At 69.2% G+C, this 95,663-nt stretch carries 89 protein-coding genes and 1 tRNA gene; 38 read left to right on the top strand and 52 right to left on the bottom strand.

Annotated elements, in window-relative coordinates; genetic code table 11:
- Positions 1-483: 483 nt before the first annotated feature.
- Positions 484-795: a helix-turn-helix transcriptional regulator gene (locus DA1_RS22600; RefSeq protein ID WP_080736915.1), complete on the top strand. Its 312-nt coding sequence runs from the start codon at positions 484-486 to the stop codon at positions 793-795.
- Here DA1_RS22600 and DA1_RS22595 read toward each other — a convergent pair.
- Complete coding sequence (locus tag DA1_RS22595) at positions 792-2,075, bottom strand: tyrosine-type recombinase/integrase (RefSeq protein ID WP_034394573.1); 1,284 nt, start codon at positions 2,073-2,075, stop codon at positions 792-794. The genes DA1_RS22600 and DA1_RS22595 overlap by 4 nt on opposite strands.
- Positions 2,076-2,280: 205 nt before the next feature.
- On the opposite strand from DA1_RS22595, the gene DA1_RS22590 reads away from it, so the two are divergent.
- The 7 genes from DA1_RS22590 (at position 2,281) to DA1_RS22560 (ending at position 7,219) form a co-directional block, all read left to right on the top strand.
- Positions 2,281-2,354 (top strand) — tRNA-Gly (locus DA1_RS22590).
- A gap of 209 nt (positions 2,355-2,563) precedes the next feature.
- A complete protein-coding gene (locus tag DA1_RS22585) occupies positions 2,564-2,827 on the top strand; it encodes a hypothetical protein (protein ID WP_013802069.1) in 264 nt (87 codons plus the stop codon).
- Between the two features lie 42 nt (positions 2,828-2,869).
- Positions 2,870-3,478, top strand: a complete 609-nt coding sequence (locus DA1_RS22580) for an RNA polymerase sigma factor (protein ID WP_012206016.1) — start codon at positions 2,870-2,872, stop codon at positions 3,476-3,478.
- On the top strand, positions 3,475-4,002 hold the full coding sequence (locus DA1_RS22575; protein ID WP_034394576.1) for a hypothetical protein: 528 nt from the start codon (positions 3,475-3,477) through the stop codon (positions 4,000-4,002). The genes DA1_RS22580 and DA1_RS22575 overlap by 4 nt, the downstream gene beginning before the upstream one ends.
- Positions 3,999-4,562: a periplasmic heavy metal sensor gene (locus DA1_RS22570; RefSeq protein WP_034394580.1), complete on the top strand. Its 564-nt coding sequence runs from the start codon at positions 3,999-4,001 to the stop codon at positions 4,560-4,562. Before DA1_RS22575 ends, DA1_RS22570 begins: the two co-directional genes overlap by 4 nt.
- Before the next feature lie 57 nt (positions 4,563-4,619).
- Complete coding sequence (locus DA1_RS22565) at positions 4,620-5,990, top strand: DUF1800 domain-containing protein (protein WP_034394582.1); 1,371 nt, start codon at positions 4,620-4,622, stop codon at positions 5,988-5,990.
- A gap of 5 nt (positions 5,991-5,995) precedes the next feature.
- Complete coding sequence (locus DA1_RS22560) at positions 5,996-7,219, top strand: DUF1501 domain-containing protein (protein ID WP_034398678.1); 1,224 nt, start codon at positions 5,996-5,998, stop codon at positions 7,217-7,219.
- Between the two features lie 132 nt (positions 7,220-7,351).
- Here the strand turns inward: DA1_RS22560 and DA1_RS22555 are convergent, their stop codons facing one another.
- The gene (locus DA1_RS22555; RefSeq protein ID WP_034394585.1) at positions 7,352-7,681 is read right to left on the bottom strand and encodes a hypothetical protein; all 330 of its coding nucleotides are present in this window, start codon (positions 7,679-7,681) and stop codon (positions 7,352-7,354) included.
- 181 nt (positions 7,682-7,862) lie between these two features.
- On the opposite strand from DA1_RS22555, the gene DA1_RS22550 reads away from it, so the two are divergent.
- The gene (locus DA1_RS22550; protein ID WP_034394588.1) at positions 7,863-8,357 is read left to right on the top strand and encodes a hypothetical protein; all 495 of its coding nucleotides are present in this window, start codon (positions 7,863-7,865) and stop codon (positions 8,355-8,357) included.
- A 33-nt stretch (positions 8,358-8,390) separates the two neighbouring features.
- Here DA1_RS22550 and DA1_RS22545 read toward each other — a convergent pair whose 3' ends face one another.
- On the bottom strand, positions 8,391-9,356 hold the full coding sequence (locus DA1_RS22545) for a hypothetical protein (RefSeq protein ID WP_034394589.1): 966 nt from the start codon (positions 9,354-9,356) through the stop codon (positions 8,391-8,393).
- 38 nt (positions 9,357-9,394) lie between these two features.
- Positions 9,395-9,721: a 7(1) septoil knot domain-containing protein gene (locus DA1_RS22540; RefSeq protein ID WP_225971107.1), complete on the bottom strand. Its 327-nt coding sequence runs from the start codon at positions 9,719-9,721 to the stop codon at positions 9,395-9,397.
- 100 nt (positions 9,722-9,821) lie between these two features.
- On the opposite strand from DA1_RS22540, the gene DA1_RS22535 reads away from it, so the two are divergent.
- Positions 9,822-10,991 carry an alpha/beta hydrolase family protein gene (locus DA1_RS22535; protein WP_034394593.1) on the top strand — a complete coding sequence of 390 codons (1,170 nt, stop codon included), beginning with the start codon at positions 9,822-9,824 and terminating at the stop codon, positions 10,989-10,991.
- Positions 10,992-11,011: 20 nt separating this feature from the next.
- Positions 11,012-11,839, top strand: coding sequence for an isocitrate lyase/PEP mutase family protein (locus DA1_RS22530; RefSeq protein ID WP_034394596.1), 828 nt, complete (start codon positions 11,012-11,014; stop codon positions 11,837-11,839).
- Here DA1_RS22530 and DA1_RS22525 read toward each other — a convergent pair.
- The 8 genes from DA1_RS22525 to DA1_RS22490 all read right to left on the bottom strand — a co-directional run bounded on the left by DA1_RS22525 (position 11,824) and on the right by DA1_RS22490 (position 27,537).
- Positions 11,824-12,138, bottom strand: a complete 315-nt coding sequence (locus DA1_RS22525) for a hypothetical protein (protein ID WP_034394600.1) — start codon at positions 12,136-12,138, stop codon at positions 11,824-11,826. The two genes, DA1_RS22530 and DA1_RS22525, sit on opposite strands and share 16 nt — an antisense overlap.
- Positions 12,135-13,823, bottom strand: coding sequence for an SWIM zinc finger family protein (locus DA1_RS22520; RefSeq protein WP_034394603.1), 1,689 nt, complete (start codon positions 13,821-13,823; stop codon positions 12,135-12,137). The genes DA1_RS22525 and DA1_RS22520 overlap by 4 nt, the downstream gene beginning before the upstream one ends.
- Positions 13,820-15,013 (bottom strand): VWA domain-containing protein, encoded by a 1,194-nt coding sequence (locus DA1_RS22515; protein WP_034394606.1) that lies wholly within the window; start codon positions 15,011-15,013, stop codon positions 13,820-13,822. Before DA1_RS22515 ends, DA1_RS22520 begins: the two co-directional genes overlap by 4 nt.
- Before the next feature lie 47 nt (positions 15,014-15,060).
- Positions 15,061-17,463 carry a DUF5682 family protein gene (locus tag DA1_RS22510; protein WP_034398681.1) on the bottom strand — a complete coding sequence of 801 codons (2,403 nt, stop codon included), beginning with the start codon at positions 17,461-17,463 and terminating at the stop codon, positions 15,061-15,063.
- Positions 17,453-18,577, bottom strand: a complete 1,125-nt coding sequence (locus tag DA1_RS22505) for an ATP-binding protein (protein ID WP_034394609.1) — start codon at positions 18,575-18,577, stop codon at positions 17,453-17,455. Before DA1_RS22505 ends, DA1_RS22510 begins: the two co-directional genes overlap by 11 nt.
- On the bottom strand, positions 18,577-21,504 hold the full coding sequence (locus DA1_RS22500) for a DUF4132 domain-containing protein (protein WP_034394613.1): 2,928 nt from the start codon (positions 21,502-21,504) through the stop codon (positions 18,577-18,579). The genes DA1_RS22505 and DA1_RS22500 overlap by 1 nt, the downstream gene beginning before the upstream one ends.
- 23 nt (positions 21,505-21,527) lie before the next feature.
- Positions 21,528-24,524: a DUF4132 domain-containing protein gene (locus DA1_RS22495; protein ID WP_034394616.1), complete on the bottom strand. Its 2,997-nt coding sequence runs from the start codon at positions 24,522-24,524 to the stop codon at positions 21,528-21,530.
- Positions 24,525-24,594: 70 nt separating this feature from the next.
- Positions 24,595-27,537, bottom strand: coding sequence for a DUF4132 domain-containing protein (locus DA1_RS22490; RefSeq protein WP_034394620.1), 2,943 nt, complete (start codon positions 27,535-27,537; stop codon positions 24,595-24,597).
- 595 nt (positions 27,538-28,132) lie between these two features.
- On the opposite strand from DA1_RS22490, the gene DA1_RS22485 reads away from it, so the two are divergent.
- Entirely contained in the window at positions 28,133-28,843 is a 711-nt protein-coding gene (locus DA1_RS22485; protein WP_034394623.1) for an alanyl-tRNA editing protein, read from the top strand.
- Positions 28,844-28,886: 43 nt separating this feature from the next.
- On the opposite strand, the gene DA1_RS22480 is transcribed toward DA1_RS22485, so the two are convergent.
- Complete coding sequence (locus tag DA1_RS22480; protein WP_034394627.1) at positions 28,887-29,177, bottom strand: hypothetical protein; 291 nt, start codon at positions 29,175-29,177, stop codon at positions 28,887-28,889.
- A 328-nt stretch (positions 29,178-29,505) separates the two neighbouring features.
- Between DA1_RS22480 and azu the strand changes: the two genes are divergently transcribed.
- Positions 29,506-29,961: an azurin gene (gene azu, locus DA1_RS22475; protein WP_034394630.1), complete on the top strand. Its 456-nt coding sequence runs from the start codon at positions 29,506-29,508 to the stop codon at positions 29,959-29,961.
- A gap of 142 nt (positions 29,962-30,103) precedes the next feature.
- Here azu and DA1_RS22470 read toward each other — a convergent pair whose 3' ends face one another.
- The 3 genes from DA1_RS22470 to DA1_RS22460 all read right to left on the bottom strand — a co-directional run bounded on the left by DA1_RS22470 (position 30,104) and on the right by DA1_RS22460 (position 32,480).
- On the bottom strand, positions 30,104-30,613 hold the full coding sequence (locus DA1_RS22470) for a hypothetical protein (protein WP_034398682.1): 510 nt from the start codon (positions 30,611-30,613) through the stop codon (positions 30,104-30,106).
- Positions 30,600-31,937: a hemolysin family protein gene (locus DA1_RS22465; protein ID WP_034394633.1), complete on the bottom strand. Its 1,338-nt coding sequence runs from the start codon at positions 31,935-31,937 to the stop codon at positions 30,600-30,602. Before DA1_RS22465 ends, DA1_RS22470 begins: the two co-directional genes overlap by 14 nt.
- 180 nt (positions 31,938-32,117) lie before the next feature.
- Positions 32,118-32,480, bottom strand: a complete 363-nt coding sequence (locus tag DA1_RS22460) for a hypothetical protein (protein ID WP_012206032.1) — start codon at positions 32,478-32,480, stop codon at positions 32,118-32,120.
- A 133-nt stretch (positions 32,481-32,613) separates the two neighbouring features.
- Between DA1_RS22460 and DA1_RS22455 the strand changes: the two genes are divergently transcribed.
- From DA1_RS22455 to DA1_RS22445, 3 genes are all read left to right on the top strand, one after another.
- Positions 32,614-33,120: a hypothetical protein gene (locus tag DA1_RS22455; RefSeq protein ID WP_012206033.1), complete on the top strand. Its 507-nt coding sequence runs from the start codon at positions 32,614-32,616 to the stop codon at positions 33,118-33,120.
- Between the two features lie 21 nt (positions 33,121-33,141).
- On the top strand, positions 33,142-33,468 hold the full coding sequence (locus tag DA1_RS22450) for an isochorismatase family protein (RefSeq protein ID WP_501037394.1): 327 nt from the start codon (positions 33,142-33,144) through the stop codon (positions 33,466-33,468).
- Positions 33,469-33,615: 147 nt separating this feature from the next.
- Positions 33,616-34,503, top strand: a complete 888-nt coding sequence (locus DA1_RS22445) for a class I SAM-dependent methyltransferase (protein WP_034394636.1) — start codon at positions 33,616-33,618, stop codon at positions 34,501-34,503.
- A 67-nt stretch (positions 34,504-34,570) separates the two neighbouring features.
- On the opposite strand, the gene DA1_RS22440 is transcribed toward DA1_RS22445, so the two are convergent.
- The 8 genes from DA1_RS22440 to DA1_RS22405 all read right to left on the bottom strand — a co-directional run bounded on the left by DA1_RS22440 (position 34,571) and on the right by DA1_RS22405 (position 41,538).
- Positions 34,571-35,218, bottom strand: coding sequence for a nitroreductase family protein (locus DA1_RS22440; RefSeq protein WP_034394639.1), 648 nt, complete (start codon positions 35,216-35,218; stop codon positions 34,571-34,573).
- Positions 35,215-35,718, bottom strand: a complete 504-nt coding sequence (fur, locus tag DA1_RS22435) for a ferric iron uptake transcriptional regulator (RefSeq protein WP_034394641.1) — start codon at positions 35,716-35,718, stop codon at positions 35,215-35,217. The genes DA1_RS22440 and fur overlap by 4 nt, the downstream gene beginning before the upstream one ends.
- Entirely contained in the window at positions 35,715-36,320 is a 606-nt protein-coding gene (locus DA1_RS22430; protein WP_034398686.1) for a DUF2325 domain-containing protein, read from the bottom strand. Before DA1_RS22430 ends, fur begins: the two co-directional genes overlap by 4 nt.
- A 303-nt stretch (positions 36,321-36,623) precedes the next feature.
- Entirely contained in the window at positions 36,624-37,655 is a 1,032-nt protein-coding gene (locus DA1_RS22425; protein WP_034394643.1) for a c-type cytochrome, read from the bottom strand.
- 17 nt (positions 37,656-37,672) lie between these two features.
- On the bottom strand, positions 37,673-38,422 hold the full coding sequence (locus DA1_RS22420; RefSeq protein WP_034394646.1) for a c-type cytochrome: 750 nt from the start codon (positions 38,420-38,422) through the stop codon (positions 37,673-37,675).
- Between the two features lie 168 nt (positions 38,423-38,590).
- Positions 38,591-40,141, bottom strand: a complete 1,551-nt coding sequence (locus DA1_RS22415; protein WP_034394649.1) for an ATP-binding protein — start codon at positions 40,139-40,141, stop codon at positions 38,591-38,593.
- A complete protein-coding gene (locus DA1_RS22410) occupies positions 40,138-40,800 on the bottom strand; it encodes a response regulator (RefSeq protein ID WP_012206042.1) in 663 nt (220 codons plus the stop codon). The genes DA1_RS22415 and DA1_RS22410 overlap by 4 nt, the downstream gene beginning before the upstream one ends.
- Positions 40,801-40,950: 150 nt before the next feature.
- Positions 40,951-41,538 carry a TetR/AcrR family transcriptional regulator gene (locus tag DA1_RS22405; protein ID WP_013802038.1) on the bottom strand — a complete coding sequence of 196 codons (588 nt, stop codon included), beginning with the start codon at positions 41,536-41,538 and terminating at the stop codon, positions 40,951-40,953.
- Between the two features lie 144 nt (positions 41,539-41,682).
- Here DA1_RS22405 and DA1_RS22400 point away from each other — a divergent pair, with 144 nt between their 5' ends.
- The 4 genes from DA1_RS22400 (at position 41,683) to DA1_RS22385 (ending at position 45,182) form a co-directional block, all read left to right on the top strand.
- A complete protein-coding gene (locus tag DA1_RS22400; protein WP_034394652.1) occupies positions 41,683-42,882 on the top strand; it encodes an MFS transporter in 1,200 nt (399 codons plus the stop codon).
- A gap of 85 nt (positions 42,883-42,967) precedes the next feature.
- Positions 42,968-43,966 carry a TlpA family protein disulfide reductase gene (locus DA1_RS22395; protein ID WP_034394655.1) on the top strand — a complete coding sequence of 333 codons (999 nt, stop codon included), beginning with the start codon at positions 42,968-42,970 and terminating at the stop codon, positions 43,964-43,966.
- Positions 43,963-44,769: a thiol:disulfide interchange protein DsbG gene (gene dsbG / locus DA1_RS22390; protein WP_034398688.1), complete on the top strand. Its 807-nt coding sequence runs from the start codon at positions 43,963-43,965 to the stop codon at positions 44,767-44,769. Before DA1_RS22395 ends, dsbG begins: the two co-directional genes overlap by 4 nt.
- Positions 44,770-44,780: 11 nt before the next feature.
- Positions 44,781-45,182, top strand: a complete 402-nt coding sequence (locus DA1_RS22385) for a DsrE family protein (RefSeq protein WP_034394658.1) — start codon at positions 44,781-44,783, stop codon at positions 45,180-45,182.
- On the opposite strand, the gene DA1_RS22380 is transcribed toward DA1_RS22385, so the two are convergent.
- Positions 45,167-45,631 carry a hypothetical protein gene (locus DA1_RS22380; protein WP_012206046.1) on the bottom strand — a complete coding sequence of 155 codons (465 nt, stop codon included), beginning with the start codon at positions 45,629-45,631 and terminating at the stop codon, positions 45,167-45,169. The genes DA1_RS22385 and DA1_RS22380 overlap by 16 nt on opposite strands.
- Positions 45,632-45,964: 333 nt before the next feature.
- Between DA1_RS22380 and dsrO the strand changes: the two genes are divergently transcribed.
- The 5 genes from dsrO to DA1_RS30620 all read left to right on the top strand — a co-directional run bounded on the left by dsrO (position 45,965) and on the right by DA1_RS30620 (position 52,882).
- Positions 45,965-46,810: a sulfate reduction electron transfer complex DsrMKJOP subunit DsrO gene (gene dsrO / locus DA1_RS22375; RefSeq protein ID WP_034398690.1), complete on the top strand. Its 846-nt coding sequence runs from the start codon at positions 45,965-45,967 to the stop codon at positions 46,808-46,810.
- 16 nt (positions 46,811-46,826) lie between these two features.
- Entirely contained in the window at positions 46,827-47,870 is a 1,044-nt protein-coding gene (gene nrfD / locus DA1_RS22370) for an NrfD/PsrC family molybdoenzyme membrane anchor subunit (protein ID WP_034394661.1), read from the top strand.
- Between the two features lie 78 nt (positions 47,871-47,948).
- Complete coding sequence (locus tag DA1_RS22365) at positions 47,949-51,149, top strand: tetrathionate reductase subunit A (protein WP_034394664.1); 3,201 nt, start codon at positions 47,949-47,951, stop codon at positions 51,147-51,149.
- A 240-nt stretch (positions 51,150-51,389) separates the two neighbouring features.
- The gene (locus DA1_RS22360; RefSeq protein WP_034394667.1) at positions 51,390-52,595 is read left to right on the top strand and encodes a hypothetical protein; all 1,206 of its coding nucleotides are present in this window, start codon (positions 51,390-51,392) and stop codon (positions 52,593-52,595) included.
- The gene (locus DA1_RS30620) at positions 52,592-52,882 is read left to right on the top strand and encodes a hypothetical protein (protein ID WP_155294288.1); all 291 of its coding nucleotides are present in this window, start codon (positions 52,592-52,594) and stop codon (positions 52,880-52,882) included. The genes DA1_RS22360 and DA1_RS30620 overlap by 4 nt, the downstream gene beginning before the upstream one ends.
- A gap of 66 nt (positions 52,883-52,948) precedes the next feature.
- On the opposite strand, the gene DA1_RS22350 is transcribed toward DA1_RS30620, so the two are convergent.
- The 8 genes from DA1_RS22350 to DA1_RS22315 form a co-directional block, all read right to left on the bottom strand.
- Complete coding sequence (locus tag DA1_RS22350) at positions 52,949-54,355, bottom strand: efflux transporter outer membrane subunit (RefSeq protein ID WP_034394673.1); 1,407 nt, start codon at positions 54,353-54,355, stop codon at positions 52,949-52,951.
- Positions 54,352-55,557, bottom strand: coding sequence for an HlyD family secretion protein (locus tag DA1_RS22345; RefSeq protein ID WP_034394677.1), 1,206 nt, complete (start codon positions 55,555-55,557; stop codon positions 54,352-54,354). The genes DA1_RS22350 and DA1_RS22345 overlap by 4 nt, the downstream gene beginning before the upstream one ends.
- A 29-nt stretch (positions 55,558-55,586) precedes the next feature.
- Entirely contained in the window at positions 55,587-57,362 is a 1,776-nt protein-coding gene (locus DA1_RS22340) for an MFS transporter (protein WP_012206052.1), read from the bottom strand.
- A 1-nt stretch (position 57,363) separates the two neighbouring features.
- Positions 57,364-57,912: a TetR/AcrR family transcriptional regulator gene (locus DA1_RS22335; protein ID WP_034394679.1), complete on the bottom strand. Its 549-nt coding sequence runs from the start codon at positions 57,910-57,912 to the stop codon at positions 57,364-57,366.
- Between the two features lie 106 nt (positions 57,913-58,018).
- A complete protein-coding gene (locus DA1_RS22330; protein ID WP_034394681.1) occupies positions 58,019-58,936 on the bottom strand; it encodes a pseudouridine synthase in 918 nt (305 codons plus the stop codon).
- A 12-nt stretch (positions 58,937-58,948) separates the two neighbouring features.
- Entirely contained in the window at positions 58,949-59,365 is a 417-nt protein-coding gene (locus DA1_RS22325; protein WP_034394683.1) for a putative toxin-antitoxin system toxin component, PIN family, read from the bottom strand.
- Complete coding sequence (locus tag DA1_RS22320; protein WP_012206056.1) at positions 59,362-59,589, bottom strand: AbrB/MazE/SpoVT family DNA-binding domain-containing protein; 228 nt, start codon at positions 59,587-59,589, stop codon at positions 59,362-59,364. Before DA1_RS22320 ends, DA1_RS22325 begins: the two co-directional genes overlap by 4 nt.
- Positions 59,590-59,653: 64 nt before the next feature.
- The gene (locus tag DA1_RS22315; RefSeq protein WP_034394686.1) at positions 59,654-60,409 is read right to left on the bottom strand and encodes a GntR family transcriptional regulator; all 756 of its coding nucleotides are present in this window, start codon (positions 60,407-60,409) and stop codon (positions 59,654-59,656) included.
- A 138-nt stretch (positions 60,410-60,547) separates the two neighbouring features.
- On the opposite strand from DA1_RS22315, the gene DA1_RS22310 reads away from it, so the two are divergent.
- The 6 genes from DA1_RS22310 (at position 60,548) to tsaA (ending at position 67,404) form a co-directional block, all read left to right on the top strand.
- Positions 60,548-61,342 carry an SDR family oxidoreductase gene (locus DA1_RS22310; protein ID WP_034394689.1) on the top strand — a complete coding sequence of 265 codons (795 nt, stop codon included), beginning with the start codon at positions 60,548-60,550 and terminating at the stop codon, positions 61,340-61,342.
- 54 nt (positions 61,343-61,396) lie between these two features.
- Complete coding sequence (gene kce / locus DA1_RS22305) at positions 61,397-62,329, top strand: 3,5-dioxohexanoate:acetyl-CoA acetone transferase (protein ID WP_034394692.1); 933 nt, start codon at positions 61,397-61,399, stop codon at positions 62,327-62,329.
- 110 nt (positions 62,330-62,439) lie between these two features.
- Positions 62,440-63,774, top strand: a complete 1,335-nt coding sequence (locus DA1_RS22300) for an MFS transporter (RefSeq protein ID WP_034394695.1) — start codon at positions 62,440-62,442, stop codon at positions 63,772-63,774.
- Positions 63,775-63,921: 147 nt separating this feature from the next.
- A complete protein-coding gene (locus tag DA1_RS22295; RefSeq protein WP_034394699.1) occupies positions 63,922-66,195 on the top strand; it encodes an AsmA family protein in 2,274 nt (757 codons plus the stop codon).
- Positions 66,196-66,547: 352 nt separating this feature from the next.
- The gene (locus DA1_RS22290) at positions 66,548-66,913 is read left to right on the top strand and encodes a winged helix-turn-helix domain-containing protein (RefSeq protein WP_034394701.1); all 366 of its coding nucleotides are present in this window, start codon (positions 66,548-66,550) and stop codon (positions 66,911-66,913) included.
- The gene (gene tsaA, locus DA1_RS22285) at positions 66,910-67,404 is read left to right on the top strand and encodes a tRNA (N6-threonylcarbamoyladenosine(37)-N6)-methyltransferase TrmO (RefSeq protein WP_034394704.1); all 495 of its coding nucleotides are present in this window, start codon (positions 66,910-66,912) and stop codon (positions 67,402-67,404) included. Before DA1_RS22290 ends, tsaA begins: the two co-directional genes overlap by 4 nt.
- 29 nt (positions 67,405-67,433) lie before the next feature.
- Here tsaA and DA1_RS22280 read toward each other — a convergent pair whose 3' ends face one another.
- The 6 genes from DA1_RS22280 to DA1_RS22255 form a co-directional block, all read right to left on the bottom strand.
- Positions 67,434-70,820 (bottom strand): error-prone DNA polymerase, encoded by a 3,387-nt coding sequence (locus tag DA1_RS22280; protein ID WP_034394707.1) that lies wholly within the window; start codon positions 70,818-70,820, stop codon positions 67,434-67,436.
- Entirely contained in the window at positions 70,813-72,321 is a 1,509-nt protein-coding gene (locus DA1_RS22275; RefSeq protein WP_034394710.1) for a Y-family DNA polymerase, read from the bottom strand. Before DA1_RS22275 ends, DA1_RS22280 begins: the two co-directional genes overlap by 8 nt.
- A 6-nt stretch (positions 72,322-72,327) precedes the next feature.
- Positions 72,328-73,200 carry a translesion DNA synthesis-associated protein ImuA gene (gene imuA / locus DA1_RS22270; protein WP_034394712.1) on the bottom strand — a complete coding sequence of 291 codons (873 nt, stop codon included), beginning with the start codon at positions 73,198-73,200 and terminating at the stop codon, positions 72,328-72,330.
- 90 nt (positions 73,201-73,290) lie between these two features.
- Positions 73,291-74,655 carry an HD-GYP domain-containing protein gene (locus tag DA1_RS22265; protein WP_034394715.1) on the bottom strand — a complete coding sequence of 455 codons (1,365 nt, stop codon included), beginning with the start codon at positions 74,653-74,655 and terminating at the stop codon, positions 73,291-73,293.
- Between the two features lie 102 nt (positions 74,656-74,757).
- Positions 74,758-75,396 carry a 3-oxoacid CoA-transferase subunit B gene (locus tag DA1_RS22260; RefSeq protein WP_012206068.1) on the bottom strand — a complete coding sequence of 213 codons (639 nt, stop codon included), beginning with the start codon at positions 75,394-75,396 and terminating at the stop codon, positions 74,758-74,760.
- Between the two features lie 2 nt (positions 75,397-75,398).
- Entirely contained in the window at positions 75,399-76,106 is a 708-nt protein-coding gene (locus DA1_RS22255; protein ID WP_016446257.1) for a CoA transferase subunit A, read from the bottom strand.
- A 73-nt stretch (positions 76,107-76,179) separates the two neighbouring features.
- Here DA1_RS22255 and DA1_RS22250 point away from each other — a divergent pair, with 73 nt between their 5' ends.
- Positions 76,180-76,722, top strand: a complete 543-nt coding sequence (locus tag DA1_RS22250; RefSeq protein WP_012206070.1) for a PAS and helix-turn-helix domain-containing protein — start codon at positions 76,180-76,182, stop codon at positions 76,720-76,722.
- Between the two features lie 264 nt (positions 76,723-76,986).
- The gene (locus DA1_RS22245) at positions 76,987-78,438 is read left to right on the top strand and encodes a catalase (RefSeq protein ID WP_013802010.1); all 1,452 of its coding nucleotides are present in this window, start codon (positions 76,987-76,989) and stop codon (positions 78,436-78,438) included.
- A gap of 66 nt (positions 78,439-78,504) precedes the next feature.
- On the opposite strand, the gene DA1_RS22240 is transcribed toward DA1_RS22245, so the two are convergent.
- Positions 78,505-78,945, bottom strand: a complete 441-nt coding sequence (locus tag DA1_RS22240) for a nuclear transport factor 2 family protein (RefSeq protein WP_034394719.1) — start codon at positions 78,943-78,945, stop codon at positions 78,505-78,507.
- A 47-nt stretch (positions 78,946-78,992) separates the two neighbouring features.
- Complete coding sequence (locus tag DA1_RS22235; protein ID WP_034394722.1) at positions 78,993-81,014, bottom strand: oxidoreductase; 2,022 nt, start codon at positions 81,012-81,014, stop codon at positions 78,993-78,995.
- 158 nt (positions 81,015-81,172) lie between these two features.
- Between DA1_RS22235 and DA1_RS22230 the strand changes: the two genes are divergently transcribed.
- The gene (locus DA1_RS22230; RefSeq protein WP_016446262.1) at positions 81,173-81,712 is read left to right on the top strand and encodes a PadR family transcriptional regulator; all 540 of its coding nucleotides are present in this window, start codon (positions 81,173-81,175) and stop codon (positions 81,710-81,712) included.
- 48 nt (positions 81,713-81,760) lie between these two features.
- Here the strand turns inward: DA1_RS22230 and DA1_RS22225 are convergent, their stop codons facing one another.
- The 9 genes from DA1_RS22225 to DA1_RS22185 form a co-directional block, all read right to left on the bottom strand.
- On the bottom strand, positions 81,761-82,684 hold the full coding sequence (locus tag DA1_RS22225; protein ID WP_034394725.1) for an SMP-30/gluconolactonase/LRE family protein: 924 nt from the start codon (positions 82,682-82,684) through the stop codon (positions 81,761-81,763).
- Positions 82,685-82,706: 22 nt separating this feature from the next.
- The gene (locus tag DA1_RS22220) at positions 82,707-83,615 is read right to left on the bottom strand and encodes an amidohydrolase family protein (protein ID WP_034394727.1); all 909 of its coding nucleotides are present in this window, start codon (positions 83,613-83,615) and stop codon (positions 82,707-82,709) included.
- 4 nt (positions 83,616-83,619) lie between these two features.
- On the bottom strand, positions 83,620-84,576 hold the full coding sequence (locus DA1_RS22215) for a tripartite tricarboxylate transporter substrate binding protein (protein ID WP_034394730.1): 957 nt from the start codon (positions 84,574-84,576) through the stop codon (positions 83,620-83,622).
- A gap of 39 nt (positions 84,577-84,615) precedes the next feature.
- On the bottom strand, positions 84,616-85,620 hold the full coding sequence (locus DA1_RS22210) for a Bug family tripartite tricarboxylate transporter substrate binding protein (protein ID WP_034394732.1): 1,005 nt from the start codon (positions 85,618-85,620) through the stop codon (positions 84,616-84,618).
- 73 nt (positions 85,621-85,693) lie between these two features.
- Positions 85,694-86,626 (bottom strand): NAD(P)-dependent oxidoreductase, encoded by a 933-nt coding sequence (locus DA1_RS22205; protein ID WP_034394733.1) that lies wholly within the window; start codon positions 86,624-86,626, stop codon positions 85,694-85,696.
- Positions 86,623-87,309: an RraA family protein gene (locus DA1_RS22200; RefSeq protein ID WP_034394737.1), complete on the bottom strand. Its 687-nt coding sequence runs from the start codon at positions 87,307-87,309 to the stop codon at positions 86,623-86,625. Before DA1_RS22200 ends, DA1_RS22205 begins: the two co-directional genes overlap by 4 nt.
- Before the next feature lie 48 nt (positions 87,310-87,357).
- Positions 87,358-88,356 carry a Bug family tripartite tricarboxylate transporter substrate binding protein gene (locus DA1_RS22195; RefSeq protein WP_034394740.1) on the bottom strand — a complete coding sequence of 333 codons (999 nt, stop codon included), beginning with the start codon at positions 88,354-88,356 and terminating at the stop codon, positions 87,358-87,360.
- A complete protein-coding gene (locus DA1_RS22190) occupies positions 88,353-89,288 on the bottom strand; it encodes an amidohydrolase family protein (protein ID WP_034394743.1) in 936 nt (311 codons plus the stop codon). Before DA1_RS22190 ends, DA1_RS22195 begins: the two co-directional genes overlap by 4 nt.
- An 84-nt stretch (positions 89,289-89,372) precedes the next feature.
- Positions 89,373-90,374 (bottom strand): Bug family tripartite tricarboxylate transporter substrate binding protein, encoded by a 1,002-nt coding sequence (locus DA1_RS22185; RefSeq protein ID WP_034394746.1) that lies wholly within the window; start codon positions 90,372-90,374, stop codon positions 89,373-89,375.
- A 127-nt stretch (positions 90,375-90,501) separates the two neighbouring features.
- Here DA1_RS22185 and DA1_RS22180 point away from each other — a divergent pair, with 127 nt between their 5' ends.
- Complete coding sequence (locus tag DA1_RS22180; RefSeq protein ID WP_034394749.1) at positions 90,502-91,290, top strand: IclR family transcriptional regulator; 789 nt, start codon at positions 90,502-90,504, stop codon at positions 91,288-91,290.
- Between the two features lie 40 nt (positions 91,291-91,330).
- Here the strand turns inward: DA1_RS22180 and DA1_RS22175 are convergent, their stop codons facing one another.
- Positions 91,331-92,884 carry a YdgA family protein gene (locus tag DA1_RS22175; RefSeq protein WP_034394752.1) on the bottom strand — a complete coding sequence of 518 codons (1,554 nt, stop codon included), beginning with the start codon at positions 92,882-92,884 and terminating at the stop codon, positions 91,331-91,333.
- Positions 92,885-92,899: 15 nt separating this feature from the next.
- Here DA1_RS22175 and DA1_RS31190 point away from each other — a divergent pair, with 15 nt between their 5' ends.
- Positions 92,900-93,271 carry a hypothetical protein gene (locus tag DA1_RS31190; RefSeq protein WP_196248527.1) on the top strand — a complete coding sequence of 124 codons (372 nt, stop codon included), beginning with the start codon at positions 92,900-92,902 and terminating at the stop codon, positions 93,269-93,271.
- Between the two features lie 6 nt (positions 93,272-93,277).
- Here the strand turns inward: DA1_RS31190 and DA1_RS22170 are convergent, their stop codons facing one another.
- On the bottom strand, positions 93,278-94,180 hold the full coding sequence (locus tag DA1_RS22170; protein ID WP_034394755.1) for an alpha/beta fold hydrolase: 903 nt from the start codon (positions 94,178-94,180) through the stop codon (positions 93,278-93,280).
- A 133-nt stretch (positions 94,181-94,313) separates the two neighbouring features.
- Here DA1_RS22170 and DA1_RS22165 point away from each other — a divergent pair, with 133 nt between their 5' ends.
- On the top strand, positions 94,314-95,240 hold the full coding sequence (locus DA1_RS22165; RefSeq protein ID WP_034394758.1) for a LysR family transcriptional regulator: 927 nt from the start codon (positions 94,314-94,316) through the stop codon (positions 95,238-95,240).
- A gap of 120 nt (positions 95,241-95,360) precedes the next feature.
- The coding region (locus DA1_RS22160) for a peroxidase-related enzyme (RefSeq protein ID WP_155737664.1) at positions 95,361-95,663 on the top strand (303 nt) is incomplete at its 3' end.

The raw sequence follows: 95,663 nt of genomic DNA, 5'->3' as shown, positions 1-95,663 counted from the left end.
AAAGGCCACGAACTATCCACACCTCCGAGTCGTTGCCCACAAGTCTGGAGAACAGCGCTGGTGGTGGCGCAGGCATTCGAGTCATAAAAATCCTCGGGACCGTCACCCACTTGCTACCTACAAGAGACCGCGAAAAGCATGCCGAGCATGCGTCTGGGACAAAAACACTATGCAAATGGTGTGCGGCCTGGGCACCTTACTTCGCACCCGAGCGCCCTGTCTGTGCGGAAGGCGACCTAATGAGCAACTCATCGCCAACGAAACGCAGCCCACCTGACACTGTGCGCCTGCTCGAAGTAGCCGAGACGCTTTACGAAGCGGATGCAGGTATCAGGGCCAAGTAGGCATGACCATGGCCAGCAAGAAGCACAAGGAGTGGCGCGACAAGCGCGCGCCACAACCCGACGACGAACCAATCACCTGGCCCGCACCCGCGGGCCTTTTCACGCCTGGCACCAACCGCAGGCACGCGAGGAACACGCCATGACCAAGAAAGAAAAAATCGAAGCTGCCAGCGGTGGCGATGCACTGGCCATCGTGACGATGCGCCCTATTTCGATCAGCCTTCAAGAGGCAGCACGGGCAGTGGATCTGTCCGAGTCGCAGATACAAAAGCTGGTGCAGACCGGCGATTTCCCCAGGCCTCGGCAGCTCAGTGCGCGCCGCGTGGGCTTCATCGTTGCAGAGGTGGAGGCCTGGGTGATGTCGCGGCCACCGTCCGAGTGCCTGCCGGCGCCAGACAGCGGCTACGGCCGCGCAGGGAAACCTGGCAAGTCCGCCTCACCGCCTGGCTAAGCAGGCAGACCCTCAAGCTTGCGCACGGTCTGGTACAGCCTCTTCACCCAGACCTGCTTCTGGGCATCGAAGGTGTGGAGGTTGTAGCTGGCCACCATGACCCCGGGTTTGTGGCCGATGATGGCCTCGCCCACATCCTCCGGGCAATCAATGGCGCTGAGCAGCGTGCGCGCCGTGCGCCGCAGTGCGTGGGGCGACCAATCCACCACAGGGCAGATCAGCCCATCACCGGCACGCCTCTTGGCCTTGGCGGACTCCGGCATCAACGAATAGACGTAGCTGGAGAACGTGTTGCGGTGGTACGGCCGGAACTTCCCACCCCGGCCCGTGAAGAACAGCCATCCGTCCCAGGCTCCGGCCACGCGGCGTTGCACGATCTCAAGCGCCTCACCGAACAGCGGAACACGGTGGTCCACAGTGTCTGCATCCCGTTCCATCTTGAGCAGGTGGGCGGGGAACGTGATCCACCAGCCATCCTCCTCCTGCGACACGTACTCAGTGCGCAATGCAAAAATCTCGACACCCCGCATGCCGGTGTAGAGGTACAGCAGCAGCCCATCCAGCGCGCTCTGCGACATATTGGCCCGGGCCCACGGCAGGAGCTTGCGCAGCTCCGCCTGGGACAGCACCCGGCGCCGAAACCCCACATGCTCCCCACCGACTATTTTTCCCTTTGAACGCAGTTGGCCTTTGAGAAGGCTACGCCACCAGTTCGGCGCCGCGCCATCAATCTTCCCTGCATCGAGCCCCCAGTCCCAAGCCTGCCCCAGCAGTGCCCGTAGCTTCTTGGCTGCCGCAGGAAGGTCTCGCCGCTTGTCGAGCACGTCGTAGGCCTGGGCGCGGGTCACGTCACGCGGCGCCGTCCTCGCAAGCTCCGGCTCCTCATCCAGCATTCGCTCCAGAGCGCTCCACGCCCGGGCCGCGCCCTCGGCTTGACGCAGGCCCGCCAGGTGATCGCGGAAGCCTTCCAGCAGCGCACGCACCGTAGACGACACGGCAGGGCCATGCTTGGCCAGTGCTGCCTTGCGACGGGAAGTGACCGGATCAACTCCTGCGCTACGCCCGTCGCGCTTTTCTCCCCAAGCTGAGACGGCCTCCGCCAGCGACATCTCCGGCCAATGGCCGAGCCTCACCTGCTTCATGAGACCAGCAGAGTCTTTGTACCGATAGGTCCATGTCTTGCGCGATTGGGACGCGACCAATCGCAATCCATCGCATCCCTGCACGAGCAGGTGCGAGCCTGGCTGAAGCTGCTTTGCAGACCGCGAATCGAATAGCACTAGAATCCCCTCAGAGTCATGGCGTAGGTTTGATTGCCAAAGGCGTAGGGAGCAAAACCTACGCCAGAACCTACGCCAAAGTCCTAAGTGTAGATAGATTTCGCTGGGTGCTAAGATGAAGTTCTGCGGCAAGCAGGGCGTGAAATTCTGAATAGCGGCAAGCACTTAGCAAAGAAATTCGTGCTTTGACAATAACTTAGCCAAAGCGGGCGTCGTTCAATGGCAGGACCTGAGCTTCCCAAGCTCATGATGAGGGTTCGATTCCCTTCGCCCGCTCCAGATTTCCTGGAGCAAAGTCCATCAGTCCCGGATACACATCCGCCACTGATATCCCACGGACCGCCTTCCGCGCGGGCCCGATCTCTCCCGCCTCCGACCTCTCCCCCGCTTTTCTCCGCGACATTTTTTCGCTCCCCCGCGACGGATCCGTGCTGCCCGCGCGTTGAACGCAATAAGGCCGCCTGATGTGGCCGATGCAGGAGTCTTTCATGTCCTCATTCCGTTTGACTGTTCGCCGCGCTGTCCGTCCGCTTGCGCTGGCGCTTGCCGCCGGCAGCCTGGCCGCGCTGGCCGGCTGCGTGGTAGCGCCTGTTGCGCCCGTGGCGCCCGGGCCCTATGTGGTGCCGCCGGGCGTCGCCTATGTGGCGCCTGCCTATCCGATGCCCAGCGTCGGCTTCGTGTGGCAATACCACCCGCGCTACGGCTGGGGCTGGCACCATCCGGTCTACGGCTGGCATCGCGGCTGGCGTTGAGCCGCGCGACACTGGCTGACCCCGCCACTACACCGATGCCCTTTGGCTGAAATCGATGACCCGGATGCCGACCTGCTGGCGAGACTGGCCCGCGGTGAGCCGCAGGCCGCCCGCGAACTGGTGGAGCGCAAGCTGCCACGCCTGCTGGGTCTGGCCCAGCGCCTGCTGGGCAACCGGGCAGAGGCTGAAGAGGTGGCGCAGGAAGGCCTGGTGCGCGCCTGGCAGCAGGTGGGCCACTGGCGGCCGGGCCAGGCCCGCTTTGACACCTGGCTGCATGAGGTGGTGCTCAACCTGTGCCGCGACCGGCTCCGCCGGCGCGCGGTGCGGCGCGAAGAAGCGCTGGACGAGCACGCCGAAGCCGCCGCGTTCGCCGACCCCGGCCCCACACCGGAGCAGCAGCTGGACCACGCGCAGCACAGCGCCCGGGTCGCCGCTGCCCTGGATGCACTGCCGCCGCGCCAGCGCGAGGCGCTGGTGCTGCACTACTACCAGGCGCTGCCCCAGGCCGAGGCGGCAGCACTCATGGGCGTCTCCGTGGATGCCCTGGAAAGCCTGCTGGCCCGTGCGCGGCGCAGCTTGCGCGCCCGCCTGCAGGACGCAAGCACGAGCGCAATCGCTGCACCCGCAGACCCTGGAGGATCACCGCCATGACGCCAGAACGCTTTGAACAATTGGCCGACGCCTGGGGCGCCGACCTGCGGCGCTGGCCGGCCCAGGAGCAGGCTGCGGCACACGCGCTGATGGAACAGCCGGCCTTTGCGCCTGCGGCCCGGGCCGTGCTCGCCCGTGCAAATGAACTCGACACGCTGCTGGGCAGCCATGCCGTCGCGCCCCCCAGCGCAGCGCTGGCAAGCGCAGTGCTGGCCGGCTTGCAAGCGCGCCCAGGCATGGCGACTGCGCCAGGCCAACCATCGCCGCATGCATGGCCGCAGCCCCGTGGTACCTCGCCCGCACGGCCGGTGCGTGCCAGCGGCCGCAAGCCCTGGCATGGCTGGTGGTCCGGCGCCAGTATCGCCGGTGCGGGCCTGGCCGGTGTGGCCGCAGGCGCCCTGGCCGTGGCCTTGCTGATAGGCACGGCCTTGCCCACGGCCCGGCCGGCACAGTCCGAAGGCGGCTGGTGGCCGGGCACCGCCTTCGACACGGGCGGCGCCTTGGTGGAAGGAAGCGAGGAATGACGATGAACGAATCCCCCATCGGCGATGCCCCCCGCACGACGCACCTGCGCCGCTGGCTGTGGGCCTCTGCCCTGCTGAATCTGTTTCTGGTGGGCGGCATTGCCGGTGGCACCTGGCGCTGGTGGGCGCACCAGGCCGAGGCCAGGTCGGTAGCCACATCCACGCAGACAGGAACACCCACCGGAGCACCGGCAGGCAGCTCCCCGGCCACTGCGCGCGGACTGCGCTTTGCCGCAGACGGCCTGCCGCCCGAGCGGCGCCAGGCCTTCCGCACAGGACTGCGTGAAGTGCGGCGCGAGGCTGCTGCGCTGACCCAAGGCAGCCGCGAAGGCCGCGCCGAGGTGGTTCGACTGCTGGCTGCGCCGCAGTTCGATCGCGCTGCCGTCGAGGCTGCATTGGCACGCACCCGGGCCGCCGACACGGCGGTGCGCGAGCGCGTGGAGGCGCACGTGGTCGACTTCGCGGCCCAGCTCACGCCGGCCGAGCGACAGACACTGGTGCAGGGGCTGGCAGCGCAGCAAGGCCCCTTCCATGTGCCCGCACCCCCGGCCAGGCGCTGAGGAGCACAGGACACGCCCGCCACGCCCGCCACGCCCGCGATTTTTCGAGGTGAATCCATGAATTCTGCCGCCATCGCCCTGAACCGCTTCGGCCTGGGTGCCCGCCCTGACGACGCACTGCCCGCCGACCCGCAGCGCTGGCTGCTGGACCAGTTCGCGCGCTACCAGCCACAGCCCCCTGCCTGGGCCGGTCACGCGGACACGGACGCGCTGCTGTCCGACTACCAGTCCCGGCAGCGCGAGCTGCGCAGCCTGCCTGAAGACCAGCGCGCCGCCGCCCGCCAGCAGTTGCGCCGTGGCGCACGCAACGGCTACCTGGACGCAGTGAACGCGCGCCTGGCCAGCGCCATCGACACACCCGCGCCGTTTGTGGAACGCCTGGTGCATTTCTGGTCGAACCACTTCGCGGTCTCGGTGGAAAAGCCCGTGGTGCTCGACCTGGCCGGCGCCTACGAGGCCGAGGCCATACGCCCGCACGTGCTGGGCCGATTCGAGGACCTGCTGCTTGCCGCCGTGCGCCACCCGGCCATGCTGGTCTATCTGGACCAGGCCCAGTCGGTGGGACCCGCCAGCCCCGCTGCACAGCGCGCCGCCCGGCGCAACCCGGACAAGACACGCGGCCTGAACGAAAACCTGGCGCGGGAAATCATGGAGCTGCACACCCTGGGCGTGCGCAGCGGCTACACCCAGCAGGACGTGACCGAGTTCGCCCGCGCGCTCACCGGCTGGAGCCTGGGCAATGACGCAGGCAGCCCGGCCGCCAGCGCCGGTTTCCAGTACCGACCTGCATTGCACGAGCCCGGACCGCGCCGCCTGCTGGGCCGCAGCTATGCCGCAGGCGGGCAGGAGCAGGCGCTGGCCATCCTGCGCGACCTGGCGGCCTCCCCCGCTACCGCGCTCCATGTCGCGACCAAGCTGGCACGGCACTTCGTCGCCGACGATCCGCCGCCCGCGCTGGTGCAGCGCCTTGCGGCCGCCTACCAGCGCAGCGGCGGGGACCTGCCAGCCGTCTACCGCACGCTGATCGATTCGCCAGAACCCTGGGCCGCACCAGCCACGAAGTTCAAGACCCCCTGGGAATGGGCCGTCTCCTCAATGCGTGCACTGGGCCGGCGCGAGTTGAAGGGTGCTCAGGCCGCCGGCCTGCTCAACCAGCTCGGCCAGCCGGTGTGGCGCCCCGGCTCGCCGGCCGGCTACGACGACATCGCCGCCAGCTGGGCTGCGCCCGATGCGCTGGTGCGCCGTGTCGAGCTGGCGCAGCGGCTCGCAGCCCAGGCCGGCAACAGCGTCGATGCGCGCGCGCTGGCACCCCGATTGCTGCCCGGCGATGCACTGGGCGCGGGCACGGCCGAGGCCATTGCCCGATCCGAAAGCGGCAGCGGCGCACTCGCGCTGCTGCTGGTCTCGCCCGACTTCCTGCGCAGGTGAACACCATGACCACGATCCATACGACCGCCACGAACATCGCGCCCAGCACGATGGCCAGGCGCAATCGCCGACATTTCCTGGGCCTGCTGGCCGCAGGCACCGGGCTGGCACTGGCCGCGCCCCACCTGGCGCTGGCGCGTGCAGCCACCGAGCGCCGCTTCGTATTCATCATCCAGCGCGGCGCGGCCGACGGGCTGGAGACCCTGATTCCCTATGCCGACCCCGGCTACGCCCGGCTGCGCGGCGCCATCGCCGTGGACACGGCTGCGGCCACGCGGCTGGACGGCATGTTCGCGCTGCATCCCTCATTGGCCGAGACCGGCAGGCTCTACGCCCAGGGCCAGGCGCTGTTCGTGCACGCGGTCGCATCGCCCTACAGTGACCGCTCGCATTTCGACGGCCAGAACGTGCTGGAAACCGGAGGCAGCGCGCCCTACCAGGTCAAGGACGGCTGGCTCAACCGCCTGGTCGCCCAGTTGCCGCACCGGGAAGAGGCCATTGCCTTCGCGCCCACCGTGCCCATGGCGCTGCGCGGGCCGGCGCAAGTGGCCTCCTACGCGCCTTCCTCCCTGCCCCAGGCCAGTGACGACCTGCTGCTGCGCGTGGCCAGGCTCTACGAGGGCGATGCGCAGCTGCATGCTCTCTGGACTTCCGCCATGGACACGCGCGGCGTGGCCATGGACGGTGGCAACAACCGGCCGCGCCTGGATGGCGCCAGCCTGGGCAAGCTGGCAGCCGGCTTTCTTGCCCGCCAGGACGGGCTGCGCATCGCCATGATCGAAACCGGCGGCTGGGACACGCACAGTGCACAAAACAATCGGCTGGCAGCCCAGCTCAAGAACCTCGATGCACTGATTGCGGCGCTGCATGACGGCCTCGGCGATGCCTGGTCGCAGACCGTGGTGCTGGTGGCCACCGAGTTCGGCCGCACGGCTGCGGCCAACGGCACCGGTGGCACCGACCACGGAACAGGCGCCGTCGCCATGCTGATGGGCGGCGCGGTTCAGGGCGGCCGCGTGCTGGCCGACTGGCCTGGCCTGCAGCCCGGCCAGCTATTGGAGAACCGGGACCTGAAACCGACCACCAGCGTCGATGCGCTGATTGCCTCGGCAGCCGGCGAATGCTTCGGCATCGACCCGCAGCGGCTGGCGCGCAACCTGTTCCCCCAAGGCCATGTCCTGCCAGGCGGTGCCCCGGCGCGGTCGCTGCCGCCATTGCTGAGAGCCTGAACGCGGGCCCCACGCCAACATGAAAAAGGGCCGGCGCCTCAAGGCGGCCGGCCCTTGTGTCATGTGCGCAAGATCTGGCGATATCTGACCGGCGGCCGCGCAGTGGCTGCTCAGTGGCCGCTCAGCGCCTGCTCAGTGGCCGATCTCACGGCTGACCTGGTTCTCCTGCTGATTCAGCACATGCTGCTCGCTGCGCGTGATATGACCGCCGTTCTGGCTGGCCATGAGGCGTTCTTCCTGGCGGATCCTGTGGTCCTGCTGGTGCAGCGCAGCCGCCTGGCCATGGCTGATCTCGCCCTTGCGCACTTCGTTGTGGATACGGCGGTCCTGGTTGGCCAGGCGGCCGTTGACCTCGGCACGGCGCGGATGGGCCTGGTCCCAGGTGGCGGCGGATGCGGCGCTGCCGAGGCCGGCCAACGAAGCAGTGGCAATGACGAGCATGAAGGCTTTGCGCAGGGACATGGTGTTTCTTCTTGAAAGGATGTGGACGGACGTTGCTTGCAGAAAGCCGATGCCGGCTTGCCACATCACTTCAACGCACGGCCAAGGCCAATCCGTCGCGGATCAAGCAAGTCCATCGTCCATCCGGGGCCGCGCACGCTACATTGGCAAGCACCGTATCCGTCCCACCTCACCAGACAGCATGCTGCACACCCTCTCTTGCGAGAACACCACCGAAGACATCCAGCTGAGCGCCGTGCGCGTGCGGGGCATGAGCGTCTGCAATTGCATCGCACGGATGCACATGGATCTCGAAGCCAGGGGCTCGCCCGATGCACTGGACGTGATGCACCACTTCTTCAACTACCACTGGCTCAACGACCTGGACCTGCCCTATCTCGCCGCGCTTCTGGATCTGCGCAATCCTCAGGTGCGCGCCGTCAGCCTGCGTGAGGACGGCTGGGCGCAGATGGAGCAGGACCAGCGCCAGGTGCGCATCTGCAGTACCTACGGCGATTCACCCTGTGCGCTGATCGCCTGGGAAGAGTTCAGCGCGGCCATGCAGCTCAAGCACCGCTTTCTTGGCCTGATGCGGCGGTATGAGGGGCACGGCATCCCTCGCTACAGCGTGTCGGAAGGCTTCAGGGTCCGGCTTCACGCGCCCGGACTTGAGGGGGCCAGCGCACAGGGTCGGTGATCGATGCGGGCCATGCTCGCTCGCATTGCTCAGCTACGGCGCCTCATCCTCCGCGCCCTCGGGCCCTACCCACCAGGCCCAGCTTTCTTCCTCGTCGGGCACGGGCAGTTCGCGGGTCTGCACTGCGTCGATACGGCGCCCGGCGCCACCGGCTTGCCATGCGTTGAGCAAGGCATCGACGGCGGCGCGGTCCACTGCGGCGATGCCCAGGTTGCGATCGGTCTGCCAGGACGGTTCACCCTCGGGTGGCGAAGCTGCCTCGGCATGCTGGTGGGGCGTGCCATAGCTGCAGCGCATGCAGTAGTGGCGGATGCTGGCCGTCCAGTCCTCGGCATAGCCGATGCCCGGGGCTTCGGTACCCAGCAATTCCTGCAAGTCCTGCGCATTGGCGCAGGTGATGAAGACCACGAAGGTCTGGAATGCCGAGGGCGCCAGCCGCTGCAGCTCGTTGAAGACCGGCACTTCGCGCTGGCCGTTGAACCGTTGGCCGGTGGAGGCGCCGTCGTGCAGCACGATGTCGCCGAAACGATGGCCGCTTTCGGGCAGCGGCACGTTGAGCAACTGGGCGCGCACGGGGTCGATGCGGCGCATGAACACGGTCTCGCCGCCCTGCCAGGGGTGCAGGCGCACCACGGCCACGCCGTAGTCACCCTCGATGGGGCCCTGCTCGCCAGGCACCTGGATGCCGCAGGCCTTCCACAGCCTGCGCGCCGTGGTCCAGTCGGACAGCGCCGTGGCCGCGATGGCGCCATTCCAGAGGCTGGCTTCGTCGTCTTCGCCCGCCAGTGCAATGGCGCGCAGGTTGTGCTCCAGCGATGGCTGCCAATCGCGCTGGTACTTGCGCGCAAGCCCCAGCATGTAGTGGTAGTGGCGGTTGTCCGGCATGTGGGCTGCCAGCGCCTCGAAGGCCTGGGCGGCCTCGGCCAGCGCGCCGCATCCCATGTCGGCATAGGCCTGGTCGTGCAGGGCTTCGAATTCGTCGGGTGTGGAGGAGGTCACGGTGCTGCGATGGGGCAATGCTGGACAGCGCCAGGCGGCTATCGCACGCCGGGCGACGAGCTGCCCATGTCGACTTTCAGGTCCGGGAAGGAACTGACCATCTGGACCTTGAAGTCGGGGAAGGAGGTGACGATCTTCCACTCTCCGCAACTGTCTGCAAAGGAGTCCACCACCTTGACCTTGAGGTCCGGGAAAGAGCTGGTGGCCTGGACCTTGATGTCGGGAAAGGAGTGCACGATCTGGACCTTGCCGTAGAGGCGGATGCCTTTGTAGGTGCAGTTTTTCTTGTCGAAGTCTGCGGCGTGAACGAAGGCCGGCAGTGCGAGACAGGCAAGGACAAGGCTGAAACGCGGCAGAAGTGGCATATGCGACAAGGGAGTGGGTCTTGAGAAACAAGCCAGGCCATGGCTTGCGGCCGCCCGCATACTAGCAGGCCGACCCACCCCTGCGAATGACGTCCCGCAAATGCCGTCCATCCGTCCTCTGCGCCCCCTGCTTTTGCTGTTTCTGGCGATCTCGGTCGAGGCGCTGGCGCAAGCGACAGCTCCCGAACCTGTCCCCGCGGCTGTGTCCGCCGATGCTTCCGCCGATGCTTCCGTTTGCAGGCACCGGGCCGACACCGCCTGCCTGCAATCCTTCAACCTGCCCGGCAACGCGGGGCGCATGCGCTACTACGCATCGCAGGCGCCGGGCGCCAGCAACGGCGCCATGCCCCGGTCCGCGCTGGTGGTGATGCACGGGCATCCGCGCGATGCCAACCGCAGCTTCGAGGCCGGCCTGCGGGCCGCCGAAGGCGCGCAGCGGCTGCAGGACACCCTGGTCATCGCCCCGCTGTACCAGGTGCCCGAGGACCAGGCTGCGCATTGCCACAGCCGTGGCGTGCCCGCAGCCGGGAACGCAGACGCGGTATGGACCTGCGCGGGCTGGCTGGCCGGCGAGCCCTCGCTGGGGCCGCATCCGATAGGTTCTTTCGCCGCGCTGGATGCGCTGGTGGCCGAGCTCGTGCAGCGCTGGCCCGGCCTGCGCAGCGTGACCCTGGCGGGGTTTTCGGCAGGGGCGCAGATGCTGCAGCACAGCGTGGCCTTTGCTGCCGACGCGCCGGGCACAGTCACCTTGCGCTACGTGATCGCCGACCCGGGTACCTGGCTGTACTTCGATCCCGTGCGGCCACAGCCGCAGATGGCCGGGCAGAGCACCGACTGGGCAGCCTGCGGCACAGGCGCGGCGTTTCCGGGGGCGTGCAGCTATGTCTTCCATGCGCCGCCCGCCGCCAGCGCCTGCCCGGGCCATGACCGCTGGAAGTACGGCCTGCAGGACCTGCCCGGCCACCTGGGGCGCGATGCGGCTGCCGCGCGGGCCCGCTATGCGGCCGCGCAGATCGACTACCTGGAAGGCGCCCTGGACAGCAGCGCGGACAAGGGCGCGTTCTATCCCATCCTCGACAAGTCCTGTGCCGCCATGCTGCAAGGCCCGTTCCGGCTGCAGCGAGGCCACGCCTTCGCGGCCTACGAGCGCGAGCTGCTGGCGCCGCAGCGGCCACGCCGCTTCGTCGTGGTGCCGGACTGCGCCCATGATGTGGCTTGCGTGCTGCCGTCCCTGGCCGCGCGGCCCCTGCTGTTTCCACCAGCGCCCTGACCCCGCAACGGAGTGCCCCCATGACCCCCACCACCGAACAAAAGCGCGCCACCTTCCACGCCCTGCACCGCCAGGGCTGCTTTGTGCTGCCCAATCCCTGGGATGCGGGCAGCGCCCGCATGCTGCAGGGCCTGGGCTTCAAGGCGCTGGCCAGCACCAGCTCAGGCCATGCCTGGTCGCTGGGCCAGCCCGATGGCGCCATCTCCCGCGAGATGACGCTGGAGCATCTGCGCAGCCTGGTCGCGGCCACCGATCTGCCCGTGAATGCGGACTTTGAAAGCGGCTTCGGCCTGGGCCCGCAGGAGGTTGCCGAAAGCGTGCGCATGGCCGTGGACACCGGCGTGGCGGGCCTGTCCATCGAAGACTCGACAGGCGATGCAGCCAACCCCTTGCGCAGCATCGAGGAAGCCGTGGCCCGGCTGCGCGCCGCCCGTGCAGCCATCGACGAGGCCGGTGGCGGCACTTTGTTGGTCGGGCGTGCGGAGAATTTCTTCGTGGGCCGGCCCGATCTGGACGACACCATTGCCCGGCTCAAGGCCTATGCCGAGGCCGGCGCGGACTGCCTGTACGCACCCGGCATCCGCAGCGCCGAGCAGATCCGTGCCGTGGTGGCGGCCGTGGCACCCAAGCCGGTGAATCTGCTGATCGGAGGGGCCAGCGAATGGAGCCTGCAGGATGCCGAGGCCATGGGCGTGCGCCGCATCAGCGTGGGCGGCGCACTGGCGCGCGCAGCCTGGAGCGGGTTTCTGCATGCGGCGCGCTCCATTGCCGAGACGGGGCGCTTCGACGCGTTCGCCCAGGCCACGCCGGGCGCCGAACTCAATGGCTTTTTTCAGGGCAAGGACTGATCCGCACCGGCCTGCAGCCGCTGCGCGGTCATGACCCAGACCGCGATATCGAGCAGGGCGGCCGCGCGCTCCGCCGGCGGCAGCTGCGGGTCCAGCACGCCGTCCATCTGCCTTGCCAGGGCGCCCCAGCCCAGCAGCGCGCCCTCGTCGGCCCAGGCCCGGCCTGCGGCCAGCAGCGGTGCGCCGGCACCCGCCAGGCCTGCGGCCTGCATGTCGGCCAGCCAGGCCTGGCCTTGTGCCAGCCAATGGCGCAGCGGCGCGGTGGTGCTCTCGTTGCTTGCTTTGATTGAACTGCTCATGGAGCCTTCTCCACACCGACTTCGGCAAGCGGCGGCGGCCAGGCCGTGCTGGGATGGTGCCAGTGCGCGCTGTCCCGCCAGCGCACGGAAGCCACGGCAATCTGCAGCTGCCCTGCCACGAATTCCACGCGGCCAAAGACTTCCCGCAGCACGCGGCCGCGCGCCAGTTCCCTGCGCAATGCCTCACCCGCCCTGCCCTGCATGCCGTGCAGATCGCCCACCAGGGACAGGGAAGGCCCGGGCACCGGCGACCGCAATGCAATCGTCCAGCGCTGCAGCAGCTCGTCACGCTGCGCCAGGCCGCTGCCGGCCACCTGCAGCCGTGCCCAAAGAGGCGGCTGCAGGCGCCAGGGGTCGGCATGCAGCTCCTGCAGATGGCGCTGCAGCAGGGCCTGGGGATCGTCGGCCACCGGCAGCGGGCTGGTCACCTGGATCGGCAGCGGGCCGGTCGCCTGGGCCGGTGCCAGCCGCGTGGCGTCGCGCGCCGACAGGCGGCCATCGTCGCTGGCCCAGCCGTCCAGCAGCACATGGGGGCCTTGCAGCAGCTGCCTTGCGGTGAGGCCGCCCAGGGTTTCCGAGTCCAGCGCCCCGGCTGGTTCCCACTCCGGGTCGAAGCCTTCGGCGCGCGATGCGGACCAGGTCAGATACCGACCGCTGGCCGCGTCCTGCAAATGCACGGAAAACCCGCGCTGCCCGCCGCGCGCATGCCATAGCTCGGCTGCCACGGCGTGCAGGCAAAGGCCTTGCACGCGCCGGTAGCTGCGCCTGTGCACGCCCGCCAGTTCGCTCAGGGGCCGTGGCATGGGCTGTTGCGCCAGGCCGCGCAGCAGCATCCACAGCGCGGCCAGCAAGGGCGCCACGCGTTCGGCCGCACCGGCACGCCCTGCGCGCTCGTCACGCAAGGCGCGTACCAGCAGGTTGAGCACGCTGGCGGGGCGCGGCAGGTCGGCCTGGCGCAGTTCGGTGGCCAGTGCCTCGCCCTGGTCGAGGAAGGCCGGGCTCATGCCTGCACGGCCCTGCAGCACCCAGCCGGTCAGCCATTGGCGCGCCTGGGCCAGCCGCTGCAGTGCGCCGGCTTCCAGCGCCTGCGCCGGCAGCTCCGGCATGGGTGCGCCCGCCAGGCGCCGGGCCTGCAATGCCACCAGGGCGCGGTGGGCGCAGGCCGCTGCCTTGCAGCTGCAACTGGCCGCCGCCAGGCCACCGGCGCGCGGCAGGCGCACGGTGACTTCGTCGGGGTTGGACAGTTCGCCGATCAGGGTGGCCGGGGCCTCTTCCAGCACCGCCTCGAAGCCCTGGGCCATCCAGCGCAAGGCCTTGCGCTGGGCGGCCATTCCAAAGGCCTGGGCCACCGCGCCGGCATCGCCGTCGAGCCACGGGGCAGCGGGCGCCTGGGCCATGCCATCGGCCGGGGTCTCGTGGGCCAGCCGCGCCCGCAGGCCCAGCAGCAAGGCGCACAGATGGTGGCAGGGGCCAAAGGCGGGGCAGCTGCATTGCAGCGTGGCAAAGCCCGCGCCGGCCAGGGTCTGGACATGGCCTTCGATGCCGGCGCGGGCCTGGTTGGCCGCCAGCTCCCACTGCCCCGCATCCACCGCCGCCAGGGCCTTGGCCCCGCGCTTGAGCAGGCCCTTGTTGGCCCAGTCGGCAATGGCGTCATCGTCCAGGGTGCGCAGCCATTCCTGCATCATGAAGGCTGCCCTCCCTGCATGGCACGGGCCAGCCAATCCACCAGATGGTCGGGCGTCATGGCGGCAACCTGGGCGCCGCGCGCCACCAGCTGCGCGGCCAGGTCGCGGTCATAGTCGGGGTGGGCGCGGCGGTCCAGCGCAGCCAGCACCAGCACGCGGGCACCACTGGCAACCAGCCGCTCGGTCTCGGCGATGACGCGGGCCTCGTCATGGCCTTCGTACAGGTCGGTGATCAGCACGATCACGCTGCGGCGCGGCGCGGCCAACTGCCCGGCCACATGCGCCAGTGCCGCGCCGATGTTGGTGCCTCCGCCCAGTTGCGCGCCCAGCAGCAGCTCTTCGGGCGCATGCAGCTGGCCGGTGACATCGGCCACGGCATCGGAGAACAGCAGCACATGGGTGCGCAGGGCGCGCACGCGCGCAAAGATGCTGCCCATGACGGCGCTGTGGATGACGGATTCATGCATGGACCCGCTCTGGTCCACCACCAGCCACAGGTCCCAGGTCAGGCGCTGTGCTTCGTTCTCCCTGAAGAACAGGCGCTCCAGCACCAGCACCTGCTCCTCGCTCTGGTAGTGGCGCAGGTTGTGGCGCAGGGTGCGCGGCCAGTCCAGATCGCTCATCTGCCCCTGGCCCCGGCTACTGCGGCGCCTGCGCCGCCGCCCCAGGGCCGAGTGCACGCGCGAGGACAGCCGCGCCTGCAGATCGGCCACCACGCGCGCCACCAACCGGCGGGCCTCGGCCAGCACCTCGGGGGGCAGGCTGGTGCGCACCGCCATCAAGGCGGCCACCAGTTCGATGCTGGGCGCGGCCTCGGCCAGGACCTGGGGATCACTGAGCAGGCCATGGAGCCCATAGCGCGACAGCGCATCGCGCTGCAGCGTTTCCACGGCGCTGCGCGGGAACAGATCGCGCACCTCGCCCAGCCAGTGCACAGCCTGGGGCTCGGGCACGCCGCTGCCGCCCTGGCGCGCGGATAGCCCGCCCGTGCCCTGCCACGCATCGGTGCCCGAGGTGTTCGCCTGCTCGCGCAGGCGGTGCTCGCGCTGGTAGAGATAGTCCAGTGCCGCGTCGCGGCGCGCATCGGCGGCATCGAGCGGCTGCGCGGCAGCCAGGGGCTGGGCGGCCTCGGGCCCGAGGATGAGTCGCCAGCGCCTCAGGGTGGCGGCATCGATTGCCTGTTCCTGCATTGGCGGCTCGTGCATTGGCGGTTCGTGCATTGGCGGATCTTCCCGGCTCATGACAGTCCCCAGGGTTGCAGCAGCCGGCCCACCTGGGCCGCCAAGGCGCGGCCGTGCGCCAGGGCCTCGTCCGATGGCAGGTGCACGGAGGCCAGCGTGGTTGCGCCGGGTGACGTGGCCGCGCCCGACAGACCCGCCAGCCGCCCGGCCAGCTGCCGCAGTTCGGCACGGGTCAGCTGGGCAAAGGCCAGCCGCAAGGCGGGCAGGCCGGCCAGGAAGGCGTCTTCCGGCCAGTGCGCAATGCCGTCACTGAGCAGGCGCAGCAGCGGCGGATGGCTGAGCAGCCAGCCCTTGGCCACGCGCACAAAGCCCTGCAGGTATTCGCCCATGGCGGCAGCATCGACCTGCGCCAGGCCCAGCATGGCGCGCAGGGCGGCATCGGTCTGCGCGATCTGCCAGCGGCCGGCCATGCTCAGGATGCCGGCCGTGGCGCCGCGCACGGGCTCGGGCGTGCTGTCGGCGCCTGCCTCATGCAGGGCGGCACAGGCATCGTGGAACAGGCCGGCGTCGGCCCAGGGCGCGTGGCGGCAGACCATGCCGTGCAGATCGGCCAGGGCATCCAGGGCCTGTGCCTGCTGGGATGCATCGCCCTCGCCCAGCCAGGGCAGGCGCAGGCAGGCCTGCGCAAAGCAGCGCCGCAGCAGCGGGAGCAGGCGCGCCAGGCCCACGCCGCCCAGCGCATGGCGGGCCTCGTAGGCCAGGGCCAGGCAGCCCGTGGCGCGGGCCAGGGCCAGCGCGTCGTGGCTGCGCTCCATCCAGGCCTGCACGGTGTCCAGCACCTGTTGGGCGATGCCGTCCAGCCCCATGACCAGCACCTCCAGCACGCGCTGCGCGGGCTCCGTGTGGGCCGTCTGCGCCAGGCGCTCGCGCACCAGGTGCACCGCGGCTTCCTCCAGGCTGGAGCCGTGACACATGGCCTCGGTCAGGGCCACCGTGGTCTCGACCTGCCAGCCCAGCGTCCAGACCTCGCGCACACGCGCCAGGCCCGTGCCCGCCACGAAGTCCGGCCCGGCCAGGCGCTGCGCATAGGGCACGCCCAGGTAGCACAGGCGGTGCAGCCCCTGCGACAGCCGGCGGTGGCGGGCGCTGCGGTAGATGTCCAGCTCCTTGCGCACGGGGGCGGCGGGCCGCACGGGCAGACGGTGTCGCAGGCAGAAGGCCTGCACATCGACCAGCAGCGGGGCGGCCGGCGCGTTGGGTGGCAGCTGGCCGTAGTCGTCGGCGTCCAGCAGCCATTGAGCAGTCTGCTGCCCGGTCTGCTGCACCATAGGCTGCGGTCGCAGGGCCTGGGCATGCTCCTTGAACACGGCGCTGTCCAGCGCTTCCAGCAGCTCGGCCCGGCCGCCGCGGCAGGCGCGCAAGGCGGCCAGACCATGGGCCAGGCGCACGGCCTCGGCCGCCTCAGGCAGGCTGGCGGGCATGCCCCGGGCGCGCAGGCTGTTCACGGTGCGTGCCGCCATCTCGGGCCAGGCCTGGGCATCGGGTTGCGAAGCGCCCTGTTCCAGCGCCTGCCATACGCCCTGGTAGTAGCCAGGCATGGGCATGCCGGCCGCGTAGCCGCCGGCGCGCTCCAGCCGCTGCAGCGTGTAGGCAATGAGGTGCACGCCTACATCGATGGCGGGCCTGGCGTCCGCAGGCCAGGCGGGGGCCGAGAGGCCGGCAACGATGCCGGGCACATGGAAGCCGCCGCAGACCACCAGGCAGCGCCCGCCTTCGGCCAGGGCCGCGCTGACCTGAGCGGCCATGTGGGCCTCGCGCGCCACGTCCTCGGCATCCATGCCGCTGCCGCCCGCGCCCTGCTCGCGCTCGCGCAGCAGCTGGCTGAAGGCCAGCACGCCGGCAAAGTACGCCTGGGGCGAGGCGTCCTCGTTGCCAGATTCGTAATGCCGGTCCCACCATTCGTCGAAATCGCGGCAGCCGCTGGCCTGGATGAGGCCGGCCAGCACGTCGGGCGCGCGCCGTGCGGGCTCGTCGGCCAGCAGGGGTTCGGGCGCGCAGGCGAAGTAGTCCAGCTGCGCGGCCTGCGCCAGCCTGTCGGCATAGGGCAGGTCGATGAAGCGCACGGCGCTGCGCAGCCGCGCCGCCTCGCGCAGGGCCACCCATTCGGGCGAGAAGGCGGCAAAGGGCACGTAGCAACGGCAGCGCCAGTCTTGCTCGGCCGCGCCGGGCCCGGCCATGGCCGCATGCAGGTAGGCGGCCAGCGGGGGACGCGCCTGGGCGTGCTGCAGCGCGGGCAGCAGGGCATCGAGCTCGCCCGGGCCTTCGATCAGCACGTGGGTGGGCTTGAACTCGCGCATCAGCGCGCGCAGGTGGTGGGCGCAGCGCGGGCTGTGGTGGCGCACGGGCACCAGGCGCAGCTGCGGCAGCGGCGCCAGCCACGCGGCAGCGTCAGTGCTCACGGCCGCCTGCGACAAAGTCCTGCCACTGCGGCTGCCCTGCGCGCTGGCGTGCCACCACGCGCAGGTATTCGGCGAAACGGCGCCGGTCCTCGTCGTCGTCCTTGATCACCGTGCCCAGCAGGTGGCGCGCCAGGTGGGCCGGACCCACCTGCTCCTGCCCGAAGTACCAGCACTGGCAGGCGGCGTTGAAGGCCACGTCGATGGCCTCGGCCGTGGACAGCACGGTGCCCGGCCGCTCCACGGCCGTGCCCTCAACGCTGCCGCTGCGCAGCTCCTGGAAGGCCGTGGCCAGCAGGGCCAGCACATCGGGCGCGACGGTGGTGCCGATGCGCTGCTGCGCCAGTGCGCGGCCCACCTCCTGCCCTATCAATGCGGCCTGCGCGGCCACGCCTTCGAGCGGGCGCATGGTCTCGAAGTTGAAGCGGCGCTTGAGCGCGGCCGACATCTCGTTGACGCCGCGATCGCGCAGGTTGGCCGTGGCAATCACATTGAAGCCCGGCCGTGCCAGCAGCCAGGGCTGCTCGTGCTTGAGTTCGGGAATCTGCAGCAGCCGCTCGGAGAGCACGGGCACCATGCAGTCCTGCACTTCGGTGGAGCAGCGCGTGATTTCCTCGAAACGCAGCAGCCGCCCTTCCCCCATGGCGCGGTGCAGCGGGCCGGGCACCAGGGCTTCGGGGCCAGGGCCGTCACGCAGCAGCAGGGCGTAGTTCCAGCCGTAGCGGATCTGCTCTTCCACCACGCCGGCACCGCCCTGCACGGTGAGCTTGCTGTCGCCGCTGATGGCGGCGGCCAGCAGCTCGGACAACAGGGACTTGGCCGTGCCCGGCTCGCCCACCAGCATCAGGCCGCGCTGGCCGGCCAGGGTGACGATGGCGCGCTCGACCAGGGCATCGTTGCCGTGGATCTTGCGCGCGATGGCAGGCCCGCCGCCGTCAGGCTCCGCACCGCCCAGGATGAAGCGCCGCACGGAGCGCGGGCTCAGGCGCCAGCCGTCGGGGCGCGGGCCCTGGTCGGCGGCCTGCAGGGCCGCGAGTTCCTGGGCGTGGGCCATCTCGGCCGGCAGCCGCTGGGCGGCAGGTTCCGGGGTGGCCGCTGCAATGCGTTTGGTGGCCATCAGTCGCTCTCTTTGGTGCTGGCCGATTTGGCGGCGATGGCCGCGAACTGCGCCATCAGCGTGGCCTGCAGTGCGCGCGGCCACTGCTGCGGCTGCAGCCGGGGCCAGCGGCCATCGTCGCCGCGGTGGCTGCTGTCATAGACCACGGCATGGGTGATGTCCACGCGGTTGTCCAGGTCCATGAACGGCAGGTAGCGCCCGTGGTGGAGTTCGATGTACAGCTGCGGGCCTGCCAGGTCCAGCTTGTGCTCGTAGATGCCGGGGCCGTCCCCCACGGGGCCGGGGCGGTAGTTCCACTTGGCCAGCAGGCCGGACAGCGCGCCCTGGCGTATCTGCAGCGGGCCGGCGGGGTGCAGGGCATGGTTCTTCCACTGCCCGGCTTCGGGCAGTTGTGCGCCTGCGTTCAGCTGGTCGATCAGCGGCTGCAGCTCGTAGTCGGCCAGGCAGGTGCGCCAGGCTTCAACCTCGCCCGCTGCGGCATCGACCGGATGCCAGAGCAGCACCTGTGCGTCGTCGGGCAGCTCCACGGCATCGTCGGTGGCGTCGAGCAGGGAAAAGTCCTCGGCAATGCGAAAGCTGGCGCCCTGCTCCAGCCGCCAAATCAGGCTGCGGCCCACGATGCGCAGCAGGGGATGCAGCAGGAACAATCTGCGCCAGCGCGGGACGGACCAGCGCTGTCCCGTCATGAAGGCGGTACCCAGGCGCGGCACCTGCTGCTTGGCGATGGCCTTGACGCCTGCGGCAACGGTCTTGAATTCGGCCTGGGCCGCATTCCACTGCAGGCGCAGCGATTCGTCCTTGAGCGCAGGCAGGGTCTTGGAGGCCTTGCCCTTGTCGCCGACCACGCGCAGGCTCAGGTCGCCCTGCAGCTGCAGGCGGTAGCGCTGCGGGCCCACCTCCAGCACCAGGCCTTCGCCGCCCAGGCCGAAATCGGGCGTCAGCTCGTCATACAGCTCGATCAGGCTCAGGCCGCGGCGCTGGGCGGCCGCCTTGAGCGCGTCATGCGTGGCTTCAATCACCAGATCCTTGAGCTTGCGCGAGCTGGACAGGGTCTGGACCTGGGACAGCGCGTACAGCGTGTCCAGCGCACCGAGCTGCTCCACGGCGATGATGGCGCGCAGCTTCTTGCTCCAGCCCCAGGCCTTCACGGCGGCCACCAGGGTCTGCACCAGGCGGTCGTCGATATGGCCGGTGGCCAGGCGCAGCGCCCAGCGCGCCTTGGGCTCGCCCTCCAGGGCCACCCAGGCATTGACCAGGTGCAGGGACAGCTGGGCGCGGCTTTCGGCCGGCACATGGGCCAGCAACTGCTCCACCAGCGGCGGCAGTTCTTCCTCGGCCGTGGCCACCAGGTGCAGCACGGTGCGTGCCGCATGCCCGGACAGCGGCGCGAACAGGGCCAGGGTCTCTGGCTGGTCATAGGCCTTGATGCTGCTGGAAAAGCGCTTGAAGCGCGCCACGCGGGCCTCCAGCGCATCGAGCGGGACCCGGCCCCCCTCCCCCTGCGCCACGGTCAGAGCGCCTGGCACTGAGACACCCAGGGCCAGCAGCCGGCCCTCGACCATGCTTTCGGAGCCCAGGTCCAGGCCCGTGCGCAGCAGCGCCTGCAGCAGCGGTGCGACCCCGGGATCGGGGTGGGCCAGCAGGATGTCGCGGCAGGCCAGCTGCATCGCTTTCTCGCGCCGCTGCAGCCAGGCGTTGGACTCGAAGACAGCGCCTACGGCCTGCGCATCCAGCCCTTGCATGAAGCGCGCCACCGCTTCGCGCAGCGCCCGCGAGCTGCTGGCCGCCAGCAGTTCGCCCAGCAGGGGCAGCCGGGCATGCAGCATGGCCGGGTCCAGCTGCGCCAGCAGCGGGGCCAGGCGCACGGTGGGAATCTCGCGCAGATAGTCGGGCTGCTCGGTCAGCATCTGGTTGAGCAGGCCGATGAAGGGCTCAATGCGCGATTTCTGCAATATGCAGCGCAGCAGATGGGGCAAAAGCTCCGGGTAGCGTGCCGTCCAGATCTGCCGGGCGACCACCGCATCGAAGTGGTACTTGGGCTGCCATCCTTCGATCCAGGCGACGAAGGGCGCGGCATCCTCCCGCACCAGGCGGTCGAAAATGGAGATGAAGTAATCAGCCGGCTCGCGGTCCGCCCTGCCCAGCAGCAGGTTGACCAGTTCCAGGCGCCGCTGGGCGTCGGCGCCCAGGTCCCAGCGCAGCGCGATCAGGCCCGGGTCTTCGTTGATGGGCTTGTCGTCGAACCAGTCGGGATGGCGGCGGTAGAAGTCGTACCAGGGCGCGCAGCGCTGCGGGTGCGGAACGTCGCTGTGCCGCGTCATGTAGACATCGCGGATGTCGGCATAGAGCGCGCCGCCGCGCTCGGCCAGCTCCATCAGGTCCTGGTCTTCCAGGCTGCCCAGCAGCAGCTTCCAGTCGGTTCTGTCATACCTGGCGCCGGACTGGACGTTCAGCTCTGCGGCCCAGTCCAGCTGCTGCATCACCCGTTCGCGGCTGATGCCCGGGTACCAGAGCCAGCCGAACATGTCCAGGATGCGGATTTCACGGTAGTCGTTGTCGCCGTCCGGCGCAGGTGGACGGGCCAGGCTGGCGCGCGCCATCTGCTCGAACTCGGCCGCAAGCTCGGGGCTGTGGCGTGGAATGTCGCCGTCCAGGCTGCCGTCGATCCTGCGCCCGAAGGGGATGGTCTGCCGCGCGAAGGCCAGCCACAGGTCATGGTCATGGGTCCAGGGCAGATCGAAGTTGCCCAGGGCGCGGATGGGGTTGGAATAGTCGTCGAAGGCCTTGCGCGTGAAGGCGCCCACTTCGTCATGCCGGCCCGCGCGCATGCGGCTGGCCAGCACCTGGACCAGTTCGGCGGGTGGCAGCGAGGCGCTCAGTTCCTCCAGCGTGGCCTGGTCGGTGTGTTCTAGGGTCGAAGAGGTCATGGATTCAGGGGTTCTGGAGGGAGTCAAACCTGGGCTGCAGCCGCTGCGGCTGCCGCGCCCGCAGCGCGCGAGGCCAGGGCCTGGAGCATGCCGCACAGCGATGCCTGCAGCGGCAGCGGCCATTCGGCCGGGGGCAGCAGGCGGTCGGCGGCCATGTCGCGCAGGGCAAAGCCTTCGATGTCGATTTCATGGCCGGGCTCGTAGTACGGCATGGCCGCGCTGTGCAGCAGTTCCACGCGCCAGCGCTGCACGGCAAAGTCCCGCAGGTGCAGGTAGATGCCGGGGCCATCGCACACAGGGCCGGCATGAAAGCGCCATGGGCCTGCCAGGCCGTCCAGCGCCTGCTGCGTGAGCCGTATCGGTGCCTGGGGCTGCAGCAGCTCATGCTGCCACTGGCTGGCCAGTGGCAGGTCGGCGGGCGCATCGACCTGCTCGATCAGGGCCTTGAGGCCGTAGTCGGCCAGGCATTCGCGCCACTGCGCACGCTCCTGTTCGGTGGCCTGCGCGGGGTGCCACAGGGCGATGCGGCCCTCGCCCGGCAGTTGCACCGCGTCGCTCTCGGCATCGACCAGGGACAAGTCTTCGGCAATGCGCAGGCTGAACGGCTGGCCGGCCGCGGGCTCCACCCGCCAGACCAGGCCCTGTGCCACCACGCGCAGCAGCGGGTGCTCCAGGAAGAGGCGGCGCCAGGTGTCCAGCGGCCAGTGCCGACCCAGCATCAGGCAGGACTGCAGGCGTGGCGCCTGCTGCTGCAGCACGGCCTTGATGCCTTTGGACAGCGTCTTGAGCCGCGCGGCGGCCGCATCCCACTCCGTGCGCAGGCCCTCGTCGGCCAGGGCCGGCAGGCTGCGCACCAGCTTGCCGGCCGGCGTGCGCAGGCGCAGCGACAGGTCACCCTGCAGCAGCACGTCATAGGTCTGCGCGCCCACTTGCAATTGCACGCCCCGGCCCAGGTCGAAGTCCGGGGTCAGCTCATCACTGAGGTCGGCCAGCACCATGCCGCGCCGCGTGGCGGCCTCGGCCAGCACGGCCTGCGCGGCAGCCAGCACGCTGGGCTTGAGCGTCTTGCCGGTGGCCAGGGCCTGCACGCAGGACAGGGCATAGACCGTGTCGAGCCGGCCCAGCTGCTGCAGCGCGACCACGGCGCGCTCCTTGCGCGTCTTGTGCCAAGCCAGGGCGGCCGAGGACAGCACATCGACGATGCGGTCGTCCGCCGCGCCGGGCAGCAGCTTGAGCACCCAGCGCGATTCGGGCGCGCCATCGGCAGCCACCCAGTGCTGGACCAGGGCCTGGGCCAGCCGCGCGCGATTCTCGGCGCTGGCCTGGGCCAGCAGGTGGTGGGCCAGCGCCGGCAGCTCCTGCGGGCTGGTGGCCGCCAGGTGCAGCAGCGCACGCGCGGCCTGGGCCGACAGGGGCGCGAGCAGGTCCAGCAGCGCCGGCTGGTCCAGCGCGGCAATGGCGGGCGACAGGCGCTGCAGGCTGGCGGCCTGGGCTTCAAGATCTGCCAGGGAGCCGGCACCATCGCTGCCTGCCGGAGCGACCTCGCCGGCAGGTGGCCTGGCTGCGTCCGCAACCGGGGCTGCGGCACCCAGATCCTTCAGGCGCGCCTGCACCGGGCCTTGCTCGGCCACCTCCAGCAATCCACCGGACAGCAGTGCCGACAGCAGGCTGCCAGACGCCGGATCAGAATGGGCCACCAGCACATCGCGGTAGGCCAGCACCAGGTTCTTGTTGGGCTTGGCCAGCCAGCCGGCGGCCTGGGGCGCATCCACGGGCAAGGCAGACAGGGCCTGTGCCAGCGCCGCACGCAAGCCCTTGGAGGCACTGCTGGAGGCGGCCTTGCCCAGTTGCGGCAGCAGCCGCTGAAGCGTGTCCACGCGCAGCGCGGGCAGCAGGTGCGTGAGCGGGCCGGCGGCCAGCCGGGCCAGGTCGCCAGGGCGATCGGCCAGCAGGGTCTCGGCCACCGGGGCGTAGCCGGCGCGGTCGGATTCGTGCTTGCAGCCGTCTGCGCAGGCCGGCAATAGCAGCGGCAGCAGGGCCGGCCACCGGGCGTCCCACAGCCGCTGCGCCACGACGGGATTGATCGCCAGGTGGCCCAGTTGCTTGAACCAGGCGACCAGCGGTGCGGCATCGGTCTGCAGCATGCGCTCCACCAGGGCACGGTCATGCGGCCAGTCATCGTCCGAGGCAAAGCACAAGGCCTTGAACAGGTCCTGGGCCAGCAGGTCGCGGCGCGCGGCATCGGCCGCCTCCCAGCGCGATGCAATCAGCACGGGCTCGGGCAGGCGCAGCTGGTCAAGCACGGCGGGGAATTGCGCAAAAAAATCCCGCCACAGCGCCCAGCGCTGCCCTGCAGGCCGCGTGCGCTGCAGCGGCAGCTGGCGTTGGACGATGTCGCGGCTGAGCTGGCCGCCGCCGTCCTCGATGGCCATGGCCAGCAGTTCGGGCTCGGGCAGCTGGTGCAGCAGGTGCTGCCAGTGGCAGTAGTACTGCGCGCCGGGCGCAATGCCGGCCTTTGCGCTCAGTTCCCGCGCCCAGCGCAGCAGGCCGGTGACCTCGGCACTGGACATGCCTTCATGGCCCAGCACGCCAAACACCTGCCTGAGCACGAGGTCGTAGCCATCGCGCAATCTCCAGGGCTGGTGGGTGCGGGTGCCCCAGTCATCCAGCCAGGCGCGGGCCAGTGCCGTCAGCTCCGCGGTCAGCTCGGCACTGCGCCGGGGCACGCCCGAGTTGCCCCCATAGAACTGTCCCAGCGGAAGGCTGATGCGCGCCAGCGCCAGCCACAGCGCGTGGTCGCGCTGCCAGGGCGCATGCTCGCCGGGCAGCTGGTGCAGCCGTTCCTGGCACAGGCTGCTGCTGTCGCGCAGGAAGTCCGCCACCTCGGCATCACGCCCCTGGGCCAGGCGCTTTGCCAGTTCGGCGGCAAAGGCCGGCATGCCCTCGCGCCCGGCCGGAGCGGCCGTGTGCAGTTCGTACAAAGCCTGCAGGGGAAGCGCTGCTGTCTCGTTGTTGCTCATGGTCTGTGGAGTCTTCGGTGATGGGCGGTCGGGCGGCCAACGTTTCAAGGGAGCAAAGGTTCACAAAGGCTCAGGCAGCCGCCTTGGCCGCCAGGGCCAGCCACTGGCCTTGCAGCGTGGCCAGCAGCGGCTTGGGCAGCCGCGCCGGGTCGGCGCTGGCCCCGTATTCCTTGCTCAGGTCGTGCACTCGCAGGCCTTCCACGGCCACGGGCAGGCCCAGGTCCAGGTAGGGCGGGAAATAGCCGTGCGACAACTCCAGGCTCAGCTCCAGCGCGGGCAGGCGCCACACATGCTCATTGATGCTGGGGCCATCGCCCACGGGGCCGGGCCGGTAGCCGAATTTCTTGAGCAGGCCGCCAAGCTGCTCTTGCGCCAGCGTGATCGGCGCGGGCGGCAGCAGCATGCCGTTCTTGAACTGGCCGGGCGCGGGCTGCTCGGCGCAGGCGCCCAGCTGGTCGACCAGGGGCTCCAGCTCATAGTCGGCCATGTAGGCCTGCCAGGCTTCGCGCTCGCCGGGCTGGGCCGTGGCCGGGTGCCAGAGGCTGATGCTGCAGCCAGCGGGCAGGGTCACGGTTTCATCCTCCACATCGACCAGCGAGAAATCCTCGGCCAAGCGGAAGCTGGTGCGCGCCAGGCCCGGCGCATCCTCGGCGCGCCAGATCAGGCTGCGCCCCACGATGCGCAGCAACGGGTGGGCCACGAACAGCCGCTGCCAGCGATCCAGCGGCCAGCGCTTGCCGCTGACCAGGGCCGCCAGCATGCGCGGCGCCTGCTGCTTGACCACGGTCTTGAGGCTGGTGGCCAGGGTCTTGAGCTGCGCGGTGGCCGCCTCCCATTCGGGCTTGAGCGCCTCGTCCTTGACCGCAGGAATGGTCTTGCTGGCCTTGTTTTTGTCGTTGATGACGCGCAGGCTCAGATCGCCCTGCAGCTCCACGCGGTAGCTCTGCGGCCCGACCGTGACCGTCAGGCCCTGGCCCAGGCCGAAGTCCGGCGTCAGCTCGTCGAAGAGTTCGGGCACGCTCATCTTGCGGCGCGCGGCGGCAGCGCGCAGGGCGATGCGCGCCGTGCGCTGCACCTGGTCCTTGAGCGAGCGCGACTCGGAGATCTCCTGCACGCGCAGCAGAGCGTAGAGGCTGTCCACCTCGCCCAGATGCTCCACGGCGGCGGCCGCGCGCTGCAGGCGCGGGCGGTTCCAGGCCTGGACGGCGGACACCAGCGCATCGACCACGCGGTCATCGGCATGGCCGGGCAGCAGCCTGAGCGCCCAGCGCTGCTTGGGCTCGCCCTCGGAAGCAATCCATTGCTGCACCAGGGCCAGCGCCAGGCGGGCACGGTTGTCGGCCGGAATGCGCGCCAGCAGCTCGCCGGCCAGCGGCGGCAGGCCGCCTTCGGCAATGGCAGACACATGCAGCAGCACGCGGGCCGCGTGTTCGGACAGCGGCGCGCACAGCGCCAGCAGCTCGGGCGTATCGAAGGGCTTGATGGCCGCGCTCAGGCGCTTGATGGAGGCGAGCTGGGCTTGCAGATCCACGCCGCCAGCGGCAGACGCTGGCGATGCGGCATCTGCCTGGCTTTCATCCGATGTCGAGGCGCCCTGCCCTGTCAGGCCCAACTGCTGCAGCCGCTGCTGCACGCTGCTGGCCGAGGCCGCATCCAGCTTGCCGCCGGCCAGCAACTGCGCCAGCAAGGGACCGACAGCGGGGTCGGGGTGGGCCAGCAGCACGTCGCGGCAGGTCAGCAGCAGGTTCTTGGGCGGCTTGTTCAGCCAGCCGGCATCCACCAAGCTGGCCAGCGGAATATGGGCGGCCAGACCGGCCATGGCGGCGCGCAGGCCCTTTGCGCTGCTGCCTGCGATGAGCGGGGTCAAGGTGGGCAGCGTGGCCTTCAGGCTGGCGGTGTCGAACGCGGGCAGCACATTGACCAGGTCCTTGACAGGCACCTCGGCCAGATCGGCCGGGCGGCGGGTCACCAGTTCGCGGATCACGCTGCGGTAGCGGCGCAGCTCGTCCTCGCGGTCGCAGCGCTGGGCCATGGCGGGCAGCAGCAGGGGCAGCAAGGCGGCATCGTCCTGCTTCATGACATGCATGGCCAGCGCCAGGCTGATCTGGTAGCGGCCGTTCTCACGCAGCTGCTTGGCAAAGGGCGCGGAATCCTCGGCCACGAGGCGGTCCAGCAATTGCAATGCGCTCGTCCGCTCGGCACGCTGGGAGTAGGTCAATTGGCTGAGCAGCAGCGCGGCCAGTTCCTCTCGCCGGGGCGCGCCGGCACTGGCCCAGCGCTGCCCGATCAGGTCGGGATCATCTATGTAGGATTTGTCGAAGAGCTGGGGATGCTCGGCAAAGAAAGGCAGCCAGTCCTTCCAGCCCTGGCCCTTGGGCTGCCCGGGCTGGCGCTCGTTGCGGTAGTGGTCCAGCACATCGTCGAACAGCTTGCCGCCCACTGCGGCGTAGCGCAGCAGGTCGGCATCGTTCAGCTGGGCGACCAGGGGCTTCCAGGCCGCGTGGTACTCATGGCTGCGGCGGAACCCGGCCTCCTCGCGCAGCGCCAGCGCCCAGTCCAGCGTGGACGTCACCTCGTCATAGGGCATGCCGGGATAGCTGAGCCAGGGCAGCAGGCTGCCGAGCACCAGGCCTATGCCCTTGTACACAGGCAGGTCGGCGCTGCGGGCGTGGGCCAGCCATTGCTCGGCCAGCACGCGCACTTCGGCAGCCACATGGGCATTGGTCAGCTCCTCGCTGCGGCCCGACAGCACATGGCCGCGCGGCACGGTGAGCCGCGCAAAGGCCAGCCAGCGATCGCCGTCACGCGACCAGGGTGCGTCGCTGCCGCTCAGATGCCCCAGGATGTTGAGACAACGCTCCTCGCAGCCGCGCAGGAAGGTGCGGACCTCGTCAGCCCGCCCGTCATGCAGGCGGGCGTCGAGTTCGGCGGCAAAGGCCTCGTCGCTGAGGCTTTCATGCAGCCGGTCATAGAGATCGCTCAGGGAAGCCGCGTGAAGATCGGTAGTGCTCATGGGGATGAGGAGATGAACAATGTGGGCAGCCGCAAACCAGGGCCTGCCGGGATGGAGACGGGGGTGGAGCCTGCACCGGACGGAAGCAAAAGTTCTTGATCCATCCGGACAGTCCCTCGGAAAACTCACAGATTCATGCCCTGCGTATGTCGTCAGCTTTGGAAAAATCTGTAGCGCCATCCGCAACGGCCACGCCATTGTTCCCCGGCACGCACGCGGTGCGGGCGCCGATCTTGTCAGGTCGCGGGCACCGCCACTTGACAGGCTGTCAAGCAGGCGACTGCCACCGCTGCGGGCCATGGACTGTACTGGGGACTTTTCGCCCAGGCGTACTGCCCGGCCCCGCCATGCAGCCGATACCATGGACCGCGACATGACACGCGCCGTGACACGGGAGCCTGACCATCTCATCGCCGCCGCAGCCGGCCTGGACCGCGGCGCCCGGCATGCGCCCGACATGCGGCCGACCTTCGGGGCATTGCACCCCGGGCCGGCGGCTCCCACGCCCCTCAGATCCCCAGATGGAAACCGCCCAGGGTCTGTGCGCCCTGCGCTGAAGCCCCTAACCCAAGAACCAGGACACCGGAGACACCCCATGCCCCAGACGCACAAGTTCTTTGATGACGACGCCTACCTGGACCGCTGCGAAGCCACCGTGACGGCCGTCAGCCCCGAGGGCATCGAGCTGGACGCCACGGTCTGCTATGCCCGCAGCGGCGGCCAGGCCGGCGACACCGGCACGCTGACCCTGGCCGATGGCCGCAGCCTGGCCCTGATCGACACCGTCTATGCCGATGACCGGCAGCGCATCCTGCATGTGCTGCAGACCGATGCCCCGCCTCAGGTGGGTGAACGTGTCCAGGTGGTGATCGACTGGGACAGGCGCCACCGGCTGATGCGCCTGCACACCTGCCTGCACCTGCTGGGCGTGCTGGTGCCTGTGCCCGTGACGGGCTGCAGCATCTCGCCCGACTCGGCGCGCCTGGATTTCGATCTGCCCGAGTCCACGCTGGACAAGACCGATCTGACGGAGCGCCTGAACGCCCTGATCACCGCCAGCCATGCGGTGAACGTGGACCGCATCACGCCCGAGCAGTTGGCCGCCCAGCCCGACCTGGTGCGCACCGCAGGCGCAGCGCCCCCAGGCGGCACGGCGACGATCCGCATCATCGACATCCCCGGCCTGGACCGCCAGCCCTGCGGCGGCACGCATGTGCGCAGCACGGCCGAGATCGGCACGGTGGCCGTCACCAAGATCGAGAAGAAAAGCCGCACCAACCGGCGCGTGGTGGTGCAGTTCGCCTGACACCTCCCAGACCTGTTGATGCCAGACCTGTTGATGCCAGGCCTCAGGACATCCAGGACCTGGGCGCCACAGGCTCGCTCGCCTCAGGGAGCCCATCGCCTCCCTGTGCCAGCCCCTCGCCCTGGCTGCCGGACTTTCGCACCAGTTGCAGGATCTGGTCGAGCTGGTCATGCTCGACGGCGATCGAGTGCAATCTGAACAGCACATAGGGAATGAGGACGCTGGCGCAGGCCATGGCCGCCAGCGCCGCCTGTTGATGGGAGCTGTCGACGAAGAACGCCGTCAGCAGAAAGATGGCGCCGATGATCGAGCCTATGAAAACAAGCAATCTCATACATTCCCTCTATTTCCCGCAATCGTACCCAAATGTGACTGACGTGAGTAGAGGCATGCGAGCTGTGGGGTTGCCCGTCGCCAAAAGACCACGGGCGGCAAAACCGTTTTCCTGCGGCAGCCCGAATGCATGCCCTGCATGCGCGACGCCATACCGCATGCTCCAAGCGCAAGTCTTCGAACTCTTTTGACTTGATTCAAATCAACCTGCCGCCCCCGATCCTGTCTATGCTTGGGGCAGCCATACAAGGCATCCATGGCGACAGACCGCCTGCCGGTCCATGGCCCTCGGATGCCAGCCACCTCACCCGCTTTTCAAGGAGAAAACAATGGCAATGCAATGGAAATCCGTCTTCCTGGTTCTGGCCGTGTCCGCGACCGCTCCCGCCTGGGCCGCCGACTGCGCCGTCGAGATCGAAGGCAACGACGCCATGCAATTCAACAAGCCCACCATCAGCGTGCCCGCCAGCTGCAAGCAGTTCACGGTCAAGCTCAAGCATGTGGGCAAGCTGCCCAAGACGGCCATGGGCCACAACTGGGTGCTGAGCAAGACGGCCGACCTGCAGCCCGTGGCCAATGACGGCATCGCCGCTGGTGCGGCCAAGGACTTCGTGAAGGAAAAGGATGCCCGCGTGATCGCCCACACCAAGGTGATCGGCGGCGGCGAGACCGACTCCGTGACCTTCTCCACCGCTGCCCTGAAGGCCGGCGAGGCCTACAGCTACTTTTGCTCGTTCCCCGGCCACTCCGCTCTGATGAAGGGCACGCTGACGCTGGCCAAGTAAGCCGGCGATCTGCCTTGGCGCGGGGCTCTCGTCCCGCGTTCAAACCGGCGGCACTTCGGTGCCGCCTTTTGTTTTCAAGGGCGCGCAAAGCGGCTTGCCTGCCGCGCTCCGTGCCATGGCGATGCCGCCTTCAACGCCAGTGTCAGTGCCGGCTTGCGGCCCTGCCATGCGAGCGGCCCTGCATTTCCACGCAGCCCTTTTGCATCAGGCGCAGCAGCAGCTGGGTCCAGCTGGCGTCGGCCCATTTGGCGCTTTCCAGCACCAGGGAGCGCGCGGCCTGCAGGCCGTCGCCGGGCTGCAGCTCCACGCGGAAACTGCCGCGTTCGCGCTGGGCCGTGACGGCCACCACGCTGCCCAGCAGCGCGATGTCATGCGAAGGCCTGGGGCCCTGCGGGCCGTCCAGGTCCACGCGCAGCACGCAGCCGGGGCGCAGTTCGTAGGTCCAGCGATGGTCGGCATGGCCGGCCGCGCCCATGACGTTCATTTCGGCAAGCCGCTGCTCCTGGGTCATGTCGTAGGGGCTGATGATGGGCGCCTGCTGTTGCGGGTAGCCCTGCACGCCGTCCAGGCAGGCGGCCATGAAGACCACGGCCGCCGCGCATGCCAGCAGTTTCCATGCGCCGCGCGGGCCCCGGCGTTCAGCGCGCGGCATGGGCCGCACCGCCGTCTTCACCACCCGGCACCTGCAGCGACACGTCCACGCGCATGGCCAGCACCTTGTCGATGGCCTTGCCGTCCATGTCCACCACCTCGAAGCGCCAGCCTTCCCATTGCACGGTGTCGGTGACACGCGGCAGCCGGCCCGTGAGCAGCATGACCATGCCGGCCAGCGTGTGGTAGCGGCCGCGCTCTTCCTCGGGCACGGTGGCCAGCTCCAGCCGGTCCTTGAGTTCGGGCACGGGGATGTGGCCGTCCAGCAGCCAGCTGCCGTCCTCGCGCTGCAGCGCCCAGGAGTTGCGCGGATCGCGGGGCTGGAATTCGCCCGTGATGGCTTCCACCAGGTCCTGCAGAGTGACGATGCCCTGGACCTCGCCGTACTCGTCGATCACGAAGGCCATGTGCACGTCGGACAGGCGAAAGCTCTCCAGCAGTTCCATGCCGGTGATGGTCTCGGGCACATAGAGCGCGGTCTGCATGGGCTGGTCGGTCAGGCCCTGCTCCTTGCCCTGCAGCGCGCGCGACAGCCACTGGCGCGCATTGAGCACGCCGATGATGGAGTCCATGCCGCCGCGCACCACGGGAAAGCGCGCGTGGTCGGACTGCTCGATCACGCGCAGGTTGTCCTCGAACGGCGCATCCGCATCCAGGCAGACCACGTCGCTGCGCGGCACCATGAGCGAGCCGATCTGGCGGTCATCAAGGCGGAACACGTTGCGCACCATGGTGTGCTCGTGCGATTCGATGACGCCGGCCGTCGTGCCTTCGGCCAGCATGGCGTGGATCTCTTCCTCGGTGACGGCGCTGCCGCTGTTTTCCTTGACGCCCAGCAGGCGCAGCAGCGCATGGGTGGACACGGACAGCAGCACCACGAAGGGCTTGGTCAGATGGGCCAGCCAGTTGACTGGGCGTGCGATCAGGCGCGCAAAGGTCTCTGGGTAGGTCTGGCCGATGCGCTTGGGCACCAGCTCACCGACGACGATGGAGAAATAGGTGATCAGCACCACCACCAGCGCCGTGGCCGTGTAGCCGCCATAGGGCGCGGGCACGCCCATGCGCTGCAGCCACTCGGCCAGCGGGGCGGCCAGCGCGGCCTCGCCGACGATGCCGTTGAGCACGCCGATGGAGGTGATGCCGATCTGGATGGTGGACAGAAAGCGCGTGGGATCGGCCCCCAGCTGCGCGGCGGCGGCGGCGCCGGCATCGCCCTCGTCTATGAGTTTTTGCAGGCGCGCCTTGCGCGCCGTCACCAGCGCGATCTCGGACATGGCGAAGACGCCATTGAGCAGGATCAGCGCAAAAAGTATGGCAATTTCCATGATACGTGTTGTGGGAACCGGGAGCCGCAGTTGCGGCAGAAAGGGCCCATGCGGCGATGGGTCCGGGAAGAAGGAAAGCCAGGGGCCAGCCCGGCAGCCGGGCATTCAGGACAGGGTCCCGAAGCGGCAGAGGCACCGCAGGCGCAGGGCACTGCAGGTCAGAAAAACGGCAATGGGGGATCAGGCTGCCCGGGGAGGCCGGTCGGGCGGGGCCAGGCTGCGCCAAGGGCCTTCGCGCAGGCTGGCGGTGATGTGGCGCCCGGCCTGCAGGCGGGGTGCCGGCATGCCGTCCACGGCGTGCACGACATCGGGGAGGTCCTGCTGATCGTCCATCAGCGCGTGGTCGAAGTCATCGAGCAGGGAGACCGTGTCCACCCGCGGCGCCGCCGCGCGTTCCGGGCCGGCGCAGGCGGCGCGCGGGTGGACACCGGGCGGCTCGCATGGCTCGTGCGGCAGGGCACGCCATGGCGCAAGCCCCAGCGTGGACAAAGCCACGCTGACGACGAAGTGCAGGGAGAAAACCGCGATGAACCATCTGGACATGGTCCTCGGATTCTATCCATGCCCGTGACCCGCAGACAGGCAGGCCGCCTGTCCACCGCTGTTCGCCGCTTCCTACAAGCGGCGCGCCGCAGCCGTGGAAACATGCGCCACGGCCCACTCTCCGCCCTCTGCCATGAAAGCCATCCATACCCTTTTCACCGTGTTGCACGCCCTCATCGCGCTGCTGTTTTCGCTGGCCGCCGTGGCCCTGCTCTGGATCGCGGGCCTGAAGGGCTGGAACGCCATGGCGCATGGCGTGGATGGCGAATCGGGCCTGCGCATCGTCGAGGCGCTGGGCATCCTGGCCTCCGGCGTGGTTGCACTGCAGATCGCCCAGACCATCACCGAAGAGGAAGTCATACGCGAGGCCCACATCAGCGGCCCCACGCGCGTGCGCCGCTTTCTCTCGCGCTTTCTGGTGGTGCTGGTCGTCGCGCTGGCCGTGGAAGCACTGGTCGCTGCCTTCAAGACGCAGGAAGAACCCGCCCACCTGCTCTACCCCGCCGCCCTGGTCAGCGCCGTGGGCGTCCTGCTGCTGGGCTGGGGCGCCTTCATCCACCTCAACCGCTCCGCCGAGGAGCTGGAGCCCGAGGCCATGGAAGAAGCCAAGGGCGAGGACCACAAGGTCAACAAGTCGTGAGGGCCAGGCCCGCTCACGCAACTGCTGCCGCAGTTGGGCATCGATGCGCAGCGGGACCGCGTCTTCGACAAGACAGGGCCCAGCTGCTTCGAGGGCACCGGCCTGGCCACCTGGCTTGCCGAAGCCGGCATTGCCGAACTGGTCATCGCCGGCATGAAGACCGAGTTCTGCGTGGACACCACGTGCCGTGCCGCAGCCGGCCTGGGCTTTCGCCCGGTGCTGGTGGCGGATGCCCATACCACCACCGATTCGCCGCTGCTGCAGGCCGAGCTCATCATCGGCCACCACAACCGCACGCTGGGCGGCGCCTTTGCGCAACTGGTGCAGACTGCGGACTGCCGGTTCTGAACGGACTTCGCGCATGATGGCCCTGGCAGCGTCGCGGGTCGTGCCGTGGCAGCCTTGCATCAAACCAATATGAATGATTCCCGTTAACTGGTTCATGACGTGCGCAGGCCTGGCATGCTGGCCTGCAGCGCACCACAGGAGCGAGCAATGCCCGAACCTCTTGCACCGTCGGCCGGCCCGGCTTTCACCGATGCGCCGCCCTCCACGCCCCGGCAGGAAAAACTGTCCGACGTCAGCGAGACGCTGCGCATTCCGCTGACCGCCCGCGCCCTGGGCGACCGGCTGTTTCCCGGCATGGCCGTCAGTGACGCCCACGCCTTGGACACGCTGACCCAGCTGGGCGACGACGGCAGCCGCTGGCTTCAGGACAGGCAGAGCATCTACGGCGTGCTGGCGCGCACGCACTGCTTTCGCGCGCTGGCGCAGGACTTTCTCCGGCGCCAGCCGCAGGGCCATGTGGTGAACCTGGGCTGCGGCCTCAGCGACTATTTCCAATGGCTGGACAACGGGCAGATGCGCATGACGGATGCGGACCTGGGGCCGGTGGTAGCCCTGCGCAGGCAGTTGCTGCCCTGGCAATCGGAGCGCCAGGAGATCCGCGAATTCGACCTGGCCGACGCCGACTGGTGGCGGCGGCTGGGACTGCCGGCCGACAGGTCAGGGCCTGCCGTGTTCATGATGGCCGAAGGCGTTTCCATGTACCTGCAAAAAGAGCAGATACAGGCGCTGTGGACCACGTTTGCGCAATGCAGCCCGCCGGGTTCGGAACTGGTGTTCGACGCCATGTGCTGGCTGGCCGCCGGGCGCGCAAGCCAGCACCCCTCGGTCCGGCTCACCCAGGCCCAGTTCCATTGGGGCCTGCGCCGCGAGGCCGATCTGGCGCAAGCCCATCCGCGCCTGCAGCTGGTGGCCGCGCACCAGGTGATGGAAGGCTACGGCCCGCCCTACTCGCTGGTGGGGCCGGCATTCCGCTGGACCTTTGGCGTGCACTTCTATGCCATCTACCAGTTGAAGTCGGTCGAGACGGCGGCTTAGGCCGATTGTGCAGCCGCAACGAAAGATGCCCGGTCTAGCCGGGCATCTTTGTTTCAGCGAACCAGGATCAGCCTTCGTCGGCCGCGCTGGAGGACAGGGCCAGGGCCAGGCCTTGCACCAAGTCTTGCCCGGGCTGCCATTCGCGCACAAAGCGGTTGCGCGGCGGCCGCAGGGCTTCGCGGCCGGCCGAGACGGGCGTGCCCACATACAGCAGGCCGACGAGCCGGTCATGGGGCTCGAATCCCAGGGCCTCGCGCACGCGCGCATCGTGGCTGTTGGCGCCGCTGGCCCAGAAGCCGCCAAAGCCCAGGATGTGCAGGGCGTTGAGCATGTTCATGGCGGCAGCGCCACCGGCCAGCAGCTGCTCGCTTTCAGGCACCTTGTGCTCGGGCTGCAGGTGCACGCCCAGCGCAATGATCAGCGGGGCGGACAGGGCCTTGGCGCGGAATCGCTCGACGTCGGCCTGGGGGTCGCGCGCCTTGGCGGCCTGCACGAACACCTCGCCCAGCGCATGGCGCGCATCGCCCTGCACCAGCACGAAGCGCCAGGGGCGCAGCTGGCCGTGGTCGGGGGCGCGCAAGGCCGCGTCGATGACGGTGTCGATCACGCCAGGGCCGGGCGCCGGCTCCTGCAGCGGCCAGCGTGACTGGCGCGACATCAGCAGGTCCAGCGCGGCGCGCTGCTCGGGGGTCAGGGATCTGTCGTTGGTGCTCATTCGTTGTCCTGCAGCGCAGGCTGTCTTGCCTGCACGGGCTGTGCCGGTGATTCGGGTGGCAGCTGCGAGCATGCGCCGCAATGGCCGTACAGGGCCAGGCGGTGGTCGGCCAGGCGGTAGCCGTGGGCCTGGGCCACCTGGTGCTGCAGCGCCTCGATGTGGTCGTTGCTGAATTCATCCACGCGTCCGCACTGCAGGCAGATCAGGTGGTCATGGTGCGGCCCCTCATTGAGCTCGAACACCGCCTTGCCACTTTCAAAGGTCTGGCGCAGCAGCAGGCCTGCGGCCTCCAGCTGCGACAGCACGCGGTAGACGGTGGCCAGGCCCACCTCGGCACGCCGCTCGGCCAGCAGGCGGAACACGTCTTCGGCGTGCAGGTGACGCGACTCGCTCTGGCGAAACATCTCCAATACCTGCATGCGCGGCAGCGTGGCCTTCAGGCCGACGCTGCGCAGTTCGGGTTCGCCGCCCGGGCTCAGGGGCATCTTGCTGCGTGTCATGCGGTGGTGTCTCCGTGTGTCAGTGTCATGGCGGGGTTGTCGCCGCCTTCGGCACCCCGGTGTATGCGGACGATGCGCAGCGCATCGGGCTGCTCCACCAGCACGCAGGTCTTGCCCGTGCGCTGGCAATGGTCCTGCATGCGCCAGTACTCGCCGTGGCTCAGGCAGCCGGTCTGGCAGATCACCAGATCGGCCTCGCGCAGGCTGGCCTCGAAGGCCTCGGCGTCCTGTTCGGGCTCCCGCGCAGGCATGGCGGGCTGTGCCGCGGGCGCGGCCGTCTGGCGCTGCCAGCGTGCGCGCTCGCGCAACAGGTCCTGCACGCGCACCAGCAGCGACTCCACGCGCCGTGCCAGCGTGACGCGGCGCGAGAGGCCGGGAATGGCATTTTCCAGCGCCTCGCGCTCCTCGCGCGCCCACAGCAGCTGGGTTTCCTTGGCCATCAAGGCAGCGCGCTGGCGGATCACCAGCCTTTGCAGCCTCTCTATTTCCTGGGCTTGAAGGCACAGCAGCTCGCTGCTGCGCAACTGGGCGTGGCCGTAGCCACGCAGCAACACCTGGTGCTCATGCGCCAGTTGCTGAATGTCGTCCAAGGTCTGGGTCATGGTTTCCTCGGCAAACCTGAGCATTGCGCGGTGGTCGCGCGAAGGCCTTTGCGCATGGCCCTGTGCGGCACGGGCCGGGCTTGCCGGCAAGGCGGTGTGCTGCGGTGCAAGCCGGATGCGTCGGCAAATCAGTGAGAATGATTCTTATTAAATCATGAAATGCCGGCCGTCAAACCGATGACCGTACGCCGTCTGGTGCAAAGGCCGCACCGGCGCAGATGCGCTTGCAGGGCGGCTGTCAGCGCCCTGTCCCTTGCAGCAACGCAGGCCTGCGCCCGGCCTGCCGTTGCCTGTCCGATCCGCTCAAAGACCCTTGAGCAGCCGCCCGTTGACCTCGGTGCCGTACAGCGAGTACGGGTTGTCGTGGAACTGCTTGCGCGTGTCGGCCACGTTGCCGGTGAAGCGCGGGTCCTGGGGGCGCTCCATGCTGTTGATGTAGGTGGCCACGTCCCAGGCCTCCTGGTCATCCAGCGTGGGGTTGCCGTAGGGCATGTTGCCCTTGATGAAGCTGGCGGCCTTGTCCACTTCGTGCGTGCCCGCGCCCCAGTTGTAGGACTGCTTGCCCCACAGCGGCGGGAACACGGTCACACCGCCTACTTCCTGGCCCTGGCCCTGAGGGCCGTGGCACAGCGCGCACTTGGCCTCGTAGACCTTGGCGCCGCGCTCGAAGCTGGGCTCCTGCGCGGCCTTGCCCACCTTGGTGAAGCCCGCACCGGGCAGCTTCTCGCCCGTGGGCGCCTTCTGTGCCATCCAGTAGGCATAGGCCTCCAGCGCCACGAGGATGTCGTGGCCGTCGTCGGGGGCCTTGCCGTTCATGCTGTACATGAAGCAGCCGCGCACGCGCTCGGCGAAGGTGTCCACGTGGTTGGTCTTCTTGCGGTAAGCAGGGTACAGCGGGTAGGCACCCCACATGGGTGCGGCGCCCTTGAGCCGGCCTGCGTCCAGGTGGCAGTTCACGCAGTTGAGGGTGTTGCCCGAAAAGCCCACTGCGTTGGCCGGCGTGCGCAGGAAGATGGCCTCGCCACGCCGAATCCACTCGCCCATGGGCGTGTCGGGGATGTCGCGGGCGCCGGGGGGCGTGAAGGCGCCGCCGTCGGCAGCCACTTTCACGGCCTGGGAGGTGACCTGGGCATTCGCATTTGCATCGGCCCTGGCTGCGGTGGCAGCCGCAGCGGGGACCGCGCCCACGCGGGCCGGCGCAGGTGGCATGTCTGGCTGGCTGATGTACATGCCATAGGCGAGCGCGCCCGCCAGGCCGGCGAACAGGCAGGCGACGACGGCGTACTCGGCGGTATTGGAGTTTTTGGAGGCGCGGGTGGGTTGTGTGTCGGACATGTTCGGCTCCCGGTCCATCAGGGTTTGGCTGGCGCGGAGGCCGTGGCTGCGGTGCTGGTGCTGGGGCTGGCGCCATGCAGGCGGGCGTAGTAGGCCGCCACGGCCTGGATGTCCGCGGGCGTGAGCTTTTGCGCGACCTTGCCCATGAGGCCCAGCGGGCCAGCCTCGCGCTGGCCCTTGTTCCAGGCGGCGACCTGGCTTTGCATGTAGTCGGCCGTCAGGTGGCCGATGGCCGGGAAATCGGCGCCCACGCCCACGCCGCCCGGGCCGTGGCATTGGGCACAGGCGGGAATGCCGTCCGCCCAGCGTCCGCGCTCGACCAGCCAGGCGCCGTCATCGTCCTTGCCCTTGGGCAGCGGGCCGCGCACGGGCTGGATGGGCAGCGGCAGGCTGGCGTAATAGGCGGCCACATCGGCGCGGTCCTGGGCCGACAGGGCCTTGGCCATGGGCGCCATCACGGGGGCCTGGCGGCTGCCGTCGGCCAGGTGCTGGAGCTGGCGCGCCAGATAGCCGGCGTGCTGGCCGGCCAGGGCCGGAAAGCCCGCCATGCCCTCGCCCTTGGCGCCGTGGCAGGTGGCACATGCCGCCGCACCCTGGGGCGTGCCCGACTGGGCGATTTTCTGGCCGGCTGCTGCACTGCCTTGCACCGCAGCTGTGGGCGCTGCTGCCTTGGGCGCGGCGTCTTGCGCCCAGGCGCTGCCCATCAGCATGCAGATGCCGATGGCGATGCTCGACCGGGACAGGGTCTGTTTGTTCATGCGGATCATCGTGGGAAGAGGCATTTGCCCTGCCATGCGTCCGCGCCACGCACCCAGGAGCGCACGGCTGCGGCGGACAGGATCGAATAGGGATACCGGCCGCCGCCCCGCAAGGCGCAATGCCCGCAGGGCTGGCCAGCCAGGCCCGCACGATACGGAACCGAGATTAAGCCGGCGTTAATGGGCCGGCGCTAATGGGCCGGCGGCCGGGGCCTGCGGGCCCGGGCCGTCCGCCAGCGGCAGGTACAGGCGCGCGACCAGGCCGCTGGCCTGGCCTTCCTCGGGCCGCCACAGGCTGCGCGGCTGCAGCAGCAGGCAGCCGCCTGCGCATTCGGCGATGCGCTGCACGATGGGCAGGCCCAGGCCGCTGCCATGCTCCTGGGGACGCTTGCGCCAAAAGCGGCGCGTGGCCTCTTCGCATTCCTCGGCGCTGAGCCCCGGGCCATGGTCGGCCACGGTGAACTCCACATAGCCTGAGCCCGGCTGCTGTGTCTTGCCCGGCATGGCGCCAATGGGCCGCACCGCCAGTTCCACGGCATGCTGCGGCGCATGGCGCAGGGCGTTTTCCAGCAGATTGCGCAGGGCCGAGACCAGCAGGGGCTCGGAGATGGCCAGCGGCCAGGCGCCGTTGCCGGGCTGCTGGTGCGTGTCCAACCATTGGCGCTGCGCCGGCGCCGGTGCTCCGGCGCTCACGGCATTCACCGCCAGTTGCCAGGCCTTGTCCAGCGCCTGCAGCGCATCGGCAGGCGCATCGCCGCAGGCCAGCGCATTGGCGGCACCCGGTTCATGCTGCTCCAGCCGCGCCAGCAGCAGCAACTGCTCCAGCGTGTGCTGCAGGTGCTCCACGCCCTCGCCCGCCTGGGCCAGCGAATCGCGGGCCATGGAGCCGGGCGGCGCGGCCAGAAGGCCGGCAGGCATGCCGGGCGCCGCCAGCGCCATCTGCGCCACCTGCACATGGGTCTTGATGGCGGTGAGCGGCGTGCGCAACTCATGGGCGGCGTCGTCGCTCCAGCGGCGCTCGCGGTCGATGGCGGCGCGCACGCGGTGCAGCAGCTGGTTGAGCGTGCCCACCAGCGGCGCCAGCTCGCGCGTCTGCAGGCCCTGGGCCACGGGCGAGTCGTCGCCGGGCGGGCGGCGCGCCAGTTCGCGCCGCAGGGCCTCCAGCGGCCTGAGGCCCTGGGTCACGGCCCACCACATCAGCCCCATGCTGGCCAGCAGCGCCAGCACGAAGGGCAGGACGATGGTGTAGGCAAAGCCGTGGATCAGGCCCTCGCGCACATCGATGCGGTCGGCCGTGGCGATGCGCACGCCGTGGTCCTCCAGCACATAGGTGCGCCAGGGCTTGCCGCCCTTGATGATGGTCGAGAAGCCCAGCGGCATGCTCTGCGGGAACACGGGACTGCCCTCGGTCTTGGCCAGCACCTGCGGCAGGGCCGATTCGGGGCGCACGGGCTGGACCTCGCCGCGCACCAGGCTGACCTCGCAGGCCACGCCGTCGCGCGCGATCACGTTGAGCATGGGGCTCCAGTCCTGCGGCAGCTCCCGGGCAGGCCGGAACTGGTGGACGATGCCGGCCACCATGCGCGCCGAGGCGATCAGCCGGTCATCCAGCACGGTGCGCAGTTCGTTGCGCATGTCGGAGAACATCCAGGCCGCCACCCCGCCCCACAGCGTGCACAGCGCCAGGCACAGACATGCCAGCAGGCGCACGCGCAGGCTGCGCATCATGGGTGCAGGCCCAGGCGATAGCCCTCGCCGCGCACCGTCTCCACCAGTTCATGGCCCAGCTTGCGGCGCAGATGGTGCACATGAACGTTGACGGCATTGCTCTCCACGTCCTGGCTGTAGCCGTAGAGGCTGTCGCGCAGTTGCTCGGTGCTGAGAATGCGGCCCGGCGACTGCAGCAGCGCGCGCAGCAGCGACCACTCGCGGCGCGACAGCTCCACCGTGCGGCCCTGGCGCTGGATATGGCCTGCAGCGGGATTGATGCGCACCTCGCCCAGCTCGATCCAGTCCACGCTGCGGCCGGCCGCGCGGCGCAGCAGCGCATGCAGGCGCGCCGCCAGTTCGTGCAGGTCAAAGGGCTTGACCAGGTAATCGTCGGCGCCGGTCTGCAGGCCTTCGATGCGCTGGGACACGGCATCGCGCGCCGTCAGCACCAGCACGGGCACCTGCAGGCCCTGGCCGCGCCAGCGCGCCAGCAGCGAGAGGCCATCCTCGTCCGGCAGGCCCAGGTCCAGCACGCAGGCATCGAAATGCGAGGAACGGATGGCCGCATCCGCCTGCCCGGCCGAGGCCACGGTATCCACGCCAAAGCCCTGCAGCTGCAGGCCGGCTCGCACGCCGCTGGCCACCAGCGCGTTGTCTTCCACCAAGAGAACATGCATGTTGTTGTCCGCAGGGCCTGGCGCCAGGCCCCGCCGTCTGTATTCAAGTCGGGAACGAAAAGCGACTGAGCATCGCAGATTTGCCGCGCTGGCGCGGCGGCGTGCCGAATTTCGCAGGCGGGTGCACAAGAATGCGGCCAGGTGGCCCGCTCAGGGCCGGGCCAGCAGCCCGCCCAGCAGCAGGTCCAGCGCCGCCGCGCCGCGCTCCAGCCGCAGGTCGGCGTCCTCGCCCTCGGCAATCCAGAAAGCCGCTTCGGCCAGGCTGCCGTAGATCAGCGATGCCAACGCCTGCGGATCGGCCCGGGCCACGATGCCCTGCGCCATGAGGTCCGCAATCAGTGCCTGCATGGACGCAATGCAGTGGCGCTGCGATTGCGGCAGCGCACCGCCCAAAGCCGCGCGCGCATCGCGCAGCACGATGCGCTGGATTTCAGGCTCCAGCGCCATTTCCAGGTAGGCCTGGCAGCGACTGCGAAAGCCCTGCCAGGGATCCTGGGCATGGGCGGTGATGGCCTTCAGGCGTTCATCCACCTCGGCATCGATCTGCTCGACCACGGCCGCCAGCAGGCCCTGCTTGTCGCCGAAATGGTGGTACAGCGCGCCCCGCGTCAGGCCCACCTGCGCGGTGAGATCGTCCATGGAGGCATCGGCGTAGCCCTGCTCTCCAAAGGCCTTGCGGGCCGTGGCCAGCAGCGTGGCGCGGGTTTCTTCCATCTCGGCGCGGGTGCGGCGAACCATGGCCAATCTCCTTACATACGGCGTGCATGATTATTTACATACGCCACGTATGTATATAGGATTCTATTCATACGCAGCGTATGTATTTTCTCTGTCCCGCGACGGCGGCGCAACACCCCCCACCTGTTTGAAGGGATCTGGACCATGAATTCGTCTTCCTCCACGCGGCCCGAACCCGCCGCGCGCCGCCCGTGGCTGGCCGTGTCCGCCGTGGGCCTGGCCACCTTTTCCGTGGTGACCACGGAAATGCTGCCGGTCGGCCTGCTCACATCGATTGCCGGCAGCCTGGGCACCTCCATGGGCAGGGCCGGCCTGATGATCTCGCTGCCGGCGCTGCTGGCCGCGCTGTTCGCGCCGCTGGTGGTGATGGCGGCGGGCGGCATGGACCGGCGCCGCATCCTGTGCGGACTGCTGGCCCTGCTCGTGCTGGCCAACCTGGCCTCGGCGCTGGCGCCGTCGCTGATCTGGCTGCTGGCCGCGCGCGTCCTGGTGGGCTTTTGCATGGGCGGCATCTGGGCAATCGCGGGCGGGCTGGCGGCACGGCTGGTACCCCAGGCGTCGATGGGCCTGGCGACCTCCATCATCTTTGGCGGCGTGGCGGCAGCCTCGGTGCTGGGCGTGCCGCTGGGCGCGCTGATCGGCGATTTCGCGGGATGGCGCTGGGCCTTTGGTGGCATGGCAGGCTTCAGCGCACTGGTGCTGGCGCTGCACGTGGCCGTTCTCCCCGCCCTGCCTGCCACAGGCTCGGCCAGCCTGCGCCAGTTCAGCCATCAGCTGGCCAACCGCAGGCTGCAGGCCGGGCTGGCACTGACGCTGCTGCTGGTGGCCGGGCATTTCATGTCCTTCACCTTCGTGCGCCCGTTGCTGCTGACGATGTCGGGGTTCGATGCGCAATGGATGAGCGCGCTGCTGCTGGCTTACGGCATCGCGGGCATTGCGGGCAACTTCCTGGCGGGCATCATCGCGGCGCGCCGCACGGCGCCGAGTCTGGCGGCGATCGCCCTGGGCCTGCTGCTGGCGCCTGTGCTGTTCCTGTCCGTGGGCGGCTCGCCAACCGGTGGTGGCGCCGTGCTGCTGGTCTGGGGCCTGGCCTACGGCGGCGTATCGGTGGGCCTGATGACCTGGATGATGCAGGCTGCGCCACGCGCCGTGGAAATTGCCACGGCGCTGTACGTTGGCGTCTTCAACATCGGTATTGCGCTGGGCTCATGGGCGGGCGGCCAACTGGTCGATGGCTGGGGGCTGCACGCCACGCTCTGGCTGTCTGGCGGCTTGGCCGCTGCGGCCTTGCTGCTGTCTGCGGCCATGGGATTGGCTGGGCGAAATGGACCGGTCGCAGCCTGATGGCCATGAGGCCGTTAACCCCCCGTTAATTCCCCGCTGCCAGCATCCACGACCTGTCAGCCTGCATGGCTGAAACTCCTTGCCCATGCATCTCCGGTCATCCCCTCTTCTTTCGTCCTTCCTGCCCTTGCTTGCTGGCCTGCTGCTGGCGCCTTCGCCTGTTCTTGCCGGACCGGCCGAGCCTGGCGGGCCGTCAGCGCTATCGGCGCTGGGCACCTGGCTGCACCTGCCCGCCAGCCTGGCGCTGGGGCCGCTGGTCCTGCCGATGGGCGTGGTGGTGGCCATGCTGGCCTGGCTGCTGGCGCAGTGGCTGGCGCGCAGGAACGAAAGGCGCACGGGCCAGGCCGTGGATGCGCTGCTTTGGCAAAGCACCCTGGCCGGCCTGCTGGCGGCGCGCCTGGCCTATGTCGCGCAGTGGTGGACCGAGGTCGCGCCGGCCCCCTGGGATTGGAGCGGGATGCCGGCCTTCGCAGGCCGCATCATCGATATCCGCGACGGGGGATGGAACCTGTGGGCCGGCCTGCTGGCCGCGCTGCTGTACATGCTGTGGCGCAGCCGCCGCTCCCCGGTGCTGCGCCGCGCCACAGGGCTGGCGCTGGGCGCGGGGGCGGCCCTGCTGGTGCTGGGCAGCCTGCTGCAGGCGCTGCCCTCCGCAGATGCACCGGCCCTGCCGGCCTTCACCCTGGTCAACGGGCAGGCGCAGCCGGTCTCGCTGCAGCAGTTGCAGCAGGCCGATGGCAAGCCCATGGTCATCAACCTCTGGGCCACCTGGTGCCCGCCCTGCCGACGCGAGATGCCGGTGCTGGCCCAGGCCCAGCAGCAGCGGCCCGATGTGCGCTTCATCTGGATCAACCAGGGCGAGTCTGCCGAGACCGTGATGGGCTACCTGCGGCGCGAGCAGGCAGCAGCCCCGCTGCCGCTGGCCCAGGTGCTGTTCGACCCGCAGCAGCAGGCCGGCCGGCACTGGCGCCAGCGAGGCCTGCCTTCCACCTATTTCTATGGCGCCGACGGCCGGCTGTGCGGCATGCGCATGGGCGAGCTGTCGCGCGCCAGCCTGGCCCAGCATCTGAAGGAATGTTCATGAGCGCTTCCCCCCTGTTCCCCCTGCCTGCACTGGCAGGAGCCCTGGCCCTGTCGGCAGCCTTGGCCCTGCCGGCTGCGGCGTCCGAGCTGCCATCGGAGGATTTCCTGGCCCAGCAGGGACTGACCCTGGTGGGACCGCTGCCGGCCGTGGGCGGACTCAAGGCCTGGGCCGCCTACCGCGACCGCCAGCCCGTGCCCATCTACCGCATGCCTGACGGCAAGCACTGGGTGCTGGGCACGGTGATCGACGCCCAGGGCCGCGACGTGAACGCCCAGGCCCTGCAAGCCGCCGTGCAAAAGCCCATGAGCGAGCAACTGTGGGGCGATGTGCAGCGCGCCCAGTCCATACCGGACGGCCGCGCCGACGCGCCGCGCACGGTCTATGTGTTCACCGACCCCAACTGCCCCTATTGCAACCAGCTGTGGAACGATGCCCGGCCCTGGGTGGAGAGTGGCCAGGTGCAGTTGCGCCACATTCTGGTCGGCATCCTCAAGCCCAGCAGCGAGGGCAAGGCCGCCGCCTTGCTGACCGCGCGCCAGCCCGAGCAGGCCCTGGCCGAGCACGCACGCGCCTATGCCAAGGCCGGCCGCGCCAGCGCAGAGGGCGCGGGCGCCACGCCGCTGGCCCCGGTGCCGCAGGCCACGCGGCAGGTGCTGGCCAACCATGCCTCGCTGATGTCCACCTGGGGACTGCGTGCCACGCCGGCCCTGGTCTGGAAGGATGACAAGGGAGTGGTGCAGGTGCGCACCGGCCTGCCGCCGGGCCTGCTGGAAGAGGTCATGGGGCCGCGTGGCAGGAAATGACGGGGTCGACCATGAGCACAAGCCGTTCTCCCGCCGCTTCCACATCCTCCAGCGACTGGAGCGACCTGTTCCCCGCCAGGCCGGATGCGCCGCCGCTGCGCATCGTGCTGCATGCGCCCACGCCCGGCGCCCTGGCCCGTGCACGCAGCAATCTGGCCAACCTGCGCCAGGACCGGCCCGGTGCCGAGGTCCGCATCGTCATCAACGGCCCGGCCGTCGAGGCGCTGCTGGACGCCGCGCCGGGCACGCCGCAGCATCTGGATGCAGAGGCCCTGGCCCATGCGCTGGTCTGCCCGAACACGCTCAGGAAGCTGGGCCGCGAGGCGCCTGCCGGCATGCGCGTGCTGCCGCAGGGCGGCATCGAGTCACTGGCCCTGCTGCAGCAGTCGGGCTGGTGCTACGTGCGCTGCTGAGCGGCCTGCGCCAGCGAGGCCAGGCAGCGGGCCTGCCATTGGTATTCAGGCTCGAACGATTCGCGGTCCGTGACGGCGCCGTGGCCGCCCTCGCCATAGACCATGGCATAGGCCGCATAGTCGGCCGCCTGCAGCGCCCGGCCCGCCAGCCCATGGGCCGTGGCATAGGTGGCGGACACGGCGGCATGGCCGCAGCCGTCGAGGGAGCGCGATCCCTGGTGATGGTTGGCCAGGCTGGCCGCCTCGCGGGCCAGGCGGTCCAGCTCCTGCCTGTCGATCTGGCCGTCCAGGTAGCGGCGAAGGCCTTGTGCGCAGCGGATGACGTCCGGGTCTTCCAGCAGGTGCGCGATGCGGTCCACGCAGGCCTGTGTGAATTGCAGCCTCAGATGCTCGCCGGCTTCGGCGGCAAGGTCCAGTTCCGAAGCAAGGCTGTTCAGGGCATGGTTCATGGAGAACTCCTTGGCAGTGGCAACACAAGCAGCGTAGACCGGGGCCGCGCACGGAAACAAGAGGGTGATTTCCGATACGCGCCCCGCATTCCCGAGGAATGCAGTCACCCTGTTAACCCCGTCTTAATCCCTGCGCCACACGCTATGGACTGCCTTGGGCGCCTGTCCATGGCAGGCAGTCGGTGGCGCTTTACAAGCCCATTGCTTGACTCACATCAAGCCACCAAGGCCCTGAATTTCATATATTAAATTCAATATAAAAAGCATATTTTTAATGCTTTATTGAGTTTGAGCGACCACCCTCCGTGGCCGCAGGACGATGAAAGACAGGCCATGCCAAAAACATCCCGCGCCGGCAGCGGCTGCAACGACTGCAGCTGCAAGCCCTCCTCCCAGGACATCCCCGCCCGCGCCGCCGCCCATGCGCAGCCCGCCGCAGGCAAGCGCGGCTTCCTGCAGGATCTGCTGGCCGCTGCCATGGCGGCCGTGGCCCTGCCCGTGGCGGCGGCCGCGCCCGGCACCCCGGGTTTCCAGCCGCCGCGCCGTCCCGGCGAGGCCGGCAAGCGCTACGGCATGCTGGTGGACCTGCGCCGCTGCATAGGCTGCCAGGCCTGCACGGTGAGCTGCTCCATGGAGAACCTGCCGCCGCTGGGCCAGTTCCGCACCACGGTGCTGCAGTACGAGGTGCAGCACGCGGGCAACGAGGACCTGCCGCCGGCCATGCTCAACCTGCCGCGCCTGTGCAACCACTGCGACAACCCGCCCTGCGTGCCGGTCTGCCCGGTGCAGGCCACCTTCCAGCGCAGCGACGGCATCGTGCTGGTGGACAACGAGCGCTGCGTGGGCTGCGGCTACTGCGTGCAGGCCTGCCCCTATGACGCACGCTTCATCAACCACGAGACGCAGACCGCCGACAAGTGCACCTTCTGCGAGCACCGCCTGGAAGCCGGCCTGCTGCCGGCCTGCGTGGAAAGCTGCGTGGGCGGCGCCCGCGTGATCGGCGACCTCAACGACGAGGGCAGCGAGATCCGCCAGCGCATGCGCGAGCACGCCAAGGACCTCAAGGTGCTCAAGCCCGCCATGGGCACGGACCCGCATGTGTACTACCTGGGATTGCCCGACGCCTTCGTCGACGGCGTGGACGGGCAGGCCAGCGTGCGGCTGGTCACTTCCCACTGAACGCAAGGAGCACCCCATGCACATCGTCGAACTCCTGACCCCCGCCTACGAATCGGCCTGGCTGCCCTGGGCCGTGCAGTACTTCTTCCTGGCCGGCATTGCCACGGGCGCCGCCCTGCTGGCCGCCGCCTGCGCCTGGGCGCCGCGTGCCAGCGCCATGGCGCGCCTGCTGCCGGCCGCCGTGCTGGTGCTGGCCGTCAGCGCCATCGCCGCGCCCGTGTCGCTGCTGGCCGACCTGCACCAGCCTGCGCGCTTCTGGCATTTCTATGCGCACTTCACGCCGTGGTCGTGGATGTCGGTGGGCGCGCTGCTGCTGCCGGCCTTCGTGGGACTGGCGCTGGCCTTCGTGCTGGCCTGGTGGCTGGGCCGGCCGCAGTGGCTGCGCTGGCTTGCGCCGCTGCTGGCCGTGTCGGCGCTGACCATCACCGCCTATACCGGCGCCGAGCTGATGGCCGTGCGCTCGCGCCCGCTGTGGAACACGCTGTGGGTGCCGCTGAACCTGGCGCTCACGGGCTGGCTGGCCACGGTGGGCTGCATGCTGGTGACGGCGCGCTTTCTGCCCGCCCGCCACCGCCCCGATGCCGGCGCCCTGCAGGCGCTGCGCATGCTGGGCCTGGCGCTGGCGCTGTGCCTGCTGGCCATGGTGGCGGTCTGGGCCGTTGCCGGCTGGCTGGGCCAGGGCCGCTCCTTCCAGGCAGCGCTGCAGCTGTGGCAGCAGTTTCCGGTCTGGCGCCTGAGCATGCTGGGCTCGGCCGTGGCCGGTGCCGCCCTGCTGTGGGCCCTGGTGCGGGGTGGGCAGCGCATGGTCTGCCCGCGCTACACGCTGGCCCTGGGGCTGGGTCTGGCCGCCGCGGCCTGGGCCTTCCGCTGGGCGCTGTTCATGGGCGTGCAGGGCGTGCCCAAGTACGGCGCGGGCCTGTACATCTACCACATGCCGCTGGGCGGCGACGGCCTGCTGGGCATGCTGGGCGTGGCCGGCCTGTGCATCGCGCTTGTGACGCTGGCCACCTGGGCGCTGGAGCTGTTTCCCGCGCGTTCGGCCGCGGCCCGCGCCCTCTGACACCGCCGCCCTGACGACCCCTCACCCATTCACGGAGCGCGGCCCGCCACCGGCCGGCCGCGCCACAGAAAGCCTTTCATGACCGACAAGAAGAAACTCCCCCAAGCTCCCGAAGATTCCCTGGATGCCGAGGCCGCCCGCCGCCGCCTGCTGCTGCGCGGTGGCCTCACCGCCGGTGGGCTGGCCGCCTTTGCGGCCGGCTACGGTGAAACACTGGCGCGCGGTGCCAAGGGCCTGGTCGCAGGCACCTCGGGCACGCCCACAGCCAGCGCCACGCGCGGCAATTCGCTGACGCCGGAGTTCCGCATCGACCCGGCCACGGGCGCGCTCGCCACCCAGCCCGGCCAGGTGGTCAGCCCCTCCAGCTGCCTGGGCTGCTGGACGCAGTGCGGCGTGCGCGTGCGTGTCGATACCGCCAGCAACCGCATCCTGCGCGTGGCAGGCAACCCCTACCACCCGCTGGCCACCACGCGGCCAGCGGCCATGGACGAACCCGTGCGCGAGGTCTACGCCAAACTGGGCAAGGAACTGGGCCTGGAGGGCCGGGCCACGGCCTGCGCGCGCGGATCGTCCATGCTGGAGCACCAGAGTGCGCCGCACCGCGTGCTCACCCCGCTCAAGCGCGTGGGCCCGCGCGGCAGCGGCCGCTGGCAGAGCATTTCCTTCGAGCAGCTGGTGCAGGAAGTCTGCGAGGGCGGCGATCTGTTCGGCGAAGGCCAGGTCGAGGGCCTGCGCGCCATCTGGGACCCCAGGACGCCGCTGGACGCCGACAACCCCGAGTTCGGCCCGCGCTCCAACCAGTTGCTGGTGACCGACGCCTCCAACGAAGGCCGCGCCCAGCTGCTGCGCCGCTTTGCGGGGCCGTCCTTCGGCACCGTGAACGTCAGCAACCACGGCGCCTACTGCGGCCAGAGTTTTCGCGTGGGCGCGGCAGCGGCCCTGGGCGACCTGCCCGGCATGCCGCACGGCAAGCCGGACTGGAGCCATGCCAGCTTCGGCCTGTTCATCGGCGCGGCGCCCGCGCAGTCCGGCAACCCCTTCCAGCGCCAGGGCCGCGAACTGGCCGAGGCCCGCTCGCGCGAGGACAACCGTTTCCGCTACGTGGTGGTCTCGCCCGTGCTGCCGACCTCGTCCAGCCTGGCTGCGGGCAGCGGCAACCGCTGGCTGGCCGTCAAGCCGGCCAGCGACCTGGCCCTGGTCATGGCGCTGATCCGCGTCATCCTGGACGAGGCGCGCCATGACACGGACTTTCTCGCCCAGCCCGGCCCGGCCGCCATGCAGGCGGCGGGCGAGGCGTCCTGGAGCAATGCCACGCACCTGCTGGTCAACGAGCACGGCCACCCGCGCCATGGCAGCTTTCTGCGCGGCGCCGACCTGGGCTGGGCCCTGCCCGCGCCAGCCGAAGACGGCAAGCCGGCCCAGGACGTGTTCGTGGTGCAGCGTGCCGATGGCAGCCTGGCGCCGCACACCCAGGCCGAGCCTGCACAGCTGATGGTGCGCACCCGCGTGGCCGTGCCCGGCCTGAAGGCCGAAGGCGCGGACCAGGCCCCCGAGCTGTCGGTCTGCTCCTCGCTGGCCAAGCTGCATGAGCAGGCCAGCCTCAAGACACTGGACGAATACGCGGCGCTGTGCGGCGTGGCGCGCGGCGAGATCGAGGCGCTGGCGCGCGAGTTCACCAGCCATGGCAAGCGCGCCGTGGCCGATGCGCATGGCGGCACCATGAGCGGCGCGGGCTTCTACACCGCCTACGCCATCAGCATGCTCAACACCCTGGTGGGCAACCTCAACGTGCAGGGCGGCCTGGTGCTGGATGCCGGCCCGTTCGGCCCCTTCGGCCCCGGCCCGCGCTACGACTTCGCCAACTTCGACGGCAAGGTCAAGCCGCGCGGCCTGGCGCTGTCACGCCACCGCCAGCCCTACGAGAAAAGCGCGGAATTCCAGCGCAAGCGCGAGGGCCAGCCAGAGGGCGCGAAGGACTACCCCGCCGCCCAGGCCCCGTGGTACCCGGCCGTGGGCGGCCTGTCCAGCGAGATGCTGGCCAGCGCGCTGGCCGGCTACCCCTACCGCGCCAAGGCCTGGATCAACCACATGAGCAACCCCGTCTACGGCATTGCGGGCTTTCGCAATGCGCTGGTGGACGATCTCAAGGACCCGAAGAAGCTGCCGCTGATCGTCTCCATCGACCCCTTCATCAACGAGACCAGCGCGCTGGCCGATTTCATCGTGCCCGATACCGTGACCTACGAGAGCTGGGGCATCTCGGCGCCCTGGGCCGACGTGGTGGCCAAAAGCTCCACCGTGCGCTGGCCCGTGGTGCAGCCCGCCGTGGCGCGCACGGCCGGCGGCCAGCCCGTGAACGTGGAGAGCTTCCTCTTCGCCGTGGCAGAACGGCTGGGCCTGCCCGGCTTTGGCGAGGCCGCCATCAAGGACGCCCAGGGCCAGCCCCATGCGCTGCGCTCGGCCGAGGACTTCTTCATCCATGCCCTGGCCAACGTGGCCTGGGCAGGCGGCAAGCCCGTGCCGGCGGCCAGCGATGACGACATCGCCATCACCGGCGTGGACAGGCTGGTGCCCGCGCTGCGCCAGCGCCTGAAGGACGATGAATGGCGCCAGGTGGCCATGCTGCTGACGCGCGGCGGGCGCTTCGACCGCATCGAAGACGCCTGGAAGGACGGCCACACCCGCAAGGCCCACGCGCCTGCCCTGCAAGTGTGGAGCGAGGAGCTGGCCCGCATGCGCCACGCCATGACGGGCGAGCGCTACAGCGGCTGCCCCACCTGGTACCCGGCGCGGCTGGCCGACGGCAGCGCCATGCGCACGCATTTCGGCGAGCAGCAATGGCCGCTGCTGCTGACCTCGTACAAGTCCAACCTGATGAGTTCCATGTCGATTGCCGTCTCGCGGCTGCGCCAGGTGCATCCGCACAACCCGGTGTCCCTGCACCGCGATGACGCCGAGCGGCTGGGCATCGCCAACGGGGACACGGTGCGCATCCGCACGCCGGGCGGCGCGGTGACGGCCGTGGCCATGGTGCGCGACGGCGTGATGCCGGGGACCGTGGCCATCGAGCACGGCTACGGCCACCGCGAGCTGGGCGCAGGCCGCCACAGCATTGACGGCAAGCCCATGCCGGTGAACGCCGAGCATGCCAATGGCGTGAACCTCAACGACCTGGGCTTTGCCGATCCCACGCGGCCCGGCTGCAAAAACGTGTGGGTGGACTGGGTGTCGGGCGCCGCGGTGCGCCAGGGCCTGCCTGCGCGCATCGAGAAAACCTAGTGTCTTCAGCCCATCAGGATCAATGCACCACACGACCCACTCCCTGCCCAATGGCTGCGTTGTCGCAGAGTTGAAGGGTCTTGCCAGGGCCACCATTTACAAAAGGAGACACCATTCGCGGGATTGCCGGTCCTCGTGGCGGATGCTGAAATCCCGGCAGAGCCTGCACACCCAAGGGGTGCGAGGCAGGCTACTGCAAGCCGCTACGTTTCGAAAGCACACCCAAGAGAGGGGCGCTACATGCAGGTTGACTCCTTCTTTCAATCTGGTGGCACCTGGCGAGTTGCCACCCCAATACGCGAGCCGGCTCCCGGCGGCCGGTGGCAGCACGGCGCAACCGTGGCTTTGGCCGCCGCCGCAATCGCTTTCGCGCACGCCTGTCACGCGCAAACCACTTGGGTGGGCAGGGTCACGATCGGGGACGTGATCCGCGAGGATCTGACCAATGCACTGGCGGCCCAGCAACAGGCTACGAAGAACAAGTCCGAGTTCAACCGCAGGATCGCCAAAGCACGTCAGGGCTTTCTTGAAACAGCCCGGACGCCAGGCACCAGAGCCAAGGCGGAAGCGGAGTTCGCCAAGCTGCTGCTGGAAAAGGATCTCTACTTCCTCACGCTCTACCTCAACGAAGGCTTTTCGGAACGAAATATATCCATCGTCAAGGGACTGGAGCGCGTGACAGGGGGCGCTTTGGACAACGGCATCCCATCGGATGGCCGTGCGGCCTTTGAAAGCTGGGTCAGAGGCATCAGGGCTTCGCTGGGAGCGGCGCGAGACGGCCAGATGGCGATGGCGGCACTTCAGCCCGACCGCTTGCAACAGGCACTGCAGGCCAACGATTCGACCTACCAGGCGTACAAACGGCTCAGAGACCGACAGGAAATCCAGCTCGGCATGGGCCAGGAACAGCAGGCGCAGGCAGCCGCCACCAGGGATGTGCAGGCCGCCACTGCACCCGATGGTGGCGCACGGCTGTTCGAGCAACAGCGGCAACGCCTCTCCGCCGTCGATCTCCACGGTCTGGCCGAAGGCGATGTGTATCACTGGATGGTTGAAACCGGGAACAAAGGCCATCAAACCCTGCAATGCACCTATGGGCCTAAATTGAACTCCAGCGGTGTCAAAAGCTATGCCACCTATGGCTTCTGGTATGCGAAGGCACCGGAAGACATCCCGGCCATGCTCGCGCGGGACCCTAAGGGAGTGCTGCGCTTCATCGGTGACCAGGCCATCAAGGAATGCCCGCCCAGCGACAAGGCCGCGCTTGCGCTGCGCCGCAGCCTGATGGCCCGGCACCCCGTCACCGGCACAGCGCAACCCTTGCCATCAAGTCCTGGAATGGCGCCCCTTCCTGCAGCCCCCATGCCCCCAGGCCTCTCGCCTCAGGAGGCAAGGAACTGGGTGCGCAGCAACGCAAGGCAATCGGCCGGGAGAAACCCGCAATGACGCAATGGACCTGTAACAAATGCGGCCGAACGATAAGCTCCACCGGCACGCTGCCACCCGATCACGACTGCAAGCAAAGTCTCGCAAGCCCGGGGGCAGACCGTGGGTTGATCGCATTTTTCGCGGGTGCTGCTACCGGCCTCTACTGCTGGTACAAGACACAGCACGCCGGACTCGCAATGGGCGCGGCGCTACTGGCCGCAGCCATCGCATCCACCAAGCTGTTCGGCACACTTCTGTTTTGGGCTCTCGCCGTCATGGTGATATATGCGCTTGTGTCCGGCTGACTGCGCACTGGGCCAGTGCGCCATATCCCGCCATGGCCAGCACAGCCCGGAGCAGCTCCTGAAAGGTCAGTCCCCGGCCTGCCAGCCGCCGCCCAGCGCCTGGTACAGCGCAATGGCGTTTTCCAGCTGGCTCTGGCGCAGGCGTATCACCTCCTGCTGCGCCTGGAAGAGATTGCGCTGGGCGTCCAGCTCTTCCAGGTAGCTGGCGTAGCCGGCCTCGTAGCGGTCCTTGGCAAAGCCCAGGGAGCGCTGCAGCACCGCCTCGCGCTCGCTGGCGTGCTGCCACTGCGACTGCAGGCGCCGGGTGCCGACCAGGGCGTTTTCCACATCGGCCAGGGCCTTGATCACCACGCCACGGTAGGCATAGGCGGCCTGGTCGCGCTGGGCGGTCACGGCGTCGAACTGCCCTTGCAGCCGGCCGCCCGTGAACAGCGGCGCCAGCACGCTGCCGCCCAGGGCCCAGACCGTGGCCGGGTGGTATTGCAGGGCGTTGACCAGCAGGCTGCCGGCGCTGGCCGTCAGCGAGACCTGGGGCAGGAAGGCGGTGCGCTGCACGGCCAAGCTTTCGTCGGCGGCCGCCAGTTGCAGCTGGGCCCGTGCAATGTCGGGGCGGCGCTGCAGCAAGGCCGAAGGCAGGCCGGCGGCCGGCGCAGGCGGCGGTGCGCCCAGCGCAGCGGACTGGCCGTCGGTTGTTGCCATGAGCGCGGCTGCCTGCTCGTCACCCTCGCCGCCGGCCAGCAGCAGGAGCGCCGTGCGCTGGCGCGCCAGCGACAGTTCCAGCTGCTCCACGGCCTGCTGCACGGATTGCAGCTCGGCCTGGGCCTGGGTGAGCTGCAGCTGCGAGGTGTAGCCGACGCGTGCCTGATCGTCAGCCAGGCGCAGGGCCTGTTCGCGCGAGCGGGCCGTGGCCTGGGCCACTTGCAGCTGCGATTGCAGCGAGCGCAGGCCCACATAGGCCTGGGCCGTGGTGGCGGCCACGGCCAGTGCCACGGCGTCGCGGTCGGCCTCGCTGGCCTGCAGGCGCAGGGCGGCGGCCTTTTCCAGGTGGGCGATGCGGCCCCACAGATCAGGCTCCCAGCTGGCCTGCAGGCTGGGCTGCACCGAGCGCGTGTGCGCCAGGCCCCGCGCGCCCAGGCTGCGGCCCGTGGAGACGCCGGCCGTGGCCGAGAGCTGGGGCAGGCCCGCAGCGCCTGCCACATCCAGATTGGCCCGCGCCTCATCCACGCGCGACAGGGCCAGCAGCACATCGTTGTTGCGGGACTGGGCCAGTTCCACCCAGCGCGTGAGCAGCGGATCGCCAAAGGCCTGCCACCACGATGCCTGGACGGCGGCGGCCGGCTCCTGCCCTGCCCCGCTCCACTGGGCGGGCATGGCGGGCCGAGCCGCTTCAGGCGCGTTGCTCAGCGGCGGCACGCTGCAGCCGGCCAGCGCGGCGGCGCAGGCGATGGCCATGGCCAGTGCGCGGGCGGTCATGGGCGGGCCTCCGGTTGGGGTGCGGGCTGCTGTGCGGGTTGCTGTGCGGGTTGGGTCTCAGGCTGCGCCGTATCCAGCCGCACCACCACCGACATGCCCGCGCGCAGCCTGGCGGCCAGCTCCTGGTCGGGATCGATTGCAATCTTGACTGGCAAGCGCTGCACGACCTTGGTGAAGTTGCCCGTGGCGTTGTCGGCCTTGAGCACGCTGAATTCCGAGCCCGTGGCGGGCGCGATCTCCAGCACGCGGCCCGTGAGGTGGGCGCCGCCCAGCGCATCAACGCTGAAGCGCACAGCCTGGCCTATGCGCACCTGGGCGGTCTGGGTTTCCTTGAAGTTGGCCACCACCCACAGCGTGTGCGGCACCACGTACATGAGCTGGGAGCCGGCCGTGACGTACTGGCCCCGGCGCACGCCCACCTCGCTGACCTGGCCATCGCCGGGCGCGTGCACCACGGTGTTGTCCAGGTTGATCTGGGCCTGGCGCAGCTGGGCCTCGGCCATCTGGACCTGGGCTTCGAGCGAGGCGCGGTTCACCGTCGTCGCCTTGATCTTCTGGGCGTTGATTTCGATGTCGGCCTGGGCCTTGGCCACGTTGGTGGCCGCCAGGCGCGCGGTGGCACGCACCTTGTCGCGCTCGTTGAGCGAGACGGAGCCGCGCTCGGACAGCGCCTGCACGCGCTGCAGCTCGGCTGCCGCACGGTCGGATTCGGCCTGCGCCGCCGCCAGGCCGGCGCGGCTGGCGCCCAGCGTGGCGCGGTTCTGGGCCTGGGTCTGGTCGGCATTGGCCAGCTGTGCGCGGGCATTGGCCAGCTGGGCCTGCGCCTGGGCCTGGGCGGCTTCGTAGGTGCGTGCGTCGATGCGCACCAGGGGCTGGCCGGCCTTGACGTTCTCGTAGTCCTGCACCAGCACCTCGGTCACATAGCCGCTGACCTGGGGCGCGAGCACGGTGACGGCGCCGCGCACATAGGCGTTGTCGGTGCTGACCACGGTGCCCGCGAAGGGGAACAGGTTCCATGCACGCAGCACCAGCAGCACGCCGGCCAGTGCGACCACCAGCATCACCAGCACGCTGCGCAGCGAGGGTTTGATGAGCTTGGGCGATGGCGAAGGTGATGGCGAGGGCGAAGGCGCCGCAGCGGGAGCCGGCGCAGGCGAGGCAGAGGCGGCCGTGCCGCCATTGGAATTTTCGGAGTCACTCATGTTGTTGTCTTTTCTCTGGGCGAACGGTTTCAGGCGCGGGCGACGGGTTGGGTGGGCGGCTGGCCCGGCGCGTCCTGCGGCGCGGCGGCATCGGTGCCGCGCATGGCCGAGGCATCGGCAGCGGCGGCGCGCATGCGCTCCACGAAGGCGCGCTGGCGTGCGCGGCCGGCCAGGGCCAGCATCCACAGCAGGTAGAGCACGGCCACGCCGGCCGTGAGCGCGAACACGTCGTTGTAGGCGCGCACATTGGCCTCGCGGCGTGCGGCCTGCGCCAGCTGGGCCGTGCCCTGGGCCGCACGCAGGGCCGGGTCGGCGATGACGCGGGCCAGGCTTTGCTGCTGCAGGCGCAGGCGGTCGGCCACGATGGGGTCGGTGGGATCGACATCGGCCACGATGGCGGCCGAATACACCTGCTCGCGGTGCATCTGGTAGGTGCTCAGCAGGGCCGAGCCCATGAGCGCGCCCATGGCCTGCGTCATGGAGATGGTGACGATGGCCGTCAGCATGTAGTGCGCGCCGAACTTCAGGCCCTGCACCACGCCGATCAGCATCAGCGGCCCCATGAACAGGCCCGCGCCCACGGCCATGAGGAACTGGCTGCCGAAGAAGTCCTCGGGCCGGGCCAGGCTGGTGCGGCTGTGGTCCAGCCAGGCCGCCAGCGCGAACAGCACGATGGAGCCCACGATCTGCTTGCCCATGTTCTCCAGCCCGAAGGTCAGCGCCGACACGGCAATGCCCGCGATGGTGCCCAGCAGGATGACGATGAACAGCGGCTGCATCTGGTCCACCGTCATGCCCAGCATGCGCTGCATGCCGATCACGCCATAGGTCTGCTCGGTGGTCAGAAAGCGCAGCAGCAGCGCACCGATCACGAAGCGCACCGTGGGCGCCAGCACGAACCAGCGCGTCTGCAGCATGGGATTGCGGCGGTGGTGCTCGATGTACAGCGCCACGCTCAGCAGGACGATGGAGCCGATCAGCATCCAGGCCAGCCAGGGCGTGTCCAGCCACCAGTGGTTGTAGCCCTGCACCAGCACGGCGATCAGCAGGCCCACGCCGGGCACCATGAGGAAGAAGGTCAGGAAGTCCAGCCGCTCGAAGCTGCGGATGTGCACGCCCGGCGGCAGCTTGAGCACCACCACGCCCGCGAACGAGATCAGGGCCAGGCCGGCCTCGAACAGATAGAGGTTGTGCCACTCGCTGTTGAACAGCAGGCCCGGCGAAAGGATCCAGGCCAGCGGCGTGGCGATCTGCCCCAGCCCCACGCCGATCACCAGCATCTTGAGCACATGCTTGCGCGGCGCAGCCTGCAGCATGTAGAGCGTGCCCAGCGTGCTGCAGGTGGCGCCCGCCAGGCCGCTGGCCGCGCGCAGCATGAGCAGGCTGGTGTAGCTGCCCAGCACCAGGTGCAGCAGCGTCAGCAGCGCATACAGGCCCAGCCCGATCTCGGCGAACAGCCGCATGCCGAACTGCTGGCGGAATTTGTAGACCAGCAGGTTGGCCGTCATGTTGAGCATGACGTAGGCGCCGGTCAGCCAGGCGGCCTCGGAAGACGTCAGCCCCATCTGGCCCTGGATGGTGGGCAGGTTGGCCGTGAACAGTGCATTGCCCAGGCCACCCGTCAGCGCCACCAGCACGGCGATCAGGCCATAGGCGGCGCGCACGGCCGGCTGGTGCAGCGGCATGGACGGCGAGCCCGGCAGGCTGGGCTTTTCATGCTCTTCCCAGTCCGGCGGGGGCTTGAGGTAGACGACGGGGGGCGACGGGGGCAGCACGGGCCCCGGTGGAGTGGGTGTGGTGGCCATGTCAGGCCTTCAAGCCTTGCCAGACGATCTGCAACGCCTTGCGCGCCAGGGTGCGCCGCTGCTGCGGCGTCTCGCCGCGCAGCGAGGCGCCCAGCATGCCGAAGACCAGGGACAGCTCGGCCTGCGTCAGCGGCTGGCGGCAATGGCCACAGGCCACGGCCCGGTCCATGGCCGGCCGAAAGATCTGCCACATGGCAACGCGGGCCTGGGCGATGACCTCGTCGCCGCGCTCCACGGTGCGCCAGTAATCGGTGATGGGGGCCGAGACCGCAATGCGCTCGGCCAGGCGCGACAGCAGCTTGTAGAAGGCATCGTCATCCTCGGCCATGGCTTCGGCCGCGCTGCGCATGTTGTCCAGCGAACGCTCCAGCAGCGCCAGCATCAGCGCACGCCGGTCAGGAAACTGCCGGTACAGCGTGGCGCGGCCGACCTCGGCGCGCTCGACCACCAGGTCCAGCGGCGCGGTCACGCCATGCTCGGAAAACACGGCATCGGCCGCGTCCAGCAGCTGGGCGCGGCGGATATCGGCACTGGGTCTTTTGGAAGTCATGCGGACAATTATCGGACAAAGTTGTCCGTTAAATGTCCGCAACCGGCCTATCCCATGGCAAGGCCATGGACAAAAAAGCCAGCGGTTTCCAGCAGCGGCAAGGCCTCTACAGGTCGGTCAGCGGCAGCAACTGGCGGCGGCTGTCAAAGCGCCGCGACTGGCCGTCCAGAGGATCGGTGAAGGCCAGGCTGCGCGCCAGCAGCTGCAGCGGGCGCGAGTAGTCGCCCTCGGGCATGTCATGCACTTCAGGGTAGAAGCCGTCACCCCACAGCGGCAGGCTCAGGGCGGCCATGTGCACGCGCAACTGGTGGCGCTTGCCGCTTTCGGGCTCCAGCCGGTAGCGCGCCCAGCGGCCGTGCTGCTCCACCACCTGCATGTGGGTGCGGGTGTTGGGCGTGCCGGCCACCTCGTGCATGCGAAAGAAATGGCCGCTTTCTTCCATGCGGCTTTCATGCGTGCGCGGGAAAACCACGTCCTCGCGCCAGGGGGCCACGGCCTCGTAGGTCTTGTGGATGGCGCGGTCGCGGAACAGCGCCTGGTAGATGCCGCGCGTGGCGCGCTGCACCGAAAACACCACCAGCCCCGCCGTGTCGCGGTCTATGCGGTGGATGGGCGACAGCTCGGGCAGGTCGAATTCGCGCTTGAGCCGCACCAGCAGCGTCTGCTGCAGGTACTTGCCGGCCGGCACCACGGGCAGGAAATGCGGCTTGTCGGCCACCAGCAGATGCGCGTCGCGGTGGATGACTTCGGCCTCGAAGGGGATGGGCGGCTCGGCCTGCAGCTCGCGGTAGTAGTAGTAACGCAGGCCCGGCGCAAAGGCCGTGCCTGCATCGGCGGCGCGGCCATGCTCGTCCACCACCTCGCGCAGCGCCAGGCGCCGCAGCCAGTCCTCGCGCGCCACGGCCGGCAGGCGCTCGGCCAGAAAATCGATCAGCAACCCGCCGCCCTGGCTGGGCAGCACCACGCAGCTGGGGCTGACGCCGTCGCGTATGGGAAGAACCTTGGGGTCGTGGGCGTTGTGCATGGATTCCTGCCCTCAGCGCTTGTGCAGCGCTGCCCACTCATCGGGCGTCACGATCAGGCCGGGAAAGCTGTCACGCAGCGCCAGAAGGTCGCCGTCGCCGGTGATGAGCGCCCGGGCCCGGCCCACATGCGCCAGCACCAGGAACACCTGGTCCTTGTCGTCCCGGCACAGCGGCAATGCAGGCCAGGGCTGCGGCAGTGTGACGACATCGGCCCAGGGCAGGAAATCCTCCAGCAAGGCCTGTTGCTCGGCCGTTGACAGCTTGAACTTCGGGTAGGCGAGCACACGCAGCAATTCGCTGGCCGTTTCCCTGCAGACCAGGGGCTTCAACTGCTGGTGCTGCCAGGCCCGGCGTATCCACGCAAGACGGCCGGACGTGAACAGCAATGCCGAGAGCACGACGTTGGTGTCCAGGACGACACGCATCATTTGCGCGCCCAGGAGGTGGCCTCCTGCACATCCTCTTCGGTGATGCCCATCTGCTGCAGCTTGTCGCGGACGGCCTGTGCGCGCTGGACACGCTGCACGTGCACAGGCGTGAGCACGATGCGGCCGTTTTCCACGGCCACCTCGAAATACTCTGCGGCCTCCACCTCGGACACCACGGCCTTGGGCAGGGTGATCTGGTTCTTCGACGTCAATTTGGCAAGCATGGCCGGCTCCTGCAAATGAGAGAAAACACGGAAATCTTACTTCCTTACTCCATTCCTCTGCGGCTCACCGGCTTTCTTCACCTGGCAAGGCTGGCCCGCTCAGTCCACTCACGCCGTTCAACCCGCTGTCCGCCGTCACCAGCACGCCCGCCGAAACGATGTAGTCGGCCGCGCTTTCGATGTCGCCGCGCAGCGCCTCCTTCGCGGCTGGCGCATCGCCGCGGCGCAGGGCCTCGACCAGGCGCGCATGGTGGCCGACCGCCACCTGTTCGCTCACGCGGCGCGAGCCCGAGCGCATGTCGTGGTTGAGGATGGGACCTATGCGAAGCCACAGCGCCTCGATCATCTGCAGCAGCATGGGCATGCCGGCCGCGCTGTAGACGGCGAAGTGGAAATCCTTGTTGAAGGCGATGAGCCGCGCGCCGTCCGGCGAGGCGCTGGCCATCTCGGCCGCAAAGCGGTCCTGCAGTGCGGCGATGCGTTCCAGCTCGGCGGCCGGCAGTTGCCGGGCCGCCTGCTCCGTGGCCAGGCCTTCGAGGTTGACGCGGATGCGCGTGATCTCGCGGAAGGCGCTTTCCGTCATCAACGGCACGCGCAGCGCGCGGTTGGGCGTGAGTTCCAGCGCCTGCTCGGCCACCAGCCGGTGCACGGCCTCGCGCACGGGCATGACGCTGACGCCCAGCGCGCTGGCCGTGGTGCGCAGGGAGATCTGCTCGCCCGGAATCATCTGGCCCGTGATCAGCAATTCCCTGAGCTGTGCATAGACATCGCTGCTGAGGGTCTGGCGTTTGAGTGGGGTGACTAGTTCGTTGATGGCCATGGCGGCGATGGTAGCGCGGCGCCGCCGCTGTCATGGCGCATAGGGTATTCACCATATTTGATCTGTGATCACAGATACAAAATCCAAACCCAACCCGAATCCCTTTCACCTTTGTTTGAGTTCCCAAGGAGTCCCCGCATGTGGAAAAACGATCTTCTGGCCGGCCAGCGCGTCCTGGTGACGGCGGGCGCCGCCGGAATCGGCCTGGAAATCAGCCGCGCCTTTGCCGAGGCCGGCGCGCGCGTCATGGTCTGTGACGTGGCCCAGGCCAGCCTGGATGCGCTGGCTGCCGCCCTGCCCGGCGCCAGCGGCCGTCTTGCCGATGTGTCGGATGCCTTGCAGATGCAGGCCCTGTTCAAGGCCGTGGACAACGAGTTGGGCGGCCTGGACATCCTCGTCAACAACGCCGGGGTGGCAGGCCCCACGGGCGCGGTGGAGACGCTGGACCTGGCCGACTGGCAGCGCACGCTGGATGTGAACATCACCGGCGCCTTCCTGTGCACGCGGCTGGCCGTGCCCCGGCTTCGGCAATCGGCACGCGAGGGCCGGCAGGCGGCCATCGTCAACCTGTCTTCGGCGGCAGGCCATCTGGGCATGCCGGGCCGCACGGCCTATTCGGCGTCCAAGTGGGCCGTGATCGGCCTGACCAAGTCGCTGGCACTGGAGCTGGGCGCCGACGGCATCCGGATGAACGCCATCCTGCCGGGCGCCGTGGACGGCCCGCGCATCCGCGATGTGATTGCCGCCAAGGCGCAGGCACGCGGCATGCCGCTGGAGGACGTCACGCGCAGCTACACGCACCAGGCCGCGCTGGGCCGCATGGCCACGGCGCGCGACATTGCCAACATGGCCGTGTTTGCCGCCAGCCCGCTGGCCGGCCATGTCACGGGCCAGGAGCTGGCCGTCGATGGCCTGACCCAGGCGCTGAGCTGAGCGCCCTCTCCTCCTCTACTCCTCTCGCCTTTTCACCGTTTGCAAGGACCTTCCATGGCCACCCGCACCAAAGCCATCATCACCTGCGCGCCCACGGGCGCCATCCACACGCCCAGCATGTCGCCCCACCTGCCCGTGACGGCCGAGCAGATTGCGCGCGCCGCCATCGATGCCGCCGAGGCCGGCGCCGCCATCGTGCACCTGCATGCCCGCGATCCCCGCGACGGGCGCCCTTCGCAGGACCCTGAGCTGTTCCGCCCCTTTCTCAAGGCGATCCGGGCCGAAAGCGATGCCATCGTCAACATCACCACGGGCGGCAGCCCGCACATGACGGTGCAAGAGCGCATGCGGCCCGTGACCGAGTTCCAGCCCGAGCTGGCCTCGCTGAACATGGGCTCGATGAACTTCGGCCTGTTCCCCATGCTGGAGCGCTTCAAGAACCTGGAACACGCCTGGGAGCGCGAGCACCTGGAAAACAGCCGCAACCTGGTCTTCAAGAACACCTTTGCCGATATCGAAGGCATCCTGCGCCTGGGCCAGGCCCAGGGCACGCGCTTCGAGTTCGAGTGCTACGACATCAGCCACCTGCACAACCTGGCGCATTTCGTGGACCGGGGGCTGGTGCAGGGGCCCGTGTTCGTGCAGTCGGTGTTCGGCATCCTGGGCGGCATCGGCGGCCACCCGGAGGACCTGATGCACATGCGCCGCACGGCCGACCGCCTGCTGGGCAGCAACTACCAGTGGTCCATCCTGGGCGCCGGGCGCAACCAGCTGCCGCTGGCCACCATGGGCGCGGCCATGGGCTCGCATGTGCGCGTGGGGCTGGAAGACTCTCTGTGGATAGGCCCGGGGCAGCTGGCCACCTCCAGCGCCGAGCAGGTGCGCCGCATCCGCACCGTGCTCGAGGCCCTGAATGTCGACGTCGCCACGCCTGACGAGGCGCGCAGCATGCTGGGCCTCAAGGGTGCGGCCAATGTGGCCTTCTGAGCCCCCTTTCCCCCCATCCAGCACATAGCACCAGAGCCTGCAGCAGCAGGCCGGGCCGGTCCCTGGAAGTTCCGCCCCACGCCCCCCAAGCCTTGAAGGAGACAAGCACCATGTCCAGCCATTCCGTCCATGCGCCGCCGCCAGTTCCTGGCAATGCGGCCAGCAGTGCCAGCGCGGCGCTCAACGCCCGCATCTTCCGCAGGCTGATGCCGCTGCTGGTGCTGTCCTATGTGATCAGCTTCATAGACCGCACCAACATTGCGCTGGCCAAGTCGCACATCGAGGTGGACCTGGGCATCTCGGCGGCCGCCTACGGCCTGGGCGCGGGGCTGTTCTTCCTGAGCTATGCGCTGCTGGAAGTGCCCAGCAACCTGATCATGCACAGGGTGGGCGCGCGGTTCTGGATCACCCGCATCATGGTGACCTGGGGCCTGCTGTCGGCCGGCATGGCCTTCATCACCGGAGAGACCTCGTTCTACGTGATGCGCGTGCTGCTGGGCGCGGCCGAGGCGGGGCTGTTCCCCGGCGTGATGCTCTACCTGACCTACTGGTTCGGCCGCGAGGAACGGGCCCGCGCCATCGGCTACTTCCTGCTGGGCGTGTGCATTGCCAACATCCTCAGCGGCCCCGTGGGCGGCGCGCTGCTGCAGATGGACGGCTTCCTGGGCTGGCATGGCTGGCAGTGGATGTTCGTGATCGAGGGCCTGCCCGCCGTGGCCCTGGCCTGGGTGGTCTGGAAGAAGCTGCCCGACGGTCCGGCCAGCGCGCCCTGGCTGACGGCCGCCGAATCGCGCGAGGTACTGCAACGCCTGCAGGCCGAGCAGGACCAGCAGGCCGGCGCCGGCCAGGTGGGCCACTCGCTCCGGGACTGCCTGCGCGACCGCCAGATCTGGCTGGCCATCCTTGTCTACTTCTGCCACCAGATCAGCATCTACACGGTGATCTTCTTCCTGCCGGGCATCATCGGCACCTACGGCCAGCTCTCGCCGCTGCAGATCGGCACGCTCAACTCCGTGCCCTGGATCGCAGCGGCCATCGGTGCGGCCTGGCTGCCGCGCTTTGCCACCCACCCGCAGCGCTGCCGGCGCATGCTGCTGGCGGGCCTGGCCACCATGGCCGCCGGCCTGCTGGTGGCCGCGCTGGCGGGCAAGGCCTCGCCAGCCCTGGGCCTGCTGGGTTTCAGCCTGACGGCGCTGATGTTCTTCGTGGTGCAGTCCGTGGTCTTCCTGTTTCCCGCCTCGCGGCTGGCGGGCGCGGGGCTGGCGGGCGGCATAGCCCTGGTCAATACCTGCGGCCTGGTGGGCGGCTTCATCGGCCCCACTGTGATGGGGATGATCGAACAGGCCACGGGCAGCACGCGCAACGGCCTGTTCATCATGGCGGGCCTGCTGGTGGTGGCCGCCCTGGCATCCACCCGGCTGCGCCAGGGCCAGGAGACGCCGTGATGACGGCCTCTTCCCCGCCGCAGGCCGCGCTGTAGGTCAATCTCCTGTATGCGGGCCTGCCGGCTGCCCGCCAGCGCGTCCCGGGCCTTGGCAAGCGGTTTCATGGCGATAGGATGGACCGAACCCCATTTAGCGGCCCCCTGCGCCATGACAGACACAGCGACCGACACAGCGAACCACAGCCCCGCCACGCCAGCACCCCACCGCCCAGCCCGCCGCCGCTGGCTGCGCGCCCTTTTGTGGACGGTGTCGGCCCTGGTGCTGCTGCTCGCCGCGGTTGTGGTCCTGATTGCCACCTTCGACTGGAACCGGGCCAAGCCCTGGGTCAACGAACGCGTCAGCGAAAGCACCGGCCGCCACTTCGCCATTGAAGGCGATCTGCGCCTGCGCTGGACATGGCCCCAGCCCCTGGACCAGGGCTGGCGCCATTGGGTCCCGGGCGTGACCATCGAGGCCGAGCAACTGGCCCTGGGCCAGCCCGAAGGCTGGCAGGTCGAGCAGGAACCGGCCAAGGGCAGCGACGAACTGCCAGCCCTGCCCGCGCCGCCCGACCATCTGAACAAGGGCCGGCTGCCCGAAGACCCACCCATGGGCCAGCGCAAGGACCAGCCAAAAGGGAAAACGAAGGCCAAGGAAGGGGACGCGCAGGCCAGCCGCCCCGCACGCGATATCGATACCGACAGCATCGCCCTTTCCGACGAAAAGCTGGCGCCTCCGGCGCGCGATGCCGCCACCATGGCCACGGCCGCGCGCGCCACGGCCAGCCTGCGGCTGTGGCCGCTGCTGGGCCGGCATGTGCTGCTGGACCATCTGCAACTGGAAGGCCCTGACCTGGTCTTTGCCCGGCGCAAGGATGGCAGCAACAACTGGACCTTCAAGCGCCCCGAGTCCACAGGGCCGCGCTGGCGCTTTCAGATAGCGCAATTGAGCCTGCGCGGGGGCCTGGTGGGCTGGAGCGATGGCGTGCGCCAGATGGCGGTGCGCGCACGTCTGGACAGCCTTGTGCAGCCGCCCAGTCCAGACTTTCCGTATGGCATGCGCTTCGGCCTGACCGGGCGCATCGCCAAGGCCACGGTCGAGGCCCAGGGCCTCATCGGCCCCGTGCTGGACCTGCAAAGCGAACAGGCACGCTTTCCCGTGAAGCTGTGGGCCCATGCGGGCAGCCTGCGCGCCCGGGCCGAGGGCATTCTCGACAATCCCAGGGCGCTCAAGGGCATGGACCTGCAGGTGCGCCTACGCGGCTCCAGCATGGCCGACCTGTTCCCGCTGACGGGTCTGCTGCTGCCGCGCACACCGCCCTTCGACACCAATGGCCATCTGGTCGGCAGCCTGGAGCCGGGGCGCGCCGTCTGGGATTACGAGGAATTCGATGGCCGCGTGGGCCAGAGCGATCTGCGCGGCACGCTGCACTACGCATCGGGCAAGCCGCGCCCCAAGCTCAGCGGCGATCTGGCCTCGCGCAAGCTGCGCCTGGCCGACCTGGGGCCGGTGGTGGGAGCACCGTCCACCAAGCAGGGCCAGAAGACCCGGCAGGCGGCCAGCGGCAAGGCCCTGCCCACGCAGCGCTTTGACACCAGCAAGTGGAATGCCATGGACATGGATGTGCGCTTCAAGAGCGACCGCATCGAGCGCCCCCAGGCCCTGCCCATCGAGGACTTCAGCGTGCATGCCGTCATGGACAACGGCGTGCTGCGCCTGTCTCCGCTGCGCTTCGGCATGGCCAAGGGCCGGCTGGACATCGAGGCCGTGGTGGACAGCGGCGCCAAGCCGCCCAAGGCCAGCCTCCAGGGCAAGGTCCAGGGGCTGCAGCTGTCGGCCCTGTTCCCCGAGATCGAACTGATGAAGAAAAGCCTGGGCAGCATGGACGGCGCGCTGGGGCTGGAGGGCCGGGGCCAGTCCATTGCCGAATGGCTGGGCACCAGCTCGGGCGACATCCGCCTGTATGTGCGCGATGGCCGCTTCAGCAAGCAGCTCCTGGACCTGGCCGCGCTGAACCTGGGCAGCGTCATCGTCACCAAGCTGTTCGGCGCCGACAAGGAAGTGCAGCTCAACTGCGCCGTTGCCGACCTGACCGTGGAGCAGGGCATTGCGCGCACCCGCAACGTCAAGCTGGCCACGCCCGAGGCCATCATCGAGGCCACCGGACAGATCAGCCTGGCGCAGGAGACCATGGACCTGCGCATCGTGCCCGAGTCGCTGAAGTGGAAGTTCTTCTCGCTGCGCACGCCGCTGTATGTGCGCGGCAGTTTTGCCAATCCCAAGGTGGGCGTGGAGCCCGGCCCGCTGCTGCTGCGCGCGGGCGCGGCCGTGGCCGCCGCCGTGGTGGCGCCGGCGGCCCTGGCGCTGGTGCCGCTGACGGTGCCGGCCGCCGAGGAAGATGCGCAATGCCAGCGCCTGCTGGCAGAAAGCAGCAAGAAGTAAACGCGTGGCCAGGATGCGCGGCAAGCGCCGCGCTGCATTGGCGCAAAAAGGCTAGCAAACCCGGTGGCAATGTGACGAAATAGCGCCGCAGCACACAGGCATCGAGACGCGGCGCCGGCAGGTCAAGAGCCTCGCCAATGCACTCGCAGACGATGCGCAGGCAGCGGGCGCCCTGGCGGCAGCGCCAGCGCGCCGGCCCCGACGGCCCGTTTGCAGGAACGCCCTGCCAGAGCACCCCTTCGCTGTAGCGATCCATGCATTGCGTATTTCCCCTTAGCCCCTGCGACGGCGCAAGCCGTTGATTTCGCTTAACCTTGACGTTCGCTTTTCTCCTGTGCCAAGTCCTTTCCCCATGTCCTCCAAAGTCCAGTTCCGCCTGCGCGTATACAACGACAGCACCATTGCCATCGGTCCCGGCAAGGTGCAGTTGCTCGAAGCCATTGCCGAGGCGGGCTCCATCTCGGCTGCAGCGCGATCGCTGGGCATGTCCTACCGGCGCGCCTGGGTGCTGGTCGACGAGATGAACCGCGCGCTGCAGACGCCGGCCGTCAACACCAGCGCCGGCGGCGCCCATGGCGGCGGCGCCTCGCTCACCTCCACAGGCGAAGCCATCGTCAGGCATTACCGCTCCATAGAGACCACGGCGCGCATGGCGGCGGCGGCCGATATCGCCGCGCTGACACGCCTGCTCAATCCCCAGGGCACCGCCAGCGCATGAGCGATGCCGCCACGCAAGCCATAGGCTGCCGCCCCATCGGCCATGTGCGCAGCCGCTTCACCGACCCGGTGGGCATGCCCATACAGACGGCGGGCGCGGCCGACGAGGCCGGCCGCGTGGAGCTGCTGCCCGAGTTCGAGGCCGGGCTGCGCGACATCGAAGGCTTTGACTACCTGATCCTCATCACCCACCTGCACCAGGCCGTGGAAAAGCTGGAAGTCGTGCCCTTCATGGACGACAGCAGCCACGGCGTGTTCGCCACGCGCGCCCCGGCGCGGCCCAACCGGCTGGGCCTGTCCATCGTGCGCCTGGTGCGGCGCGAAGGACTGCTGCTGCATTTCCTGGGCAATGACATGCTGGACGGCACGCCCGTGCTCGACATCAAGCCCTACGTGCCCAGGCTGGATGTGCGCCAGACCGAGCGCATAGGCTGGTTCGGCAAGCGTATCGACCAGATGCCCGACATCCGCGCGGACGGCCGCATGGCCTGAGCCTGCAGCGGCAGCAACGGCAACAGCCCTCAGTGGAAATTGCGGCTCGCCACGCCGGCGCCGCCCAGGCGGCCCAGCCAGCGGCTCATGTCGCGGGCGCGGTGCACGATGAGATGGTGCACGGCGGGCACCTCCTGGCTGGCCTGCTCTGCAGGCGCTGGCTCGCCGCAGTTCTTGCCGCCGCCCCAATCCGAGCTGCTTTGCCAGATGCCCTCCACTGCCAGCAGCCGCGCGCCCAGCAAGGGCTCGCCCCAGCGCGTGACGGTATCGGGCCAGACCACCAGGTTGACCGTGCCCGTCTCGTCCTCCAGCGTGATGAAGAGGGTGCCCTTGGCCGTGGGCGGGCGCTGGCGCACGGTGACGATGCCGCAGGCCCGCACGCGCATGCCCGGCAGCGTGTCGCGCAGCTCCAGCGCCGTGCGAAGCCCGTGGCGGCGCAGGCGGTCACGCAGCAGGGCCAGCGGGTGGCGGCGCAGGCTCAGGCCCGTGGCCGCGTAGTCGAACAGGATTTCCTCGCCCTCGGGCGCAGCAGCCAGCTGCACGGGCGCCTCATGCACAGGCACGCCCGCGAACAGCGGGGGCTGCACCTGCAGGGCCGCCGCATCCCACATCTGCTGGCGGCGGTGGCCTGACAGGCCCTGCAGCGCATCGGCCGCCGCCAGGGCCTGCAGCTCGGCGCGCTGCAGCCGGGCGCGCAGGGCCAGGTCCTCGGTGCTCCTGAACGGTGCCTGCGCGCGGACCTGCGCCACGCGCTCGCCCGAAGTCTTTGGCAACTGCGCCACCATGCACAGACCCAGGCGCACGGCCGGCTGCGGCAGCTCGACGCCGGCAATGCGCTCGTGCGGCGCCTCCAGCGTGCAGTCCCAGTCGCTGTGGCGCACATCGACGGGCAGCACGCGCACGCCGTGGCGGCGCGCATCCTGGATCAGCTGCGAGGGGGTGTAGAAGCCCATGGGCTGGGCATTGAGCAAGGCCATCAGAAAACAGGCCGGCTCATGGCGCTTGAGCCAGGCGCTGGCATAGGCCAGCATGGCAAAGCTGTAGGCATGGCTTTCTGGGAAGCCGTATTCGCCAAAGCCCAGCATCTGGCGGAAGATGGCCTGGGCAAAATCAGCGCTGTAGCCATTGGCCAGCATGCCGTCGATCAATGGGCGCTCGAAGCGGTGCACGCCGCCCTTGCGCCGCCAGGCGGCCATGGAGCGGCGCAGCTCGTCGGCATCGCCCGCCGAGAAACCCGCCGCGATCATGGCGATCTGCATCACCTGCTCCTGGAAGATGGGCACGCCCAGCGTGCGCTTGAGCGCCTTCTCGAGCGCGGGCTTTTCCAGGACCAGCTCGCCGCCCTGCCGCCGACGCTCGCGCGCCTGCAGATAGGGATGGACCATGCCGCCCTGTATGGGGCCGGGCCGCACAATGGCGACCTCAACGACCAGGTCGTAGAACACGCGCGGTCGCAGCCGGGGCAGCATGCTCATCTGGGCGCGGCTCTCGATCTGGAAGGTGCCCACGGTGTCGGCGCGGCAGATCATGTCGTAGGTGGCGGCGTCCTCCTTGGGAATGTCGGCCAGCTCCCAGCGCGGCCCGCGCAGCGCGGCGCGTGCCTTCAGGCTGCCGCGCAGCACGGTGAGCATGCCCAAGGCCAGCACATCGACCTTGAGCAGATTCATGGTGTCCAGATCGTCCTTGTCCCACTGGATGACCGAGCGGCCCTCCATGGCGGCCGGCTCCACGGGCACCAGCCGCGTCAGCGGCCCGTCGGTCAGCACAAAGCCGCCCACGTGCTGGCTCAGGTGGCGCGGGCTGTCGCGCAGTTGCAGGGCCAGCTCCAGCCACAGCCGCGCACGCTGGGGCGACAGTTGCGGGCAGTCGTCGCCCAGCCGCTCGCGCAGCCGGGCCAGGCGCAGCAGCTTGGAGCGCACCCAGCCCAGGGCGGGGTCATCGGGCTCGGGCTCCGGCTCGGCCGCTTCGTCCTCGGCATCGCTGAACCAGTGGTGCTGCCGGGCCATGGCGTCTATCAGCACCGCATCCACGCCCAGGGCCTTGCCCGCGTCGCGCAGTGCGCCACGCGTGCGCCAGCAGCTGACCACGGCCGTCAGGGCGGCACGGTCACGGCCGTATTTTTCGTAGATGTACTGGATGACGGTCTCGCGCCGCGCGTGCTCGAAGTCCACGTCGATATCTGGGGGCTCGCTGCGCTCGCGGCTGATGAAGCGCGCGATCAACAGCGTCTGCAGAGTGGGATCGACGGCCGTGATGCCCAGGCAGAAGCAGACCACCGAGTTCGCGGCCGAACCCCGGCCCTGGCACAGGATGTCCTGACTGCGAGCGAATCGCACGATGTCGTGCACGGTGAGGAAGTACATCTCGTAGCCACAGTCGGCGATCAGCGCCAGTTCCTCTTTGAGCTTGTCGCTCACCGCGTCGGGAATGCCTTGCGGATAGCGCCCCGCCGCTCCCTGCCAGGTATGCCAGGCCAATGTCTGGCGCGCGTCCATGCCGGGCAGCACGCTTTCCTGCGGATAGTGGTAGCTGATCTCACTGAGCTTGAAATCGCAGCGCGCGGCAATCTGCAGGGTTGCATCCAGCATGGCGCGCGGATAGATGCCGCCCAGCCGAAACCGCGAGCGCAGATGTCGCTCGGCATTGGGGTGCAGCTCGAAGCCGCACTCGGCCACCGTGCAGCCCAGGCGCAGCGCCGTCACCAGGTCCTGCAGCGGCTTGCGCGAGCGCGCATGCATGTGCACGTCGCCGCAGGCCACGCAGGACAGGCCCAGCAACCCTGCCACGTCCTGCAGGCTTTGCAGCCACAGGCTGTCGTCGGGCGCCAGCAGCAGCTCCACGCCCAGCCAGCAGCCCGGCCCCAGCTGCGCCACGGCGGCCTGCACGGACTCGGCCATGGCGGGCACATCGCCGGGCAACAGCTGCGCACGCTGCGGCACAACGATGCATTCGCAGCCTTCACGCAGCAGATGCCAGGGGCTGTCCGCATCGACCAGGTACTGGCCCTTTTCGGCACGGGCGCGCGCCGCGCTGATGAATTCGCAGAGGTTGCCCCAGCCGTTCAGATCGCGCGCCAGCGCCACCACGCGCAGCGGCCCCCAGGCGAATTCGCTGCCATGGATCAGCGCCATCTCGCAGTCGCGCGCGGCCTCGAAGGCCCGCACGGCGCCGGCCACCGAGCATTCGTCGGTCAGGGCCAGCGCCTGGTAGCCCAGGGCCTTGGCGCGCTGCACCAGTTGGGCGGGCGAAGAGGCGCCGCGCAGAAAGCTGAAGTTCGACAGGCAGTGCAGCTCCGCATAGCCAGGCAGGCCCGGGCCTGATGCCATGCCGGACACCGGCCCGGTGGCCTGGGGCGGGGGCTGCAGCCGCTGCAGCTGCGGGGGCGGCGGCTCCAGCAGGATGTCCTGTTCAGCCATAGATGCCTTGCGCAAACCAGGCGGCGGGCGTCAACAGGGCCGGCATGCCTGGCAACCGCTCCGATGCAGGCGCGCGCTCGCGGTAGATCCAGACATGGCCGACAGCCGCGTTGCTGGCCACGAAATAGTCACGCACGGCCAGCGCCGCATCGGCCTGCGGCTCTCCCCACCAGCCGGCCTCCAGCCGATAGGGGCCGGCCAGCAATTGCAGTGGCCCCTGCCAGCAGGGGCGGCTGCCCTGCAGGAGCAGAGGCTGGGGCGGATCGAGCAGCCAGGGCGGCAGCAGGTCCTGCCAGGGGTTGGCCGCCTTGCGCGCATGCGCGGGCCGCCGCGGTGCCTGCGGGGTCTGCAGGGCCTCGCAGGCAGGGGTCCAGCGCTGCATGGCCTCGGGCCGGTGGTCCGATTGCAGCTGCGCCACCCGCACGCCCTGCGCACCACGGCGAGCCGAGACGCGCTCCACCCATTCATGCCAGGCCATGCCGCTGGCCGCGCCTGCCCCATCTGTCGCGCCTGCCGTCTCGCCCAGCGGCGCCGGGCCGGGCGCGGCCGGTGGCAGGCAACTGCCGGCATCGGCCGCGAAAGGCGCGGTGTCCAGCGCCACCAGCTCCAGCATGTCCGCAGGCGCGCGCCACGGCGTGCGGGCCAGGCGTTCGCGCAGCAGGCGCTCCATGTGCTCCAGCGCCTGGGCGGGCCGGGCCGTGCGGATGTCCAGCGCTTCCCAGGCCGGCAGCTGCGTGCCGTCCACGCGCCGCAGATCGTGGTGCCAGCGCAGCTGCAGGCCCAGCACACCCTGGTGGCGGGCCTGCAGCCAGGCCTGCAGCGCACGCAGCAGGGGCCGGGCGGCCTGCAGCAGGGCCTGGGCGTCGCTGGCCGGATAGCCCAGGTCGGCGCGCAATGCAAAGTGCTCGGGCAGCTCCAGCCAGTCCAGCGCATGGGGGCTGCTGCCATAGGCCTGGTCCAGCGCCAGCAGCGCCGGCAGCCCGATGCGCCGCGCCAGGCCCGCGCGCGGCAGGGCGCGCAGCTCGCCCCAGCGGCGGCAGCCCATGCGCTCCAGGGCCGGCGCATGCGGCTCCAGTGCGGGCAGTGTCCAGATGGGCAGTGCGTCGGCAGGCGGCCAGGGCTGGCGCGAATCCGTACCCTGCATGCGCCAGCGCAGACGCGCCAGCGCCTGCCATGCCGTGGCGCCCCGGGCCCAGAACGGCATCCGGGGGCCGCCCGCCTGGCCGCCCTCGGGCTGCTGTTCGCGCAGCGCGCGCAGCAGGCCCAGCAGCATGGCCTGGCGACCGCCCCACAGGCGCTCCACGCTGCCCACCTCCATCAACGCCACGGCCTGCCCTGCCCCGTACCAGAGAGCCACGCGCGGCGTCCAGCGCAGGGCCCACCAGGCCTGCTGCGCGCAGGCACTGCGTTCGCCATCACTGTCGCCGTTGCCCTGGCCATCGCCCTGCGCGACATGCAGCGGCCAGGCAATCCAGTGCAGTGCTTGATTCGGCTGTGCCATGGCATCTCACCCCAGGGTGTGCGCCGCCGCTTGCAGGGCGGGCGCCTCGGCGGGCAGCAGTTGCCCGTGTCCATGAAGCCAGCGCTGCGCCTCGTCCGCCTGCCGGGTGCGCCGCTGGGCCTGGGCCTGCAGCACGTCCTGCCAGGCCCAGTGGTGCAGCGGCAGCTTCAAGGGATGCTGCAGCGCAGGCCCCCGGCGCTTGAGCAACTGCACGCGCAGGCAGGCTGGCGTGCCGCCTTCGCCCGGCTCCCCCAACTCTGTCTCCACGCGCAGCCGCAGCGGCGCGGGCGAGGCCACCGTCTGCAGGGCGGCCGAGGCCTCGCGCCACAGCCACAGAATGCGCCCCTGCGCAGCGGCCGCCCATTGCAGCCGGCGCAGCGTGGCCATGGGCAGACCGGCTGGCAGCCAGGCCAGCACGGCCAGCACGTCGCGGCAGCGCAGTGCCTGCTCACAGACCCAGGCCAGCCCTGCCCCATCGCCTGCCGGGTGGGCGCCGGGGTGGGTGTCGGCCTCCACGCAGCACAGCCGGTGCGCCGCCACGCCCGCCGCTTCCAGTCCCGGTGCAAAAGGCCTGCAAGGCGGCGCCACCAGCACCACCTGGCCCGCGCTGCGCTGCATCAGGGCCGCCAGGCCCGGCAGCAGCAGCGGCCACTCGGCATGGCCATGGGCGGGTTGCAGCAGCTCGACCATGGCACCCAGCGGCCAGCCCCCGCCTGGCAATTGCGCATCCAGCAGCGCATGGCCCGAAGGCTGGACCCGCTGCTGCAGCGCCTGCTGCCAGCCATCGCCACGCCACACGCCCTGCAACTGAGGCAGCACACGCGCCGCGCCCGCCATGGGGGCGGGCTGCGCAGGTTGGGAGGCGTAGGGCGTGGTCATGGGGAAAATCTTAAATACTGTATGAATATACAGCACTCTTGATTTCCGAGAGATCCACGGATGTAAAAAAGCCGGGCAAGCCCGGCTGTCTCAGTGCGCTGGCGCTCTCGCTGCGCCGCCCGCTGGGGGCGTGGCGTCGATCTGCATGCAGGCTTCGCACCATTGCGCGACCGCTGTGTCCACGGCGTGGGTGCGGGCATTGATGGCGGGCCAGCGGCGCAGGCAGGCGTTGACGATGGCCTGCAGTTGCCACAGCGCCTCGCGGCTGAGCAGGGCCAGCTCGCTCATGCCCTGCACGTCGTCCTTGAGGTAGGCCAGCAGGTCGGTTTGCTGGCTGGGATGCAGGCCGGCCTCGGCCAGCTGCTTTTTCAGGCCGCCGATGCTGGAGTCGATGTAGACGGCCGCCTGGTGGTCGGGCATGGCCTGCCAGCGCTCGGGAAAGGCCTGGCTGAACGTGTCCCACATCTGGAAGGCGGCCGACAGCGCTGCCACGCTGTGCGTGACCTCGGCCTGCAGCGGCGGCAGGGGCGTGCCCGGCGAGATCTCGTCGTACAGCAGCGGCAGCAGGATGCCGACCAGATCGGCCGGATAGCGGCGGTGGTTCATGCGCAGCATCAGCGACAGGCGCTGGCCGGGCAGGTCCTGGAATTTGTCGAAGAAGGCCGAGACCACCTCGGCCAGCAACAGGATACGGCCCATTTTGGAGATGGCTTCGCCATGCACGCCGCGCGGATAGCCCGTGCCGTCCATTCGCTCGTGGTGCTCGAGCACGGCCATTTCCACGTCCTGCGAATACGCGCCCGCGCCACGCATGATGAGCATGCCCGTGACCGAGTGCGCCACCAGGTGCTTGCGCTCGGCGCCCGTGAGCCGGTAGTTGGGGTCGGTCCAGGCCGGGTCCATGTAGAGCATGCCCACATCGTGCAGCAGGGCCGCCGTGGCCAGGGGGCCGCATTCACGCTCGCTCCATTCGCTTTGCAGCGCCAGGTAGACGGCCACCAGCATCATCTGCAGGCTGTGGGCGAACAGCTCGGGCCGCTGCTCGCGCATGACCGTGAGCTTGAAGGCGATCTGCGGCGGCAGCACCATCAGGCGCAGCGGCGCCAGCAGCCGGTCCGTGCCGCCCAGCGACTGCACCAGGCGGCGCATCAGGTCCACGGTTTCGCACTGCACCATGGCCTGGGCCTCGATGGCCAGCACGTCCACGCGGTTGTCCACGCCCAGGTGCTTGTCGATGGGGTCGCGCAGCTTGTGCTTGACCAGGCGCTCGTACATGTTGCCGTCGATGCGCGCACCCTTGTCCACGAGCTTGACGCCCTTGTCGTTGAAGATGGGCTCGCCGGTGACCACGTTGCAATGCTCGGCCATGTCGGTGACGGCGCGCAGGAAATGCACGCCCTCGTCCTTCCATCCCTGCGCTGTCGGTGGATTGCGCACGGCCGCGACATCCGTCATAGAGGCTCCCATTGGCTCGAAATCTGAAATATAAGCAAAAGAGCCCGCGCAAGGCGGGCTCTCGTTGCGCAGGCCTGCCAAGGCAGGCCGTGCACGGCAACATCAGCGAATCAGCGTCACGCCGGTCTTGGACTGGATGTCCTCGAAGCTCACTTCGGGGGCCAGTTCCACGAGCTTCAGGCCCTGCGGCGTCACGTCCATCACTCCCAGGTCGGTGATGATACGGTCCACCACGCCCACGCCGGTCAAAGGCAGAGTGCAGGCGGGAAGAATTTTGAGGTCGGTCGTGCCGTCCTTCTTCTTTGCCACATGTTCCATGAGCACGATGACGCGCTTGACGCCCGCCACCAGGTCCATGGCGCCGCCCATGCCCTTGACCATCTTGCCGGGAATCATCCAGTTGGCCAGGTCGCCCTTCTCGGACACCTGCATGGCGCCCAGGATGGACAGGTTGATCTTGCCGCCGCGGATCATGGCGAACGACTGGTCGCTGCCGAAGATGGACGAGCCGGCAATCGTCGTCACTGTCTGCTTGCCGGCGTTGATCAGGTCGGCGTCCACGGCATCCTCGGTCGGGAAGGGGCCGATGCCCAGCATGCCGTTCTCGGACTGCAGCCACACTTCCTTGTCACCCGTGTGGTTGGCCACCAGGGTGGGAATGCCGATGCCCAGGTTGACGTAGAAGCCGTCTTCGAGTTCTTGGGCCGCGCGGGCGGCCATCTGGTCTTGGGTCCACGGCATGGTCAGGCTCCTTGTTTTTCTGTGATGGTGCGCTTTTCGATGCGCTTTTCGGGATTCGGGTTGTGCACGATGCGGTGCACGTAGATGCCGGGCAGGTGGATGTCGTCCGGTGCGATCTCGCCGACCTCGACCACCTCTTCCACTTCCACGATGCAGACCTTGCCGGCCGTGGCTGCGGCAGGGTTGAAGTTGCGCGCCGTCAGGCGGAACTGCAGGTTGCCGCTCTTGTCGGCACGGTGGGCCTTGACCAGGGAGACATCGGGCACGAGCGAGCGCTCCATCACATAGGTCTCGCCGTCGAATTCGCGCAGCTCCTTGCCCTCGGCCACCATGGTGCCCACGCCGGTCTTGGTGAAGAAGGCGGGAATGCCGGCGCCGCCTGCGCGCAGCTTCTCGGCCAGCGTGCCCTGGGGCGTGAATTCCAGCTCCAGCTCGCCGGCCAGGTACTGGCGCTCGAACTCCTTGTTCTCGCCCACATACGACGAGATCATCTTCTTGATCTGGCGCGTCTCCAGCAGCTTGCCGAGGCCAAAGCCGTCCACGCCCGCGTTGTTGGAAATCACCGTCAGGCCCTTGACGCCGCTGTCACGCAGCGCGTCGATCAGGGCCTCGGGAATGCCGCACAGGCCGAAGCCGCCTACAGCCAGCAATTGCCCGTCGGCCACGACGCCCTGGAGCGCCTGCTCCGCGGAGGGGTAGAGCTTTTTCACACATGTCTCCTTCAGATTGGATGCGCTACGATACTACGTACTTGCATAGGTAGTTTTTCGTAAAGATTTGCCCATGGATATAGATTACCGGCTGGCGTTCGAAGCCGCCCCCGTCGGCCTCGTGATCTCGCGCAATCGCACCATGATCGACTGCAACCGCCAGGTCTGCGAGATGTTCGAGGCCTCGCGCGAGGTGCTGATCGGCCAGACCTTCCAGATCCTCTACCCCAGCGCCGACGAGTACGAGCGGCTGGGCGCGCGCATCGCGCCCATTCTCAACGCCCGGGGTTTCTACTCGGACAACCGCATCATGAAGCGCGCCAACGGCGAAACGTTCTGGTGCCATGTCACGGGCCGCACGCTGGACCGCAGCGACCCGCACGCCTCGGGCATCTGGAGCTTCGAGGACCTCAGCGCCCACCGTCCCGTCAAGGCCGAGCTCACGGGGCGCGAGCGCGAGGTGGCCGCCCGCCTGCTGGAGGGGCTGACCTCCAAGGAAATCGGCCGCGCCCTGGCCATCAGCCACCGCACGGTGGAGATCTACCGCGCACGGCTGATGCGCAAGTACGGCGCCTCCACGGCCGCCGACCTGGTCCACAAGCTGGTCTCGGGCTGACAGGGCGACGGCCTACACGGGCCGTATCCGCCCGCGCAACACAATGCCTTGGCAAAAAGCATGCCCGGCACGGCGCATGCGGGGGGCGGTGAAATTTTTTGGCTATGGCGCAGTTGAGATTTGCCAATCGCCAAAGCCTTGCCGCATCCATAGAACGAAACAACAATAAAAGCAATTCGATAGCACACAGCTATTGATTTTCCAAGCGCCGCGCTGCCTGCGTGCAAGCCGGCGCCGCTACCACCCCTCGATCAAGGAGAGACCATGACCCACAAGCTCACCACCGCCGCAGGTGCCCCGGTTGCCAACAACCAGGACTCGCTCACGGCCGGCCCGCGTGGCCCGATGCTGCTGCAGGACCTGTGGCATCTGGAAAAAATGGCCCACTTCAACCGCGAAGTGATTCCCGAGCGCCGCATGCACGCCAAGGGCTCGGGCGCCTTCGGCACCTTCACCGTGACGGGTGACATCACGCGCTACACCCGCGCCAAGGTGTTCTCCGACATCGGCAAGCAGACCGAAGTGTTCGCGCGCTTTTCCACCGTGGCCGGCGAACGCGGCGCGGCAGACGCAGAGCGCGATATCCGCGGCTTCGCCGTCAAGCTCTATACCGAGGAAGGCAACTGGGACCTGGTGGGCAACAACACGCCGGTGTTCTTCTTCCGCGACCCGCTCAAGTTCCCCGACCTGAACAAGGCCGTCAAGCGCGATCCCTACACCAACCTGCGCTCGCCCGAGAACAACTGGGACTTCTGGACCGGCCTGCCCGAGGCCCTGCACCAGATCACCATCGTCATGAGCGACCGGGGCATTCCGCGCGGCTACCGCCACATGCACGGCTTCGGCTCGCACACCTACAGCTTCATCAACGCCAGCAACGAGCGCCACTGGGTCAAGTTCCACTGGGTCTGCCAGCAGGGCATCGAGAACTTCGGCGATGCCGAGGCCGCCGCCGTGGTCGCCTCCGACCGTGAAAGCAGCCAGCGCGACCTGCTCGAAGCCATCGAGCGCGGCGAGTTCCCGCGCTGGAAGCTGTGCGTGCAGATCATGCCCGAGCATGAAGCCGAGACCTACCGCTTCCACCCCTTCGACCTGACCAAGGTCTGGAGCAAGAAGGACTACCCGCTGATCGAAGTGGGCGTGATGGAGCTCAACCGCAACCCGCGCAACTACCACGCCGACGTGGAGCAGGCCTCGTTCACGCCGGCCAACCTGGTGCCGGGCATCGGCCCCTCGCCCGACCGCATGCTGCAGTCGCGCCTGTTCTCGTATGGCGATGCCGCGCGCTACCGCCTGGGCGTGAACCACCACCAGATCCCCGTGAACGCGCCGCGCTGCCCCTACCACGCCTACCACCGTGACGGCGCCATGCGCGTGGACGGCAACTACGGCGGCACCATCGCCTACGAGCCCAACACCAAGGGCGAGTGGCAGGAGCAGCCCGCCTTCGCCGAGCCGCCGCTGGCCCTGCACGGCGCGGCCGACCGCTGGAACTACCGCGAGGACGATGCCGACTACTTCACCCAGCCCGGCGACCTGTTCCGCCTGCTCACGCCCGATGCGCAGCAGCGCCTGTTCGAGAATACGGCGCGCAACATCGCCGGTGTGTCCGAGCACATCGTGCAAAAGCACATAGCGCACTGCACCCAGGCCGACCCGGCCTACGGCAAGGGCGTGGCCGATGCCATCGCCCGCCAGAAGGCCGGCACGCTCTGACCGGCTGACGCCCACGGCAAAACGCCCCCGAAACTTCGGGGGCGTTTTTCATGGCGCGCCCTGCCCTCAGGCCACGGCCTTGAAGGCGGGAAGCTTGTCGCCCAGCCGCTTGCCCATCTCCGTGCCCAGGGCCTGCAGGCCGCTCATGGGGCGCACCATGACCTCGAATTCCCGGATCAGCCCCTGCTCGTCGAAACGGATGAAGTCGATGCCCTTGAGGTTCTTGCCGCCCACGCTGGCGCTGAACTCCAGCACCACGTCCAGGCCGTCATCGCTGGCCATCTGGCGGTGGTAGGTGAAGTTCTCGAACACCTGGACCACGGTGGACAGCGCCAGCATCAGCGCGGGTGCCGAGGCATAGGGCGTGTTCGCCATGGGCGAGCGGAACACTGCATCGGGATGGACGATGGTGTGCAGCTCGCCCAGGTTGCTGGCGGCAACCATGCGATGCCACAGCTCCAGGGAGCGGGCGACTGCGGGATGGGCGTTCTTCGGGGGCTGGGACATGCTTGTCTCCTGGTGGTTGAGGTTGAAAACGGAATCGGGCGGCGCCCTCAAAGGCTGGCCGCCAGCGTGGTGCCTTGCAGGATGGCGCGCTTGGCGTCGAGTTCGGCCGCCACGTCGGCGCCGCCGATCAGGTGCACGCTGCAGCCCGCCGCGCTCAGGGCCGCATGCAGCTCGCGCTGCGGCTCCTGGCCCGCGCAGAGCACGACGTTGTCCACCTCCAGCAGTTGCGGCTGGCCGTCCACGGTGATGTGCAGGCCGGCGTCGTCGATGCGCTCATATGCCACGCCCGAGCCCATGGCCACATTGCGTGCCTTCAGCGAGGTGCGGTGTATCCAGCCCGTGGTCTTGCCCAGTTGGTCGCCCACCTTGGTGGACTTGCGCTGCAGCAGGTGCACGCGGCGCGGCGAGGGCTCGGCCTGCGGCTGCGCCAGGCCGCCGGCCTGGGCGTAGTCCGTGTCTATGCCCCACTCCGCATAGAACTTGCGGGGCGCCACGGCGCCGCTGTCGCCGGCGTGGGTCAGGTACTCGGCCACATCGAAACCTATGCCGCCCGCGCCGATGATGGCCACGCGCTCGCCCACGGGCCTGTTGCCCTGCAGCACGTCCAGGTAGCCGAGCACCTTGGGATGGTTGACGCCCTCGATGGCGGGAACGCGCGGCCGTATGCCCGTGGCCAGCACGATCTCGTCATAGCCGCCCTCGATGAGCTGGGCTGCCTCCACGCGGTGGCCCAGTTGCAGCGCCACGCCGCCCAGCTCCAGCTGGCGGCGGAAGTAGCGCAGCGTCTCGTGGAACTCCTCCTTGCCGGGCACCTTCTTGGCAATGTTGAACTGCCCGCCGATCTCGCTGGCCGCATCGAACAGCGTCACCGCATGGCCGCGCTGCGCGGCAGTGACGGCAAAGCTCAGGCCCGCGGGGCCGGCGCCCACCACGGCGATGCGCTTGGCGGCGGGCGCAGGCGCAATCACCAGCTCGGTCTCGTGGCAGGCACGCGGGTTGACCAGGCAGGAGGTGATCTTGCCGCCAAAGGTATGGTCCAGGCAGGCCTGGTTGCAGGCAATGCAGGTGTTGATCTCGTCGGCCCGGCCCTGGCGCGCCTTGCGCACGAAGTCGCCATCGGCCAGCAGCGGCCGGGCCATGGAGACCATGTCGGCATAGCCCTCGGCCAGCAGGCGCTCGGCCACTTCGGGCGTGTTGATGCGGTTGGAGGTGATCAGCGGGATGCCCACCTGCCCCATCACGCGCTGCGTGACCCAGGCATACGCGGCGCGCGGCACCTTGGTGGCGATGGTGGGGATGCGCGCCTCGTGCCAGCCTATGCCCGTGTTCAGCAGCGTGGCGCCTGCGGCCTCGATGGCCTGGGCCAGCGCGATCACTTCCTCCAGCGTGGAGCCGCCCTCCACCAGGTCCAGCATGGACAGGCGGTAGATGATGATGAAGTCCCGCCCCACGCGCTGGCGCGTGCGCCGCACGATCTCCACCGCAAAGCGCATGCGGCCCGCGTAGCTGCCGCCCCATTCGTCATCGCGGTGGTTGGTGCGCGCAGCGATGAACTCGTTGATCAGATAGCCCTCCGAGCCCATGATCTCCACGCCGTCGTAGCCCGCATGCCGGGCCAGGGCTGCGCAGCGCACGAAGTCCTCGATGGTCTGCTCCACCTCGTCGCCCGTCAGCGCATGCGGCACGAAGGGGTTGATGGGCGCCTGCAGCGCGCTGGGCGCCACCAGCCCGGGCTGGTAGGCATAGCGGCCGAAGTGCAGGATCTGCATGGCGATCTTGCCGCCCTCGGCATGGACGGCCTGCGTGACGATGCGGTGCTGGTCCGCCTCGTGCTCATTGACCATCATGGCGCCGCCCTTCATGGGCCGGCCGCGCTCATTGGGGGCGATGCCGCCCGTGACGATCAAGCCCACCTCGCCGCGCGCGCGCTCGGCGTAGAAGGCGGCCATGCGCTCGAAGCCGTTGGGCGCCTCCTCCAGGCCCACGTGCATGGAGCCCATGAGCACGCGGTTTCTGAGCGTGGTGAAGCCCAGGTCCAGTTCGGCATTCAGGTGGGGGTAGTGGGTCATGCCTGTCTCGCTTTTATGCAACTGATTGCATGAATGTAGTCAGCCTCCTTTATTTATGCAACTGGTTGCGCAAAAAATTGCAGAAATGACCGCAGCGCTTGGCCACACCTCCATGCAGGCCCGTAAGATGGCGCCCAGCGCCAGTCCCTTTGTTGCCGATGTCCCTGCCACACGCCCTTCTCACCGCCTTGGTCGAGCACCCCTGCTCGGGCTCGGAACTTGCCGAGCGCTTCGACCGCTCCATCGGCTATTTCTGGAATGCCACGCACCAGCAGATCTACCGCGAACTCGCCCGGCTGGAAGAGGCGCAATGGATCGAGGCCCTGCCCGCCGAATCCGGCCGGGGCCGCAAGCGCCAGTACCGCATCCTGCCCACCGGCCGCAAGGAGCTCAAGCGCTGGGTGGCCGAGCAGGAAGACCCCAAGCCGCTGCGCGAGGAATGGATGGTCCGCCTGCGTGCCGAGGCGGTGGTGGGCCCCTGCGGACTGCAGGACGAAGTGCAGCGGCTGCTGGCACTGCACCAGGCGCAGTTGGATGTCTACCAGCGCCTGGAGCAGCGCGACTTCCTGGACAAGCCGCCCACGCGCGAGCGGCGGCTGCAGCACCTGGTGCTCAAGGCCGGCATACAGCAGGAGCAGCTGTGGATAGGCCTGCTGCAGGAAGCCCGGGAGATCCTGGACATGCCGGCCAGGCCCTGAGCAACGGTTGCGAAGACTGAGACGGCCGAGACGGTCGCGACGGCCGCCTCAGCCCTTGTTCAAGCCGTGCAGCACCAACCCCGGCGCCTCCAGCCGGGCACGCAGAATGCGCCCGTGCGTGGAGTCCGTCACATACAGCGTGCGGCGGTCCGCGCCGCCAAAGGCCAGGTTGGTGAGCGAGCTTCCCGGCACGCCACGCAGCACCTGCACGGGCTCGGCACGGTGGTTGAGCACCCACACCAGGCCCAGGCCCGGGTTGGCCACCAGCAGCCGGCCCTGGTCATCCACGGCCAGCCCGTCGGGGCCGCTGGGGCCGTAGGAGGTGAAGAACTGCCCCACCTTGGCCACGCTGCCATCGGGCAGCAGGGGCACGCGCCAGACGCAGTTGCCGCGCGTCACGGCCAGGTAGAGAACGCGGCCGTCGGGCGACAGCGCCACGCCGTTGGGGCTGGGCACGTTGGCCAGCAGCAGGTCCAGCCGGCCGTCCGGCCGCAGGCGGTACAGGCGGCCGCTGGGGTCGTGCAGGCCGCTCTGGCCCTGGTCGGTGAAGTAGAGGTTGCCTTCGGCATCGAAGACCAGGTCGTTCACCCCCTTGAAGCGCTCGCTGTTGCGCCGCTGCAGATAGGGGCTGACGCGCCCCGTGGCCACCTCCAGGCGCATCAGGCCGTTCTTGTAGTCGGTGATCAGCAGCGTGCGCTCGTCAAGGAATTTCATGCCGTTGGGCTCGCCGTCGTACTCGGCCACCAGGGTCCAGGCGCCTTGCGGATCGATGCGGAAGACGCGGCCCCAGGGAATGTCGGCCACGTACAGATTGCCGGCCGCGTCGAAGACCGGGCCTTCGAGGAAGGAGTCGGTCACGGCGCCGCTGCGGTTGGCATCGGCCCAGTCGCTGCGCTCGGGGCGGCGCAGGGCGTTGGGCATGGCGGTGAACGATTCGAGTTCGCAGACCTGGGGGGCTTGCAGCAGGAACATGGTGTCTGTCTTTCTTGGAGTGTCAGGCCGCGCCGTCGAAGCCATACAGCCTTGCGGGGTTGTCCACCAGGATGCGGTCCATGGCCTCGTCCGTGCCGGCCCAGGCCTGCAGCAGATCGACCAGGTCGGCATCGTCGACGGAGCCCGGCGCCTCGGTGGTGTGCGGCCAGTCGCTGCCCCAGACCAGGCGCTCGGGTGCGGCGCGCACCAGGTCGCGGCCCAACGGCAGCGTGTCGGCATAGGAGGGGCCGCCCACCGATGAACGCATATAGGCGCCGGAGAGCTTGACCCAGGTGTTGCCGCCATCGAGCAGCCGGCGCAGCGCGGCATGGGCCGCGCCCTCCACGCCAGCCACGCCCTTAACGCCCTCAGCCGGGTCGATGCGGCCCAGGTGGTCCACGACCAGGGGCACGGGCAGCGCGCCCAGCACGGGCTCCAGCGCCACCAACTGTTCGGGCTGCACAAAAATCTGCACATGCCAGCCCAGCCGTGCAACCCGGTGCGCCAGCGTGACCAGCATGTGGGCCGTGGTCTCGCCCCAGGACTGCGGCGAGACAAAGTTCACGCGCACCCCGCAGACGCGGTGCGCGGCCAGCCGGTCCAGCTCGGCATCGGCCACGTCGTGAGCGACCACGGCCACGCCGCGCGCCATATCGCCCAGGCGCTCCAGCGCATCGAGCGTGCAGGCGTTGTCCGTGCCATAGGTCGATGGCGTGACCACCACGGCGCGCGAAGTGCCCAGGCGCTGCTGCAGTTGACGGTACATGGCCACGTCGGCATGCGGCGGCGTGCGCGGCCAGTGCGGCGACGGCGCAAAGCGCGCATCGAAGATGTGCATGTGGCTGTCGCAAGCCAGGGGCGGCAGCGTGCGCGCAGGCCGGCTCGTGCCGGCCGAGTGCGGCACGGCCATGGCGATGTCGGTCATGCCCATGCGCTCAGTCCAGCACGATGGCGCCCTTGCGCACCACCTCGCCCCACTTGGCGTCTTCCTTCTGGAGGAAGGCGGCGAACTCGGCCGGCGTCGTTCCCATGGGCTGGGCGCCCAGGTCGCTCAGGCGCTGGCGCACCTCGGCTTCCTGCAGCACCTCGGCCAGCGCCTGGTGCAGGCGCGTGGCCACAGGCTCGGGCGTGCCCGTGGGCAGGAAGATGCCGTTCCACTCATAGGCCTCGTAGCCAGGAATCACGGTCTCGGACACGGTGGGCACATCGGGCAGGCGCGCCGAGCGCTGGGGCGCCGCCACGGCCAGGGCGCGCAGCTTGCCGCCCGTGACCAGCGGATAGGTGGCCGCCATGGTGCCGAACATGAAGTCCACCTGCCCGCCCATCACATCGGCAATGGCCGGCCCGCCGCTCTTGTAGGGCACGTGGACCATGTCCAGCTCCAGCCGCTGGCGGAACAGCTCGGCCGCCAGGCGCTGCACCGTGCCGCTGCCGCCCGAGGCGAAGTTGATCTTGCCCGGCTGCGCCTTGGCCCTGGCCGCCAGGTCGGCCACGCTGCGCACGGGCGAGTCAGCCTTCACCACGACCACATTGGGCATGAGCAGCACCAGCGACAGCGGCTGCAGCGCGCTGCGCGCATAGGGCAGCCTGGCGAAGAGATGCGGGTTGATGGAAAACGGCGTGGCGTCGTAGAGCACCGTGTAGCCGTCGGCGCGCGCCTTGGCCACCTGGCTGGCGCCAATGGTGCCGCTGGCGCCGGGCCGGTTGTCCACGATGATGCTGGTGCCCAGCCGCGCGCCCATGCGCGTGGCCAGCAGGCGCGCGGCCGCGTCGGCGCCGCCGCCGGGCGCATAGGGCACGACCAGGGTGATGGGACGCTCGGGAAAGGCGGCCTGGGCCACGGCGGCGGCCAGGGCGCAGGCCGCGATCAGGGTTCCGGCAAGGAATTTCATGGCTTGTCTCCAGATTTTTTCGAGGGGGTGGCGGCCGAATCAATCCGCCTTCAGGTTCAGTTCGCGGGCGATCTGCGCATAGGAGGCCGCTTCGCTGGCCACGCGCTGCGCGAAGGCGCTGCCGCAGCTCGACTCGGCATCCATGCCCAGGCCGTGCAGCTTTTCCGCGGCCGATGCACTCTTGGCAAACTCCACGGCCACCCGCTCCAGCGCCTGGGCCACGCTGTCGGGAATGCCGGCCGGCGCGAGCACGCCATACCAGACATCGGCCGAGTAGTCGCCGCCGCCCGCTTCTGCAAAGGTGGGCACCTGGGGCAGCAGGGACGCGCGTTTGGGCGAGGCCACGGCCAGCGCCGTGAGCTTGCCGCTGCGCACCTGGGGCAGCACCGAGCCCAGCGTGGCGAACGAGCTGTCGAGCTGGCCGCCCATGAGGTCGGTCACCACGGGCGCCGCGCCCTTGTAGGGCACGTGGTTGAGCTTCAGGCCCTTGGCCCGCGCAAACATCTCGGTGGCGAAATGGCCCGAACTGCCCATGCCCGCCGTGCCGGCCGTGACGCTGCCGGGCCGGCTGCGCGCCTGGTCCATGTACTCCTGCAGGCTGCGCGCCGGCATGCCCGGCCCCACGACCAGCACCGTGGGGCTGCTGGCCACCGTGCACAGCGGCCGGAACGAGCGCACCACGTCGAACTTCACGCGGCCCTGGTACAGCGCCGGGATCATGCTGTGGTTGGTGGCACCGAACAGCAGGGTGTAGCCATCGGACGGCGCACCAGCCACGGCCTGCGCGGCCACGATGGTGTTGGCCCCGGGTTTGTTGTCCACCACGAAGGGCTGGCCCAGGGCCTTGCCCGCATGGTCGGCAAAGGCGCGCGCCACCACGTCGGTGGGGCCGCCCGCCGCAAAGCCCACGACCAGCCGCACGGGCTTGGCCGGATAGTCCTTCTGCGCCAGTGCGGGCTGGGTGCCCAGCACGGCCAGCCCCATGGCGGCCAGCAGGCCGCCGCGCAAGGCCAGGCGGCGGACCTCTTGGAAATTCCTCGACATCGCTTGTCTCCTCCTCAAATCACATGCATGCACATGCATGGGCCAAGGGCGCGCACGGCGCCCCTGCCCTGGCTCAGGCGCCGGCCGCCGCAGGCACGCGGGCCAGCACCTCCAGCACATTGCGGGCCGCGCCCACGCCCATGTTCACGTAGGCATCGCCGGTCACGCCGCCGATATGGGGGCTGAGCACGAAGTTCTTCTCGCCCTGGAACGGGTGGCCGGCCACCATGGGCTCCACCGCAAAGCTGTCCAGCCCTGCGGCCGCCACCTGGCCCGAGCGCACGGCGGCCAGCAGCGCGGCCTCGTCGATCAGGCCGCCGCGTGCGGTGTTGACCACGATCACGCCGCGCTTGCAGGCCGCCAGCGTGGAGGCGCCGAGCATGCCCCGGTTTTCCTCGGTCAGCGGGCAGTGCAGCGAAATCGCATCGGACTCGCGCCAGATGGTTTCCAGGTCCACGGGCTGCACGTAGGCGGGCAGGTTCTTTGCGAAGGGATCAAAGCCGATCACGCGCATGCCCAGCGCATCGGCCATGCGCGCAAAGCGCAGCCCGATGGCGCCCAGCCCCACCAGGCCCACGGTGCGCCCGCCCAGCTCCAGGCTCTTGTGCGTGGCCTTGTCCCAGTGGCCTGCGTGCATGCGGGCATCCAGCGCCACCACCGACTTGGCGCAGGCCAGCAGCAGGGCCAGTGCCTGCTCGGCCACGGCCGCCGCATTGGCGCCAGCGGCGGCCACCACGGCAATGCCGCGTTCGGCGGCGGCCGCCTTGTCGATGGTGTCCGTGCCGCTGCCGTGCTTGGAGATCACGCGCAGCGAGGGCGCCGCGTCCATCACGGCCGCGCCCACCTTGCCGTAGCGCACGATGATGGCCACGGGATCATGGGCGCGGCACAGCGCGACCAGGTCCTCTTCGGTGGGCGTCTTGCCCGCATAGACGATCTCGTGCCGGGCCAGCAGGTCCAGCGCCTGTTGCGCCAGATCGGCGCCGGTGACGATGATGGTGCTCACAGCGATTCCCCTTCCTTGAGCACGCCGGCCGCGCGCAGGGCCGCGGGCAGCCACTTCGATGCGGTGTCGCCGCGCGCAATGGCCTCGATGCGGGCGGCTTCGTCCGCCACCTTCTTCACGGCCAGCTCCAGCATGGCGGGGGCCTTGGCGCGCTCGATGACGACCACGCCATCGGCATCGCCCACCACCAGGTCGCCCGGGTGAACCGTCGTGCCACCAGCGGAGATGGCGTGGTTGATGCGGCCTGGCACGAACTTGGTCGGGCCTGCGGGATTGAAGCCTGCGCTGAACACGGGGAAGTCCAGCTCCAGCAGCTCCAGGCGGTCGCGGATGGCGCCGTCCACGATGACACCGGCCAGGCCCAGCTTCTTGCAGGCGCTGAGCATCAGCGTGCCCATGAGCGCCGCCGTCTGGTCGCCCTTGCCGTCGATGACCAGCACGTCGCCGGGCCGGGCCAGCGCAATGGCGGCGTGGATCATGAGGTTGTCGCCGGGGCGCACCTCGACGGTGAAGGCCGGGCCGGCCACTTTCATGCCCTGATGCACGGGCGCCACGCGCGAATGCATGGTGCCGCGGCGGCCCGCCACGTCGGCCAGGATGGCGGCCTGAAAGCCTGCTGCGCGTTGCACGACTTGGGCGTCCACGCGCTGTATGTCACGGATGATTTCTGGGAGTTGGCTCATGATGGTCCAGTGAGATGAGGTGAAGGAAAACAGGAAGATGCAAGCGGTTCAGTCGGCCTTGATGCCGGCCTCGCGGATGAGTTGGGCCCACTTGGCGGAGTCGGATTTCTGCAGCTCGCCCAATTGCCGCGGCGTGCCGCCGACCAGGGTCACGCCCAGCCGCTCGGCCAGTGCCACGACGGCCGGGTCCTTGAGCGCCTGGCCGATCTCCTGGTTCAGCCGCTGCACGATGGCGGCCGGCGTCCTGGCCGGCGCAAAGACGGCCTGCCACTGCTCGACCACGAAGTCGCCGATGCCGGCCTCGGCCATGGTGGGCACGTCAGGCAGGGCCTTCAGGCGCGCCGCCGAGGTCACGGCCAGCGCGCGCAGCTTGCCGCCCTGCACATGGGGCAGCGCGGCCGCCACGGGGGCGAACATGAACTGCACCTGCCCCGCCAGCGTGTCCTGCAGCGCGGGCGTGTCGCCCTTGTAGGGCGCATGGATGAAGCGCACGCCGCCCTTTCTTTGCAGCAGCTCGCCCTGCATCTGCAAGATGGTTCCGCTGCCGCCCGAGGCAAAGGCCAGCTGGCCCGGCTGCGCCTTGGCGGCGGCCAGCAGATCGGCCACCGACTGGAAGGGCTGGGCCGCGCCCACCACCAGCAAATGGGGGATGGTGCCTATGGTGATGACCGGCTCGAAGCCCGCAATCGGGTCATAGGGCAGCTTGCCCATGAGGTGGGGCGCGATCGCCTGCGGGCCGATGGAGGTGCCCAGCAGCGTGTGGCCGTCCGGCGCCGCCTTGGCCACATAGGCCGCGCCGATGGTGCCCGTGGCGCCCGCGCGGTTGTCCACGATCACGGTGCTGCCCAGGGCCTTGCCCAGTTGCAGTGCCACCTGGCGGCCCAGCACATCGGTGCTGCCGCCGGGCGGATAGGGCACAACCCAGGTGATGAGCTTGCCTGCCGGCCATGCGGGCTGCGCCTGGGCGGCGGGGCTGCACAGCGGCCCCAGCAGGGCGGCGCCGCCTGCGGCCAACAGTGCGCGGCGCGCGGGATGGAAAGTGTTCATGGTTTGTCTCCTGCTTGTGTGCAAAGCGATGGCGGCGCTGCGGTCTCGAAGCCGTACAGCGCCCGGGGGTTGTCCACCAGCACGCGCTGCAGCGTGGCGGCACCGCCGGCATGGGAGGTCCAGTCGGCCAGGCGGTCGATCTGGCGGGCGTCATCGGGCAGGGGCTGCATGCCTGCCGAGGCGCTGACATGCGGCCAGTCGCTGCCCCACAGCACGCGCTCGGGCGCGCAGCGCAGATAGCTGGCGGCCAGGGCGTCCAGCGCCGGGTCTTCAACCGACTGCAGCGCGCTGACGATGTAGCCGCCGGACAACTTGACCCAGGCCCTGCCGCCCTCCAGCAGCTCCAGCAGCAGCGCATGGCCCGCATGGCGCCCCGCCTGCACCGGGGCAATGCGGCCGAAGTGGTCGAACACCAGCGGCACCGGCAAGAGCCGCAGCACGCCGGCCAGGGACGCCAGCAGGTCCGGCGCCATCAGCAGCTGCAGGTGCCAGCCCAGCGGCGCGATGCGGCGGGCCAGTGGCACCAGCAGCTCGGCCGTGCCCGTCACGCCCAGCGACAGGTTCAGCCGCACGCCGCGCACGCCCAGGCCGTGCAGGCGCTGCAGTTGGTCATCGCTTTCGCTGCCATCGATCACGGCCACGCCCCGCGCCTGCGGGCCGAGGGCGGCCAGCCCATCCAACATGCAGCGGTTGTCGCTGCCATAGGTGGACGGCGTGACCAGCACGCAGCGCGAGGTGCCCAGGCGCCGCTGCAGCGCGCGGTAGTCGCCGGCCGAGGCGTCGGGCGGCAGCAGCCGCGCGCCCGGGGTTGCCGGGTAGCGGCCGTCATAGACATGCACATGGCAGTCGCAGGCATCCGGGGGCAGCGTGGCACGGGGCCGGGCGCTGCCCTGCGAGAAACGGACGGGCACGGCAAGGCTGTCGCAGTCCATGGCGAGATCTCGATGGAGGAAGAAAAAGGAAGGGAGGAGGAAGCGCGGAGGAAGCGAAAGGGCTGGCGCCCCTGCCCCCCGGTCTCAGTCCAGGCTGGCGCCCGAGTCCTTGACGATGCGTGCCCAGCGCGGCACCTCGGCGCGCAGCAGCGCGGCGAACTTCTCGGACGAGCCGCCCAGCACCTCGCCGCCTTCGGAGCGCAGCTTCTCGGCCACCTCGGGCACCAGCAGCGCGTCGTTGATGGCCTTGTTCAGCTGCTGCACGATGGCCTGGGGCGTCCCGGCCGGGGCCAGCACGCCGAACCAGGTGACGGCCTCGAAGTCCTTGTAGCCCGACTCGGCCAGCGTGGGCGTCTGCGGCAGCTGGTCGGAGCGCTTGAGCGAGGTGACCATCACCGCGCGCAGCTTGCCGTTGCGCACCTGGCCCAGCAGCGTGGGCACGGCGGACATGTAGAAATCGATCTGCCCGCCCACCAGGTCGGTCATGGCCTGGGCCGCGCCCTTGTAGGGCACATGGCGCAGCTTGATGCCGGCCGCGTTCTCGGCCAGTTCGCCGGCCAGGTGCGCCACCGTGCCGTTGCCCGAGTAGCCCAGCGTGAGGCCGTCGGGCTTGGCCTTGGCGGCCTTGACCAGGTCGTCAAAGGTCTTGTAGGGCGAGTTGGCGGGCGCGGCCATCACGATGGGCGCGGAAGACACCAGCGCCACGGGCACCAGGTCCTTCAGCGGGTCATAGGGCAGCTTGGCGTACAGCGAGGGGTTGATGGCCAGGTTGCTGGTCTGGCCCATGACCAGGGTATGGCCGTCCGGCGCGGCCTTGGCCACGGCATCCACGCCCAGGTTGCCGCCGGCGCCGGGCCGGTTGTCCACCACCACGGTCCACTTGTTGTGGTCCGCCAGCCGCTGGGCCACGGTGCGCGCGATCATGTCCGTGCCGCCACCGGGCGGAAACGGCACGACCAGGCGGATGGGCTTGCGGGGATAGGTGTCCTGGGCCTGTGCAGCACCCATGGGCACGATGGCGGCAACGCCGACCAGGGCGGCAAGAAGGCGTGCGTTGAGGCAACGCGAAAGCGAGGGAATCGGCATGGCGGTTTGTCTCCGTTTGTTGTGTCCAACGCCCGCATGGCTGCGGTGCGTGGGACGAACTTTATGAAAACGTTTCAACCCATACAATGCCGTTTCATACAGCGCAACCAATTGCATGCCTTGCACCATGAACAAGCCCCCCAGCACCCCTTCCCCGGCGCAGACATCCGATGACAAGGCCAGCCCGGCCAAGGACGGCGGCGTCATCGCCGTCACGCGTGCCTTGCAGCTGCTTGGCGCCTTCGCCCTCGGAGAGTCGCACCTGTCCCTGGCGGAACTGAGCCGGCGCTGCGCGCTGCACAAGACCACGGTGCTGCGGCTGGCGCGCACGCTGGCGCAGTCGGGCTTCATGGTGCAAAGGGACGATGGGGACTGGCGCCTGGGCCCGGCCGCAGGCTGGCTGGGTGCGCGCTACCAGGCGGGCTTTGATGTGCAGAACGTGCTGGAGCCCGCGCTGCGCGCGCTCACGCAGGCCAGCGGCGAGAGCGCGGCCTTCTATGTGCGCGAAGGCAATGTGCGCACCTGCCTCGTGCGCGTGGAAGGGCCGCAGGCGCTGCGCCACCATGCGCGCATGGGCGAGGGGCTGCCGCTGGACCAGGGCTCGCCGGGGCGCGTGATCCTGGCCTTTTCAGGCGAACCGGGGCCGGTGTACGAGCAGATCCGCCAGCGCGGCTACCACTGGTCCATCGGCGAGCGCGAACAGGGCGTGGCCACGGTGTCGGCGCCGGTGTTCGGCATGCACTGGCGGCTGATGGGGTCCGTGTGCATCTCCGGGCCGGCATCGCGCCTGCCCGAGTCCCGGCTGGAAGCCATGGCGCAGACGGTGGTGGCGGCGGCCAACCAGCTGTCCTATGCGCTGGCGGGCAGCGCCAGCACACAGGCCCCTGTGGTGCGCGCCAGCCAGTGGCATCCCTGAGACCACCTTCCGGGGCGACGCCCGGAAGGTGGATGGCCGCTTACTGCAGCGCGCCCATGGGCAGGGCGATGGGCTTGCCGTTGAGCGTGACCTGGCCGGCCTGCATCTTGAGCGCGCTGACCAGCTTGTCGCCTTCCAGGCGGGCATAGCCCGTGGCCTGGGCCATGCCCAGCATGCCCTCCACGTCCTCGGCCGAGACATCGGGCTTGCCCGATGCCTTGAGCAGCGGCTCCAGCCAGGCCTTGGGCAGGCTGGCATTGGCCTGCAGTGCCGAGGTCTTGAGCAGCGCCGGCATCCAGCCGGCCTGGGCGACCTGCTCCTGCGTGGGCGCGCTTTGCACTTCGGCGCCGTACTCCAGGTGGCCGGTCTGGCCCTGGTAGGTGGCCTGCAGCTTCATGGAGTAGGCCGGCAGGGCCGCCACCAGGCGCGGGGCGTTCTGCATCAGCACGCCCATGCCCTGCTCTTCCAGCGATTCCAGCGCCTTGGCCAGGCCCTCCTTGCGGTAGCCCTCGACCATGACGCGCTGGAAGCCGCGCAGGGCCTCGATGTCCAGGCGCTGGATCTTTTCCTCGTAGCCCACGGACTCGAAATCGATGGGGCCGATGCGGCCCGTGCCCTTGACCTGGGTGGTCATGCCCAGCGTGGTCTTGTCGGACTCGATGACCGAGCTGCCGTCCACGTTCTTGAGGTCCAGCAGCGTCTTGGCCTCGCCGCCTTCGGCGGGCGTGCTGCTCATGCCGAAGCGGGCGATGCGCACGCTGGCCTTGCCGGGGCCCAAGCCCCACAGGCCGTCGATGACCTTGTTCTCGAAGCTGCTCTCCAGGCCCGTGAGCATGATGCTAGTGCGCTCCACCGGCACTGCGGCCGGCTGGGTGGGAAGGGCCTCGTCGTTGTCGGATTCCTCCTCCTCGCCCTCTTCCTCTTCCACGCCCATGGACTTGTCGCGGCTGGGCAGGCCCAGCAGGGCCACCTCGGGCCAGCGCCAGGTGCCCTTGACGCTGCCACCGCCCAGGGCCGTGTCCAGCACCATTTCCTGCCAGCGCATGGTGACTTCCTGGTCGCCCAGCTCGCCGGCGGGCAGCAGCAGGCGCACATCCTGGCCGCCCGTGAAGTGGTGCACGCTGGTCAGCGTGGGGGCTGCGGCCTTGGCCAGCATCTGCGTGCTCTTTTCGTCCAGGCCGTCGAGCGCAAAGCGCGTCTCGGAAACCGCTGCCGCCAGTCGGCCACCGGCCAGCGGGCCGTGGCGCACCGTGGTGTCCACCACCAGGCGCACGGGCTTGGACGCAGCGACCGGTTCTGCGGCGGCGGGCGCTTCAGCTGTGTCGGCTGCTTTTGCCGCGTCAGCCGTTTCAGCCGCATCGGCTGCCTGAGCTTGCGCCGCAGGCCACTGCAGCACCAGCTTGGCCTGGGAGGAAAGGAATCCCTTGTGGTACTCGTCGGTCACGACGACTTTCTCGCCCAGCACCTTGCGCAATTCGGCCACGGCCTCCTTGTAGCCAGCCTCGGCCCGCTGGCCGGTATACCAGGTGGTTCCTCCATAGCCCACGACGGCCAATGCCACGGCAGCGGCCACTACGGTTTTCTTGTTGCTCATTGTGAATATCCCGTGATGAATAAGACCCTCCCCCTCGGGCGGGCCGCGCGACTGTATCAGTTCGGCGTTTCACCACAGATCGGCAATGGGCTGCGCATTGACGCAGCCATGCCTCCTGTCGCAGGCACGCATGGACGCAGGCCCTTGCCCAGGGCTTGCCAGGCCTTGCCTGCAGCGGTTTTCAGGACCTGCGCCCCCGGCATTGCCCGCGCAAGACAGGCACCCGGATTTTTCAATTACTTACCATTGCCGCACATGATTGGCATGCCAATTGAATTCGGAGGAAAACGCTATGGCGTCATGCATATGGCGTCACGGATATGGCGTGAATGCACCTTTCCCCTCTTTGCCGGCTTGCCCGAATGCCGTACCGAGTGCCTCCAATGACGGCACTCACCCGGCCTGCAGCAGAAATGGCAGGGCCGCGTCCAGCAGTGCATCGGGCGCCTCCTCGGCGATGTAGTGCCCGCAGGCCAGCGGCCGGCCGCGCACATCGTCGGCCACGAGCTGCCACTCGCGCAGCGGATCGAAGCAGCGGTGCACCACGCCCTCCTCGCCCCAGAGCACCAGCAGCGGCATGGACAGCCTGCGCCCGAGCTGGCGGTCTTCGCGGTCATGCTCCAGGTCGATGCCGGCCGAGGCGCGGTAGTCCTCGCACATGCCGTGCGCGCTGCCCGGCAGCGCCAGGCAGCGCTGGTACTCGGCCAGCGCCCGGGGATCGAAGGGCGCCAGGCCGGCGCTGCGCCGGCCCATGATCTCGCGCACATAGGCGGCGGGGTCGGCCTCGATCAGGCGCTCGGGCAGCGGCGCGGGCTGGATCAGGAAGAACCAGTGCCAGTAGGCGCGCGCAAAGGCCTCGCCGGTCTGCTCGTACATGGCCAGCGTGGGCGCAATGTCCAGCAGCACCAGACGCTGCACGCTGGCGGGATAGTCCATGGCCAGCCGGTGCGCAACGCGCGCGCCCCGGTCATGCGCCAGCACGCTGAAATGCTCATGGCCCAGCCGGGCCATCATCCGCAGCAGGTCGCGGGCCATGGTGCGCTTGCTGTAGTTCACATGCTCGGGGTCGCCGGCCGGGCGCGAGGAGTCGCCATAGCCGCGCAGGTCGGCCAGCACCACGGTGAACTGCTGCGCCAGCCGGGGCGCGACGCGGTGCCAGATGGCGCTGGTCTGCGGGTGGCCGTGCACCAGCAGCAGGGCCGGCCCCTGGCCGCCCACCCAGGCGTTGATCTCCACCCCGTCATCGACCGTGATGCGCTGCTGGCGCAGGCCCGGCATCCATGGATCTGTGTGCATCCCGGAGATTCCTTCTACGTTGTTCATGACTGTCAGCCTGCCATGCTAATCAGTAAACCAGGCTGCATAAATAGCAAAATACTGCATTGATCCATCAGTTCAATTTACGAATCAACCATCCACCGCATCCACCATGGACGGCTTTTCCGACCTGCGTTTCTTCTCGCTGCTGATCCGCGAAGGCAGCCTGGCCGCCGCGGCCCAGCAGATGGGCGTGACGCCGCCCGCCGTCAGCCGCCGCCTGTCCCTGCTGGAGCGGCGCCTGGGCGTGCGCCTGCTGCAGCGCACGACACGGCGCATCCACCTGACGCCCGAGGGCGAAGCCTACCTGCTGGACGGCGCGCGCATCCTGGCCGACCTGGAGGCGTTGGAGCGCAGCATCTCGGGCACGCGCGCCACGGCGCGCGGCCCGCTGTCCATTGCCTGCACGCTGGGCTTTGGCCGCCAGCGGCTGGCGCCCGCGCTGTCGGCCTTTGCGCGTGCCTATCCCGAGGTGCAGGTGCAACTGCAACTGACGGACAGGCCCGTCAACCTGGTCGAGCAGGGCTTTGACGCCGTCGTGCGCTTTGGCACCCTGCCCGACTCCGCCCTCACCGCCCGCCTGCTGCTGCCCAACCGCCGCGTGCTGTGCGCCGCGCCCTCCTACCTGGACGCCCACGGCGAGCCGCGCCAGCCCGCCGACCTGCAGGCCCACCGCTGCATCGTGATCCGCGAGAGCGACGAAACCTATGGCAGCTGGCGCCTGAGCCGGCGCACGCGCCAGGGCCTGAACGAGCACAACATCAAGGTCAACGGCGTGATGAGCACCAACGACGGCGCTGCAGCCCTGGCCTGGGCGCTGGACGGCCACGGCATCCTGCAGCGCTCGCTCTGGGACGTGGCCGCGCCGCTGGCCGCAGGCGCGCTGCGCGAGGTCCTGCCCCAATGGCAGCTGCCTGCGGCCGACATCTACCTGGTGCACGCCACGCGTAGCGAGATGTCGGCCAGAATCCGCGCGCTCACCGGCTTTCTGGGCGACTGGTTTGCACAACGGCCTGAGCCGGACATGGCGCCCGCCTGAGCCCGGGCGCAATCTGCAACCTCGGCGGCAGACAGGCTGTCATGCGCGTTCACCCCGCGCAGCGCAGGCCATGCGAACATGGCCCGCAACGACAACCACCACACCCAGGAGACAAGACACATGGCCACCGCCCGCTACCCCCAGCCCGAACTGTCCAGCCTGCCCGAGGACATCCGCACCCGCATCCTTGAAGTGCAGGAAAAGGCGGGCTTCATCCCCAACGTCTTCCTGGCCTTTGCGCGCCGCCCTGCCGAGTGGCGCGCCTTCTTCGCCTACCACGATGCCCTCATGCTCAAGGAAGAAGGCAGCCTGACCAAGGGCGAGCGCGAGATGATCGTCACCACCACCAGCGCGGCCAACCAGTGCCTGTACTGCGTGGTGGCCCACGGCGCCATCCTGCGCATCTACGAAAAGCAGCCCTAC

Source organism: Delftia acidovorans NBRC 14950, from assembly GCF_001598795.1.
Classification (GTDB): domain Bacteria; phylum Pseudomonadota; class Gammaproteobacteria; order Burkholderiales; family Burkholderiaceae_C; genus Comamonas; species Comamonas acidovorans.
The sequence above is the reverse complement of the archived record's forward strand: the minus strand, read 5'-3'. Positions and strand labels throughout refer to the sequence as shown.

Coding starts and splice junctions, on each gene's coding strand:
- DA1_RS22600 (WP_080736915.1), top strand. CDS start 484: ATGACCAAGAAAGAAAAAATCGAAGCTGCCAGCGGTGGCGATGCACTG.
- DA1_RS22585 (WP_013802069.1), top strand. CDS start 2,564: ATGTCCTCATTCCGTTTGACTGTTCGCCGCGCTGTCCGTCCGCTTGCG.
- DA1_RS22575 (WP_034394576.1), top strand. CDS start 3,475: ATGACGCCAGAACGCTTTGAACAATTGGCCGACGCCTGGGGCGCCGAC.
- DA1_RS22570 (WP_034394580.1), top strand. CDS start 3,999: ATGACGATGAACGAATCCCCCATCGGCGATGCCCCCCGCACGACGCAC.
- DA1_RS22565 (WP_034394582.1), top strand. CDS start 4,620: ATGAATTCTGCCGCCATCGCCCTGAACCGCTTCGGCCTGGGTGCCCGC.
- DA1_RS22560 (WP_034398678.1), top strand. CDS start 5,996: ATGACCACGATCCATACGACCGCCACGAACATCGCGCCCAGCACGATG.
- DA1_RS22555 (WP_034394585.1), bottom strand. CDS start 7,681: ATGTCCCTGCGCAAAGCCTTCATGCTCGTCATTGCCACTGCTTCGTTG.
- DA1_RS22550 (WP_034394588.1), top strand. CDS start 7,863: ATGCTGCACACCCTCTCTTGCGAGAACACCACCGAAGACATCCAGCTG.
- DA1_RS22540 (WP_225971107.1), bottom strand. CDS start 9,721: ATGCCACTTCTGCCGCGTTTCAGCCTTGTCCTTGCCTGTCTCGCACTG.
- DA1_RS22535 (WP_034394593.1), top strand. CDS start 9,822: ATGCCGTCCATCCGTCCTCTGCGCCCCCTGCTTTTGCTGTTTCTGGCG.
- DA1_RS22530 (WP_034394596.1), top strand. CDS start 11,012: ATGACCCCCACCACCGAACAAAAGCGCGCCACCTTCCACGCCCTGCAC.
- DA1_RS22525 (WP_034394600.1), bottom strand. CDS start 12,138: ATGAGCAGTTCAATCAAAGCAAGCAACGAGAGCACCACCGCGCCGCTG.
- DA1_RS22520 (WP_034394603.1), bottom strand. CDS start 13,823: ATGATGCAGGAATGGCTGCGCACCCTGGACGATGACGCCATTGCCGAC.
- DA1_RS22515 (WP_034394606.1), bottom strand. CDS start 15,013: ATGCAGGAACAGGCAATCGATGCCGCCACCCTGAGGCGCTGGCGACTC.
- DA1_RS22505 (WP_034394609.1), bottom strand. CDS start 18,577: ATGGCCACCAAACGCATTGCAGCGGCCACCCCGGAACCTGCCGCCCAG.
- DA1_RS22500 (WP_034394613.1), bottom strand. CDS start 21,504: ATGACCTCTTCGACCCTAGAACACACCGACCAGGCCACGCTGGAGGAA.
- DA1_RS22495 (WP_034394616.1), bottom strand. CDS start 24,524: ATGAGCAACAACGAGACAGCAGCGCTTCCCCTGCAGGCTTTGTACGAA.
- DA1_RS22490 (WP_034394620.1), bottom strand. CDS start 27,537: ATGAGCACTACCGATCTTCACGCGGCTTCCCTGAGCGATCTCTATGAC.
- DA1_RS22485 (WP_034394623.1), top strand. CDS start 28,133: ATGCCCCAGACGCACAAGTTCTTTGATGACGACGCCTACCTGGACCGC.
- DA1_RS22480 (WP_034394627.1), bottom strand. CDS start 29,177: ATGAGATTGCTTGTTTTCATAGGCTCGATCATCGGCGCCATCTTTCTG.
- azu (WP_034394630.1), top strand. CDS start 29,506: ATGGCAATGCAATGGAAATCCGTCTTCCTGGTTCTGGCCGTGTCCGCG.
- DA1_RS22470 (WP_034398682.1), bottom strand. CDS start 30,613: ATGCCGCGCGCTGAACGCCGGGGCCCGCGCGGCGCATGGAAACTGCTG.
- DA1_RS22465 (WP_034394633.1), bottom strand. CDS start 31,937: ATGGAAATTGCCATACTTTTTGCGCTGATCCTGCTCAATGGCGTCTTC.
- DA1_RS22460 (WP_012206032.1), bottom strand. CDS start 32,480: ATGTCCAGATGGTTCATCGCGGTTTTCTCCCTGCACTTCGTCGTCAGC.
- DA1_RS22455 (WP_012206033.1), top strand. CDS start 32,614: ATGAAAGCCATCCATACCCTTTTCACCGTGTTGCACGCCCTCATCGCG.
- DA1_RS22445 (WP_034394636.1), top strand. CDS start 33,616: ATGCCCGAACCTCTTGCACCGTCGGCCGGCCCGGCTTTCACCGATGCG.
- DA1_RS22440 (WP_034394639.1), bottom strand. CDS start 35,218: ATGAGCACCAACGACAGATCCCTGACCCCCGAGCAGCGCGCCGCGCTG.
- fur (WP_034394641.1), bottom strand. CDS start 35,718: ATGACACGCAGCAAGATGCCCCTGAGCCCGGGCGGCGAACCCGAACTG.
- DA1_RS22430 (WP_034398686.1), bottom strand. CDS start 36,320: ATGACCCAGACCTTGGACGACATTCAGCAACTGGCGCATGAGCACCAG.
- DA1_RS22425 (WP_034394643.1), bottom strand. CDS start 37,655: ATGTCCGACACACAACCCACCCGCGCCTCCAAAAACTCCAATACCGCC.
- DA1_RS22420 (WP_034394646.1), bottom strand. CDS start 38,422: ATGATCCGCATGAACAAACAGACCCTGTCCCGGTCGAGCATCGCCATC.
- DA1_RS22415 (WP_034394649.1), bottom strand. CDS start 40,141: ATGATGCGCAGCCTGCGCGTGCGCCTGCTGGCATGTCTGTGCCTGGCG.
- DA1_RS22410 (WP_012206042.1), bottom strand. CDS start 40,800: ATGCATGTTCTCTTGGTGGAAGACAACGCGCTGGTGGCCAGCGGCGTG.
- DA1_RS22405 (WP_013802038.1), bottom strand. CDS start 41,538: ATGGTTCGCCGCACCCGCGCCGAGATGGAAGAAACCCGCGCCACGCTG.
- DA1_RS22400 (WP_034394652.1), top strand. CDS start 41,683: ATGAATTCGTCTTCCTCCACGCGGCCCGAACCCGCCGCGCGCCGCCCG.
- DA1_RS22395 (WP_034394655.1), top strand. CDS start 42,968: ATGCATCTCCGGTCATCCCCTCTTCTTTCGTCCTTCCTGCCCTTGCTT.
- dsbG (WP_034398688.1), top strand. CDS start 43,963: ATGAGCGCTTCCCCCCTGTTCCCCCTGCCTGCACTGGCAGGAGCCCTG.
- DA1_RS22385 (WP_034394658.1), top strand. CDS start 44,781: ATGAGCACAAGCCGTTCTCCCGCCGCTTCCACATCCTCCAGCGACTGG.
- DA1_RS22380 (WP_012206046.1), bottom strand. CDS start 45,631: ATGAACCATGCCCTGAACAGCCTTGCTTCGGAACTGGACCTTGCCGCC.
- dsrO (WP_034398690.1), top strand. CDS start 45,965: ATGCCAAAAACATCCCGCGCCGGCAGCGGCTGCAACGACTGCAGCTGC.
- nrfD (WP_034394661.1), top strand. CDS start 46,827: ATGCACATCGTCGAACTCCTGACCCCCGCCTACGAATCGGCCTGGCTG.
- DA1_RS22365 (WP_034394664.1), top strand. CDS start 47,949: ATGACCGACAAGAAGAAACTCCCCCAAGCTCCCGAAGATTCCCTGGAT.
- DA1_RS22360 (WP_034394667.1), top strand. CDS start 51,390: ATGCAGGTTGACTCCTTCTTTCAATCTGGTGGCACCTGGCGAGTTGCC.
- DA1_RS30620 (WP_155294288.1), top strand. CDS start 52,592: ATGACGCAATGGACCTGTAACAAATGCGGCCGAACGATAAGCTCCACC.
- DA1_RS22350 (WP_034394673.1), bottom strand. CDS start 54,355: ATGACCGCCCGCGCACTGGCCATGGCCATCGCCTGCGCCGCCGCGCTG.
- DA1_RS22345 (WP_034394677.1), bottom strand. CDS start 55,557: ATGAGTGACTCCGAAAATTCCAATGGCGGCACGGCCGCCTCTGCCTCG.
- DA1_RS22340 (WP_012206052.1), bottom strand. CDS start 57,362: ATGGCCACCACACCCACTCCACCGGGGCCCGTGCTGCCCCCGTCGCCC.
- DA1_RS22335 (WP_034394679.1), bottom strand. CDS start 57,912: ATGACTTCCAAAAGACCCAGTGCCGATATCCGCCGCGCCCAGCTGCTG.
- DA1_RS22330 (WP_034394681.1), bottom strand. CDS start 58,936: ATGCACAACGCCCACGACCCCAAGGTTCTTCCCATACGCGACGGCGTC.
- DA1_RS22325 (WP_034394683.1), bottom strand. CDS start 59,365: ATGATGCGTGTCGTCCTGGACACCAACGTCGTGCTCTCGGCATTGCTG.
- DA1_RS22320 (WP_012206056.1), bottom strand. CDS start 59,589: ATGCTTGCCAAATTGACGTCGAAGAACCAGATCACCCTGCCCAAGGCC.
- DA1_RS22315 (WP_034394686.1), bottom strand. CDS start 60,409: ATGGCCATCAACGAACTAGTCACCCCACTCAAACGCCAGACCCTCAGC.
- DA1_RS22310 (WP_034394689.1), top strand. CDS start 60,548: ATGTGGAAAAACGATCTTCTGGCCGGCCAGCGCGTCCTGGTGACGGCG.
- kce (WP_034394692.1), top strand. CDS start 61,397: ATGGCCACCCGCACCAAAGCCATCATCACCTGCGCGCCCACGGGCGCC.
- DA1_RS22300 (WP_034394695.1), top strand. CDS start 62,440: ATGTCCAGCCATTCCGTCCATGCGCCGCCGCCAGTTCCTGGCAATGCG.
- DA1_RS22295 (WP_034394699.1), top strand. CDS start 63,922: ATGACAGACACAGCGACCGACACAGCGAACCACAGCCCCGCCACGCCA.
- DA1_RS22290 (WP_034394701.1), top strand. CDS start 66,548: ATGTCCTCCAAAGTCCAGTTCCGCCTGCGCGTATACAACGACAGCACC.
- tsaA (WP_034394704.1), top strand. CDS start 66,910: ATGAGCGATGCCGCCACGCAAGCCATAGGCTGCCGCCCCATCGGCCAT.
- DA1_RS22280 (WP_034394707.1), bottom strand. CDS start 70,820: ATGGCTGAACAGGACATCCTGCTGGAGCCGCCGCCCCCGCAGCTGCAG.
- DA1_RS22275 (WP_034394710.1), bottom strand. CDS start 72,321: ATGGCACAGCCGAATCAAGCACTGCACTGGATTGCCTGGCCGCTGCAT.
- imuA (WP_034394712.1), bottom strand. CDS start 73,200: ATGACCACGCCCTACGCCTCCCAACCTGCGCAGCCCGCCCCCATGGCG.
- DA1_RS22265 (WP_034394715.1), bottom strand. CDS start 74,655: ATGACGGATGTCGCGGCCGTGCGCAATCCACCGACAGCGCAGGGATGG.
- DA1_RS22260 (WP_012206068.1), bottom strand. CDS start 75,396: ATGCCGTGGACCCAAGACCAGATGGCCGCCCGCGCGGCCCAAGAACTC.
- DA1_RS22250 (WP_012206070.1), top strand. CDS start 76,180: ATGGATATAGATTACCGGCTGGCGTTCGAAGCCGCCCCCGTCGGCCTC.
- DA1_RS22245 (WP_013802010.1), top strand. CDS start 76,987: ATGACCCACAAGCTCACCACCGCCGCAGGTGCCCCGGTTGCCAACAAC.
- DA1_RS22240 (WP_034394719.1), bottom strand. CDS start 78,945: ATGTCCCAGCCCCCGAAGAACGCCCATCCCGCAGTCGCCCGCTCCCTG.
- DA1_RS22235 (WP_034394722.1), bottom strand. CDS start 81,014: ATGACCCACTACCCCCACCTGAATGCCGAACTGGACCTGGGCTTCACC.
- DA1_RS22230 (WP_016446262.1), top strand. CDS start 81,173: ATGTCCCTGCCACACGCCCTTCTCACCGCCTTGGTCGAGCACCCCTGC.
- DA1_RS22225 (WP_034394725.1), bottom strand. CDS start 82,684: ATGTTCCTGCTGCAAGCCCCCCAGGTCTGCGAACTCGAATCGTTCACC.
- DA1_RS22220 (WP_034394727.1), bottom strand. CDS start 83,615: ATGGGCATGACCGACATCGCCATGGCCGTGCCGCACTCGGCCGGCACG.
- DA1_RS22215 (WP_034394730.1), bottom strand. CDS start 84,576: ATGAAATTCCTTGCCGGAACCCTGATCGCGGCCTGCGCCCTGGCCGCC.
- DA1_RS22210 (WP_034394732.1), bottom strand. CDS start 85,620: ATGTCGAGGAATTTCCAAGAGGTCCGCCGCCTGGCCTTGCGCGGCGGC.
- DA1_RS22200 (WP_034394737.1), bottom strand. CDS start 87,309: ATGAGCCAACTCCCAGAAATCATCCGTGACATACAGCGCGTGGACGCC.
- DA1_RS22195 (WP_034394740.1), bottom strand. CDS start 88,356: ATGAACACTTTCCATCCCGCGCGCCGCGCACTGTTGGCCGCAGGCGGC.
- DA1_RS22190 (WP_034394743.1), bottom strand. CDS start 89,288: ATGGACTGCGACAGCCTTGCCGTGCCCGTCCGTTTCTCGCAGGGCAGC.
- DA1_RS22185 (WP_034394746.1), bottom strand. CDS start 90,374: ATGCCGATTCCCTCGCTTTCGCGTTGCCTCAACGCACGCCTTCTTGCC.
- DA1_RS22180 (WP_034394749.1), top strand. CDS start 90,502: ATGAACAAGCCCCCCAGCACCCCTTCCCCGGCGCAGACATCCGATGAC.
- DA1_RS22175 (WP_034394752.1), bottom strand. CDS start 92,884: ATGAGCAACAAGAAAACCGTAGTGGCCGCTGCCGTGGCATTGGCCGTC.
- DA1_RS31190 (WP_196248527.1), top strand. CDS start 92,900: ATGAATAAGACCCTCCCCCTCGGGCGGGCCGCGCGACTGTATCAGTTC.
- DA1_RS22170 (WP_034394755.1), bottom strand. CDS start 94,180: ATGCACACAGATCCATGGATGCCGGGCCTGCGCCAGCAGCGCATCACG.
- DA1_RS22165 (WP_034394758.1), top strand. CDS start 94,314: ATGGACGGCTTTTCCGACCTGCGTTTCTTCTCGCTGCTGATCCGCGAA.